Source organism: Mesorhizobium sp. AA23, from assembly GCF_001672435.1.
Lineage (GTDB): Bacteria > Pseudomonadota > Alphaproteobacteria > Rhizobiales > Rhizobiaceae > Mesorhizobium.
This window is the reverse complement of the sequence record NZ_LYTP01000012.1, coordinates 557,478-670,197: the sequence shown is the minus strand read 5'-3', so window position 1 is coordinate 670,197 and position 112,720 is coordinate 557,478. Positions and strand designations below refer to the sequence as shown.

Sequence of the window (112,720 nt, the reverse complement as noted above, 5' to 3'; positions counted from 1 at the left end):
CAAGGAGATCGAAACGCACGGCACCGACGGCGCAAAGCGCTTCTCGGAGGAGGTGTTCGGCGTGCTGTTCTCGGCGCTTCTGGCACTCACCATCGCCATGGAACTGGCGATGCCGCTGATCGTCCGCTACCTGGTGGCGCCGGGCTTTGCCGACATTCCGGGCAAGTTCGAGACGACCGTCCGGCTGGCGACGATCATGTTCCCCTATCTGATCTGCATGTCGCTCGGCGCCATGATGGCCGGCATGCTGAACTCGCTGCGCCGCTATTTCGCCGCGGCCATCGCCCCCGCTTTCCTCAACATCATCCTGATCAGCGTGCTCGCCTATGCCTGGTATCATGGGCTCGACGCGCATGATGTCGGCTTCGGCCTGTCCTGGGGCGTGCTGGCGGCGGGCATCGTGCAGCTCGCCATCGTCTGGGTAGCGGTGCGCCATGCCGGCATCTCGATCGGCTTCCGCCGGCCCAAGATGACGCCTAACGTCAAGCGGCTCCTGATCCTGGCGCTGCCGGCCGCTATTACCGGTGGCATCACCCAAATCAACCAGCTGATCGGCACGGCGATTGCCTCCGGGCAGAACAGCGCCGTGTCATCGCTCGCCTATGCCGATCGCATCTACCAGCTGCCGCTCGGCGTCGTCGGCGTCGCGGTGGCGATCGTGCTGCTGCCGGAGCTGTCGCGGGCTTTGAAATCGGGCAATCTGATCGAGGCGGCCAATCTGCAGAACCGCTCGGTCGAGTTCACGCTGTTCATGACCTTGCCGGCGGCCGCGGCGCTTTGGGTGATGTCGGAGCCGATCGTGCGGCTGGTCTATGAGCGCGGCGCCTTCGCCGCCAACCATTCGACGCCGATCGTCGCCTCGATCCTGGCGATCTTCGGCCTCGGCCTGCCGGCCTTCGTGCTGATCAAGGCCTTCACGCCCGGCTATTTCGCGCGCGAGGACACGCGCACGCCGATGATCTTCGCCGCCATCTCCGTCGGCGTGAACGTCGCCACCGCGCTGAGCTTGTTTCCTTCGATGGGCGCGCCGGGCATCGCTGTCGCCTCGGCCGTCGCCGGCTGGGTCAACGCGGCTTTGCTGCTTGGCATGTTGATAAAGCGCGGCCACTGGGGTCGTGACATACCGCTCTTGAAGCGCATTCCCCGGCTGGTGCTGTCGGCTGTTGTGATGGCGGTCGCGCTCTATTTCGCCGAGCACTATTTCGCGGCAAGGCTCGGACCCGGCTCGCCGCTGGTGATCAAGGCGACGACGCTGCTCGCGCTTGTCGGCGGGGGTGCGGCGCTCTACTTCATCACCGCCTTCGGCACCGGCGGGGCCGATTTCGGCATGATCCGTCGGAATGTGAAGCGCGGCTCGGCGAAATCTGCGCCGCGGAAATCGAACACCGGCTTGGACGAATAACTCGAGCTGGCTTTCAGCAACACCGGTCTTGATCCCGCATTCGCCTTCGTCCATAAGCCCGCCGTCGCAAGACTTTCGCCGCGCGTGGTTTCCAGCCGCATGATTGGCTCCAAAAAGTCTGCAACTTTTTGGAATCATGCGTATACGGCCCTCCACAAGCCATGAGGAAATCATGTCCGCCTTCAAGCCCCTCGTCTTCTCGGGCGTCCAGCCGACCGGCAATTTGCATCTCGGCAACTATCTCGGCGCCATCAAGAAATTCGTCGCCCTCCAGGAACAGTCCGACTGCATCTATTGCGTCGTCGACTTGCATTCGCTGACGGCGCAGCTCGTGCACCAGGACCTTGGCGACCAGACGCGCTCGATCACCGCGGCCTTCCTGGCATCGGGCATCGACCCCAAGAAGCACATCGTCTTCAACCAGTCGCGAGTCATCCAGCACGCCGAGTTGGCCTGGATCTTCAACTGCGTGGCGCGCATCGGGTGGATGTACCGGATGACGCAGTTCAAGGACAAAGCCGGCAAGGATCGCGAGAACGCCTCGCTCGGCCTGCTCGCCTATCCAAGCCTGATGGCGGCCGACATCCTGCTCTACCGCGCCACCCACGTGCCGGTGGGCGAGGACCAGAAGCAGCATCTGGAATTGACCCGCGACATCGCGCAAAAATTCAACAACGACTTCTCGGAGAAGATCGCGGCGCTCGGCGTCGGCGTCGAGATGCAGGTCGGCGAAGAGACGGTCAATGGCTACTTCCCGATCACCGAACCGGTGATCGGCGGTCCTGCGGCGCGCATCATGAGCCTGCGCGACGGCTCGAAGAAGATGTCGAAGTCGGACCCGTCGGACCTGTCGCGCATCAACCTCACCGACGATGCCGACACAATCTCGAAGAAGATCCGCAAGGCCAAGACCGATCCGGAGGCCTTGCCGAGTGAAGTCGACGGGCTGGAAAGCCGGCCGGAAGCCGAAAACCTGGTCGGCATCTATGCCGGCCTCGCCGAAATTTCCAAAGCCGACGTGCTGAAGGAATATGGCGGCCAGCAGTTTTCCGTGTTCAAGCCGGCGCTGGCCGACCTTGCAGTCGAAAAGCTCGCGCCGATCGCCTCGGAGATGCGCCGCATCGAGGGCGACCGCGCCTATGTCGACGCCGTGCTCAAGGACGGCGGCGAGCGCGCCCGCGCGATCGCCGAAGGCACGATGAAGACGGTGCGCGACATCATCGGCCTGTTGCAGGACTGATCGGTCCTCGCTGGTTGACTGGGATCGCCATACCGGCCGGCGGCTTGCCGCCGGTCCGTGGCGGTGGCAGATTGCGGCCGAATTGATACCTAGCGGACAGACATGGTTTCCAAACGCCTCAGCCGTGAAGCCGGACATCGCCGCAAATTCCTGGCGATCATCGACGATACGCCGGAATGCGAGCGCGCGGTCGCCTACGCATCGACGCGCGCACAGAGCACCAGCGGCGTGCTGGTCCTGCTCTATGTGATCGAGCCGGACGATTTCCAGCATTGGCTGGGGGTTGAGAAGATCATGCGCGAGGAAGCCAACGCGACCGCGCGCGCGGCGCTCGACACCTATGCCAGCAAGGTGCGCCAGAAGGTCGGCATCGAGCCGGAACTGGTGGTGCGCGAAGGCAAGCCGACCGAGGAAATCCACAAGCTCATCGAGGAAGACCAGGACATCGCCATCCTGGTGCTGGCGGCCGGCGCCGGCAAGGAAGGTCCGGGGCCACTGGTGAGTGCGGTGGCCGGCCGGGGCGCCGCCTTCCCCATCCCGGTTACCGTGGTGCCGCAGAACCTCTCTGACGAGGAAATCGAGAGCCTGGCCTGAATTGGGAAGGCCCCTCCTGCCCGATTGGAACGTCGCCGATCCGCAGATACACATCGATGTTATCAACCAGCCCATAGCCCTTGGCCCGTGTCGGCGGCGCGCCATTTGGAATGGTCACGGAAACGGCCATTCCAAAGGAGCGCCGGTGGACGAATCAACCCGGAAAGCAGGGCGTAGCGGCACGTCAAAGCCGCGAAACGCTGGGACTGGATCACCGGTGCAGCCGCGCTCGCAGGCAGCGCGATCGCAGCAAAAAGCCCGGCAGACGCCTCATGCGCAGCAGGAGCGCAGGCACCGCGTGCTCGCCAAGGGGCACCCGGCCATGGTGGACAGCATCGCCGGCGCGATTACGGTCAAGAATCTCGATCTCTACTATGTCGTCGCTCCCGACGCCCAGATACCGCTGAAAGGCGAGCACGGCTTCGGGCTCTATTTCCACGACTGCCGTTTCCTCGGCGGCTATGAGATGACGCTGGGCGGTTTGCCGCCGATCGTGTTGGCCTCGACCGCGCAAAGAGGTTACGCCGCGCTTTTCGAACTGGCCAATCCCGACCTGCATTGCGATGGGGGGCGACTGATCCCCAAGGACGAGCTCGGCATCCGCTGGGAGCGCATTCTCGATGCGGAGCAAACATGCCTGCGAGAGGTTCTGACCATCCAGAATTTCGGCCACGAGCCGCATGGCTTTCCGCTGGCCCTGCACTTCGGCGCCGGCTTCGAGGACATTTTCAATGTGCGCGGACTGGTGCCGAAGAACCTCGGCAGGTGCGAGCGGCCCGCCTGGCGCGACGGCAGCCTCCACTTTGTCTATCACGGCGCCGACCACGTTCGCAGAACGGCAGCAATCGGTTTTTTGCCGGCACCCGATGCCATGCACAGAACGGCGGCCGAGTTCCGGTTCGATGTGGCCCCAGGAGAAAAGCGTACCATCGCGATCACCATAGAATTGAGGGAACTGTCGGAAGAGCCGGAGGCCGAGCAGTTGAGCCAGCACCCGGCGTTTGCTCTCGAGGCCTTTGCCGGGACGGTTCAGGCGGATACTGAAAAATGGCTGGAGCAACACACGAAGTTCGACAGCGACAGCCTGCTGCTCAACAGCATCATGGACCGTTCGCTGCGCGATCTCGCGGTGCTCAGGTCGGATCTTGGCAACAGGGAGTATTTCGCAGCCGGCGTGCCGTGGTACGTCGCGCTGTTTGGACGCGACAGCCTGATCGTCGCGCTCGAGATGCTCGCCTTCCAGCCGGAGATCGCCGCCCAGACGCTGCGCCTTCTAGCCGGCTATCAGGGACGTCGAACGGATCGATGGCGAGAGGAGCAGCCCGGCAAGATACTGCATGAGCTGCGCGTCGGCGAGCTCGCTCGCGCGGGCAATGTCCCACATGCCAGATTCTACTGCACGGTCGACGCGACCCCGCTCTTCCTGCTGCTTCTCGGCCGCTATGCCGCGTGGACAGGCGACGTGGGGCTCTTCCGCGAACTGCGGGAGCCGGTGGAAAAGGCCTTGGGCTGGATCGCCAAGGCCGGAGACGGGCATGGCGAAGGCTATGTCAAATACCGGACCATCTCGGAAAGCGGTCTCGTCAACCAGGGGTGGAAGGATTCGGCCGACGCGATCGTCAGGACCGACGGCAGCATCGCCAGGCCGCCGATCGCGCTGGTCGAGGTGCAGGGCTATGTGTTTGCGGTCAAGCATGCCATCGCCGATCTCTACGAACGCATTGGCGAGCGCAACAGCGCCAGGCAGCTTCGCGGCGAGGCCGAAAAGCTTCGGACACGGTTCAACCGCGACTTCTGGTGCGAGGACCTGGACACTTTCGCGCTGGCGCTCGAGGCGCGCGGCCGCCCGGTCGCGGTCGTTTCCTCCAACCCGGGCCATGCGCTGTGGACCGGCATCGCGGATCGGGGCAAGGGCCGCCGAACCGTGCGGCGGCTGATGCAGGACGACATGTTCAACGGCTGGGGCGTGCGCACGCTCTCGAACGCGGAGCGGCGCTATAATCCCGTCGGATATCATCTCGGCACCGTCTGGCCGCATGACAATGCGCTGCTGGCGGCCGGCTGCCGGCGGTATGGCGAGGATGGCGCGGCGCTGCGGATCTTCACCGCCATTGTCGAAGCGGCGATGCACTTCCGCCATCACCGGCTGCCGGAGGCGATGGCGGGCTTTCAGCGCAACGATTTCCAGGTGCCGGTGCACTATCCCGTGGCCTGCCACCCGCAGGCATGGGCAGCGGGCGCGGTGCCGTTCCTGGTGACCACCTGCCTCGGCCTGGAGCCCGACGCCTTCGCAAACAAGCTGCGGATCGTGCGGCCGCGACTGCCCGATTTCGTCAGCCGCATCGAGCTTCGCGGGCTGCGGGTCGGCGAGGCAAGCGCCGACCTCGAGTTCATGCGCAGGGCGGACGGCGCCGAGGTGAACATCCAGAAGACGAGTGGACAACTCAGCGTGGAAGTCGGAGGATAGGCTTGCCGTGGCGAAGCGCTTCGCCGGGGCAAAAACATTCCGCCAGCCAGCCGTTCGGGCGACGCGTTTCGCTTGAATGTCCAGCCGATAGAGCCTATTTAGAATTATTCCAAACTATCGGCCCAGAAGGGCCTGGAGATATCCATGTTCATCCAGACCGAATCGACGCCGAACCCGGCGACGCTGAAATTCCTGCCCGGCAAGGAAGTGCTGCGCGACGGCACCGCCGATTTCCGCGACGCCGAAGGCGCCGCACAGGCTTCGCCGCTGGCCGGCCGGCTGTTCGAGATCCCCGGCGTCACCGGCGTCTTCTTCGGCTACGACTTCATCACCGTGACCAAGGAGGGTCCGGACTGGCAGCACCTGAAGCCGGCGATCCTCGGCGCCATCATGGAGCATTTCATGTCCGGCGCGCCGGTCATGGCTTCGGCGGCCCCGCCCAACGACGCCGGCCAGGCCGGCGAGTTCTACGACAAGGCGGACGAGGAGCTGGTGCTCACCATCAAGGAGCTGCTCGACACCAGGGTACGCCCGGCGGTCGCGCAGGACGGTGGCGACATCACCTTCCGCGGCTTCGAGAACGGCACCGTGTTCCTGCACATGAAGGGTGCTTGCGCCGGTTGCCCGTCGTCGACGGCGACGCTGAAGCACGGCATCCAGAACCTGCTTCGCCATTTTGTTCCGGAAGTGCAGCAGGTCGAGCAGGTTGCCTGACAATTCTGCTCCGCCCGCCGCCTGTGGCGATTTTCTGGGCTTCTCGGCGGAGCGAATTTTCCCCAAGCCGAAAACAAAAAACCGGGCCCCAACAGCCCGGTTTTCTGTCTTTGGACGTCTTGTTGTTGCCTAGACGGTCCGCTCACGAAAGCTTTTGTCCGCGGCCATCATGATCACATCACAATGACCTTGGCGCCGACCGAAGTGCGGTCGTAGAGATCGATAATGTCCTGGTTCATCAGGCGGATGCAGCCCGACGACATCGCCTTGCCGATGGAGAACCACTCCGGGCTGCCATGCAGCCGATAGCCCATGTCGCCGCCCTTGTTGAACAGATACATGGCGCGCGCGCCGAGCGGGTTCTTCAGGCCCGGCTCCATGCCGCCCGCGAATTTGGCGAGTTCGGGCTGGCGCTTGATCATCGGCGCCGGCGGCGTCCAGGTCGGCCATTCGCGCTTCAGCGCGATATGGGCGGTGCCGTGCCACTCGAAGCCCTCGCGGCCGACGCCGATGCCGTAGCGCATGGCCATGCCGTCACCCTCGACGAAGTAGAGGAACTTGTTCTGGGTGTCGACGATGATGGTGCCGGGCTTCTCGGGAGTGTCGTAGCGCACTTCCTGCCGGCGGAAGCGGGCCGGAACCTTCTCGATCGGGATGCGCGGCAGCTGATAGCCGGCATCGGTCATCGCGCCATAGTTGTTGGTGAAGATTTGCCCGCCAATGGTGCTGCACCCGCTGATCGCGGTCGACAGCGCAAGGGCGGCGACGATTGCAAACGACTTCAAGCGCATGAATAGGTCCGACGCCCCGCCTTTTATCAGCGGCACGAGTCGGCCGCTTTCTCGCCATCATTCATGCTGGCATTTCTTTTGCTTGCCAAGCGTGCACTGCCTATATGCATGACCTTCCCTGCTGGTAAGTGCCGAACTGCGGCATTTCGGCAACAGGGGTCCCAGGATTGTGAAGTAAAATCAACGGGGCAGCCGGAAACGCTGCCGGAGACAGGAGAGCGCCATGAATGTCGGTGATGCCGCCGAGCGTTCCGGCCTGCCGGCCAAGACCATCCGCTACTATGAGGAGATCGGCCTGATCCTGCCGGCTCGGGCCGAAAACGGCTACCGCGACTACTCGCGCGACGACGTGCACCGGCTGGCCTTCTTGCGCCGCGCCCGCAACCTCGGCTTTTCAATCGATGATTGCAGGCAGCTGATGGCGCTTTATCAGGACCGCGACCGCGCCAGCCATGACGTGCGCGAAATCGCCAGCGCCCATGTCAGGGCGATCGAGGAAAAGGTGCGCGAACTGCAGTCGATGCGCGCGACGCTACAGAAGCTGATCCACGCCTGCCACGGCGACGACCGGCCGGACTGCCCGATTTTGGATGACATGGCGGGGGCGGCGTGAAGTCGCCGACCGGAGCTAGACAAGTATCCGATCTCTATCTTAGCTCTTGAGCCAGAAACAAATCCTCGGCAGGAGTGCTCCACCCGTGAAGGGATACTGGCTCATCGTCGGCACCGAGATTTCGGATCAGGAAGCGCAAGCCGAATACGCCAGGCTTTGGAAGCCCATCGGCGAGAAGTATCAGGCACGCAGCAATCCTTCGAAAGTGCCGCCCCTGCTGGTGGAGGCGCGCGATGCCGGTCGGGTGATCGTCGTCCAATTCCCGTCATTGGAAGCTGCCAAGGCCTGCTATGACGACCCGGCTTACGAGGAAGCGAAGCGGTTTGCGCTGCAGGCGTCGAACCGCGTGCTGCTCATCTTCGAAGGGGATCTGGGGGAGGCTGGATGAGGCGCTCTACAATGAAGCGTCAATCATCGGCATTACTTGGGCGATCACCGATTGGCCTGTAACGCTGATTGCGTTCGGCTTAGGATTTTTTTGGGGTTCATACTGCGGATGCAGCAGGGTAGCAACACTCTCAAGTGTTGCGGTGGTCTGTGAAATATATAACCGCCCGCGCCTTTCGCCCTCGTTAGGTGGGCGACGGAGTTGCCCGGGTCCGTTTTATCTGGGCCGAAATAGCGCCATTTGATTTCGCCTGTGACGCCATATTTGGTCTTTATCCTGCGCACTTCGTCTGCAATGCCATGCCATTGGGCCTCATGCATGATAATACCGGCTGTGACAAAATAGGGCCTATTGCCCACGCGGCAGGGTTTGGGCGGGCTACCACTCTCGTCAATAAAGCAAAGGTGCATTCTGCAATGTCAGGCAAACCCGCTGAAAAGAGTCAAGTTGAGAAGTTCCGCGAACTGGCGCGGGAGATTGAAACCGTCGATTCCGAAGAGCCGTTGAACGCGGCGATTAAGAAAGTGGCAAAGTCCCCGCCGCCGCCTAAGCACGACGAGAAAGCGGGAAAGAAGCCTCGCTAGCCCCTTGGTCGTCATCATAAGACTTCCACCAAGTGCCGCGCAGGATGCTGGCGATATCCCGATCCTGTGTGGGGTGACGCATCCGGTGAGGATCGAGCAACGGTTCGGTTTCTATGAGCCGCCATCGTGAGCGTTCGATATACTCTCTCGATCTGGCGATTAGAATGCTGTCCTGATTGGAATAAAGCGCGCGATGGGGATTGTTGGGAGACATAGCGTGGCTCCGGTCTTATGCAGACGGGAGCGCTAGATCGCTGTCTCTCAGCCGCCGATGTCCGTTGGGTCGTTACCGGCGATAGTGGTCAACATACCGGAACCCAATTCGGTTCCCGAATTAATTGTGCGTCTGGGTCTGTCAAATATACAATCGCCCTTTAATATCGTGTTCAAACCGTGAACAAAATCTGGCATGGTGCCTGCCATGCCTATCGTTTCCGCGATTCCCCTCAACCCGCTGATCGACGGCCGCCAGTCGGAGCGCGCCATGCTGGTGCGGCGCGGCGTGCAGCGTCTGCTGACCCAAATGGGCGCGCATGTGCTGCCAGAGCTATCCCTGGCCACCGGCCGGCGGGCCGATCTTGTCGCGCTGACCCGGCAGGGCGACATCTGGATCATCGAGATCAAATCCTCGATCGAGGATTTTCGCGTCGATCGCAAATGGCCGGACTACCGGCTGCATGCCGACCGCTTCTTCTTCGCCACCCATCCCGGCGTGCCCGCGGAAATCTTTCCGGAGGAATGCGGCTTCATCCTCTCCGACGGCTATGGCGCGGAGATCTTGCGCGAGGCGCCGGAGCACCGCATCGCGGCCGCGACGCGCAAGGCATTGATGCTCAGGATCGCCCGCGCCGGCGCGGCGCGGCTCTTGGCGGCGGAGCTTGCCGGCGTGGCGGTGCCGGCGCTGGATGGCGAGAGTGAATAGCACCCATGTCCTCGCCCCCCGCGAAGGCGGGGAGAGGAACGGGGCGTTGCGGTCTGGCCTACTCCACATCCTCTTCCGCCCCACCCGTCGCTGGCGCCATCAGCAGCACCGCCGCGCCGACCAGCGCGGCGATCAGCGAGCCGGCGAGTATGCCGACCTTTACCGCGTCCTGAAGGGCCGCGTCATTGGCGAAGGCGAGCAGGCCGATGAACAGGCTCATGGTGAAGCCGATGCCACACAGAAGCGAAATGCCGATCATATGCAGCCAGCCAGCATTGGCCGGCAGGTCGGCGAGGCCGAGCCGGATGGCGAGAACCGAGGCGCCGAAGACGCCGACCAGCTTGCCGACGACGAGGCCGGCGGCGACGCCGAGCGTCAGAGGCTCGACCAGCGCGGCAACGCTCAGGCCGCCGAGCGAGACGCCGGCATTGGCGAAGCCGAAGATCGGGATGACGATGAAGGGCACGAGCTTGTGCAGGCCATGTTCCAGCCGGTGCAGCGGCGAGTGTTCGACGTCGTGACCGATGGCGGGCGAACGCTCGAGCGGGATGGTGAGCGCCAGCGCCACGCCGGCAAGCGTCGCATGCACGCCCGACTTCAGCACCAGCACCCAAAGCGCCGCGCCGAGTACGAGATAGGGCAAGAGGTTCATCACCCGCATGCGGTTGAGTACGATCAATACGGCAATGACCGCGAAGGCGGCGCCGAGATAGGCGAGCGACAGGCCGCTGGTGTAGAACAGCGCGATGATGATGACGGCGCCGAGATCGTCGATGATGGCCAAAGCGGTAAGAAACACTTTAAGCGAGGCCGGCACGCGGCTGCCGAGCAGCGACAGCACGCCGAGCGCGAAGGCGATGTCGGTGGCGGTGGGGATCGCCCAGCCGGAAAGCGCCGCCTGGTTGTCGCGGTTGATCAAGACATAGACCAGCGCCGGAAACACCATGCCGCCGGCCGCGGCGATGCCCGGCAGCACGCGGCGCGGCCAGGTTGAGAGCTGGCCGTCCAGCATCTCGCGCTTGATCTCCAGCCCGACCAGCAGGAAGAACACCGCCATAAGCCCGTCATTCACCCAGTGCGAGACGCTGAGCGGACCGAGATAGGCGTGGAGGGCGGCGAAATAGGTTTCGGCGAGCGGCGAGTTTGCGACGATGAGCGCAAGGGCGGCGGCCGCCATCAGGATGATGCCGCCGGCCGCCTCGCCGTCGAGGAATTCGCGAAGCATCGATTTCGGCCGCTCGTCGCGCATGCCCCCTCCGTCACATGGCCCGCCGGCCGGTGTCCTTCGCGATGATGCTCAAACGCGCACGACGGGGCAAGCAATGGACCGGTCGGCCACCGTCGCCCTCCTTGCAAGCGCCGGCGCCGCCCCTCACCTGTCTGCCGGCATCCTCTCCCCGTATGACGGGGAGAGGGGCGCTCTCATCGCGGTTTTCGCCAATCGCCAGCGTTGCTAGGCGGCAGCCAGCGCTGCCTTCGACACTCGCCATCGGCAGCACCGTACGCGCGTTTAAGCAGGTTACCGCGGCGCCCGCTTTGCCAGAATCCGCTGCAGGGTGCGCCGGTGCATGTTGAGCCGGCGCGCGGTCTCGGAGACGTTGCGGTCGCACATTTCATAGACGCGCTGGATATGTTCCCAGCGCACGCGGTCGGCCGACATTGGGTTTTCCGGGGGTGCTGCCCGCTCGCCCGCGGTGCGGGTCAGCGCGGCGAAGACGTCGTCGGCATCGGCGGGCTTCGACAGGTAGTCGACAGCGCCGAGCTTCACCGCCGTCACCGCGGTGGCGATGTTGCCGTAGCCGGTCAGGATGATGGTGCGGGAATCGTCGCGCTTCTCGCGGATGGCGGCGACCACGTCGAGGCCGTTGCCGTCGCCGAGCCGCATGTCGACCACCGCATAGGCCGGCGGGCGGGCGCGCGCCTTGGCGACGGCCTCTTCCACGCTTTCCGCCGTCTCGACCGCGAAGCCCCTGGTTTCCATGGCGCGGGCAAGCCGGGTGAGAAATGGCTTGTCGTCGTCGACGATCAGCAGCGAGGTGTCCTCGCCTTCTACCATTGCGCCGGTGGGTTCTTCTGCGCTCATTTGCGTCAGCATCCTACTGCCTTACTTTTACGCAGATACAATTCTGCAACAGCAATGTCCAATTTTTACCGCCGGCAACAAAGCTGCCATGCGGCAAATGCATAGGCTCACGCATTGTCGAATGCGGTGCCCGGGGCATGCTCAGGATTGAGGAAGACGCCGCGGGGCCAGGTGATCTGCACCACCGCCCCTTCGCCGAGCCCGCTCGAATTGCGAAAATCGATCGTCGCGCCCGAGCGCTCCAGCAACGTCTTGGCGATGAACAGCCCGAGCCCGAGGCCGCCGCCGGCCTCTGTTCCCTGGCGCGTCGACATATAGGGCTCGCCGATGCGGTCGATGATTTCCGGCGGGAAACCCGGCCCGTCGTCGATGATCGAGAAGGAGACCTCCTCACCGTCCCAGTTCCAGCTGACGGTGACCGTGTTCTTGGCGAAGTCGACGGCGTTCTCGACCAGATTGCCGAGCCCGTAGATGACGCCCGGGCTGCGCTGCCCAACCGGCTCCGGGCCGATGCGCTCGCCGGGGCGCAGCCGGATCGAGATGCCGAAATCGCGGTGCGGCGCCGTCACTTCCTCGACCAGCGAGGTCAGCGGCAGACGCGAAAGATGCGCCTCGCCTTCCGAAGACAGGCTGGTCAGCCGCTTCAGGATCTCGCGGCAACGCTCGCTCTGCGAGCGCAGCAGCTTCACGTCCTCGCTGAATTTCGGATCTTTGCCCAGCGCCTTTTCCATTTCCTTGGCGACGACGGTGATGGTGGCCAAAGGCGTGCCGAGCTCATGCGCGGCGGCCGCCGCGAGGCCGTCGAGCGCCGAAAGATGCTGCTCGCGCTGCAGCACCAGCTCGGTGGCGGCGAGCGCGTTGGCGAGCAGGCGTGCCTCGGCCGCGACGCGGAAGGCGTAAATCGCGGTGAAGGCGATCGAGGCGAACACCGCCATCCACATGCCGGCGACATAGATGAAGGGCATCGACAGCGGCGCGCCCTCGTACCAGGGCAGCGGCAGATGGAAGAACACAAGCAGCGTGGCCGCCGCGATGACCAGCGCGCCGAGCACCGCCGTGAGGCGCAGCGGCAGCGACGCGGCGGAAATGACGACGGGCACCGAGAGCAGGACCGAAAACGGGTTGGTCAGGCCGCCGGTCATATAGAGCAGGCCGGCGAGCTGCAGGCTGTCGATGGTGAGGATGACGAAGGCCGAGAGCGGGGTCAGCCGATGCGCCGCGGGATAGCGGAAGGTGAGCCAGAGGTTCATCCAGGCCGAGCAGGCGATGAGCGCGAAGCACAGCGAGACCGGAAGCGGGAATTTCAGCCCGTAGCCGACGACGAGCACCGCGATGCTCTGGCCGACAATGGCCAGCCAGCGCAGGCGGATCAGCGTGTTGAGCCGCAGCCGCTGGCTCTGCTGGGAATCGGGCGCGCGCAGAATATTGATCATCGACTTACGATTATAGCCGCAGGAGGGTGAGCGCTAGTAGCGCTGTGACGGCGACTTGACCGGTCAGCGGCCGTTGTTTCGGTTCACCATCATGAGCGCTTGATGATTGGCCGAGGCCCCTCGCGATTTCGTCATCCACGGGCGGAGCGACGCGAAGCGGAGCGCAGACCCGAGGATGACGAAGTGATGGGCGTTTGCGCCAATCGCCAACGCACGTTGCCCACTAACGCGAATGGCCCGCCGAAAGCGGCACGAACCTATGTCCCGCGCGGCTTGGCGCGGCTGGTGGCGGCCGCCAGCAGCGGGTTTTCCGGCCAGACATGCTTAGGATAGCGACCGCGCATATCGGTGCGCACATCCGCCCACGAGCCGCGCCAGAAGCCGGGCAGATCGCGCGTCGTCTGGATCGGGCGATGCGCCGGCGACAACAGCTCCAGAGTCAGCGGCACCGTACCGCCCGCGACCGAAGGATGGCGATCGAGGCCGAACAGCTCCTGCACGCGGATCGCCAGCACCGGCCATTCGCCATCATAGCGGATCGGCACATGGCTGCCCGAGGGCGCGTCGAAATGGGTCGGCGCCAGCGCGTCGACTTTGCGCTGCAGATCGTGTGGGACCAGGGACATCAGGCCTGCCGCAAGCGCCGCCGGCCTGATCGCCGCGAAGGAGGCCTCGCCGGCAAGGAAAGGCAGCAACCAGTCGTCGAGACGGCCGAGAAGCGCCTGGTCCGAGACGTCGGGCCAGGGAGAACCGAGGCCGCGATAGAGCCAGCCGAGCCGCTGGCGCAGCGTTTCCGCCTCCTTGCCCCAGTCGAGCAGCGACAGGCCGTGCTCGCGCAGGGCGTCCAGCATGGCCCGATCGGCCTCGGCACCGGAAGGTGCGGGCAGCATGCGCTCGGAAAGGGTGATGGCGCCAAGGCGAGCGGTCTCGCGCACGCGCACGGCGCGGCGCTCGCGGTCGAAACTCGTCTCGCGCTTCGTCTCGATGCGGTCGGCAAGCGCGGTGCGGATAAGGGCCTCGTCGACGGGCGCGGCGGCGGTGATACGGGCATTCTGCGCCTTGCCCTGCAGATCGGCGACGACCAGCCAGCTCTCGCCGGCAAGCGGATCGGCAGCATCGACCATCGCGCCGGAACCGTTGGCGAGCACGAAGCGGCCGCGCTCGCCGCGGGCTCTGGCGACACGATCCGGCCAGGCATGGATCAGCAAGGCGCCGGGCGCGCCTGGCGAGTCTGCCCTTGCCCCGCCTGCCTGCTTGGCCAGGCGTGCGGCAAGTTGCCGGGCGGCACCGGCGCGCGGCGATTTTTCTGCGCGGAAGCGGATCAGCCGCCGTTCCAAATCTGTGCTGTCGCCGCCAAGCCCGCGCTCCGTCAAAAGCACGGCAAGGATCGCCGCTTCCTGCGCCTGCCCGATCTCAGCCGCTTCGGCCACCATGTGCGCGAGCCGCACGGGCAGAGCGAGCTTGCGCATCGCCGCGCCCGCCTCCGTCAAGCGGCCGGCGTCATCGATTGCATGCAGCGCTTTGAGCAACACCCTCGCTTCGTTAAGCGCCGGCGCCGGCGGCGGGTCGAGGAAGGACAGGCTCGACGGATCGGCGATGCCGAAAGCGGCGCAGTCGAGCAACATGCCGGAAAGGTCAGCCTCGAGGATTTCCGGCGGTGTGAAGGCGGGCAGCGCCGCCGTCTGCTCGGCACGCCACAATCGGATGGCGACGCCCGGCTGCGTTCGTCCGGCGCGGCCGGCCCGCTGATCGGCGGAAGCCTTGCTGACGCGCACCGTTTCCAGCCGGGTCAGGCCGCTTGCCGGCTCGTAGCGCGGCAGGCGCGACAGGCCGCAATCGATGACGACGCGCACGCCGTCGATGGTGATCGAGGTCTCGGCGATCGAGGTCGCCAGCACCACTTTACGGCGGCCAGGCGACGCCGGTTTGATCGCGGCATCCTGCGCCCTGTTGTCCAACTGGCCATAGAGCGGAACGATGTCGGTATCGGCACCGAGGCGATCTTCTAGCCGCTCTGCGGTGTGCTCGATCTCGCGCTGTCCGGGCAGGAAAGCGAGCACGCTGCCCTGCTCGGCGGCTAAAGCCGAGCGAACCGCCTTGGCCATCGCGTCCTCGACCGCCATGCCGGCCGGCCGCTCGTCATAGCGGATGTCGACCGGGAAGGCGCGGCCCTCGCTTTCGACCACCGGCGCCCCGGCCAGTAGTTTTGCGACGCGCGCGCCGTCGAGCGTCGCCGACATCACCAGCAGGCGCAGATCCGGCCGCAACGCGCCCTGAACATCGAGCGCCAGCGCGAGGCCGAAATCGCCGTCGAGCGAACGCTCGTGGAATTCATCGAAGATTACCGCCGCAACGCCGGGCAGTTCGGGATCGTCGAGGATCATGCGCGACAGCACGCCTTCGGTGACGACGAGGATCTTTGTCCGCGGCGAAGTGCGGTTCTCCATGCGCATCGCATAGCCGACTGTACCGCCCGGCTCCTCACCGACAAGCTCGGCCATGCGGCGGGCGGCGGCGCGGGCCGCCAGCCGGCGCGGCTCCAGCAGCACGATCCTGCTTTCGCCGAGCCAGGGCGCGTCGAGCAGCGCCAGCGGCACCAGCGTCGTCTTGCCGGCGCCGGGCGGCGCCACCAGCACGGCGCTGTTGCGCCCGGCGAGCGCCTCGCCGAGCACCGGCAGCACGGCGGATACCGGGAGTTCCGGCAAAATTCCTCTGTTCATGGCGTCCGCATATCAGCGGCCACGGTGAGCGCGCAACCTGTCCCGGAATTGCCTAAAGCCTGGTGCGCGTGAACGGGTTCCAGCGCACGGTGCCCAGCCGTACCTCCTCGCGAACCATGGTCAGCAGGCCCGAGGCGCCGAGCACCGCAAGGCCGGCCAGCGTCAGCAGGTCGGGATCTTCCCGGAAGAACAACGAGCCCAGCACCACCGCCCAGACGATCTGTGAATAATGCGTCGGCGCGATCCGGTTGGCGGGCGCGTATTTGGCCGCGAGAAGCTGCAACAGCTGACCGCCGGCGGTGAAGGCGCCGGCCATGACCAGCCAGATCAGCTGATTGCCATCCGGCAAGGTGAACGACGTTGCCGCCACACCGAGGCCATTGAAGAGCAGGCCATAGCCGACAAGCACGCCGAGCATCGTCGTGCGCTTCTCCTGCTGCGCCAGCGACCGCATCAGGATGACGCTGGTGGCGGCAAGAAAGGCGATGGCAAAGGCCGCGAGGTGGCCGAGATGAAGTTCGCGGAAACCCGGCCTGACAACCAGCATGACGCCGGCAAAGCCGGCGACCACGGCGAGCCATCGCCACGGCCCAACCTTCTCCTTCAGGATGAGAGTGGAGAGGATGGTGACGAACAACGGCGCCAGGAAAATCAACGCGTAGACTTCCGCCAGCGGAATGGTGGTGAAGGCATAGACGCTGAGCACGCCCGATGCGATGCCTGCCCAGGCGCGGGCCTGCACGGCCCAGGGCCGGCTGGTGCGCCAGAAGTCGCGCCAGCGCTCATCGGCAGGCCTTGTGAAGAACAGGAAACAGCCGGCAAACAAGGTTACGAAGAAGCCGATCTCGAAGACGGTGAACTGCCCGCCCAGGCTCTTGATGACGGCATCGCTCCACGAATAGCTTGCATAGGCGATGAGGGCGAGCAGGATTCCGTTCGGCACGTTCCAATTCCGGGAGAAAAGAAGTGAAGATACTGGCGCTGGGGGCTCATCCCGACGATATCGAGATATTCATGTTCGGTACGCTGGCCGCCTATGCCGCGCTAGGCGCAGAGCTGACTTTTGCGATAGCCACGGACGGAGCCAAGGGCGGCACGGGCGATCCGAAGGCGCTTGTCAAAGCGCGGCGCGAGGAAGCGACCGAGGCGGCCACCCTGCTCGGCGTCACACCGCGTTTCCTCGATTTCCCCGACGGGGCGCTGGTTGCGGATGCCGCATTGATCGGCACACTCAAGGCGCTGATCGGCGAGGTGCAACCCGACCTCGCGATCACGCATGCGCCGAACGACTATCACGGCGACCACCGCGCGCTGTCGGATGGCGTGCGCATCGCGGCGTCCTTCGAGGTACCGGTGCTGCATGCCGACACACTGGGCGGCACAGGTTTCTCGCCGTCGCATTACGTCGACATTTCCAGCCACTGGGACCTCAAGGCGCAGGCCATTCTCGCGCATCGCTCACAGGGGCCCGAGCATTATCTCAACGGTGCACGCATGCAGAACGCGTTCCGCGCCGGCCAATGCAACGGCGCGCCCGGCGCGCTGGCCGAGGCGTTCCGGTTCGAGCCCCTCTTCCCCTTTGCCGACATCCGCGAGCTGCTGCCTCCGGCGCCGCGGATCCGGCCGGTCACGGTGGGCCCGAAGACCGTCAGGTAGCCGGCTGAAGCACGAGCCGCCAAGCACCAACAGTTATTTCCCAACGATTTCAAGCACCGCTTTCGTCATGCTGCGGCGCAGCAACGAATTCGCTTGCGTTGTTTAGTAAAAAGAGCATCACTAAACAAATTACTAAACATCGGCGACGCGGCGCGCGCCATGTTCAGGCCCTCGGAGGAGCGAGGTTGAGGCTTTTGAAACCGTCATCCGGACGCGTTTCGCAAATGGGAGGTAAGGCATGAAATCGACCTTGAAACTGGCGTTGGGACTGGCCTCGGCGGCACTCGCGTCGACCGCCGTCTCGAACGCGGCGCATGCGGAAGACCTGACGCTTTGCTGGGCGGCCTGGGATCCGGCCAACGCGCTCGTGGAACTGTCCAAGGACTTCACCAAGGAAACCGGCATCGGCATGAAGTTCGAATTCGTGCCGTGGACCAACTATGCCGACCGCTTCCTTAACGAGCTCAACTCACACGGCAAGCTCTGCGACCTGATCATCGGCGACAGCCAGTGGATCGGCGGCGCGGCCGAGAACGGTCATTACGTCAAGCTGAACGACTTCTTCGACAAGGAGAAGATCAGCATGGACGACTTCGTGCCGGCGACCGTCGTCGGCTATTCCGAATGGCCGAAGAACACGCCGAGCTACTGGGCGCTGCCGGCCATGGGCGACGTGGTCGGCTGGACCTATCGCAAGGACTGGTTCTCGCGGCCGGAACTGCAGAAGGAGTTCAAGGAGAAATATGGCTGGGACCTCGCCCCGCCGACGACCTTCGACCAGCTGAAGCAGATCGCCGAGTTCTTCCAGAAGCGGCAGATCGACGGCAAGACCGTCTATGGCGCCTCGATCTACACCGAGCGAGGCTCGGAAGGCATCACCATGGGCGCCATGGACGTGCTTTACAGCTACGGCTTCCAGTATGAGAACCCGAAGAAGCCCTATGAGATGGACGGCTTCGTCAATTCCGAGAAATCGGTGAAGGGGCTGGAATTCTACAAGGCGCTCTATGATTGCTGCACGCCGCCCGGCGCCTCCAACAGCTACATGGGCGAAGGCGTCGATGCCTTCAAATCCGGCCAGGTGGCAATGCACATGAACTTCGCCTTCACCTGGCCCGGCCTGCAGAAGGACGAGAATGTCGGCGGCGACAAGATCGGTTACTTCGCCAATCCGAAAGGTCCCGACGGCGACCAGTTCGCGCAGCTCGGCGGCCAGGGCATTTCGGTGGTTTCCTACTCCGACAAGCAGGAATCGGCGCTGAAGTACATCAAGTGGTTCGCCAACAAGGACGTGCAGGCCAAGTGGTGGTCGCTCGGCGGCTATTCCTGCCTGAATTCCGTCGTCAAGGATCCGAAGTTCCCGTCCAGCCAGCCCTATGCGCAGGCCTTCCTCGACTCCATGGCGATCGTGAAGGACTTCTGGGCAGAGCCGAGCTACGCGCCGCTGCTGCAGGCCTCGCAGAAGCGCTTCCACGACTATGTCGTCGCCGGCCAGGGCTCGGCCAAGGATGCGCTCGACGGCCTCGTCAAGGACTGGACGCAGATCTTCCAGGACGACGGCAAGATGTAAGGCTCCTCCCGAGCAGGTGCGTCCCGTGCCGCCTTGGCACGGGACGCAGTTCAGATAAATTTCATCGCCGAGGCTGACCAGTGACCGATGCAGGACTAACCATGCTCAATCGGACTGCGGACAACGCTGCGCGGGCCACACCCGAGCCGTTGGCCAGGAAGATCCGGGGCATCAGCGACAAGGGCCTCGCCTGGCTGTTCATTTCGCCGACGATCCTTCTGCTTTTAGCCATCAACATCTTCCCGCTGTTCTGGGCGATTTACCTCTCCTTCACCAATTACCGCGCCAACCGCCCGAACGAAGTGGTCAAGAATCTCGGGCTTTCCAACTACAGGCGCATCCTCGGCGACCAGGATATCTGGATCGCAATGCAGACGACGGCGCATTTCGTCTTCTGGACCATCCTGCTGCAGACGGTGCTCGGCTTCACGCTCGCCTGGCTGATCGACCGGAAATTCCGCGGCCACGCCTTCTGGACCACGATCATCCTGGTGCCGATGATGCTGTCGCCGGCGGTGGTCGGCAATTTCTGGCGCTTCCTCTACGAGCCGCAGATCGGACTGTTCGCCTACGCCATCTCATTCCTCACCGGCATCCCGCCGACGAATGTCCAGATGCTGTCCAATGTCGAGCTGGCGCCATGGGCGATCATCATCGTCGACTCCTGGATGTGGACGCCTTACGTGATGCTGATTTGCCTCGCGGGTCTGCGCTCCATCCCAGAATACATTTATGAAGCGGCCGAGGTCGACCGCGCCTCCAACTGGCGGCAGTTCTGGTCGATCACCCTGCCGATGGCGCTGCCCTTCATCATGCTGGCCGTGCTGTTCCGCGGCATCGAGAACTTCAAGATGTTCGACATGGTCAACCTGCTCACCGGCGGCGGACCGGGCTCGACCACCGAGGTCGCCTCGATCACGCTGAAGCGGCAGGCCTTCGAAAGCTGGCGCACCGGCTATTCCTCGGCCTTCGCCATCATCCTGTTCGTCGCGGTGTTCGGCCTTGCCAACATCTACGTCAAGGCACTCAACAAGGTGAAGCAGAGATGAGCCTGACCACCGCCCATTCCGTCGTCGCACCTTCGACGAACTCGAAGCGGATCGCCGGCGTGCTCGTCGTCGGCTACGCGCTGATCTCGATCGTGCCGCTCTTGTGGATCTTCGCCACCAGCTTCAAGACGCCGCCGGATTCGATTGCCTATCCGCCGAAGATCGTCTTCCAGCCTAGCATCGAAGGCTACTGCAACCTGTTCACGACCCGCACCAGGCAGACGCCAGAATACATCAACGCGCTCGGACCGGCGACCGGCTTCTGCGACGAGACGGTGCGCAAGCGCAACATGGTGATCGCCGGCCCGTCGAACTTCCTGCCGCGCTTCGTCAACTCGCTGATCATCGCCTTCGGCTCGACCTTCTGCGCGGTGTTCCTCGGCACGCTCTCGGCCTACGGCTTCTCGCGCTTCAAGGTGCCTTTGGCAGACGACCTCCTGTTCTTCATCCTGTCGACGCGCATGATGCCGCCGATCGCCGTCGCGATCCCGATCTATCTGATGTACCGCGAGCTCGGCCTCTCCGACACCGCGCTCGGCATGATCCTGCTCTACACCGCGGTCAATGTCTCGCTGGCGGTCTGGCTGCTCAAGGGCTTCATCGACGAGATCCCGCGCGAATACGAAGAAGCGGCGATGATCGACGGCTATACGCGGCTGCAGGCCTTCTGGCGCACGGTGCTGCCGCAGGCGACCACCGGCATTGCCGCGACCGCCATCTTCTGCCTGATCTTTGCCTGGAACGAATATGCGTTCGCCGCGCTTCTGACCTCCGGCACGGCGCAGACGGCGCCGCCCTTCATCCCGACCATCATCGGCGAAGGCGGCCAGGACTGGCCGGCAGTCGCCGCCGGCACGACGATATTCCTGGTGCCGATCCTGGTCTTCACCATCCTGCTCCGCAAGCAATTGCTGCGCGGCATCACCTTCGGCGCGGTGCGCAAATGAGCACAATCCAGCCTGCAAAACGCAAATCGCGTTGGCCCGTCTGGGCAAGACGCGGCCTGATGGAAAACATCGCCACCGCGATCATCGCCATCGGCTTTTTGATGCTGTTCCAGCCTTTGGCGCTGTCGCTCTACAGCTATTCCTTCGTCACCATGCTCGCCGGCACCGCCATGTTCATCGTCGTCTCGAAATTCCCGGAATAAAAATGGCCGAGATCCGTGTTCAGAATCTGAGGAAGGCCTTCGGCGAGTTCGTCGCCGTGCAGGATTCCAATTTCGTCGTCGAGGATGGCGAGTTCTTCGTCATGCTCGGGCCGTCGGGCTGCGGCAAGACGACGACGCTCCGCATGATCGCCGGCCTCGAACTGCCCACCGGCGGCAAGATCCTGCTCGGCGGCGAGGACGTCACCATGCGCCGGGCGCGCGAGCGTGACATCGCCTTCGTCTTCCAGCTCTTCGCGCTCTATCCGCATATGAATGTGCGCAAGAACATCGACTTCCCGCTGCTGGCGCAAGGCATGGCGTCGGCCGAGATCCGCGCCCGCGTCCAGGAGACCGCGAAGCTGCTGCGCATCGACCACCTGCTCGACAAGTCGGTCTCCGGTCTTGCCGGCGGCGACCGTCAACGCGTCGCGCTCGGCCGCGCCATCGTCAGGCGACCGAAATGTTTCCTGATGGATGAGCCGCTTGGAACCCTCGACACCGAGTTCCGCGATTTGATGGTGCATGAGCTGCGCGAGCTGCACAACCGCATCCACGCCACCACCGTCTATGTCACGCACGACCAGATGGAAGCGATGTCGATGGCCGACAAGATAGCGGTGATGAACCACGGCGTCATCGAGCAGTTCGGCAGCCCGCGCGAGATTTACGACCGGCCGGCCACGATGTTCGTCGCCGATTTCATCGGCTCGCCGCCGATGAACTTCTTGCGCTTCGGCGGTGGGCTCGCGAAGGGTGCGAAGGAGATCGTCGTGCAGGGCGCCAGGGTGACGGTCCCGGAAGTGCGCGAGGATATTGCGCCGGCCGACATGGCGCTTGGCATCCGCCCCGAGCACATCCGCTTCGACGATGCCTCGAAGCTGCGCGGCGCGATCTACGGCACCGAATATCTCGGCACCACGCAGATCGTCGCGGTGGAGACGGCTGACGGCATCATCAAGGCCCGGGTGCCGGCCGGAATCCATCTAAATACGGGCGAACAGGTAGGGCTGGCATTGAGCAGCGCGCGGCTGTCGCTGTTCGAGAAAGGCACTGGACGCGCGGTGAAAACCGTCATGTACGATCAGGCAGTGGAGGCGCGCCATGGCTGACGTGCAGATTCAGGGTGTGACCAAAAGCTTCGGCGAGACAGTCGCGGTCAGCGATCTCGACCTGCAGATCAAGGACGGCGAGTTCGTCGTGCTGCTCGGCCCGACCGGCGCCGGGAAGACGACGACGCTCAGGCTGATCGCAGGGCTCGAGCGGCCGGACAGCGGCACGATCCAGATCGGCGGCCACGATGCGACGGGGCTGTCGCCGGCCGAGCGCGACACGGCCTTCGTCTTCCAGCAATATTCGCTCTACCCGCATCTTTCGGTCTTCGACAACCTCGCCTTCCCGCTGCGCTCGCCGGCGCGGCGTTTTCCGGAGGAAGCAATCCGCCGCCGCGTCGAGGAAGTCGCGCGGATGGTGCGCATCGACCACAAGCTCAACAACCGCTCGACCAGGCTTTCGGGCGGCGAGATGCAACGCGTCGCCATCGGCCGCGCGCTGGTGCGAAAGCCCTCGATCTATTTGATGGACGAGCCGCTGTCCTCGCTCGACGCCAAGCTGCGCGCCGATCTCAGGCTCGAGCTGAAGCGCATCCAGTCCGAGCTCGGCGCCACCATGCTCTATGTCACGCACGACCAGATCGAGGCGATGACCATGGCCGACCGCATCGGCATCCTTTCCGAGGGCGTGCTGGTGCAGATCGGCACGCCGCGCGCGATCTATTCCGAGCCGGCAAACCTTCATGTCGCGGCTCGCCTTGGCCAGCCGGCGATCAACCTTCTGCCGGCAGGGCTGCTGCCCGACGGCGGCGCGCCAACCGGCACGACGACGATCGGCGCGCGCACCGAACATCTCGCGATCGAAAAGGCGGCGAACGGCCATGCCGACGGCGTCGTCGACTGGGTCGAGCATCTCGGCGACCAGAACCACCTGCATGTCACGGTGGGCGCCAAGAAGCTGGTGACGCTGACCGATCCCGACACGCCGCTCGCAAAGGGGGACAGAGTGACGATCCGCTATCGCTCGCCGCTTTATTTTGGTTCGGACGGTCAAAGATTGATGTAGCCGGCGCACCCGCACTTTTTGACGACCCGCAGATACGGACTCGACGAATCCATGAAGCACTTTTTCAACCGCAAGGACTCGATCGTTACCGAAGCGCTGGACGGTTTTCTGGCCACTGCCGGCTCCGGCACGCTGGCGCGGCTCGACGGCTATCCCGAGATCAAGGTCGTGCTGCGCGCCGACTGGGACAAGGCGAAGGTGAGCGTCGTTTCCGGCGGTGGCGCGGGGCATGAGCCGTCGCATGCGGGCTTCGTCGGCGCTGGCATGCTGACGGCGGCAGTCTCCGGCGAGATCTTTGCTTCGCCGAGTGTCGAGGCGGTGCTGGCGGCGATCCGCGCGACGACCGGGCCGGCCGGCTGCCTGCTGATCGTCAAGAACTACACCGGCGACCGCCTCAACTTCGGCCTCGCCGCAGAAAAGGCCCGCGCCGAGGGCTTCGCGGTCGACATGGTGATCGTCGGCGACGACATCGCGCTGCCCGACATCGCACAGCCGCGCGGCATCGCCGGCACGCTGTTCGTGCACAAGATCGCCGGACATCTTTCCGAATCCGGCCATGACCTAGCCTCGGTCGCGGCGGCAGCGCGGGCGGCGGCGAAGGACATCGTTTCGCTCGGCATCTCGCTCTCCTCCTGCTCGATCCCCGGCCAGACCCACGAGGACCGCTTCGGCGCCGGCGATGGCGAACTCGGTCTCGGCATCCATGGCGAGCCGGGCGTGGAGCGCATAACCCTGCAGAGCGCCAGTGCGCTCGTCGCCATCATGGCCGACCGCCTCGCGGCCCGGCTCGATGCCGGCAGCCGCTATGCCTTGCTGATCAACAATCTCGGATCGGTACCGCCGCTCGAAATGTCGTTGATCGCCAATGCCGTGCTGGCCTCGCCGCTGGCAAAAGCGGTGACGCTGACGATCGGTCCCGGACATCTGATGACCGCGCTCAACATGAACGGGTTTTCGCTGTCGCTGATCAGGCTCGAGGCGGAGCGCGAGGCGGCGCTGCTGGCGCCGGTCGGCCCGCATGCCTGGCTGCCGGCCAGGCCGGTTCGCCCGCCGGTCGTGGTGGCCACAGCCCAGCCGGCAGGTCGCGACATCGCCAAGGCGGCCAGCCGTGACGCCGGCGCCGAGCGGCTGATTGCTGCGGTCTGCGAGAAGCTGATCTCGCTCGAGGAGGCTCTGAATGGCCTCGACGCCAAAGCCGGCGACGGCGACACCGGATCGACGGTGGCGACCGGCGCACGCAGCGTGCTCGACCGCGTCGACACGCTGCCGCTTGCGGACAAGGCCGCAACTCTCGCCACAATCGGCGATACATTGGGAACTTCCATGGGCGGTTCCAGCGGCGTGCTTTTGTCGATCTTCTTCACGGCTGCCGCACAGTCGCTCAACGGCGGCGCGCCGCTCAGCAAGGCGCTGCTCGCCGGCCTTGACCGCATGACCTTCTACGGCGGCGCGAAGCTCGGCGACCGCACAATGGTCGACGCGCTGGAGCCGGCTCTGAAGGCGCTCGACACGAACGGGCTGGAGGCGGCTGCTTCGGCCGCGCGGAGCGGCGCGCAGGCGACGGTGGCGATGCAGAAGGCGAAGGCCGGTCGCTCGGCCTATATCGGCCGCCAGCTTGACATAGCGGATCCGGGCGCGTTTGCAGTTGCCGAGGCGTTCGCGGCCGTGGTGGCCATGTTCGCCCCGGCATGAAGGACAGGCGATGGCCGCATCCGATTTCTCACAATTGATCGCGGCGACTGCGGATACGATCGCGGCGCATGCCCACGAGCTGACCGCGCTCGACCAGGCGATCGGCGACGGCGACCATGGTCTGAACATGAAGCGCGGCTTCGATGCGGTGCGCGCCGAAAAGGCCGCAATCGCGGCAAAACCGCTGCCGGACGCGCTGACCGCGGTCGGCACCAAGCTGGTGATGACCGTCGGTGGAGCCTCCGGGCCCTTGTTCGGTACTCTGTTCATGGCGCTCGGCAAGGAACTGTCCGGCACGCCCGACCGCGCCGCGCTGACAGCGGCGCTGGGTAAGGCGATCGAGGCGGTTTCGGCGCGCGGCAAATCGCAGCCGGGGCAAAAAACGATGCTCGACGTGCTGCAGCCGGTGTATGAGGCACTGGCGCAGGGCAAGACGGCTGCCGCAATCGCAGACGCTGCCGACAAGGCGGCCGAAGCCACCGTGCCGATGAAGGCCTTGCGTGGGCGCGCCTCTTTCCTGGGGGAGCGCTCGATCGGGCATATGGACGCCGGGGCGCGCTCGACCGCGCTCTTGGTGCGCGCAGTCGCTGAAGCGATCGAGGGTTCTTGATGAGCAATGTCGGTATCGTCATCGTCTCGCATTCGCCGCTTGTCGCCGAAGGCACGGCCGACATGGTGCGCCAGATGGTGGGCGACGAAGTGCCGCTTGCATGGTGCGGCGGAAACGGCCATGGCGGGCTGGGCACCAGCGTCGAGGCGATCATGGGCGCGATCGACAAGGCCTGGTCGGAAGCGGGCGTCGCCATCCTGGTCGATCTCGGCGGCGCCGAGACCAACAGCGAGATGGCGGTCGAAATGATCGGCGAGCCGCGATCCCGCAGAATAGTCGTCTGCAATGCGCCGATCGTCGAGGGTGCGGTGATGGCGGCGACGGAATCGTCCGGCGGCGCATCGCTCAAGGAAGTGGTGGCGACGGCGCATGAATTGTCGCCGTCGTGAGTGAACGGGAATCGACTGAATGTCCGCATCCGCCGAAGCCACGGTTCTGATCACCCACGAGGTGGGCCTGCACGCGCGCCCTTCGGTGAAGTTCACCAAGCTCGCCAAGTCGTTCACGGCCGAGGTGGAGGTGGCAGTCGCCGCCAACGGCCCCTGGTTCGATGCCAAGAGCATCGTCAAGGTCATGGCGGCCAAGGCGCCGAAAGGAACCGTGCTGCACATAAGGGCGCGAGGCGACGGCGCAAGCAACGCGGTCGAAGCGCTGGTCGGCCTGGTGCAGCGCGATTTCGACGAGGATGCGGATCATGCCCGCTCCGCTTGAGCCGGGTCTGCCGCCCTCTCAATCCGCAAGGAATGCGGGCCATGCGGATTGAGGGCATCCCTGCCTCTCCCGGCTACGCCGAAGGGCCGCTGTTCAACCTCGACCGTCCACCGGCTGCTTATGTGGCCAAGGCGAGCGAGGCGGAGGAGAAAGCAGCGCTGAAGGCGGCCATCGGCAGGGCGGTGAGCCGGCTGACCTCGCTTGTCGAGACGGCCGATGGCGATGCCGCCGGCATCCTCGAATTCCACATCGCCATGCTGGAGGACGTCGCGCTGAGCGCGCCCGCCTTCGCGGCGCTCGGCTCCGGAGAGCCGGCCGACGCTGCCTGGCGGCAAGCACTGGATGCCGAGATCGCCGGCTATGAGGCGTCCGACCAGGACTATTTCCGGGCACGCGCCTCGGACTTGCGCGACATCCGCGACCAGGTGCTGCGAGCGCTGAGCGAGGATAGCGAGACCGCGGCGCCCCTCGGCGCCATCCTCTATGGCCTGGACATCGCGCCGACGCGTTTCCTCGAAACCGACTGGAGCAGAGGCGGCGGCATTGCGCTCGAGGCCGGCAGCACCGCCAGCCATGTCGCCATGCTGGCACGCTCGCGCGGCGTGCCGATGGTGGTGGGGATTGGTGCCTTTGCGGACGAGCCCACCGGAAACGCGCTCCTCGACGCCGAGCATGGCGGCATCGTGCTCTCGCCCTCGCCGAAGGAGATCGAGGCGTTCCGGCAATCATCCTCCTCCTTCGCGGCGCGACAAGGCCAGGCGCAGACTTTTCTCGCCCAGCCGGCGGCGACCAAGGCCGGCACGTCGGTGCGGGTGCAGGTAAACATTGCCTACCCTTCCGATGTCGACGGCATCGACATTGCGACCTGTGATGGCGTCGGGCTCATGCGCACCGAATTCCTGTTCGGCAAGGCCCTGCCGGACGAGGAGACACAGTACCAAGCCTACCGCAAGGTGCTGGAATGGGCCGGAGAAAAACCGGTGACCATCCGCACCATCGATGCCGGCGGCGACAAACCGATCCCCGACTTCACCGTCGAGGAGACCAACCCGTTTCTCGGCCTGCGCGGTATCAGGCTGTCGCTGGCGCGGAGCGACATCTTCCGGGTGCAAATCCGGGCATTGCTGCGCGCCGCCGTCCACGGCAATCTGAAGGTGATGTTTCCGATGATCGCCAGGGCCGAAGAGCACAGGCAGGCCGCCGCGTTGTTTGCGGAGGAGGAGGCCGCTCTCGCGTCGCGCGGTGTTGCGCACAAGCTGCCGCCGCTGGGCATCATGGTCGAGGTCCCTTCGGTGGCCATCGCGCCGGAGGCTTTTGCCGACGTTGCCTTCTTCTCGATCGGCTCCAACGACCTGACGCAATATGTGATGGCAGCCGCGCGTGACAACGCCGCCGTTGCACATCTCAACGCTGTCCGCCATCCGGCTGTGATGCGGCTGATCGCTTCGGTCGCGGCCTTCGGGCGCGAGAAAGGAATTCCGGTCAGCCTCTGTGGCGATGCGGGCGGCGATCCGGCCGCCATTCCGGCGCTGATTGAGGCCGGCCTGCGCGACCTATCGGTGTCTCCGGCGCAACTCGCCATGGCCAAGGCGGCCATAGCGGACGTCCCGGTGTAAGCACAGCATGGCCAGGCCAGCCAAGATACAAGAAGCCGGCGCGGAAGACGCGATCCGCGCGTATAAGACCATCCTGTCGCAAGTCATCGACCAGCGGCCTTCCGGCATGCGCCAGCGACTTGCCGATGCGCTCGGCAAGCATCGCAGTTTCGTCACGCAAATCTCCAGCCCGGCCTATTCGATCCCCATCCCGTCGAAGCATTTGCCGGCTATCTTTTCCGTCTGCCATTTCAGCCCGGCCGAGCGCGACCAGTTCCTGGCCGCCTACCACCAGGCGCATCCGGGCAAGCTGCCGGCGGCTTCGGGTCCGCGCAAGACGCGCCACGTCTCGCTCATCGTGCCGGATTTCGGCGACGACAAGCAGAACGCAGCGCTCGACCGAGCGATCAACGAATTCATCCAGAAGATCACCAGCATCGCCGGCAGGGGCAGCGGCTGAGCGAGGACCTATTCGGGAGGACTGCCATGAAGAAGTTTCTGAATTCGGTGGACACGGTCCTCACCGAAAGCCTTGATGGCTTCGTCGGCGCGCATTCCGACATCCTCGCGCTCGGCGACGAGCACAAATTCGTTCGCCGCAAGACGCTGAAACCGGGCAAGGTAGCGCTGATCTCGGGTGGCGGCTCCGGCCACGAGCCGCTGCATGGCGGGCTGGTTGGCCACGGCATGCTCGACGCCGCCTGCCCCGGCCAGGTCTTCACCTCGCCGACGCCCGACCAGATGCTCGCGGCCGCGCAAGCCGTCGACACCGGCGCCGGCTGCCTGTTCATCGTCAAAAACTATGAAGGCGACGTGATGAATTTCGACATGGCCGCCGAAATATCGGACGGCGTTCTGCAGGTGGTGACCAATGACGACGTCGCGGTCGAGAATTCGTCCTACACCACCGGTCGGCGCGGCGTGGCCGGCACGCTGGTGGTGGAGAAGATCGTCGGCGCCGCGGCCGAGCAAGGCATGCCACTGCCCGAGCTCAAGGCGCTGGGCGACCGCGTCAACGCCTCGACGCGCTCGATGGGCGTGGCGCTGACCAGTTGCACGGTGCCGGCTGCGGGCAGGCCGACCTTCGACATTGGCGACAACGAGATGGAATTCGGCGTCGGCATCCATGGCGAGCCCGGCCGGCGGCGCGATGATCTGAAGAGTGCCGACGCCATCGCCGAGGAGATCTGCACGGCAATCCTCGGCGATCTTGGTGACCGCGCCAGGGGACCGGCGCTTCTTTTCGTCAACGGCTTCGGCGGCACGCCGTCGATGGAGCTTTATTTGATGTACAACAGCGCGCGAAAAATCTTCGAGAAGAGAGGCGTGACGGTGACCCGCTCGCTGGTCGGCTCCTATGTCACCTCGCTCGACATGGCAGGCTGCTCGATCACGCTGACGGTGCTCGAGGATGAGACGACGGCGCTTTGGGACGCTCCGGTGCACACGGCGGCGCTGCGCTGGGGGATGTAGCGTCGCGCGGGCTTTTCTGCGACCATGGTCGCCTGTTGTTCGCGATATTGCCCGGTTGATGCTGCTCCCGCTTTCACCTGCCGAAGAAAAGCTGCTGCTCGAATTTGCCGATCCGGAGGCGCCGTCCGAGCGGGGCGGGGCCCTCTCGGCAAGCAGCCTCATGGCGCTGCTCGCCAATGCCGAGTTCCACGGCGTGCTGCCGATCATGCTGCGCAAGCTTCGGGAAATCGGCGAGGCCGATCTGCCGAACGATGCCGCCCTGCGGCAAAAACTCTCCGGGCTTCGCGATCAGGCTACACTGGCGACCGGGCAGTCGATGCTGCTGCAATATCACGGCGACCGCATCATGAAGGCCTTGGCCGCGAAAGGCGTTGCGGCTCGCATCGTCAAGGGCCCGGTGTTCGCGCGCAAGCTTTATCGCCATGCTGCCGATCGGCCGTTCACCGACATCGACATACTTGTCGATCCGGCCAGCATCGGCGAGGCCAACAACGTGATCGCCGAATGCGGCTTCACGCTTGCCAGTGGCGAGGCCGAATCGCATGAGTTGCAGGAGTTCAAGTGGCTGGAGAAGGAGAACTCCAGCCTGCTGATCGAGCTGCATGGCAATCTGGTGCATGACACCGGCATGCGGCGGCGCCTGTCGCTCGGCTTCCGCGAGTTGCAGATCATTGACGGCGGCCAGGCCGACACGCCGGCGTCGCTGCTCACCATCGCCATCGTTCATGCCGCCGGAGGCCACAAATTCCACCGGCTGCAGCTCTGTATCGACGTGCTGCAAGGTGTGCGCGCGCTGCAATCGCCGGAAGCCGAAGCGCGCCTTCTCGATGCCGCGCGTATGACCGGCATCGAGCTCGAGCTGGCGACCGTGCTCAATGTGACCGGGCGGCTGTTCGACGAGCCGCGCGCGATCGCCCTTGCCAACCGCATCAAGCCCGATCTGTCGATACGGCTCGCCAAATGGCTGATCACCGGCAACGTGCTGCTCAGGGTCAATTCGCGGGACAAGATGCGCTCGCGCCTTAGCCGCGACGCCTTCCGCTGGGTCCAGCGGCTTGCCCGGCCAAGGCCCTATCCGGCCTGAAAGCCCGTTTGGAGATCTACTCCTCCACCGCGCCGCGGATCAGCCCCGCTGCATCGGCCGGGCTTGAGCCGACTTCCAGGGTGAAAGTGGGGACGGCCCTGACCAGTGCCGCGATCGACGCCATCCGTCGTTGCTGCATCGGCAACAGGCCGGTCAGGCCGGTCCTGACATTGTCGGTGGCAAGCGCGACCATCGCATCGGTCCTGGCCAAGCGCGTGAGCCGGGTGTGGCCGTCGGTCGAGCGCGCCAGATGCAGCAGCGCCGAGACCGGCCTGGGACGGACGTCCTCGATGCGAATGATCTCGGCGAGACGCTCCAGCGAGACGGCCTGCTCGCCCTCGGCGTCCCATCTGTCGCCAAGGCAGGGCGAGAGGAATGGCAGCATCGCCGCGGTGTTGCGATGGATCTTCACCTTACGCGGCATGCCCCAGGCTAGGGTGCCTTCAGATGTTGCACCGAGGATCATCACATCGTCCGAGCATAGGCCGAAGCCCTGCGATGCCAGCGCCATTGAAGTTGTCGACTTGCCAGTGCCGCTCGGCGCATGGATTAGCACGAGCGCCCCGCTATCGGGCAGCGTCAGACCGGCGGTATGGAGCATGTACTGCCCGCCGGAATCGAGCGCGGCATCCAGCACCATCATCAGCAGCGTCCATTTGACCTTGCTGTCGGGATGAACGCGGATTTCGGCCGAGCCCTCGTCGGCACGGATCGAGGCCGTCTGGAGGCCGGGAAAGACCAGATGGACGACGTCGTCGGCGTCGATGATGCGGCAATGGCCGTCCAGCGGCACTTCGCCGTCGAAGGCGAGCTTCCCCTCCGGGTTTTCGGGCAGCGCCGACGTTTCGAGGATATCGATGCGAAAGCCGGGTTCGACCGCTTCATTGACGCGCAATGTGCCGAGCATCAGATCGAAGCTCGGCCAGAGCTCGGCGCGCTCTGCCGATATGCCGATGACCTGGCCGTTCAGGTCATAGCAAACGGTGGCTGCGGCGCCGGTCAAGCGGCGCGCGCCTTCACGCTGCCGCCGGGGTGGCGATAGATTTCAACCATGTCGGGAAGGCTGTCGCTGACCACCGGCTTGCCGTCGAGGCAAACCCAGCAATGCGCCGAAAGGCGCGGCTCATGCATCGATTTGGCATCGACACCGAAATGGAGGTCGGGGTTGAAACCCGCCATCCGCAGGAAGCGGAAACCGAGCAGCCCTTCCCTCAGGCATCTGCGATCACGCATCACCCAGGGATGCCGAACCGTGCGGTTGACGCGGCTGACGACGTAGCTCCATGGCAGGCCACGATAGGGTGTGCGCAATTGCAGCGGCGCCAATTTCAGCACGCTTTCGAAGTCGCGCCGGACGACCAGTACCGGTATCAGCCGGGCGCTGAGCCACAGATGAGTGCGGAACAGGGCGCGCAGGAACGGTCCGCCGGCCATCACGCGCCCGGGTCGGCAAGGATGCCTTCGGCCACCAGCTCGGCGGCCAGCGCCGTCATGTCGTCGCCGAGCGTCGCCTTGTCGACCTCGAATTCTTCCGACAGCAGATCGACGATGTGGTCGAGGCTGCGGGCGCCGTCGACCTTGTCGAGGAACGCTTCGGTGGTGCCGTTGCAGGTGTAAAGCTGGCCGCTGCGCGCCAGAAGCACCACGGCGCCGTCGCCGACATGCTGCACGGAGGCGTCGTCCGCCATCCGCAGAACCGTTTCAAAGGCGATTTCAGCCATACGCCCGCTCCCTATGCCGAACTGCAATTAGCGCGGCATGCCGTCGCTGTCCATTGCCAAGCGGGCAACGCTGCGTGTCAGACGGCCGGGCCTATCGGGCCACTCGGGCCCGCAACGATGCTCGACAGCTTCCCGCGCCTGACCGGAACCGGTTTTTCGTAAGTTCTTTCCATCAAAACTTCCCCGGAAAGACTATCCAACTCGCGCGAGAATGATGGTGGGCTGGAACCACTATCAAGCCGCCGTTCGCGCCAGGGTTGCCATCTTTCCCATAAGTAAGCTAAGAGTCTGCCGGCTTTTTGGGGAGTGGACAGTATGCGTTACAACTGGGATCGCGCTCCGACGGCATTCGAACGCCATCGGAAGGCATTGGCCGCCGCCATTCTAATAGCCGGCGGTGTCGGGCTGATGCTGGCAGCACTGCCGCTCTAAGCCGAATTCACTTGCTGACGTCATAGCGCGCTCCGATCCGGGAGCGGCTGGATCCGTTTGCCGGCAACGCCGACCAAAATGCGAGGAGACATGGCCGGCCAAAGCGGCTTAGGCTATTGCCATACGACGGAATGTTCCTGGGGAGGAAAAGTCGATGGCCTCACGCTACCACGAAGTCTATGAGGGCTGGAAACGCGACCCCATAGCGTTCTGGGCCGAAGCGGCCAAAGCGATCGACTGGTATTCGCCAGCCGAAAAGGTCTTCGATCCGGCGGCGGGCGTCTATGGCCGCTGGTTCACAGGCGCCACCTGCAACACCTGCTTCAATGCCATCGACCGCCACGTGGCGGGGGGGCGCGCCGACCAGCTGGCGCTGATCCATGACAGCGCGATCACCGGCACGATCCGGAAATTCACCTATGCCGAACTGAAGCGCGAGGTGGTCGCGCTCGCCTCTGTCCTCAAGAACCGTGGCATCGGCAAGGGCGATCGGGTGATTATCTACATGCCGATGGTGGCGGAAGCGGCGATCGCCATGCTAGCCTCGGCCCGCATCGGCGCCGTGCATTCAGTGGTGTTCGGCGGCTTCGCCTCGCATGAGCTCGCGACCCGCATCGACGACGCCAGGCCGAAGCTGATCATCACCGCCTCCTGCGGCCTGGAGCCGGGACGCGTCGTCGCCTACAAGCCGCTGCTCGACAAGGCGATCGAGATGTCGAAGCACAAGCCCGATGCCTGCCTGATCCTTCAGCGCGAGCAATTGCGCTGCGAGATGAAGGACAATTACGACATCGACTATGCCGATGCGGTCGCCCGCGAGCGCGCCGCCGGCGCCAATGTCGACTGCGTGCCGGTCTTGGCCACCGACCCGCTCTACATCATCTACACCTCCGGCACGACCGGGCAGCCGAAGGGCATCGTGCGCGACAATGGCGGTCACATGGTCGCGCTGAAATGGACGATGGACAACGAGTTCGGCGTCAACCCCGGCGAGGTGTTCTGGGCGGCCTCCGACGTCGGCTGGGTGGTCGGCCATTCCTACATCGTCTACGGGCCGCTTCTGCATGGCTGCACCAGCGTGCTCTTCGAAGGCAAGCCGATCGGCACGCCGGACGCCGGCACCTACTGGCGGGTGATCTCGGAACACGGTGTGGTGGCGCTGTTCACGGCGCCGACCGCCTTCCGCGCCATCAAGGGGCAGGATCCGCGCGGCGAGTTCGTGCCGAAATACGATCTGTCGAAATTCCGCACGCTGTTCCTCGCCGGCGAGCGCGCCGACCCCGAGACCATCAAATGGGCAGAGCAGAAGCTCAACCGTCCGGTGATCGACCATTGGTGGCAGACCGAGACCGGCTCGCCAATGACCATCAACCCGGCCGGGCTCGGGCTTTTGCCGGTGAAATACGGCTCGCCGGGCGTGCCGATGCCGGGCTACGATATTCGTATTCTCGACGATGCCGGCCACGAGGTGCCGCGCGGCACGCTCGGCAATGTCGTGGTCAAGCTGCCGCTGCCGGCAGGCTGCCTGCCGACGCTCTGGAACGCCGACGCCCGCTTCCGCCAAGCCTATCTCGAGGAGTTCCCCGGTTTCTACAAGACGGCCGACGCCGGCATGATGGACGAGGACGGCTATCTCTACGTCATGGCCCGCACCGACGACATCATCAACGTCGCCGGGCACCGCCTCTCGACCGGCGCGATGGAGGAGGTGCTGGCCGCGCATCCGGACGTCGCCGAATGCGCCGTGATCGGCATCGCCGACGCGATGAAAGGTCAGGTGCCGCTCGGCTTCGTCGTGCTCAACGCCGGTGTGGCGCGCGACACCGGCGCCATCGAAAGCGAGGTGGTGGGCCTGGTGCGCGAGCGGATCGGCCCGGTCGCAGCCTTCAAGACGGTGGTGACGATCAAGCGGCTGCCGAAGACGCGCTCCGGCAAGATCCTGCGCGGCACGATGCAGAAGATCGCCGACAAGGAGGAATGGACGATGCCGGCGACCATCGACGATCCCGCGATCCTCGACGAGATCACGGCGGCGCTCAAGGGGCGCGGCATCGGGATCTAGCCGCTCGCGGGATCGCAACGCGAGGCAGCCTCACGAATGCATCCTGCGCTGCAATCGACTGTTGTGCAATGCAGCAGCACCCCCTAGAAGTCTACCCGGGGGGCCGTTCCGAAGGCACGGCATGGCTCAGCACAAGACCACATTCGGCGGCGTCGACATTTTGCGTTTCTTCGCCGCCGTCATGGTGATGTTCTATCACTACGGCTTCTGGGTATGGGCGTTTCCCGACGGCGTGTCGGCGCGCTCGACCGGCGGCATCCCTGCCCATCCCGAAATGGCGTTTGTCGGCTCCGGCTGGGTCGGCGTTCAGGTGTTCTTCGTCATCAGCGGCTTCGTCATCGCATTCAGCGCCGAGAATTCGACCCCGCTGAAGTTCTTCGAAGCTCGTGTCAGACGGCTGGCGCCGGCGGTCTGGGTCTGCGCGCCCATCTCCGCGATCGTGCTGCTGATGGTCGGTCTTTCCTGGCCGACCGATGCCGTGGTGCGACTTGCCCGCACGGCGCTGTTCGTGCCGTTCGAGCCATGGGTCGACAGTGTCTACTGGACGCTCGGCATCGAGATCGCCTTCTACGCCATCGTCTGGACCCTGCTGCGGTTCGGCCGATTCGACCTGATGGAAGCTGTCGCCGTCATCATCGGCCTGCTCAGCACGGTGTTCTGGTGTCTCTATTTCGCCTTCGGCTGGACCGATCTCGCGGAGGCGCGCTGGCTGCAGCTCACCCTGGTGCATCACGGCGCGTTCTTCGCGGTCGGCGTGCTGATCTGGCTGATGCGCTTCAAGGCGGTGACAGCGGCACGGCTCTGCTTCTCGGCGCTGTTTCTCGCCGGCGGGGCGCTGCAGATCGTAAGCTCGGTCGACGTGCACAGCATCAAGGTGGAAGCGGCGATGCCCTATGCGCCGCCGATCATCATCTTCCTGGCCGCGGTAGCGCTGATGGCTTGGTCGCTGCGCCTCAACCTTTCCTGGGGCGGCTGGCGCCGGATCGGGCTGATGACCTATCCGCTCTACCTCATCCACGATGTCGTCGGCGCGGCGCTGCTCGGCGTCCTGATCCGCGCCGGCGTGCCATATCTGGTTTCGATCCCGATCGTCGGCATGGCCATGATCGCGGCAAGCTGGCTGGTGGCGGCCGAGGCCGAGCCGCGCGTCCGCATGCTGCTCGACCGCACGCTTTTCCGCTATCGGCTCAAAGCGGCCTAAAGCGCATCGCGCCGAAACGGTTCAGGCGACGCTTTTCGGGGTATTGACGCACGTCGTTTTGCCAAGACCGCTGCGCCTTTTTGGCGATGTGCATCGAGCAGCCCGGTGTGGAAATGTTTGCATTCGACATGATATCGAGGCTTGGTCCACGCTCCGTGGCATGACCCTAGTTTGAGTACCGAGCCTCAATCCGTGAGCCTGTTCCAACGATCGAGACGACCCCGGCCCTTGCCGCGCGAACGGCTGATGATGGATATGCGCGACACGGTGGTCTACGCGATCGGCGACGTGCATGGCTGCTACGACGAGCTGCGCACGCTGGAGCAGAAGATCGAGGCCGACGCGCTGCAGTTCCGCGGCCGCAAGATCATCATCATGCTGGGCGACTATGTCGACCGCGGGCCCAATTCGCGGCGCGTGGTCGAGCATTTGATGGCACCGCCGCCAGAAGGTTTCATGCGCGTGTGCCTTGCCGGGAACCACGAAGTGGCGATGCTCGCCTATCTCGACGGCCATCTGTCACTGGAGCCGTGGCTCCGCGTCGGCGGACGGGAAACGCTGTTCTCCTACGGTATCGATCCCGACCGCCTGGCCGATTTGTACGGATCGAGCGAAGAGGTAGTCGAGCGTATCCGGGAGGCCATTCCGGCCACCCACGTCGCCTTCATGCGCACGCTGCCGGTGATGATCTGTTCGGAGCGGTTCCTTTTCGTCCATGCCGGCATCCGGCCCGGCATCGCGCTCGAAGCGCAGGACGAGGCCGACCTGCTCAACATACGATCCGAGTTCCTGGCGGCGGCTCACCGCCTCGATCGCTGGGTCGTGCACGGACATACGATCGTGGACGTTCCGACGCTCGACGGGCGCCGGCTCGGCATCGACACCGGCGCCTTCCAGAGCGGCCGGCTGACCGCCCTCAGGATCGTCGGCAAATATGGGCGGCTGCTGTCGACCGGAGAATAACCGCCGCGGCTTTTCGTCGGATGAACTGCTTTAGGCGGCCTGCTTGGCGCGCGATTCCGACTTCTCGAGGTAGTAACTCGAATAGCGGTCGAAGAACTTTTCCGAACCGCCGAGAGAGCCGTATTTCGCCAGCTTCTTCAGCTCGACCTTGTTGAGCACCGCGCCGGTGATCTTTTCGGCGATGTAGGGTTCCGACTCCAGCATCGAGCGCACCATGGCGCGTGGCGTGCGTCCCCACTCGGTGACGAGCACGAAGCCGTCGACCAACGGCGCGAAGGCCTTGGCGTCGACCACCGGGCCGAGCGGCGGCAGGTCGACGATGATGTATTCGAACGTCTCCTTGGCGTTCTCGATGAAACGCCGCATGCCGGCGGAGCCGAGAAGCTCGCTGGTGTGCGAGAACTGGCCGCGCACCACGGCCGGGATGATCGCCAGCTTGGTCTGGCGGTCGACCTTGCCGACCGACTGCCAGGTCTGTCCATTGACCACCGCTTCCATCAGCCCGTGCTCCGACTCCATGCCGAGGCTGCGGCTGAGGCCCGGATTGCGCAGGTCGCCATCGATCAGCAAAGTCTTGGCGCCGTTGGCGGCGAGCAGACCGGCGAGGTTCGCCGCAACCGTCGACTTGCCTTCCCCGGGCAGGACGGAGATGACGCCGATCACCCGACTGCCCTTGTCTTCCATCACCACGTCGAAAGCGATCTTGGCATTGCGGAGCGTTTCGGCGAACATCGAGGCCGGCGCATCGAGGCTCACCCGCATGCGCGCCCGTTTCTCGGCGGCCGACAGGCTGGTGACCTTGCCGTCGGCCGGCAAGTCGTCCGGCTTCGACTCCTTGGGCTTGCCGCCACCGATCGTCGGCAGATAGCCGAGGAACTTCAGGCCGACACGGTCGCGAATGTCCTCGCCTGTCCGGAAGAAGCGCTCGTTGAATTCGTTCAGGCCTCCGCAGCCGGCGCCGAGCATGAGGCCAAGCACCAGCGAGAGCGCCAGCACGCGCAAGGTGCGCGGAGCCGAGGCGGTGAGAGGCATCGACGCGTCGGAGATGATGCGGACCTTACCGACCGGGAATGACTGCTGCTGCGACGCTTCCTCGTAACGGCTAAGGAAGGTCTGATAGAGCGTGGTCAGCGCCTGCGCCTGCTGATCGAGCTCCTTCAGCCTGACCTGCGACTGGTTGTCGATCGAGCTCTTGCCTGCCTGGGTGGCGATTTTCTCCCTAAGCGCGGTCTCGCGCGCCTGCGCCACCTGATAGTCGTTTCGATAGCTTTCGGTGATCTGTTTCAACTGTCCGAAGATCTGCGCCGAGACGTCGGCCTTCTCCTTGGCCAGCGCAACCGCCTGCGGGTGATCCTTGCCGAAGTTGTTCTCCACGTCCTGCAACCGTTTGGCGATCGCGAGATAGCGGGTTTTCAGCGCGATGATGACCGAGCTGCTCGGCTGATCGGCCGCTATCGCCGAATCGTTGAAGGCGCTTTCGGAGCCGCTGTCGACGATCGCCTTGTACTGCTGGTAGCGGGCGCTGGCGCGGGCTGTATCGGCCTGCGCGACAATAAGCTGGGCGTTCAGGTCGGCGAGTTGCTTGTCGCTGAGCAACTGGCCGTCGCTGTTTGCGGAAAGCCCGTGCTCGGCCCTGAACTTCTCGACCGCCAGCGCAGCTGCCTGCGAGCTTTCGCGCAGTTCGGTCAGCCGGCCTTGCAGCCAAACGGCCGCGCGCTCGGTGGCGTCGAAGCTGGCGTTGAGCTGGTCGGCAAGGTAGGCGTCCGCATAGGCCTTGGTGATGGCCGTGGCCAAAGCCGGATTGGTCGACTGATAGCCGATGCTGATGACATTGCTGCGGCCGTTGCGATCCGCCATCAATCCGGTTTGCAGCACGAGGACCGCGTAGTCATGGGTTGCCGCCTTCATCATGGCTTCGCGCGTTGCGGCATCGACATTCTCGATCCCGGGGATTTGGTTGCCGCCGCCGCTGCGGAAATAGCCGACGATGCCGCGCAAGAATCCGATTCCCTGGGCCAAAGCCGATTGCGGCGGGTTCATGAATTCCTGGTTCTGGTCCAGCTTCAGCTTGTCGACCACCTCCGATGCCAGCCGCGCCGAGTTGAGTATCTCGATCTGGCTGAGGATCGTCGCGTCCGTCTGCTGCGTGGCACTGACAGCCGAAATGTCGTCCACGACCTTGTTCAGGCCGTCGTCGATCAGCACGCTCGCAAGGGAGGTGTATTGCTTGGGCGTCGTCTGGAGATAAATCACACCCAGGAACAGACCGATGACGGCGCAGACCGCCACCACCTTGGCCTGCCGGGCGGCCATGCCAAGCAGACGCTCGATGTCGATGAAGTCTTCACCCTTTTCCGGTTCGGTGGTGGGCAATGGAATCCTCTTGTCGAGAGGAAAGTTGGCATAATTCATCGTCGGTCCAATTCCAGGTTGCAGGCGCTACCGGCCTTCGAAGAGTGTCGTCGTCACCAGAAAAGGCCACGCAACATTCGTGCCACGGAGCGCCCGGCCAAGAAGGCCAAGCGCTTGCGCGGCTGTCGCGCCATCGCGATTTCGCATATGCACCCAAAATTTGGGCATTATGCGGCTACTTCCCGGCGCTCGTGCGACCGGACGAATTGCTGCAGCATTTCGAAGACAGGTCCTTTCATGTCGTCGCGCGCCAGAGCAAAGGCGATGGTGGCCTCGATGAAGCCCTCCTTGGAGCCGCAGTCGAACATGCGGCCGTTGAAGGGCTGGGCAAAGAAAGGCTGGCTTTCAGCCAGTCGAACCATGGCGTCGGTGAGTTGGATCTCGTTGCCGGCGCCGCGTTGCTGGGTGCCGAGCAGGGCGAAGATCTCCGGCTGCAGGATATAGCGGCCGTTGATGTAGAAGTTCGACGGCGCGTTGGCGGGGGCCGGCTTCTCGACCATGGCGGTCACTTCGAAGCCCGAGGCCACCTCGGCGCCGCGGCCGACGATGCCGTATTTGCTGGTTTCCGAAGGATCGCAGCGCTCGACGGCGATGACGTTGCCGCCGGTCCGCTGATAGAGGTCGACGGTTTCCGCCAGGCAGCCCGGCGCGCCGAAGGACACCATGTCGGGGAGCAGCAGCGCGAAGGGCTCGTTGCCGATCACGTCGCGTGCGCACCATACGGCATGGCCGAGACCGTGCGGCGACTGCTGGCGGATGAAGGAGGTGGCGCCGGCCACCGGCAGCAAGCTTTCCAGCGATTGGAGCTGCGCCTTCTTGCCGGTCTGCTCGAGCGTCCCGATCAGTTCAGGGTGCAGGTCGAAATAGTCTTCGATGACCGCCTTGTTGCGCCCGGTGACGAAGACGATGTGCTCGATGCCGGCCTCGAAGGCCTCGTCCACGGCATATTGCACGACAGGCTTGTCGACGACGGGCAGCATTTCCTTCGGCATCGACTTGGTCGCCGGCAGGAACCGCGTTCCGAGCCCCGCCACCGGTATGACTGCCTTCCTGACTTTCTGCATCGCTTATTCCTTCTGAGGATATCGCTTTTTTACCTATCGCTGGCTATGAAACCGCATTCCATGCGCCTGCATGCTTCACCTCCCCGTGCCCACGGCAAACTGTGCCGCAACCCTTCTCAGCCGAACCGCGATCGGCATCGACATATGCCGGACCGCGGCCGGATCGCTGAGCGCCGTGCGTATCGCCTTCAGCGGCGCACGCGCCTTGATGTGCTGCACCAATGACAGGAACGAGGCCGCCTTGCGCAAGCTGCGGCCGCGTCTGGCGAAAGCCGCCTTGGCGCCGTCGTCCATGAAATGCGCGGCCGCGAAGGCGGCATCGGCCTCGGCCATCGCCTCGACATGATGCAACTCGAGCACGCGCGAGATCGAGCCGCTGCGGATATGGTAGACATAGCCGACGGTCGGCTCGACCACGCAGCGGCCGCCTTTGGCTAGCGCGCTCGCCAGAAGAATGTAGTCTTCGCCGATGCGCAGCTTCTCGTCGTAGCGGAGCTGATTTTCGTCCAGGAAATGGCGCTGGAAGATCGGCTTCAGATAGCCGAGGTTGAAGCGCGACTCGAAAACGATGTTGCCGGCGATATAGTCGGTCAGCGAGATTTCGCCGAGCCCTTCGAGGTACCCGGTCGGGAACATCATGTCTTCGGGCGTGCCGTCTTCGCGCACGACCTGGACATTGTCGACCGCGATCTCGGCACCCGCCTTCTCCGCCCGCGCGATCATGGCCGCCAGTCTGCCGGGCAGGACGGCATCGTCGGAATCGAGCACGGCGACCCAGCGGCCGCGGGCCAGATCGAGCCCGGCATTCCTGGCGCCGCCAGGGCCGCGGTTGGCGGGAAGAGCGACCACCGTGACGATGTCCTGAGGATAAGCGCGCGCGACATCGCGCGTGCGGTCGTCCGACCGGTCGTCGACGACGATGACTTCGATCGCGACATCGCGCTGCGCCATCGCGCTGGCGATCGCCCGGTCGAGAGTTGCCTCGGCGTTGTAAGCGGCGATGACGAAGCTGACGTCAGGCTGCACGCTTTTCCCCTTCCTGCTGAGTGATGCCGTACTGGCGGATTTCGCGGACTCCGACCAAACCGCTGACGACGCCGAGATGCATAATGCCGCGCAGCATGCTGCGGTTCCGTCGCACCGGGCTGACTGCGGCCAAAAGCGCCATACCGAAGCAGTAGCCCGCCTTCGCCGAGGCAAGACCGACCTGGCAGACGCGGCGCAGGCCGCCGGTGTTGCGCCCGATGAGATGGCCGTGCGTCTGCCCGAAGCGGAAGCGGCGGCGGCGCAGCCAGTCGAAGGCGGCCCTCGAGCTCGGCACCACCTCGTCGACAAAGGCCTGCGGGGCAAAGGCGATGCGCCCGCCGGACTTGACCACTGAATCGAAGAATTCGGTGTCCTCGCCGCCGGTCTGGCCACGCGCCAGGCTGAAGCGCCGGTTGCGCAGGCTTTCGTCGGTCATCCTGAGCAGGACATTGCAGGTGTAGCCGGTGCGGATCTCGCCGCGCACCCAGACGGGCAGGGTCGAGTGGAAATCGCCCTTGCGCATCCAGTCCGGCGCGTCCTGGCGATATGTCGCGCGGACCGGCCCGAGCACGGCCGTCGCGCCGGTCGCCTCCGCGGTCGCCACGAGTTCGACGAGCCAGCCCGGCGAAGCCGTCTCGTCGTCGTCGATGAAGGCGACGAGGCCCGAGACGCTGGCATCGAGGCAGGCGTTGCGAGCGATCGAGATGTTGCGCGCCGGCGCGTGGCGATAGCGGATCGGCAGCTTCAGTTCCTGCGCCAGCGCCTTCACCAGCGGCTGCGCGCTCGGCTCGTCGTCATTGTCGGCAACGACGATGCCGATCTCGAAACCGGCGGGGTTCTCCAGCGCGGCGATGGAGCGCAGCGTGTCGGCAAGCGCCGGCCTGCGGAAAGTGCAGATGCAGATGTCGATGCTGCCGCTCTTCTCCGCAGCCATCACGCCGCCTCGCGCGACGGCTGCGGGCCAAGGAGCTGCAGCCAAAAGCCCATGGACCAGCCCAGATGCATGACCATCACCGACACGCCGGCCAGCGCTATGGCGGGGTTGCGCTGGCTGATCGCGGTCCGGATGCCGTAACCGAGGCAGACACCCGCCCACACCAGAAACGGCACGGCCGCCAGCACAAAGATCGGAGACAAGAGCGCCATCAGGACCACCGGAAACACCAGCAGCGGGATCATTTGCCGCAGCTTCGGCATCATGCGATGCTTGAGCACGTTCCTGGCGCGGCCGCGGCCATAGCCGAGATATTGGAAAAACAGGCTCTTCAAGGTGGAGCGCGGATAATAAACCATCTGCGTCTTGCCGCTCATCCAGATGCGGTAGCCGGCCAGACGGAGGCGGTGATCGAGCTCGGCGTCCTCGTTGTGGCTGAAGCTCTCGTCATAGCCGCCGACCGCGCGGAACGCGGCAATGCGCATCAGCGCATGGTGGCCGTGGTCGACCCATTCGCCGGCCGACATGTGGCGGTGCTTGGAGCCGCCGGTGCCGAGCCTGGAATTCTGCGCCGCCGCCACGGCCCTCTGCACCGCGCCCGTGCCGCTGGTCAGCATCGAGACGACGACCGAATCCGCACCCGTGGCTTGCGCTTCCTCGACCAGCCTGTCGCAATAATCGGCCGGATACCCGCCATGCGCATCGATGCGGATGAGATAGTCGGCGTCGTCGCCGAAGGTCGCCACCGCAAGGTTGATCGCCGCGCTTTGGATGCGCTTCGGATTGGCGATCAGGATGACGCGTGGATCCTCCGCAGCGAGTTCTTCGACGATGCCTTGTGTGCCATCGGTGCTGCCGCCGTCGGCCACGACGATGCGCGCGCCGAGCCGCGCCGCGGCCGGCCGCAGCCGCTGGAGCAGCCCGCCGATATGAGCGGCCTCGTTGAGGCACGGGATGACGATCAGGCTCGATCTCGTCGTGCGCGTCATCGGGTTTTGTCCATTCTTAGCCATCCTATGCCAGCGCCTCGGTCGCAAAGCTCCCGCGACCGGCGGTCAGGCCGCGCAGCTTGTCGACAAAAGCCAGGCAATCGCTGCGGTCGTAGCTCCAGGTCCGCGGATTGCGTGCCAGCACCCGCGACTTCAGCTTGCCGTAGTGTTCCTGACCCATTCGGCCGAGCGCGGTGTCGAGTCCTTCGGACGTCGCCTCGGACAAAAGCACACCGATGTCCTGCTGCTTGAGGAACCGGCCGGTTTCGGTGCTCGCCATCGAGATCGGCACGGCGCCGAAGCGGCAGCCTTCGTAGAGGCGGTTGGGAAGCAGCCATTCGGAATTCTGGCCCTGCTCGAAGAAATCGATCGCCCAGGAGAAATGCACCTCGCGGTAGATCGCCGGCATGTCCTCCGGATTGCGATAGGAACCGCGGAAGGAAAGCCAGGGCTCGGCTTCGACAAAGGCATGAAAATCCGGGAATTCGGAGAGCGCGGGACGCCCCCTGAGCACCACTTCAAAGCGTCCGTCTTGCCGGCGGGTGAACTCGGCCAGGAGTTCCAGCGAGCGCCGGCAGCGCAGCGCGCCGAACCAGCCGATGCGCCAAGGCGGCGCCGCCGGACTGTCGTCCTCGCGGCGATGATCCGCCGGCACGGGCATGGTGTCGAAATATTTGTTCTCGATCAGCTCGACCGGCGCCGCGATTTGCCCGAACGGCTTGAAATAATTGGCGACGAAGGCGGGAGAGCTGGTCACCAGAAGCTTGACGTCGCGGGCCAGATGGCGTTCGGCGCCGCGCAACGTCTTGCCGATCAGGTCGTTGCGCAACACCAGCCGATGGATGTCGAGGCACTCGTAGACGATCGGCACGCCGGCGCCGAAAGCGCGCCTGGCGCGGCTGGCAAGCGCCAGCATCTCGAGATTGCGCGCGATGATCAGGTCGGGTCGCGCCAGGCCCGCGAATTTGGCGCCGATCGACATGGCGGCCTTGGCAACTGCGCCGATGCGCTGGGCGAATCGGCCATCGCGCGTCGGTCCGAGGTCGACGGGCCTGATGCCTTCGATCTCGGCGATCGGATTGGAGGTGCGACGGAAGCCCGCCAGGGTTATCCCGGCGCCGCCTGCCCTGAGCATTTTTATCCTCCGGCGCACCGCCGGGTCGGATATGTCATGCACAAGGTACAAGACATGCAGCATGAAACTCGACCGCTTTTGGGCCCGCCACCCAAGAGGGGATGCTAGTACAGCTTTTGCTGCATCGCAACATTTTTGGTGCAGCGTAGCAATCGGCGCACATTTTTTGTTGCGCTGCAAAAACTTCTTGCGGTAGTTTGTGCATGGCGGCGGGCGCCGGTCGCGACGATGACTGGCGCAAAATCAGGAATCCAGAATTTGGAAACCAGTGCATTCGATCCGCCCGAGGGCTCCCTGCGCAGATCGGTCGGGCGCGGCGCCGTCGTCACCGCGATGGCGCAGGGCGTGCGGGTCGCCACCCAAATCGTGTCGGTCATCGTGCTGTCGCGGCTTTTGTCGCCGCAGGATTTCGGCGTCGTGGCGATGTGCGCGCCGGTGCTCGCCTTCATCGCGCTGTTCCAGGATTTCGGCCTGACCCAGGCGACGATCCAGAAAACCGGCATCCGGCACGAGGAGATCAACTACCTCTTCTGGATCAACACGGCGGTGAGCGCGATCCTGGCCTGCGTGCTTGCTGCGGCGGCTCCCCTGGTGGCCGCCTTCTACGGCGAGCCGCGCGTCACCGGGCTGGTTGCCGCCTTCGGCCTGCAGATCATGGCCTATGGTCTCGGCGCCCAGCATCTGGCGTTGCTGACGCGCCGCATGGAATTCAGCCGGCTCGCCGTCATCGACGTCGCCAGCGCCGTTACGGGCCTTGTGGTCTCGATCGCCTGGACCTTCATCGACCGCTCCTATTGGGCGCTTTTTGCCGGCACGCTGACCGGCGCCGTGTTGCCGACGCTTTGCTACTGGGTGTCATCGCGCTGGCGTCCGGGGCTGCCGCGCAAGGTCGAAGGCATCAGCCAGCTGATCAATTTCGGCGCCGGCATCACCGGCTTCAACTTCGCCAATTTCTTCGCCCGCAATCTCGACAATGTGCTGATCGGCAAATATTGGGGCGAGGCGCAGCTCGGCCTCTACGACCGCGCCTACAAGCTGCTGCTTTTCCCGCTCAGCCAGATCACCAACCCGCTGTCGAAGGTGATGGTGCCGGCACTTTCGCTGCTGAAGGACGAGCCGGACCGTTATCGCAGCGCCTATCTGCGCGTCATGCCGCTGATCCTCCTGGTGGCGTTGCCGGGCGTGGCCTTTGCCACCGCCATGTCGGATACGCTCATTCCTTTCGTGCTCGGCCCGCAATGGCGGGAGAGCGCCAACATTTTCCTCGCGCTGGGCTTCGCCGGCCTGCTGCAGCCGCTCAACAATCCGGCCGGATGGCTGTTCGTCAGCCAGGGCCGTTCGGGCGATTTCATGCGCTGGGGCATCATCACCGCCGTCACCTCGGTGCTGGCCTTCGCCATCGGCCTTCCTTATGGCGCGCTCGGCGTCGCGGTCGCCTATGCGGTCAGCGAATATTTGCGGACGCCTTTCCTCTGGCTCTATGTCGGCAAGGCCGGGCCGCTGCGGGCGAGCCATGTGCTGCACGCAGCCGCCCCCTTCGTGCTCGGCGCGCATCTGGCGCTGGCCCTGGTCTGGGTCGCCAAGCCGATGCTGCCGGCGCAGCCCATCATCGCTCTCGCAGGCGGCGCGGTGCTGTCCTATGTCGTCACCATCATCGTCGCGCTCGCCTTCGGCGCCGGCCGCGAGGCGCTTCGGGAGGCCCTGCGGCTGATCCCGGCGCGCGGGTTTTCGCCCGCGCCCAGCGAGGCGAAATGACCTTGCCGGCGCAAACCGCCAGGCATTCCGGCCGCGGCCGGACAGCCCAAAACTGCTGACTTTTGAGGGTTAGGCAACAGCATGAATTACCGATCGATCTCAGACATGAACGACGCGATCGCGCGGAACCTGCACCGGCTGCCGCGCGACATCGACCTGGTGGTTGGCGTGCCGCGAAGCGGCATCCTCGCCGCGACGCTGGTCAGCCTGACGGCGAATATTCCGATGACCGATCTCGACAGCTTTCTCGCCGGCAAGATCTACACCTCGGGGATCACCAAGCGGCGTGCGGCGCTCGATCGGCAGCATTCCGAAATGCGCAAGATCCTGGTGATCGACGACAGCGTCAGCGGCGGCAACGCCATGCGCGATGCGCGCAGCAAAATCGCGGCTGCCGGCATCCCGGGCGATTTCGTCTACGCGGCCGTGTTCGGCCTGCTTTCGCAGCACAAGGAAACCGATATCGTCTTCGAGGTCGTGCCGCATCCCAGGATGTTCCAGTGGAACTTCATGCATCACGTCTTCCTCGAGCAATGCTGCGTCGACATAGACGGCGTGCTTTGCCTCGATCCGACCGCGGACGAGAATGACGACGGGCCGGCCTACGAAAAATTCCTCACCGAGGCGCGGCCGCTTCTCGGGCCGACGCGCAAGATCGGCTGGCTGGTGACCAGCCGGCTGGAAAAGTATCGCAAGCTGACTGAAGCCTGGCTGGCCAAGCACGAGATCAAATATGACCATCTCGTCATGCTCGACCTGCCGAGCAAGGCCGAGCGGCAGCGGCTTGGCGCGCATGGCAGCTTCAAGGCCGAGTTCTATCGCAAGTCGGACGCCATCCTGTTCATCGAGAGCGAGCACGAGCAGGCGCTCAAGATCGCCAAGCTATCGGGCAAGCCGGTGCTGTGCGTCGAAACCAACATCGTGAGCTTTCCCGACGCGTTTTCCTTGCCGGCGCTGGAGCAGGCGGCCCGCAACCTGCCGGCACGGCTCAGGCAGATCAATTCGCCCGAGGGGCGCAAGAAGGTCATCAAGACCGCCGCGCGCGCCCTGCTCGGCGAACGCGCCTATGAAATGCTGAAGAGCCGGGTCAAAAGACCAGCGTAAGCAAAACCTAACGCGGATTTAAGGTGCCTCGCGCCGAATCGCATTCAGTCGACGTTTGAGTCGTCGTTTTGATGCCTGTCGCGCCCCAGAACCGCTGCAGATTTCTGGGCGACATGCATTAAGCAGCGCGCCGGGCGCGCTGCCTGGCAGCCCTGTCCAGCAAGGCGAAGAAGGTGGCGAACTGGCGCTCGGGATCGAGTTCCGGGCGCTGCGAGAACGTGAGCGCGGCTTCCGAGACTCGCTCATATTCCTCGCGATCGTTCCACAGCCGCCTGAGCGCCGTGACCCAGTCCTCGAGCGGCGCGTCATAGTCCAGCACGACGCCGCCGGAGCCGATCGCTTCGGGCAGTCCGCCGCGCCGCGAGCCGACGACGGGAATACCGCTGCAATGGGCCTCCGAGGCAACGCGACCCCACGCCTCTTCCCATTTGCTCGGCGCCAGCAGGATCCTGGTGCGGCCGTAGAGAGTCTTCATGTCGTCGGTGCGGTTTTCGAGCTTGATATTGGAGAACGGCGCGATCGTTTCCGCGATGCGGGCGCGGTGATCGTCATCCAGCTTCCAGCTCTCGACGAACAGGAAAGGGATCTCCCTGCAGGCGGCCGCGATCCGCACCGCCAGCTCGAAACCCTTTTCCTCGTAGGGATTGATAAAAGTGACGTACTCGCCCGTCGTCGGCGTGCTGTAAGAGGCCGGATTGATCGTCGGCGGGATTACCGTGGAATCGATGCCAAACTCGCGCTTGTAAGTGCGCGCCGTGAACTCGGAATTGGCGATGTAAGACGCCGAGTTCAGCTCGCGCAGATCGCCCCCGAGTTCATGGAATTCAACATTCCTGAGATAGACCACCAGCGGCACGCCCTCGGCCTCCAGCGCCTTGCCGAGCGGAACCGATTTGTGACACTGCACCACCGCTACGTCCGGCTGCAGCTTCTTTACGGCAAAGGCGGCCGCTTCCCAGGGGAACCAGGCGCGCACCACCGGATAGCCGGGGAAATTGTCGATGACGGCGCGCTGACCGAGGAGCTTCATCTTGGCGCGCGCCTTGTATCCGAACATGCCCTGGCCGAACAAGGCCGCAAGCACCGATGCCTCATGACCGTGTTCGATCAATTGCTCCGCCAGATGATGGGTGCTCGACTGGACCCCGCCGCTGAATTGCGGCGGATAGCCGTTTCCGCCTGCGAAGAGAACTTTCATGGTTCGGCTCCTTGTCACATTTTCTTGGCCAGTTTTCCTGGCTTGCCGGCAAACATGCCGGCGGGCAGTGTCAGGCAGTCTGCTGCTCGAGATTGGCGAACGGATTGGTGCATGGATGCCAGCCGGTGAAGCGGATCGGATCATGGGGCGAGCTGCGCCAGGCATAATCGGTCAGCATGTGGAACTCGGCGATGACCCAGCGCTCGAAATTGCCGACATCCTGCTGCTTGCGCCTGGGTAGCAATTCGCGCGCCCTGTCGAGCCTCACGGTCTCCAAAAGCGTCACCGCGTCCGCCAGCTTTTCGCTCGGGAATATCCACGGGTTGCGGTTGCGGAATTCGAGCACGAATTGCTGCAGGTGCTCGATGCGCATGTTGAGCGGGCCGAAGTATTTCTCGAGCGTGAGGCGGACCAGATCCTCATCCGAGAAGGACGATACGGCCGCAGCGGCGATGCCGGTCGAAGCAATGCCGCCGGCAACAACGGCCAATGCGGTGCGTCGCGTGATCTTCATCGACCCCTCCTTCATGCCAGCCGGCTCGCCGCCCGCAGCGAAAGCGCCGCGGCGGTCAGGCTTGGGTTGGCGCAGGAACAGCTCGGATAGGTGCTGGTGCCGACGACGACGAGGTTCCGGAGCTGGTGGTGGATCATGTCGCGGTCGACCACCGAGTCGGCCGGGCCGGTGCCCATCCGCAAGGTGCCCTGCACATGCGACTCGGTCGGCCTTATGCCGCGATCGAATATCTGCTCGACCGGAAGCGGCTTGAGCAGCTCCGGCAGCCTCTCGAGCGCCTTGGCCATGCCCTTGGTTGCATAGTCGGAGGCACCCTTGAAGCTGACGAAGACGTTCTCGTTCTTGTCGAGGATCACCCGGTTTTCCGGGTCGAGCAGGTTTTCGGTGACAATGACCAGCGGCAGCGCCTGCCGCAGCCGCCCCTTCTCGGCTCGCATGCCGTGCTGCCAGCGGTTCTCGAAATAGACCAGCGCCGCCGCGTGCTCGGCGCGATGCGGGCCGTCATAGAGGCCGAAATTCAAGCCGGTGGTGATGGTGCTGCCGTCGAAATTGTCGACGCCGTCGAGATAGACCTCGTAGTTCCAGCCATAGGATTCGTGCAGGCCGAGCCCGACGAATTCGCCGCCGAGCCCCGAGCGCAACATGATTGCAGGGCTCTGGATGGCGTTGGCGCCAAGGATGACGAGTTCGCCGCTGACCGAATATTCCTTGCCGTCGCGCAGGAAGTCAACCGAACGCACCGAGCCGGCTGAATGGTCGAGCCGCCGCACTTCGGCGCCCAAGCAAACCGACACGTCCGCGTGCTGGAAGACGTGCATCAAACCATTGTTGGCGGTGAACTTGGCGTCGGCCGGACACAGCCAGCATCTGAGGTTGGCGCAGCATGAGTTGCGCTGCGCCGTCGCGACGCGGGCGCGGGCGGTCGGCATGACGAAATGCTGCTCCGGCTGCGCCGCCTTCATCATCCGGTCCGGCGTCGACATGCGGTGCGGCGGCTGCGGAAACGGCCGCGAACGCGGCAGCATCCGGGCCATGTCGGGGTCGCCGGAGATCGACATGACCTCCTCGGCGTCGCAGTAGAACGGCTCCAGCTCGTCATAGCTGATCGGCCAGTCGTTGCCGACGCCGTATGTGCTCTTCAGCCTGAAGTCGTTGGGATGGAAACGCGGCGTCTGCGCGAACCAGCAGTTGGTGCCACCGCCGAGGCCGATCGTGTAGTTCCACGGCTTGTCGGCATTGTCGGTCTTATAAGTGCTCTCGTCGTCTATGTCGGTGTTGGCGTTCTGGTCAAGCTGCCATTCATGCGTGTTGTGGCGGCCCCATTCCAGCACCAAGACCCGGGCTTTGCGCCGCTTCAGGAACTCATGCAGGAAAAAGGCTGAACCGAACCCGGAACCGATGACGACGAGGTCGAAATGCTCGTTGGCGATTTGTTCGGGCTGAACGTCCATCACCATCAGATCGAATCTCCCGAAACGCGCACGATCATTATCGACCCTCCATCATTGTCGGTCCCACTGTCGTTCGCCGGAGCCATGCGGCGGGAAGCTGGCGGCGGACACTGTCATGCCGCCATCCTGCCGATCGAGTGGTATTCGATGCCGTAGCGGGCGATGACCTTCGGGTCGTAGAGGTTGCGGCCGTCGAAGATGACCGGTGTCGTCAGCGCGTCCTTGAGCGCGTCGAAGGAGGGAGCCCTGAAGCTCTTCCATTCGGTACAGATGAGAAGCGCGTCGGCGCCGCGCAGGGCCGCTTCCTTGGTGCCGCACAAGAGAAGGTCCTCGCGCTGGCCGTAGATGGCCTGGCACTCCTGCATGGCCTCCGGATCGTAAGCCTGCACCTTGGCGCCGGCGGCCCAAAGCGCCTCCATCAGCGTGCGCGACGGAGCCTCGCGCATGTCGTCGGTGTTCGGCTTGAAGGCCAGGCCCCACAGCGCAAATATCTTGCCCTTGAGGGCGCCCTGGAAATAGCGGTTGACCTTGTCGAACAGCACCGATTTCTGCGCGTTGTTGCGCTCTTCGACGGCGCGCAGCAGCTTGGCGTCGAACTTGACGCCCTCGGCGGTCTTGATCAGCGCGCGTACATCCTTGGGGAAGCAGGAGCCGCCATAGCCCAGGCCGGGATAGATGAAATGGTAGCCGATGCGCGGATCGCTGCCGATGCCCTTGCGCACCTCCTCTATGTCGGCGCCCAATTGCTCGGCGAGGTTCGCCATCTCGTTCATGAAGCTGATCTTGGTCGCCAGCATGCAGTTGGCCGCATACTTTGTGAACTCGGCGCTGCGGACATCCATCACGATCATCTTCTCGTGGTTGCGATTGAACGGCGCGTAAAGCTCGCGCATCACCGCCTCGGTGGCCTCGCTCGACGTCCCGACGATGATGCGGTCCGGCTTCATGCAGTCGGCGACCGCCGAGCCTTCCTTGAGGAATTCCGGATTCGAAGCAACGTCGAAGGTCAGGTCCTCGCGGCCGCGCGCCTTCAGCGTCTGGGCGACCCTTTCCTTGATCTTCTCGCAGGTGCCGACCGGCACGGTGGACTTGCCGACGACAATCTTGGGCGCGTCCATCTCGCGGCCGATGGCCTCGGCGACGGCAAGCACGTATTTCAGGTCGGCCGAGCCATCCTCGCCAGGGGGCGTGCCGACCGCGATCATCTGGATCTGGCCATGCTTGACCGCCGCGGCCGCGTCGGTGGTGAAGCGGATGCGGCCGGCGGCGTGGTTCTCCTTGACGAGAGCTTCCAGTCCGGGCTCGAAAATCGGGATGAAACCCTGGTTGAGCCGCTCCACCTTCGCTTCGTCGATGTCGACGCACACCACCTCGTGCCCGACTTCCGCAAGCACCGCGGCCTGGACGAGACCGACATAGCCAATTCCAAACACCGTCAAATTCATTTGGTTCTATTCCTGTTTAAGGCCGGGCCGCAAAAACGGCCCGGCCAGTTAAGATGTCCCCCAGGCCCATGAGGCCTAGATATTCGGCATGATCCGCATCCCAAAACCAGTTCCTACTTTGGGGGACATGCCTAGTTGCTGTTGGTTATGGTGCATGCCAGCGACTCCGGGAACTGGCACGGCTGGCCGAGCGCTGTGAAAGCGATGCGCTTGACCTGCATGGTCACCTTGCGGCCGGGATCGGCGAAGGCGCCCATCCAGTTGGTCAGTTTGTCGCTGCCCCACAAGCTGAAGAATATTTTTTGCGGATTGGTCGGCAATTCGTCCGGGTTGGTCACCTCGTTGACCAGCTTGCCGTTGACATACCAGCGCAGCCGGTCCTTCTCCCAGACGAAGCCATAGTCGTTGAAGCCTTTATCGGCGCCGCCTTCGACGTCGACCAGCTTGCCGTTCTTCGGCTTGCCTTGGATGTAGCTGTTCACCTGGACTTTGGTCGGATCCTTGGTGAGGACCTCGAAGTCGATCTCGTCCCAGGGCTTTTTGTCCTGCGGTCCGATATAGGTGAAAAAGGCGGCGTTGAGGCCGGATCCGGTATCGGTCTTCATCCGCGCCTCATAGACGCCGTAGCCATAGCGCTGCTTGGTCTGGACCTCGGCGCAGGCGAACTCGCGATCCTTCAGCTTGCGCTTTTCGAAGCTCAGCGACAGCACGCCGTCCGAAAGCCGGACAAGGTCCTTCGACCATGTGCAGTTCTGATGATTGCCGTTGCTCCAGCCGTCGGAGACGAACCAGCGCGAACGGTCGAAATTCGAAAAATTGTCGACGAAGGACGGCGCGCTCTGCATCTCCTCGGCATGCACCGAATGGGGTGGTGCCACAATGGCGGCTGCGGCCGCAAGCAACGCGCCGGCGAGCCAGAGCTTAAGCGTCTTCGACCTGTTCGAATTCGCGCGCGGCATGCTGCAAGCAGCCGCGGTGGAGGTGTCGTTCGGATATGCGTTCATGACAAACTTACCTTTGTGCTGTCCGCCCCAACCCAAAGTCATTCCTGGCCCGCCTCCAGAGAGCCGCTTCTGATCCTCCGCCTCTTACTCCTCAAATGTTTTGCAGCTATGACAGCGCCTGGAAGCGCTGTCAGCCTCTGCCCGCAGACCTTGCCTGTGCGGCCTGCGAACCGGGTTGCCCGACACCATCTTCGACAATCGCGTCGATCGAGTGACGCAGTTCCTTCATCAGACCTTTCTGACGCGTGAGTTCGGCGATGCGCCGCTCGTAATTCAGGATCGCGCCGGTCATCGTGTTGACATCCGACGACTTGTCTGTCGACGCGGAGCCGTTCTCCATTGCCTCGACCAGGAAAGCGGCGTTGGTCGCCGTCGACCGATAGCGGTTCTCCAGCCCGGTCTTTTCCGCTTCGATCTCGGCAGAGATCTGGTCGAACAGCTTCGCCAGACGGTCGAGCCGCTGGAGATCGGTCTGCCGGTCACGAGCCGGATCCCTGGATCTGAAGCCAAAAATCGAAGCCATTCGATCGGCCTTTCGAAATTGCTGCACCGCAGCATAGCTTGCCATTCTCGGGGCAAGTAGGCAACCTCGTAGTTTCGGAAAGCGGATTTTTTTGGGAACGGCGCCCGCGCTGACCGCCTTTGTCGGATCATTCCGTCGCGGCACTTGTTGCCGGCAACAGGATGCGCATCGGCGGCACCTGCTGCTTCGCAGCAATGCCGGCGCGGCGGAGCAAGGCGTCCAGCTTGTCGGCCGCCACGCCGCGAACGATCGGGATCAGATTGGACTGGCTGGCCAAGGCATAGGCGGCGGCCGATGCCAGGCCGCGCTCCGCCTTCACGTCAAGGAAATTCCGCAGCCGGTATTTGTCGCGCACATGGCGCTCGTGGCGCCGCAACGCGGCCTTCGAGCCCTCCGGCAGGTTGCCCAGCGCCAGCAAGGCCAGGTCGGCATCGGCAAGCCGCTTCAGATCCTGCGTCCTGTGGCGGCCGCTCAGCGAATCGGCGCGAACGATCGCACCATAGCCGCAGGTCTTGATGATCTTGAAACGCGCGCCGCGGGCGACCGCGCGCGCATAGAGCTCGTAGTCCTCACCGAGCCGCAGGTTTTCATCGTAGCTCAGCCCGTGACGATCGAGGAACGCCCGGCTGATCACCGGCTTGAGGAAGCCCAGTTCGCCGCGCAGCACGCGGCGACGGGAAATGTTGCCTTCGATGAAATGCTCGAAGTCGAGGAATTGCGGTTCTGGCGCGAAGGAGGGAGCCGCGACCTTGGTGGGGTCGGTCGCGGCATCGTCCCTGATCAGCATGATGTTGTCCGCCGCGAAATCCCAGTCGGGGCTGGCAAACAGCCGGCGGAAACGGCCTTCGAGGAAGAAATCGTCGGCGTCGAGGATGCTGATGAAAGGCGAAACGGAGGCTTTGATGGCGGCGTTGCGCGCAAAGGACGGCCCCCGGTTGACGTCGAGACGCATCACCTTGAGCCGGCCGCTGCCGTCATCGGCGGCGCGCGCCACATTCTGTGTGTCGTCGGTGGAGGCGTCGTCGACCACGACGACTTCCGCCACCTCCGGCTCGCGCAGAGCCGAAGCGATGGCGACCGGTATGGTCCGCGCCGCGTTGCGGGCAGCGATGATGACGCAGACCCTTGGGGTCGTCACGGCCATGATTCACCTTTCGATTGCGTGAGTGACAGCCCGCCTATGAATGCAAAACCGATCTTCATGCGTTGCCCCGCACCGGCGCGGCCGCGGCCGGCCGCTCGAAGATCCGCCGGCTGAGATCGGCGGAAGCCGCCCAGCCGGCCTCCGCCAGATAGCGCACCGGCTCGCGACCGCAGAGCTCCCACAGCACCGTCCGCCGTTGCGGCCAGCGCAACGAAGAAAGCCAGGGCGCGATCACCATGTGAAAGAGGTCGGCATTGTCGATGCGCGCCAGGATCCGGGTGGCGCGGTCCGAAAGCAGCGTGGCGGTACCGCCAAGCAGAACATCGGCCGCGCGCAAAGCAAGCAGCAGCGTGTCGGCGAGGCCCTGCTCAGCGGCATGGTCGAGCAGTTTCTGCTGCTCGGCTTCGTTCAGCCGGCCGGCCGCGGCTCTGACGTCGCAGACATAGCCGGCGCAGGGCTCGCGGTTGAAGAAGGCTTTGGCGACGCTGATGCAGGACAAGAGCAACGTGTCGGACGCCGATATCAGGGGCATGGAGGCGCCCGCAACCTTGACCTCGCGCTTGCGGCGCAGGAAGCCGTCGATGTCGCGCGGGCTCGGCGAGCCCGGCTGCTGCAGCCGATAATGGAGATCGACCGTTGCGGCCCGCACGCCATCGTCGCGGACCATGTGCTGCTCGCCGAGGAAACGCACCCACCAGACCGACCGGGACTTGCCGGCGACCTCGTAGCCGGCCGAGCGAAGGGCTTCGCGGGCGGCAGCGAAGCCGGACGGGCAAACCAGAATATCGACGTCGCCGGACGGCTTCATGAAATGGTCGCCGTAGAGCAGTTGCTGCTGGAGCGGTCCCTTCAGGAAGACGAAGTCGATCTGCCTGTCCTGCAACACCTGATGGATGGCGATCGAATCGCCGATGGAGGCGGCATTCATCGACATGGTACGCCGGCGATAACCATCGAGCCATGCGAGCAATTCGGGAGGCGTCGGGCCGGTGGCCCCATGCGAGAGAGCCTTGAGCAAAAAGACCGCGACCTTGTTCAACCTCGCAATGTCGGTAACGTCGGCCACGCAGATTGCCGGAGCCGGCATACCGCCATGGTCGACTGCTCGCGCTGTTGGATTGAAGAACAGCCGCAGACAGGCCTGCACATAGGCGACTTCGTCGGCACTGCCGGCCGCACGCAGCCTGTCGTAAGAAGCGTCCTGCACGGCCATGCCCGTTGTCGTCTCTCCGCAAAACCGCCCGCGGCGGCGTTTATACCGCAACTGCGAAGAAAAGCATCGCCAAAAAATCAGGAGCGCCATCCAGCGCCTTCCCAAGCCGCCTCGCGCCTGCAACCTTAGCGTTCATATCCGCTCATCGCCGATCACTTTTGAAGACAAATCCGGCGGCGGCGAAGTGAGCCGGCAATCTGCTATTTTCTGAAGTGTTTTCATCGCAATTCCCACATAGCCACTTAAGCTCACGAACTTACCTCAATCAAATCAGATGCTTACTTAGACGGCAAAAAGGCGATGTTGAACGTTCGAGTGGTGTTCGCCCGAGATGCAAAAAGCCGACGGTGTCATCACCGACGCAGGCATGCGCAACCAAGAATTGATTACTGCCTGGTAAATCAGGCTTGACTCATAAATGTTGCCGTGCAGCAATTGCAATGCAGCATAGCAATATGCTGGCGGCATTCCGACGCCGCTTCCAGTCTTAATTGGAGAATAGAATGGAACAGAATGTTGAAAAGCAAGAGTACGAGACCCCAAGCCTGACGGTTCACGGTTCGATCGAAACGATCACGCAGGGTGCCTCCGGGACCACGGCGCTTGACGCGGCATTTCCCGCGCACACACCGGTCGGTGAGCTCACCTTCTCCTGAGCTTGCAGCGCCCGGAGTTGTCGCAGTTGGGGCTCCGGGCGTTCTCTTTCTTCAAACGGTGAACCGGGGGCCCTGTCCTGGGCTCCCTGAGGATCGCAGGCAACCGATCCCGGTCGAGGTCACGCAAGCGTTCAACAATGAGGTTTTAGGATGCACTGGAACCCATCGAACCATGACCGCGTGGTCGCGAGCGGCGATGCCGTGGCTTGTGAATTCGGCAACGGACTGGCGCTGCTCCATCTTAAATCCAACATCTACTACAGCCTGAACGGCGTCGGCGCCTACATTTGGGAGCTGATCCAGGAGCCACGACCGATCCCCGACATAACAAGCGCGGTGCTCGCCCGCTATGATGTCGATACAGAACGCTGCAAGGCCGATGTCGAGGGCTTGCTCAAGGGACTGATCGAAGCCGGGCTTGCGAGGTTCCACCATGAGGAACTGGCCTAGGGTCCTCTCGCTTAGCGGGCTGGAGGCGCTGTTTCTGGCGCGCTGCCTGGCAGTGGTCAGCCTCGTGCGGCTGGGGCTTACGCTTTCGTCCTATAATCGCATGCGCGCTCTGGTGACTCGACTGGAAGCGAGGAATGACGCTGCCATCGCCGATCTGCGGCGCGTCGCATGGGGCGTTGCCGCTGCTGCGCGATACGTGCCGGGCGCCAGCTGCCTTACCCAGGCGCTCGCCGGACAGTATCTGCTTGCCCGCCAGGGCAAGGCCTCCACGATCAGCATCGGCATCGCGCGCGACCCCGGCGCCGATCTCAAGGCGCATGCCTGGCTGATCAGCGGCGACCACATCGTGCTTGGCGGCTCCATCAACGGCTTTGCCCATCTTGTCGATCACGGACACTAGGCGATGAGCGGCGTCGCCGGAATTCTGCTCAGACAGGATGGCAGCCCAGCGGCGGCGGCCGACATCCAGCAGATGCTGGCGCGCATGCGCCACCGGGCGCGCGACGGCAGCTCATGGTGGACGGACAGACACGCAGCACTAGGCCATGCCTGGCTCAACACGACCGGCGAGCAGGGCCCTGGGCCGCTGACAGTGGCCGGCGGCAAGCTCGCCATTACGGCCGATTGCCGGCTGGACAACCGCGAGGAGCTTCTGGCGCAACTTGGCGTGTGCGACCGATCGGCCGCCGACGCCATGCTGCTGATGCAGGCCTATCTCAAATGGGGCGAGGCCTGTCCGACCTACCTGCAAGGCGATTTCGCCTTCGCGGTCTGGGACGCCGAGCGCCGGGCGCTGTTTTGCGCGCGCGACCATTTCGGCGTCAAACCTTTCTACTACCACTGCGCCGACAGGCGCTTTGCCCTCGCCTCGGAGATCGGCCCACTTCTGGCGCTGGATGGTGTCGGCAGGGCTCTCAGCGAGCATCAGATTTCCGGCTTTCTCGCCGGCCTGCCGGACGATCCACAATCCACGCTCTATGCCGAGATCTTTCGCTTGCCCGCTCGGCACAGCATGACGGTGACCAACAATCAGGTCGTGCTGAGCCGCTACTGGGAGATTGAGCCGTCACAAAGGCCGCCGCGTTCGGATGCGGCGGACGAGTTCCTGCATCTTTTCGCGCGATCGGTTGAAAACCGGATGCGGGGCACTCCGTCCGTCGGTGCCATGCTGAGTGGTGGGCTCGATTCGTCCTCGATCGCCTGCATGGCCGGACTTCAAGCTGCGGCGACGCAGAAGCCGAAGCTCAAAACTTTCTCGCTGGTGTTCGAGAGGGGGTCTTCGATGGACGAGCGGCCCTTCATCGATGCAGTGCTGGAGCAATATGGGCTCGACGGCACGCTGATCGCGGTCGGCGACTATGCGCCCTTCGCCGAGTTTGATCGCATTCTGGAGGAACAGGAAGGGACCTTCCTGGCGCCCGGTCTGTCCTTGACCCGCAGCGTCTATCGCACCGCGAGCGCCAAGGGCGTCACAGTGCTTCTCGACGGCCACGGCGGTGACGAGGTCGTATCGCAAGGTCATGGGCATCTGCATGAGCTCGCCCATCGCGGCAGGTGGCTGGAGCTGTGGCGCGAGCTGCACAGTGCCGCCAACACCTATGGCGACGGGATGCTGCCTCTTTACTTCAAGTTCCTCGCCGCCTACGGGCCGGCCTGGCGGATTGCCAGGATGAGGGCGAAGGCCAGGCGCCTTCTCGGAAAACTGCGGCGCAGACGCTTCGATGCACCGCGCGCGGCGTGGGCAGGACTGGTCAATCCGGAGCTTGCCAGGCGTACCGATCTCGCCGAACGTTTCCATTGCGCGGCCTATATGCCCGCCTATGTCAGCACCAGCGAAGCGCTCACCCATCGCTGGCTTCTGTCCACCGGGCTGGTGCCCCATGCTTTCGAGGTTCTCGACAAGGCCGCCGCCAACTTCGCCATCGAACCGCGCTATCCGTTCTGGGACAAGCCGCTGGTCGAATTCTGCCTGGCACTGCCGGGCGAGGAAAAGCTGCGCAACGGCTTCGGCCGCCATGTGCTGCGCCGGGCGATGGAAGGCGTGCTGCCGCCGGCGGTGCAGTGGCGGCGCGACAAGATCGATTTCACCGCCAACCTGGTCAAAGGCATGATCGTCAACCATCGCGATCTCCTGGACCGGCTGCTGGTGTCGGACAACGACTTGATCGCGCCTTATGTCAATCTGCCCGAGGTGAACGCGGTCTATGCGCGCATGCTGCAGCGGCCCGAGCAGGCGACGCTGCCCGACGTCCAGCATATCTGGCGTTCGGCCTCACTGTCGCTATGGCTGCGGCAGGTCCAACAGCATGGAAGCCCTGCATGAACTCTCCAGCCGCTTCTCTTGCCGCGAGGCCCGGCTCCGCCATCGAAGCGGCCCCTCGAAACGGGCGTGCCCGTCGGTTCTACAAGGCGTACGGCCTGACGATCGGGTCGGAGGTGGCTTTGCCGGAACTGGAACCGACCGCGCCGGCAACACCGGACATCGAGATCGCTGTTGGGCCGATCGATTTTCCGGAGGCTGCATTGGCGAACGCCGCGGTCTTTCGCTTCGAGCCGACACGCCAGTACCTGTCCTGGCAAGCCGTCGGCACTTTCCTGATCAGCGATGCCTCCCGGATCGATGTCGATCCGGCGCCGGGCGTCGATGATCCGCTGCTTGCCTTCCCACTTTTGGGTCCGGTGCTGGCGCTCACGCTGCATCAGCGTGGCCTGCTCGTCCTCCACGCCAGCGCGATCGCCGTTGGCGGGCAAAGCGTGATCTTCATGGGCGACAAGGGTGCCGGCAAGTCGACCACGGCGGGCGCGATGATCCGCGCCGGTCATCTGCTGCTTACCGACGATGTCGTGGCGCTGGACCTGTCCGATCCTTCACGGCCGATGATCCTGCCCGGCTTTCCGCAGCTCAAGCTTGCAGCGGATGCCGCGAACGCCATCAGGATCGGCCGAGCGGAGGTGCGGCCGCAGGTGCATCCGCAGATCGAGAAGGCGCAGCATCGGCTGCGAGATGGATTCTCCGGCGAAGCCGTGCCGGCGGCCCGGATCTATGTGCTGGAGCGCGACGGGCAGGCGGCGATCACGCCGCTAAAGGGCACCGCCGCCCTGCCGGCGATCATCAAGTTCTCCTATGTCACTCGGTTCGGCCGGCAGGCGCTGGTCGGCGATTTCGCGTCCACGCATCTCGAACAAAGCGCGCAGCTGGCCGGCCGGATCGGCGTCAGCCGGCTCGAAGTGCCGGCAGGCCTGGAGCGGATCGACGAGGCCGTCGCCGTGATCGAGCGCGATCTAGCCGTCGGCGCGCGGGCAAAGTGAGCAGCAGCATGGCGTGGTCCTCGAAACTTCGCCTGACACTTTTGCGGGACGTGGCCGGCTTCGGTGGTGTCATGGCGCATATCGGCGGACAGCGCACGCTGACGGCGCTTGCTTTCCTGGTGCTCGGGAGTCTGACCGAGGGCCTTTCGATCCTGCTTTTGATCCCGCTCTTGCATCTGATCGGCAGTGCCGACCAGGATTTCGCCGTGCGCGTACCGGGCGCCTTGCGCTGGCTGGTGCCGGGCGGGACGCTCTCGCTGGCGACGGTGCTCTGCCTGCTCGTCGCTCTGGTGGCGCTGCAGGCTATGTTCAACCGCTTCAAGTCGCTCTACATGGCGCGGCTGCTCTACGACTTCGTCAACCGGGTGCGCATGAACCTGTTCGAGAGCATCGGCAAGGCGCGCTGGGGTGTCTTCACCCGCATGCGCAGCTCCGATCTCGACCACGCGCTGACCGGCGACATCGACCGCGTTCAGGCGGCAGCCTTCTCGCTGCTGATGCTCGCCCAGACGGCGCTGCTGCTTGCCGGCTACCTCGTGGTGTCGGTGTTCATCTCGCCGGTGATGACGTGCTTCGCGATCCTGATCGGCGTGCTCTTGTTCATCGCGCTGCAGCCCTTTCGCGCGCGCGCCACCGCCTACGGTCGCGTGCTGACCGGCAGCCGCCAGGACCAATACCGCACGGTCTCGGAGTTCCTCGGCGGCATCAAGGTGGCCAAGAGCCTGAATGTCGAGGCGAGCTATTTCGCGCAACTCCGCGCGACGCTGGACAAGATGAAGGCGGACAATGTCGCCTATGTCCGCAACAGCACCATCGGCACCGCGCTGTTCCAGGTCGCGAGCGTGATCGGGCTCAGCCTGTTCATCTATATCGCGCTGGTCCGCTTCCATCTCTCCCTTGCGGAAATCGTCGTGTTGCTCCTGGTCTTCATGCGGGTCGCGCCCCGCTTCATGGACATGCAGGTGCAGGCGCAGCAGATGCTGATCAACCTGCCGGCCTACACCGCCATGCAGGCCCTGCAGGCGCGTTTCGATGCCGCGCGCGAGATGGAGTCCGGCGATGCCGCGCAGAACGCAAGGCTGTCGCTCGACAGGGGCCTCGATATCCGCGACGTCTCGTTCGCCTATGGCGCCGGCGATGGAAGGCCGGTGGTGAGCGGCATTAGCTTCGGCCTTCCCGCCGGCGAGGTGACGGCGCTGATCGGCCCGTCCGGTTCGGGCAAGAGCACGATCGCCGACATGCTGCTTGGGCTGCTCGAGCCGAGCCAGGGCAAGATCCTGGCGGACGGTGTCGAGATCACCGCGCAAAACCGCAGGGCCTGGCGCGGCCAGGTGGCCTATGTGCCGCAGGACGTGTTTCTGTTGCACGACACCATTGGCGCCAATCTGCGCCTGGCGGCGCCGCAGGCCGGCGACGAGGAGCTGTGGGCGGCGCTGCGCAAGGCTCATGCGGCCGACTTCGTCGAGCGGCTCGACGGGAGGCTCGAAACGGTGGTGGGCGATCGCGGCGTCAGGCTTTCCGGCGGCGAACGTCAGCGCATCGCGCTGGCACGGGCGCTGCTGCGCGAACCCTCGCTGCTCATCCTCGACGAGGCGACGAGCGCGCTCGACTGGCAGAATCAGTCGCTGATCGCTCAATCGATCGAGGAACTGCGCGGCAAGATGACTATCCTCACCATCGCGCATCGGCCGTCGATGATCGCCTTTGCCGACTGGGTCGTGGCCATCGAGGGCGGCCGCATCGTCGAGGTCGGGCAATATCAGCGGCTGAAAGCAAAGTCGGGCAGCCGGCTGGCCAGGATGCTCTACGGCGAACGGGCCGAACGGGAAACCGCAACATTGGCCGACAATACGCCGCCCCCGGCGCCGGCTGAAAGATCAGCGGAGGCTGCCGCGCCGGGCGGTTAGCTTTTCGCCATCGGGCACCTTGATGCCACGGTCGGCCTGCCGCGCCTTGTCGGCGGGTATCGGCCCGCTCCTGGCGATCATGGCGAACACCAGAACGAAGTACCCCACCTGAATGACGACAGCGCAAATCACGGCGCGCATGATGATGGTGCCAAGCGATTCGCCGTCGAGCCAGGACCAGCCGACTACAACAGCGAGCGTGAATATCATCCCGACGATGAACTTTGGCAAAGACATGCTCGTCGGCCCGTCAACCGGCACGCGCATGCAGAGGCTGTGGCTTACCCACCCGCGTAACTCCCCGTTTCGCCAGAGAGCTATTTCTGGCTGCCCAATCCGACCGGTTGCTTCCGGCCTTTCCGACCCATCCAGACTATGACAGCAACAGTTTGCCACTCTATTAAGGCGAGACCTTTGCGGCAAGGCCAAATGCACATGAAGCCAATGGTTTCGCGGCATCGACTCTGCCATGCTGCGGCGCACACCCCTGCATCGCCACCTATTCACTATAGCGAAATCCTCGATAGTAGAATCCGAAACATTAAGCAGTATTTAATGCGATGAACTTACCTGAACGAGTGCTTCTTACGACCTGCAACCGCCGTTCGTCTGCAGCAAAGAATGCATCGCCCAAAATCAGCCCGAAAGCTGTACTACATTTCCCAAAAAACCTCTCACCTTGTCATAAACATGCCACAAACGCCAAAATTTGGGCACGGCAGGTTTATTATTTGGTCAATTCATGACGCGAACATTTCACGCGAATGGGAAATTGTGTGTTGCGCTGCAGCATTTTTTTGGTATCGTGCCGTAAACCATCCGTTCAACGTATGGAGCTTTTGCATGAGGGACGTCGCCAAGCCGGCTAATGCGGGTTTTTCGCAGGCCGGCATTGATTTTCCACCCCCCATCGGCGGTCTGCTCAAACGCAGTTTCGATATCGTCGGTTCCCTGGCGGGTCTGGTCCTGCTCAGCCCGCTCTTTCTGATGGTCGCCCTGCTGGTCAAGCTTTCCGACCGCGGCCCGATCTTCTACGGCCACAAGCGGATCGGTCGCGGCGGAAGGATTTTCGCCTGCCTCAAATTCCGCACCATGGTGCAGGATGGCGAGAAGGTGCTCGCCGCGCATCTGGCGGCCAATCCGGATGCCGCCGCCGAATGGGCGGCGACGCGCAAGCTGAAGGACGATCCGCGAGTGACGCGTGTCGGCGCGGTGCTGCGGAAGCTCAGCCTCGACGAGCTGCCGCAAATCATCAACATCCTGCAGGGCGACATGAGCCTGGTCGGGCCCCGCCCTGTCGTACGCGACGAGCTCGAGATCTACGGCAGCGCCGCAGTCTATTATCTGAAGTCGCGCCCGGGCCTCACCGGGCTGTGGCAGGTGAGCGGGCGCAACGACGTGTCCTACGACACGCGCGTCGCCTTCGATCGCCACTATGTCGAGAACTGGTCGATGGTCGAGGACATTCGCATCATCGTCAAAACCGTGCCTGCCGTGTGGATGGCGCGCGGCAGCTATTGACCGCCAGCCTGTCCCGCCAATCTCGGGACAGGCGTCCGGCAGTAATCTCATCGGGCGGATGGGGCTAACGCGGATCGGAAACGTTCATTGAAAAACCACCCCCTCGGACTCCTTTCCAAGGCGCCCAGCCGGTTTGCGGCCGTGGCGCTTGCCCTGTCTCTTGCGATTCCCACTATGGCGGTGGCTGGAGACTATCGTCTCGGGCCGCAGGACAAGCTCAACATCCGCATCGCCGAGTGGCAGACGGTCGACGGCACGTTCCGCGACTGGTCCTCCATCAACGGCGACTATTCGGTCGGCCCCGCCGGCACGCTCTCGGTACCGTTCGTCGGCGAGATGCAGGCGGCCGGCAAGACGACCTCGGAGATCGCTGCGGCGATCGGTCTCGCGCTGCAGCGCAAGCTGGCACTGCCCGACAAGCCTGAAGCCTCGGTCGAGATGGCGCAGTTCCGGCCATTCTACATTTCGGGCGAAGTGCAGAACCCTGGCCAGTTCCCCTACGTGCCGGACCTTACGGTACTGAAGGCGGTGAGCATCGCCGGCGGCATCCGGCGCAACGCCGATTACGGCCCTCAGCTCGGCAAGGACCTGGTCACCGCCAAGGGCAGTTTCGATATCTATGACGACCAGCGGCTGCGGTTGATCATAAAGCGTGCGCGCATCGACGCAGACCTTGCCGGCAAGACGAGCTTCGAGATTCCGAAGGAGGCCGTGGACGACCCGAGAACGCAGGCCATCGTTGCCGACGAAATGCAGATCCTCACGGCCGACCAGAAGGCGCTGAACCTGAAGCTGGACGCGCTTGATGACCTGAAAGGCGTGCTCGAAGGCGAGATCGAATCGCTGCAGAAGAAAATCGCCAACCAGCAGCAGCAGGTGGATCTGGCGCAGCAGCAGCTCACCAGCATCGGTCCGCTGGCCCAGAAGGGCCTTGTCGCCAATGCGCGACTGCTCGATTCGAAACAGTCGGTGGCGGACCTGCAGGGCAAGATCCTGGACTATGAGACGGCCATCCTCACCGCCAAGCAATCGATCAGCAAAGCTGATCAGGACGCCATCGATGCCCGCAACACGCTCAATTCCAACCTGGCCGCGAGCCGGCAGCAGGCCGAGGCCGACCTGAACGAGGCGACGCTGAGGACTGCCATGCAGAAGGGCCTGATCGCCGCGGCCTCGGATCCCGCAATGGCGGCTGCCATAACAGGCGGCCAGGAACCGGCCCTGCTGTATTCGCTGGTGCGTGTTGCCGACGGCAAGACCAGCGAGATCGACGCCAAGGAAGACACGCCGGTGCTGCCGGGCGACGTCATCAAGGTGAAGCTGGCGCCGAGTGCCGGCGGCCCACCCATGGCCAGCCAGTAGCCGGGCGCCCGGGCCTCGCTCAGCGCGGTCCGCGGGAGGAACAAGTCAGGCTCGTTCGCGCCAAGGTGCGGGCGAGCAATCTGTTTGGACCGCTTGAAGGCATAGAATGCAGCCTGCCGCTCCGCGTCACGTCTACCTGAACCTCGACGCCATCCGCGGCGTGGCGGCGATCAGCGTGATGCTCTATCACTTCTCGCCCTTTCTGGCCGACGGCAAAGTGCTGCCGTCGAGCTATCTTGCGGTAGACCTGTTCTTCCTGCTCAGCGGCTTCGTCATCGCCCACGCTTACGACCGCAAGATCGAGAACGGCATGGGCTTCGGCACCTTCCTGGCCATCCGCTTGATACGCCTCTACCCGCTCTACCTCGCCGGCACGTTGCTCGGCTGCTTCTATCTGCTGGTCAAGAACAGGCTGATTGCGACGGAATACATGCCGTTGTCGGAGATCGGCACGCAGCTCACGACAGGCATGCTCTTCATTCCGCTGGTCGGCGATGCCTACCATACGATCTTTCCGCTCAATCCCGCTTCGTGGTCGCTGTTCTTCGAGCTGATCGTCAACATCGCCTATGCCGCCGTCTTCTTCCTGCTGTCGAAACGTGTGCTGACGGTGCTGGTAGCCGTCAGCCTGGTGCTGCTGATCGTCGCCTCGGCACTTGCCGGCACGCTCGATTTCGGCATGACCGGCAAGACCATCATTAGCGGGCTCCCGCGCGTGTCGTTCTCCTTCTTCCTCGGCGTGCTGCTCTGCCGGTCGATGGCGCGCTACCAGGATGGCCTCGGCTTTCTGCGGCGCGGCTGGTGGGTCGAGGCCGCGATCCTGCTTACGCTGATCGTCTTCGCCATCGCGCCTGCGGGTGCTGCCGGGCGTGTCGCCTACGACCTCGCCTCTATCGCCGTCGTGTTCCCGCTGATGGTGGTGACCGGCGCGGTGGCACCCACGGCGCCGCGACTGGCTAGCTTCTATGGCTGGCTGGGGCGGGTCTCCTACCCGATCTACATCATCCACACGCCGATGCTGATGATCATCGCGGGGGCCGGCAAGGCGGCGTCGGTCGACCCGTTCGCGCATCATCCCTGGTTCGGAATCGTGATGGCCGTTGTAGTCATCGTCATCGCCGACATTGCCACCCGCGTCTATGACGAGCCGGTGCGCCGCTTCCTGCAACGGCAAATGCAGCGCTCGCGAGCCGTGGCCTAAATCGCGTCGCAATCCTTCAGATTTGCTCCGTGCTCTTTTAGGCTTTTGGTCTTACGCATGTCCTTGACCCGAAACCGGTTCTCGCTTTCGGGGGACTAGGCGAAAACCGCGATCAGACCGGCGCCGGCATGTGGCCGTTGGCAGATTTTTCATCCTGGACAGGAATGGCAACCCGCCGTCGCCGGGCAACCGGCAGCGGGGTCAGCTTGAACAGGCCATAATAGACGATGAAGGAGGCCATGAAATAAGGGCCGAGGATCTCGACCTCGAAGAAGGAGCGGATCAGCATCAGCCCGACGGCGCCGGCGAGCACCACCGAATCGGCGCTCCAGACCCCGAACACCACCTTCGAGATATGGCCGTAGAAGGCGCGCAGGATGATCAGCGCCAGCATGGTGACGCCGACGAAGCCGATCTCGACCAGGGTCTCGATATAGGTGTTGTGGAAATGGAAGCCGGTGCGGGTCGTGATGTAGAACTCCGCCCACAACCGTTCCGGATCGGCGAACCCTTGCACCCAGTAGGCGGCATAGCCGTAGCCGAGCAGCGGGTGCAGCTGCGCCGCCTCCCAGCCCTGCTGCCAGAGATAGGTGCGGCCGGTCAGCGTCGAATCCTTGCCGAAGATGCCGAGCACGACGTCCAGCAGGCCGAGGTTCAGCGCGGCCACCACGCCGGCTACCAACGCGCCGCCGCCGACCACGAACAGCACGCGGCGGTAGCGCCGCGACAGGACCCTGCTCATGGTGAGCAAGATGACGATGCCGAGCACCGCCGGCAGCGAGGCGACGGATGTCGCCGAGTGGGAGATTGCCAGCATGTATGCCGACATCAGGATGATCGGCGCGGTCCAGAAGAAGCTCAGCCAGTTGCGCCGGTAAAACATCAGGAAGACGAAAGACAAAAAGATGCCGAACGACGAGAAGAACCCGACCTGGTTCTTGGAGGCGAAGGCGCCGACGAAATTGAAAGTGCCGTCCATTATGTCCAGCGCGTAAGCGTTGACTTTCAGCGAGTAGAGCAGGACGACGAATATCCCGATCAGCGATCCCAGGACCAGCGTCCGCACGCTGATGGTGCGGGCCGCGATATAGGCAGAGACGATATGCGAGGAATATTGCACCGCCGCACGCGCGCTGATGCCGGCGGCCTGCGACCAGAAGACCGACAGGCAGACATAGGTCGCGAAGAGTATCGGCAGCCAAGCGTTTGAGAGCTTCCAGGTGAAACGCCGGTAGTCGACGAAGAACAGCGGCAGCCAGACCGCGTAATAGGCGAGGATCAGGACCTGACCGACATTGCTGGAATAGGCAAAGGCAAGAACGGAAACCGCGACGGCAAAGGCGCCATAGGCCTTGTTTGCCTCCGGATCGAGCAGAATGGATTTTGGAATCTTCATGCCGGATTTTTCGTCCGTTCAGCCTTGGAGCAATTCCAGGAAAAGTGTGTGACTGTCTTTCGTCGGGAATTGCGTAAACAACAGTTAGCGCGGTTCAGTGTCTGATAGCCGGCACGAGCCGACGTTCGGCCCTACCGGGTTCATTGTGCACTGCAGCATAATCTATCGCCCTATCGCCGGTGGCTCAACCGGAAATGTTGCCACGGGCAAAGAGGCGTTATCACAGGCATATTGCATAGCGAAAAGGCCGGAATGGGGCGGCCTGTTGCTCGTTGGCGGATGATCCTTCCCGAAAATCGATTTCGATTATGGCTCATGCGAGAACAGGTCCCCGAGCATCACCACCGAGCGCGAGCTCTTCCTGCAGTTCTTCCAGCACCGCGCGGAGGTGTAGCTGGAGGCGTGCCATGGTAATGCGGTCGTTGCAATGAGATAGGACAACCGCCTACGCTGTGAGGAGTCTATTGCGCCGGAGAGAGACGAATGGCCAAACCGCGAATCTTCCTGGGCTCGTCAGGAAAACAGAAGAAGCTGTTGCAGGCGCTGCAGCGTGGCCTTGAAGATATTGCCAATGTCGAACCTTGGACGACATCCTTCAATCCCGGGACGACAACACTGGGGCGTCTCCTCGAGCTGACGCGCGAGGTCGACTTCGCCGCTTTCGTGTTCGCCCAGGACGACTGGACGAGCGCGAGCCAGCCGGAATCGACCACCACTGTTCCCGCCCAGGCTTCTCCGCGAGACAATGTGGTTTTCGAGGCCGGCCTGTTCGGCGGGGTTCTCGGCATGCGCCGGACCTTCATCCTGCATGCGAATGGTGCCAAGCTTCCCAGCGATCTGCTCGGCCTGACGTCGGTACGCTACGGCGAGGCAGCGACCGCCGCGGAGACCAGAGCGATCAATCAAAAACTGCGAAATGCCATCGAAAATGAGGGGCGAGTCGCCCGCATAGAGGGGTTTTGGTGGCAGTTCTCCCTGTCAGAGCGCACAGCAAGGGAGCCTTCCGCGGTCAGTCTGCTCAGGATCTCGCGGGACCGCAACGGCGCGCTGGAGCTGAACGGCCGCTCATGGCAAGAGAATGGCAGCCTGTCGGCCAGATACTGGAGCGAGGCGTCGAAGGAGAAAGGAGAGTCTTCGGGCATCTTCTACTATTGGAACGGGGAACGGCCGTTGGACGCGAACGCGCCGCAGCTGCACGGGACAGGCGAAATCCGGCTGGAATCCGCCGAGCGCGCGTCCGGATATTTCACCACACGTTCGGACACGAATCCGGAGGTGAATGCGCGAACGTCCGGCGTCTATCTGCGCGCCGATCCGCAGGACTTAACCATCCTGGACGGGAACGACAATCAGCGGCGCGTGGAGTTGATCGCAGAACGGCTAAGTCACTGGAAGTCGATCAAGAATGTCTGACGACAGTGCGGGCGATCGCGGCGAAGGCGCCGGCGCTTGACGAACGCACCGTTCGGCCCAACAGATTGTCGGGAACGTCTCGATCCCGGAACATTGGCGGATGCAGGCTGGGGCACTGACCGACTATACCATAAGGCTGTTCGAGCGCGGCTATATCTGCCTGCCGCTTCGTGCCGGCGGCAAGCATCTCGACCTCGCGGCCATGGAGTATGATCCGTTGCACCTGCGGACGCTGCGCAAGGACCTGAAGGAACTGGCGTTCACCTCCATCACCTTCCAACTGGCGCAGAAGCCGCCGGGCCGCAGCGACGTCGCGCGCTGGTTTGGCGACTTTGCCGGCAATGTCGGCATATTGGGCGGATTTGGGAACCTGATGATCCTCGATTTCGATGACGACGCCGGCTACCGTGCCTGGCGGTCCGGTCACAAGGCGATTGCGAACGGCACGCCGATAGCAAAATCGCCGAGCGGATTTCATGTCTATCTAAGAACGCGGGAACCGGTGATCTCTTCCAGCCTCCATTTCGGCTTGCGCCGGGTGGGTCACGCGAAGGCGCTGGGCGGTTATGTCGTGGGCTGCCCGTCGGTGCTGAAGGACGGCTCCTCCTACAGCTGGATCGAAGGCCAGTCGCCATTCGACATCGAACCTCAGGTGGTGGGCAATCTTGACAGTCTTTCGCTGCGCCCCGTGTCGGTGCTCAAGCATTGCTATGACCGCCTGCTCAAGCGTGGCTTCTTCGAACAGCAATGAGCGGCTCACCTATGGCGGCTGACATTACCGTCGTTATCCCGGCAAGAAATGCGGCTGCAACCATCGAAGCGGCACTCGGCAGTCTGGCCTCCGACAGAGCGGTCATCCGCGAGATTCTCTTGGTCGACGACGGATCGGACGACCAGACGGCTGCGATGGCGAGGCAAAGCGCGCACCGTCACGGCTTGCCGCTGGACGTGGTGGGCGTTCAACTGGGCAGAGCGGGCGCCGCGCGCAATGTCGGACTCGAGCGGGCAAGCGGCACATCCATATTCTTTCTCGATGCCGACGACGAGGTGATGCCCGGCAGCCTGTCGCGGCTGAGCGCGGCGCTGGCAGGCCGGCCTTGCGCCGGCCTTGCCGTCGGGGCCAGCATACGGCGGACAAAAAGCCGGCCGGACAAGCTCAAGGCACCGCAAGGCTACGGCGCGGACCGGCGAGAGAATGTGCGACGCTACCTTCGCAACGAAGTGTGGCCAATCGCGATGGGAAGCGCGTTGGTCGCCGACTGGGCGACCGCAAACCTCCGCTTTCCGGAAACGATCGGCCTCGATGAGGACACCTGCTACTGGACCGCCGTGCTGGCCCGTGCCGACGTGGTTACCGTCGAGACCCCGGTGCTGCTCTACCACCATGACGAGGAACGTATGGCGCGCCGCTTCATCACGGCACCGCGCAGGACCTTCCTTGCCATAGCGCTGGAACTGAACGGGCTGGCTGCCGCCGGCGTCGAACGGGAGGCGGTGCAGTGGCGCAAGGCCTGGATAGCTCAGCGGATCGCCCGACAGCTGATCAGGCACCGCAAGTTCGCCGATGCTGGCGGCATGATGCGCGCGGTCCGAGCGCATAAGGAGCTGGGGCGCAGTTGGAAGGCGATGCGATATCTGGCCAGGATCCGAATCGGGCGACTGACCGAGACTGAGGCTAGGATGTCGCCAATGCCCAATTCAGCGACGTCGCGCCGCACGCTGATCATATGCCACGACCCGCCGTTTCCGCCGAGGTCCGGCGCCGATCTCAGGAATTTCGGCAACGCGACGGCGGCAGCCGCGTTCGGCCCGGTCTGCCTGGCCTCGCTCCTGCCGCGAAGCAGCGACGTCCAACCTGCCGGGCCAGACATTCGCGTGACCGAGCTTATCAACAAGCCCGAACCGCGAGCGCCTTCGCTCGCCCGCTGGAGGGCCAAGGGCGAGAGCCGGATACCGCTCCCGGCGCTGGCGCGGCTCAAGGCGCTCGTGGCGGATTTTCGCCCGGATACTATTGTCGTCGAAGGCGTTGGTCTGTTCAGATTTCTCGCTCCGTTGCGGCCGATGGTCCGGCAACTCGTTCTGGACATGCACAATGTCGAATCGGATCTCGCCGGTCAGTTGCCGCGCAAGAAGCGTTGGCGGCCGTTTTCCTCAGACCTCAGGGCGCTCGAGAGAAAGGCGGCAGCCATCGTCGACCGTATCTGGGTGTGCTCGCAACGGGATCGTCAGCGGCTGGAGGCGTTTGTCCGGCCGCAAGTCCCCGTCCACATCGTGCCAAACGGCATCCCGCGAGCGGACGAGCTGCCGCGGCTACTGCCGCTGCAACGAGCCGTCTCGGATGCGTTTCCGCTCATCCTTTATGTTGGCCATCTGGGCTATCAGCCGAACGTCGACGCCGCCGAGCGGCTGGGGCACACCATCTTGCCCCGCATTCGCCAGACGCTGCCGACCGCGAAGCTCGTTCTTGCCGGCCGTTCGCCCGAGTCGCGCGTTCGCGCCCTGGCAAGACTGGATGGGGTCAGTCTGGTCGAAGATCCGGACGATATCAGACCTCTGTTGTCCGTTGCCCATCTCGGCATCGTCCCGCTTGCCATGGGCGGCGGCACGCGCATCAAGATCCTCGAAGCAATGGCCTGGGGGGTCCCGGTCATTGCAACGCCGCTGGCAGCCGAGGGTCTCAACCTGATCGAGGGCGACGAGGTGCTTCTGTCGGACACCGACGAGGGATTGGCCGACATAGCGGTCAGACTTTGTTCCGACCATGCGCGCATGGCCAGCGTTCGCGCCCGGGCCCACGAGGCCGCGTGGTCGCGGTTCGGGCCGCAGGCGATCCGCGATGCCGTCGGTCAGGGCCTGGGCACGCCCTTCGCCGCCGACTGTGACCAAGTTCAAGCCGTGAGCCGCGGATGATCCCGAAAATCCTGCACCAGACGTGGAAGACCGACATCGTCCCACCCCGTTTCCAAGGCTATGTCGACAGCTGGAAGCGGCATCATCCGGACTGGACGATGATGTTCTGGAACGATCGGACTTTGCTCGAGTTCGTGGCCGCACACTATCCCAGCTTCCTGCCGACCTTTTGCAGCTACGAGTATGGTATCCTGCGCGCCGACGCGGGCCGCTATCTGCTTCTCCACCATTTCGGCGGCGTCTATGCCGATATCGATTGCGAATGCGTGGCGCCGTTCGATCCGATCCTGGGCGAGGATCGGATCGTGTTCTGCACGGAGCCGGACGCCCACGCACGCGTGCAGGCGGACTTTCGCGGATTGCCTTACCTTCTGTTCAACGGGACCATGGCCAGCCCGCCGGGGCACCCATTCTGGCTTCATTTGCTGTCGTTCCTGCCCGGGCTCGTCCGCGCAAAACAGGCGATCGACGCCACCGGGCCTTGCGTGCTTACCTCCGCGCAACTCGGCTATCCAGACCAGACGGCGTTTGCGATCCATCCGGCCGAGTTGTACTCGCCTCTCGATTCGTCGGGAAAGCGGGCGGGCAGCGGCGGCATGACGTTGTCGATCCACCACTGGGCGGGCACATGGTGGACGCCGGAGAAGCCCGCCCGGTTGCGGCATAGGCTGCGCAAGTTGATCTACCAGGCCCGGCACCGCCTGACGCGCGGGACTATTTCCGATGAGCAAGCCGCCCGGCAAAGCGTCAGCCAAGCGGCCGTCGCAGCGCGGCCACCATCGGGATCCAACCTCGCCGTGCTGGTGCCGCTGCGCGATGCGGCCCAACACATAGAGCCATTCCTCGCCGCGTTGCGGCAGCTCGACTACCCAAAAAATAGGATGAAGCTCGTCTTTTGCGAAGGCGACAGTTCAGATGGCAGCTGGGAGCGGCTGCAAGGTGCCACTGCGGCCCTGGGCAAGGACTATCGGGAGGTCGTGCTGCTGCGGAAACAACTCGGCACCGAGCTTGACCGCGACAAGCGAGCGAACCGGCAGCTGCAACGCGTCAGGCGCAGCGGCATCGCCAAAGTGCGTAACCATCTGATCGATAAGGGGCTGACCGAAGAGGACGACTGGGCGCTGTGGATCGACATCGATGTCTGGCGTTTTCCAGCGGATGTCGTGACCCGGCTGATTGCAAGGGGGCACCGCATCGTCGCGCCGCACTGCGTGAAAGTCCCAGGCGGCGACAGCTTCGACCTCAACAGTTTCGTCACGGTGCGGCACAACAGAGATCATAACTACTTCCGCCATGTTCACGACGGTCTCTATCAGCCTCCGCGGCACACCCATGCAAGGCTGCATATGAGCGATGTCCGCCACCTCGACAGCATCGGCCTGGACGGTGTCGGCGGCACCATGCTCTTGGTCGATGCCGCCTTGCATCGCGGCGGCCTTCGCTTTCCGGAGATCCCCTATCGCGACCTGATCGAGACCGAGGGTTTCGGTGCCCTGGCGAACGATCTCGGCATCAGGCCGATCGGACTGCCGCGGCTGGAGATACAGCACGTCCCTTGGTGAGGCCCGTCTTTCCCAGTTTCCTTCCAGAAACGGCCGGCCGCGGAGGGCAGCGTCGCAGGTGCGCGCGGGCAGCGCCGCGCCACCATCAATCGTGCAACTCTCTCGCGATTGGCGGGCCAACGCTGAAGCCCGAGAACATCACCTCGAAGCCTTCGCGCTGCGGCGAGCAGCACATCATGCCGACGTTGACGCTCCGCGAGACCGGGAAATGGGCCAGCCGCACCGGTTTCCAGCGGCCGTCCGCGGCTTCGAGGTACTGAACGCGAATGGCTTCGGCGTGTCGGGTCAGACGAATCCGTACGCCGTCGGGGTCGGTCGGAATGCTGACCAGCGACCAGTCGGAGGCGTCGTTGGTGACGACAACGGAAAAATAGGCGAGGCCGTCCGTGTATTCGATACCGGCCTTGATCCAGTGCGTTTCGCTGAGCCGCAGCATCAGGCCGGCCTGATCGTAGAGCGCCTTGTATTCGCCCTTGACGGTGACCTCGGCGCTGAAGTCGCCCGCCACGGGACGATAGAGGAAATGGCCATTGTCGCGGCGGAAGCCGTAGAAGGTCTCGCGCCAAAAATCCGTCTCCTTGCCGGTGCGGACATGAAGCGTCCCGTCGCCAAACACATGGCGCGGCGGCGGGTTGAGCCAGGCCATTCCGGCGAAGTCGGACGTCATGACGCCTGCCCGTCAGCCGGCGAACGTATAGGCCGTCTTGACGGTGGTGTAGAACTCCATGGCGTAGCGGCCCTGCTCGCGCGGGCCGTAGCTCGAGCCCTTGCGGCCGCCGAACGGCACATGGAAGTCGACGCCCGCCGTCGGCAGGTTGACCATTACCATGCCGGCTTCGGAGTTGCGCTTGAAATGCGTCGCGTGCTTCAGGCTTGTCGTGCAGATGCCGGAGGTCAAGCCGAACGGCGTGTCGTTGGCCACAGTCAGCGCCTCATCATAATCCTTGACGCGGATGACATTGGCGACCGGGCCGAAGATTTCTTCGCGCGAGATGCGCATGGCGTTGGTGGCGCCGGTAAACAGCGCCGGCCTGAGATAGAAGCCGGGAGTTTCGCGCTCCAGCCGCTCGCCGCCGAAGGCGAGTTCAGCGCCTTCCTGGCGGCCGATGGCGATATAGTCCTCATCCTGTTTGAGCTGGGTCTGGTCGACGACCGGGCCGATCTGGGTCTTGGCGTCCAGCGCGTCGCCGATGACCAGCTTGTCCAGGCGTTCCTTCATGGCGTCGACGAAGCGGTCGTGGATCCCTTCGGTGACGATGAGGCGCGAGGACGCGGTGCAACGCTGGCCGGTCGAGAAATAGGCGCCGTTGACGGCACAATCGACGGCCACCGCAAGGTCCGCATCGTCGAGCACGACCAGCGGGTTCTTGCCGCCCATCTCGAGCTGGAACTTGCGCATATGCTCGACACTCGCCGCGGCGACACGCTTGCCTGTGCCGACAGAGCCGGTGAAGGAGATGGCGTTGACGTCCGGGCTGTCGAGCATGGCCTGGCCGACGACAGAGCCCTTGCCCATGACGAGGTTGAGAACGCCCTTCGGCAGCCCGGCACGATGCAGGATGTCGACGATGGTCCAGGCACTTTCGGGGACCAGTTCCGCCGGCTTGAAGACGATGGTGTTGCCGTAGGCCAGCGCAGGCGCAATCTTCCAGGCGGGAATGGCGATCGGGAAGTTCCACGGCGTGATGATGCCAACCACGCCGACGCCTTCGCGGGTCATCTCGACACCGACGCCGGGGCGCACGCTCGGCACAAGCTCACCAGACAGCCGCAGCGTCTCGCCGGCGAAGAAGTCGAAGATCTGCGCGGCGCGGATGGTTTCGCCGACGCCTTCGGCCAGGGTCTTGCCTTCTTCGCGAGCGAGAGACCGGCCGATCTCGTCCTTGCGCGCCATGATCTCGTCGGAAGTCTTCTTCAGCACGGCATGGCGCGCCAGCGGGCCGGAGCGCGACCAGGCCGGGAAGGCCGCCTTGGCGGCCGCGATGGCCTGCTTGGCCTCCTCCGGCCCGGCCGAGGCGTATTCGCCGACCACATCGTTGGTGTTCGACGGGTTGATGTTGCGCGAGCCGGCCTCGCCCAGCCACTCGCCGTCGATCAGGTTCTTGCGGAGCACGGTCATCTTCATTCCTTCGAGATTGGCTTGCTTCTTCGAGATTGGCTGGCGTGGCAAAGCGCCGGTCATTTGTCAGACAAATGATATAGCCATGGTCTGCGGAAACGTCTACCCGAGAAGCTTTCGATAAAGGTAGGCGCGCGGCGGTGGAAGTCCACCGGCTTCGTCCGCGCCCCCTGTCACGACAAAGCCCTGACGGCCTCCTTCAGACGGAAAACGACCAGAACAGGCAGGCGAGCGTTGCCGCGGCGAAGATGACGAAGAACAGGCTTCTGAGCAAGATGTTGCGGCGAAGCTCATTCATGGCGAGATGCGCGCCGACGATCGCCGGGACGAACAGGAAGCGCCAGTTGAGAAGGGTCCAAGGCACCTCACGCTGGCCGAGCGCCCATCGAGCGAGAAGCGAACCGACAATGGCGGCGAACAGCACGATCGTTGCCCAGAAGATCGCGTCGGCGGCATGCGTAAGCACAACCCCGGCGGCGCGGATGGGCAGGATCAACATCAACAGCGCGCTGAAGGAATAAATGGCGGCGATGGCCAGGAACGAACCCGCGTCGGCAATGCCGTCGAGGCGCTTAACGACGAAGGCGCCTTGAGGGTAGCCGTGCTTGGCGACCGCCAGCGACAGCGCCATCAGCAAGGCGCTCAGAACCGTGACCAATGCGAATGTGCCGAGAGCCTTGCTCATGCCGTTCCCTGTCGAGACGAATCACGGGAGTCTAGCAGAGCGCGGCTGCCGAAAACCGCAATTCACCTCGCGGCAGTATCGAAGCGTCAGGGCTCTTGCGAGGCCGAGTGGAGTTCGGCCTTGCGCCGGGCGGTCTCCAGGCCGACGTCGATGAAGCGGCGCGCATGGCGGGCCAATTCCATGTTGTCGGTCCACAATTGCGCCAGATCGCCGTCTTCCTCAAGAGGTTCTCGCCGACGATCTCGGAGGAGAAGGATTCGCGTCGAGCACGACAGCGCAGGCGGGGCCGGTGCAGGCGTGGCGACGACGCTGGTCTTGTCCGGGATATTGGCCGATCTAGGCGACCTGACCGGCCCGATTACACATTGGACGCCTTCCGCCGGCGCTGACCTATCCGATGCGAGCGCCGCTTGCCGGATCGAACAGATGCAGCGCCGCTGGGTCGGCGGCGAGGCGGACCGCGTCGCCCGGTTTGACATTGCTGCGGCCCATGACGAAGACGCAGATCTGCTGGTTGGCCAGCCTGACATAGAATTGCGTCGACAGGCCGAGCGGCTCGACGACCTCGACCTGACCTTTCAGCGGGCCGTCGTCGGCCAGCCGGATGTGTTCCGGCCGCAGCCCGACGGTCAGCGCATCGCCATCCTTCAGCGGCAATCCGTCCGGCAGCCTCAGCTTCTGGCCGTCGGCCAGCACGGCATCGACCTTGCCGCCCTTGGCGACCTTTGCCGGCAAAAAATTCATGCCGGGCGAGCCGATGAACCCGGCGACGAAAGTGTTGGCGGGACGATCGTAGAGCTCCAGCGGATGGCCGACCTGCTGCACATAGCCGTCATGCATGACGACGATGCGGTCGGCCATGGTCATCGCCTCGACCTGGTCGTGCGTGACATAGACCGAGGTCGTCTTGAGCTGCTGGTGCAGCGCCTTGATCTCGGCGCGCATGTGGACGCGCAGCTTGGCGTCGAGGTTCGACAGCGGCTCGTCGAACAGGAAGACTTTCGGATCGCGCACGATGGCGCGGCCCATGGCGACGCGCTGGCGCTGACCGCCGGAGAGCTGGCGCGGCAGGCGGCCGAGAAAGGTCTCCAGACCGAGGCGCTTGGCGGCGGCGCCCACCCTGCCGTCGATCGTCGTCTTCTCGGCCTTCTTCAGCATCAGGCTGAAGCCCATGTTCGAAGAGACGTCCATATGCGGGTAGAGCGCATAGGACTGAAACACCATAGCGATGTCGCGGTCCTTCGGCGCCACATCGTTGACCAGCCGCTCGCCGATTCGGATCTCGCCGCCGGTGACCTCCTCCAGGCCGGCGATCATGCGCAGCAGCGTTGACTTGCCACAGCCGGACGGGCCGACCAGCACGACGAACTCGCCGTCGGCGATCTCGAGATCGACGCCGTGCAGGATGCGCAGCGCTCCATAGTCCTTCTCGACATGTTGCAGGGTGACGGAAGCCATCGATTATCCTTTGACAGCGCCGGCGGTAAGGCCGGTGACGAGATAGCGTTGCAGGAAGGCGAAGAAGATGCAGACCGGGATCAGCGCCAGGATGGAGGCCGCCATCATCTGCCCCCAGTCGACGGCGAACTTGCCGATGAAGGTGAGCAGGCCGACGGCAAAGGTCTTCTGCTCGTCGCTGGAGATCAGCATCAGCGCGAACAGCAATTCGCTCCAAGCGGCGGTGAAGACGAAGCCGAGCGTCGCCCCCATGCCGGGCAAGGTGAGCGGCACGATCACCCGGCGCATGGCCTGGGCGCGCGTGCAGCCGTCGATCATCGCCGCCTCCTCCAGATCCTTCGGAATGCTGTCGAAGAAGGACTGCATGAGGAAGGTGGCGAAGGCGGTGTTGAAGGCGGTGTAGATGATGATCAGCCCGGTCAGGCTGTTGGTCAGGCCGAGATCGCCCATGATGCGGTAGATCGGCGGGATGACCATGACCAGCGGGAAAGTCTGGGTCAGCAGAAGCAGGATCGCTAAAGTCGCTTTGCCGCGGAAGGTAAAGCGCGACATCGCATAGCCGGCAAGCGTGGCGATGACGGTGACCAGTGCGGCCGTCGACACCGAGACGATGACGCTGTTCAGAAAGTAGCGCGGGAAGTCGGAAGCCTCCAGCACGGTGTCGAAGTTCTTGAGCGTCATTTCCGATGGCCAGAACGTTATGCCTTCGGAATAGAGCAGCCGCTCCGGCGTCACAGAGATCTTCAGCGTCCAGAAGATCGGGAACAGCGCGAAGACGACATAGGCGGCGATCGCGGCGTAGAGGCCGATGCCGCCGGCGATGCGCGAGGAGGTGGAGCGGCCGGCGATCATCAGACATGCCTCACAAGCGTGCGGCGGACGGCGATCAGGCCAACCGCATAGGCAATGAGCAGCACCAGCAGCAGAACCGCGACTGCGGACGCATAGCCTTTGTCCAGCGACTTGAAGGCGCTGACATAGATGTAGACCGGCACCGTGCTGGTCGAGCCTGCCGGTCCGCCCTCGGTCATGACGAAGATCAGGTCGGCGAAGGTCGCGATCCAGATGGTGCGCAGCATGACGGTGATGACGATGGTCGGCGCCAGGAACGGCAGCGTCACCTTGGTGAAGCGCTGCCAGGGCGAGGCGCCGTCGATGGCTGCCGCCTCATGCAGTTCCGACGGGATCGACTTCAACGCCGCAAGCAGAGTGATGGCGAAGAAGGGAATGCCGAACCAGATGTTGGCGACGATCGGCCCCCACATAGCTGTGGCCGGATCGGAAAGCACGTTGGTCGGCTCGGCCTTCAGGCCGAGCGCGAAAAGCCAGTGCGGCAGCGGGCCGATGATCGGGTTGAACAGCCAGGCCCAGGTAAGGCCGGAAAGAAAGGACGGCACCGCCCAGGGCAGGAACACCACGGCCTGCACGACCTTGCGGCCATAAAAGGGCTTGTCGAGCAGCAGCGCCAGACCAAGCCCGAGGAAGAACTGGAAGAACAGGCTGGCGGCCGTCCACCAAAGCGTGTTGACCAGCGCCTGGCCGAGCACCGCGTCGGAGAGCATCGCTTGGTACTGGCCGAGCCCGACATATTCCGATTTGAAGGCGGAGAATTTGCGGAAGGAATAGCTGATGCCGATGATCAGCGGCACCAGGAGCACGACGACCAGCAGGACGATAGCCGGCGAAAGATAGAGCCAGGGCTCGATCGCGGCCTTGCTCAGCCGCTTCTTGCGCGGCCGGCCCGTCGATCGGATTTCGGACACTGCGTAGGTCATCGATTTGGCTCTACGGGTGATGGTGAGGCCAGCGTGGCGACAGCGTCCTTCTCCCCATTCTACGGAGAGAAGACGCCGGTTCACCCTCCGTAGCTGCAGCGCAGCTGCTGCGGAGGAGGGCAGGCAGATGAGGAGCGGAGCCGACTTTCAGGATTCGGCGCTGCCCCTCATCCGTCACTTGTCCGTGAATGTCGTTCTCCCAAAACCGCTTCGCACTTTTGGGCGACATTCATCGGGTGACACCTTCTCCCCGCAAGTGGGGAGAAGGAAGAAAGGTCACTTCTTGTTCTTGGCCAGCCAGGCCTGCTGCTCCTTGGTCAGGAACGCCGCCCACTCGTCGGCCACCTGCTTGGCCGGCTTCTGGCCAAGCAGCACTTCCTGGAAGTTCTTGATCGCCACTTGGTCGACGAAGTTGCCGAGGTTTTCCAGATGCGTCGGCGGCGTCACCATTTCATACTTCGAGCTGTCGTTGAGCTCGGTGAACCAGCCTTTGAACTGCTCGGTCTTGAAGTGGGCGTCCTGATCGGCGCCGTTGTGGATCGGGACGACGCCGACTTCCTTGGCCCATTCCAGATTGTCCTTGGGCGACAGCAGCGTCGCCATCAGCTTCCAGGCTTCGTCCTTGTGCTGCGAATTGGCGAACATCGCCCAGCCGGCATAGCCCAGCGTCGGATAGGATTTGCCGCTCGGGCCGACCGGCAGCGGCGCGACCGCAAAGTCGTCGGCGCTCATCTTGTCGGCGATGCCGAGCAGCGCGTCCGGATCCTGGTTGAGCATGGCGCAGGTGCCGGAATAGAAGCCGGTCACCGTCTCGTTGAAGCCCCAGCTCACGGAATCCTTCGGCGCCAGGCCGTTCTTGTACATGTCGGCCAGCATCTGCAGCCCCTTGACCGAGCCCTCGTCATTGATGGTCGAGGTGCCGTCCTCGGTGAAGTAGCCGCCCTTGCCGGCGGCGATGTTCATGAACATGTGCATGCCGTTGAAGGCGCCCGGACCGCCGCGCAGGCAATAGCCGTATTTGCCGGGAATGGCGGAGATCTTCTTGGAGAACTCGACGAACTCGTCGAGGTTTTCCGGCGGACGGTCAAGACCCGCTTCCTTGAAAAGCTTCTTGTTCCAGAACAGCGCGTTCACATAATAGCCGTAAGGGATCATGAACTGCGTGTTGTTGACAGTCGAGCCGAACTGCTTGGCGCGGTCGCCGAGCGTCTTGGCGTCGTCCCATTTGGCCATGTAGGGGCCGAGATCCTCGAGCTGGCCGTTGTTGGCATAGAGGCCCATCCAGCGTTCCGGCATCTCAACCACGTCGGGCGTGTCGCCGGCCTGAACCATGGTGAGAAACTTCTCGAACGCCTGACCCCAAGGCAGCGAGACGAGCTCGACCTTGATGCCGGGATTGGCCTGCTCGAATTCGGCGATCTGCTTCTTCAGGAATTCGGTGCGCGGCGGGCTGGTGATGACCTCGACCATCTTGATGGTGGTGTCGGCCAGCGCGGCCCCGGCGGAAATCGCCAGGCCGGCAGCGGCGGCAAGCAGGATTGTCAGTCTTTTCATGTTCGGAACTCCCATTTTGAACACCTTATTTTTTTGCCTTGTCGAAGGCCTGGGCGATGTCGGCCCAGAGGTCCTCGACGTTCTCCAATCCGACATTGAAGCGGATGGTTCGGGGGCTGACGCCGAAGCGCGCCATCGAATTGAGACCCGGCGTCTGCTCGAGCGAGGCCTTGGCGGGCACGACCAGGCTTTCATGGCCGCCCCAGCTGACGCCGATGCGGAACAGCTTCAGCGCATCGACGAAAGCCGGAATGTCGACATCTTCCGCGACCTCGAAAGAGAACAGCCCGGCATAGCCGGCAAGCGTCTTCTTGCCGGGATCATTGGAGTAGGCGGGATGGTTGACCCGCTCGACCTTGCCATGCGCCTTCAGCCGCTCGGCGAGCGTGAGACCGCTCTTCATATGATGCGGCAACCGCAGCGGCAGCGTGCGCAGGCCGCGCAGCAGAAGCCAGCCCTCGAAAGGCGACAGCTTGCCGCCAAGCGATGAATAGGTCTGCTCGTTGATGTGCTTGATATGCGCGGCCGAGCCCGCCACCACGCCAGCGACGGTGTCGCTGTGGCCGCCGAGATATTTCGAAGCCGAGTGCAGCACCAGATCGACACCATGCGAAATCGGCTTCTGGAAGACGGGCGTCGCCCAGGAATTGTCGATGGTGGTGACGATGCCCTCACTTTTCGCCAGCCGGGTCAGGTGCTCAATGTCCTGCAGCTCGAACATCATCGAGGTCGGGCTTTCGAGGTAGAGCAGCTTGGCGCCCGGAAGCGCCGCCGCCACCGCATCGGGGTCCGAGCCGTCGACATAGTCGACCTTGATTTGCAAGCGCGGGAACAGGCGCTCGAACAGGCGGTAGGCGTCGCCATAGCAGTTGCGTACGGCAACGATCCGCTCGCCGGCGCCGACGAAGGCAAGCACGGTGGCGCTGATAGCCGCCATGCCGCTGGAGAAGCCCCGCGCGGCTTCCGCGCCTTCCAAGGCCGCAACACGCGCCTCGAATTCCATCACCGTCGGGTTGTCGCCGCGCGAATAGATCGGCTGCCTTCTCCTGCCGGCAAAGGTGTCGGCCATGTCGGCGTAATTGTCGAAGGTGAAGAGCGATGTCTGGTAGATCGGCGGCACCACAGCGCCGCCGGGGAACGGATCGTCATGCGCGAGAAGAGTCGCCGCCTCGCCGAGATAGTCGCTGGCCAAAGAAGCCGGGTCGAACCCTGTGGGATGCTCGTTCATTTGCGGTCCAAAAGCTTGAGGTTGGCGGCGCCGCGCTTGAGGTCGTTTTCGACAGTAGCGATGAGCTTCAGCGCTTCGGCCCGGGCTCCCTCCGGGTCGTGCGCGGCGATGCGGTCGAAGATGGTGCGGTGATAGGGAAAGCTGGCATGGCCGAAATCGCGCACGCCGAGCGGATGTTCCCAGAAGCGGTGGAACAGCTCGTGCATGGCGCTGATGATCTGCTCGAACAGCGGATTGCCGGAGGCGCGGTAGACCGACTGGTGGAACTCCCAGTCTTCCTCCGACGACATGCCGGCGCGGCTGTGGAAGGCTTCTTCCATGATGTCGAGCTTGCGCTCGATCTCGGCGACCTCAGCCTTGCCGGCGCGGACGGCGCAAAGAGCGGCGGCCTCGGCCTCCAGCGCGCGGCGGATCTCCAGGGTGCGCATCAGGCCGGCAAAGTCGTTGCCGCCGGCAAGGGTCAGCGGCATGTGCAGCATGTCGGGCGAAACCGCCGCCTTGAGGTAAGTGCCGCTGCCCTGGCGCCGCTCGACGAGGCCCAGCCCCTCCCAGCGGGTGAGTGCCTCGCGAACCGTGTTGCGGCTGACCTTAAGGCGCTCGGCCAGGATGCGCTCGGTCGGCAGTTTTTCACCGGGACCCAACGCCTCCTGCCGCACGAAGCCGGCCAACGCCTTCAGAACCGCATCATCGCGGGCCGTCGTCTGGATCGGCGGGAGAGGGTCGGTCACGCTGGTGAATTCCGAAAGTGGTTCAATGGTCCAACCAATTTCTGCATGAACGAAGAGGTGAGTCAACCACGCATGGTGCGATTCGACGATTTCGATCGGTAGCCGACACTGCGCGAGCGGCGTCAGCCGCTCACGCGCCGAGCTTCGCTCCAAGTTGCTCGACTTGAAACGGAGCGACCTGCGGCGGACCGTCGAGGACCCCTTGCGACTGCAAGGCAGCCTGCCCGAGTTCGGTCAGAGCGTAGATGCCGCGCTCGGCCCTGGCGAACCAGCCATAATAGTTGTGCAGCAGGATGCTGGCCGCGCGGGGGGCAACGAGTTTCAAATCGCGCGGCCGCTTCGGGCCGTCGGCCATGGCGGCGGCGCAGGCAATTGCTTCCTGGCGGTATGCGGTCATGATCGGCTTTTGCCGCGTGCTGCCGCCGATGGACGGATCGCCCTTGCGGCGGTGATGCTCCTCGACCAGCCGCGAGCGCCGCCTCGGGTCGCGCCGCGGCGGCACGGCGGCCGGGCTGAGCAGCAACTCGACCTTGCCTTTCCCGTCGACCGCGAGCAGGCCGAAGCCGAGCCGGCGGCAGAGCGCGCGAAAACGTCGATCGTGCTCGCGGCCCTTGCCGCGCGCCGACATCCGCGCGGCGAGCCAGACCTCGTCGCAGGCCGCCGCCCGATCGACGCCTTGCAGAACGAGCTCGAGATTGAACTGCAGCTTCAGCTCGCAGATGACGACCACGGGCGGCTCGCCTTCGCGCAACCCGACGATGTCGCAGCCGCCGACCTCGCCTTTGACGGTGAAGTCGAGGCTCTCGAGGAACCGCTTCACCGGTGCATAGAGGGACGTTTCCTGCATGGGAGAGGCATAGCCGATTCGAGCCCGGCCGACACGGCAGAAGGCGACGCGACCGCCCGCCGCTATTGCTTGGCGAACTGGCCCCTATAGGTCTGGCCGGCAAGCGTGTAGGTGCCGGCCAGCGTTTCGTCAGGCTGCATCGTAAACGTGATGTCTGCGCCGTTCGGCAGGCGTCCAAGCTTTAATGTGTTCCCGGCGATCCTGCCGGCGCCGTCGGCGATCCCCGGCTTGTTGTCGGCCATATCGCCCCACGCGTAGCTGACCGTCACCTGCCCGCCCGGTGAAACGGTCAGCACGGCCAGCTTGCCTTCAAAGGTGCCATCCAGCCGTCCCGCCCAAATGCCTGAAAACGCCGCATATCGAGCGGGGCACTCTTGCCCGGAGGCGTGATCGCCACGGTTTGGTCGAGCACCGCAGTGTCCGGGACAGCGGGAGCCGCGACAGCAGCCGGGGCAGGTTGAGGAGGAGGCGGGGCCTCGGATACCGATTCACAAGCGACAAGCGCCAATGCCGCGAAACCGAGCATCACAGAAAGACTGTTTGGTGGAGCCAATCGGAATCGAACCGACGACCTCTTGAATGCCATTCAAGCGCTCTCCCAACTGAGCTATGGCCCCACTCCCGGCAGTCAGCCGGCGCCGTTTCCGGCGAAGAGATCCGGCGCGGTTGGGCACCGCGCCGTCGTTTAGTGCTGGCGGCTTCTAGCGCCGCCTTCGGTCAAGATCAAGCCTTGAAAAGCCGCTTTTTCGTCACAGGTCAAAATGGCCGGCAAACAATCGCGCCGGGGCCGAAATCAGACCTCGTCCTCGTCGTCGCCGACGCCGATCATATCGGAAACGTCGTCGTCCTCTTCTTCCTCGTCGGCAAGGAAGGTGTCATCGTCATCGTCACCGAGATCGACATCATCCTCGTCGTCGCCGAGATCGGGCAGATCGTCGCCGCCGCCCTTGGTCTCCTCGTCCGCATCTTCGAGCGAGACGATTTCGGCGCCTTCTTCCTCCTCGGAGTCGACTTCCTTGTCGGCGACGTCCTCATCGTCCTCGATCGCGGAAATCTTGCCTTCCTCGAAATAGGACCGCGGATAGCTCTTGCCGGTGTAGGGCGAGACGATCGGGTCCTTGTTCAGATCGTAGAATTTCCGCCCCGTTTCGGGGTCGACACGTTTTGTGCCAAGTTCAGGTTTTGCCACAGCAAGCCTCGTCAAAAAAAGAATGGTCCCCTTAACCGCAGTTTTCCGCGCTGTCAAAGCCAAAAGCCGGCATCGCAAAACCTTGCATTCGAAGGCCCGCGTGAGGGGATGACCATTGCGGCGCGCCGTGATACGAGACCGCCGCAACACGACGAATTGAGCCGGCCCGCCGGCACCCGCATTTGGAAAAGACAATGTCTCACGCTGCCGCCCCGAAGCCGGCTACGGCCCGCAAATCCCCTGCCCTTGCCGGCGCGGCGCGGGTGCCGGGCGACAAGTCGATCTCGCACCGCTCCTTCATGTTCGGCGGCCTGGCTTCCGGCGAGACGCGCATCACCGGCCTGCTGGAAGGCGAGGATGTGATGCGCACGGGCGCCGCCATGAAGGCGATGGGCGCGCATATCGAAAAGAAGGGGGCCGAATGGGTGATCCGCGGCACCGGCAACGGCGCGCTGCTCGAGCCGGAAGGCCCGCTCGATTTCGGCAATGCCGGCACCGGCTCGCGGCTCACCATGGGCCTGGTTGGCACCTATGACATGGAGACGACTTTTATCGGCGACGCCTCGCTCTCCGGCCGGCCGATGGGCCGGGTGCTGGAGCCGCTGCGCCAGATGGGCGTGCAGGTGCTGAAGGCGGCGCCCGGCGACCGCATGCCGATCACGCTGCGCGGCCCGAAACACGCCGCGCCCATCACCTATCGCGTGCCGATGGCCTCGGCACAGGTGAAGTCGGCGGTGCTGCTTGCCGGGCTCAACACGCCCGGCATCACGACCGTGATCGAGCCGGTGATGACGCGCGATCACACCGAAAAGATGCTGAAAGGCTTCGGCGCCAACCTCACCGTCGAGACCGACGAGCGCGGCGTGCGCCACATCTTCATCGAAGGCCAGGGCAAGCTGACGGGGCAGACCATCGCCGTGCCCGGCGACCCGTCCTCGGCCGGCTTCCCGCTGGTGGCGGCGCTCATCGTGCCGGGCTCGGATATCGTGATCGAGAACGTGCTGATGAACCCGACCCGCACCGGGCTGCTCCTCACATTGCAGGAGATGGGCGGCCGCATCGACATTCTCAACCCCCGCAATGCCGGCGGCGAGGACGTGGCGGACCTGCGCGTGCGCTCCTCCGACCTCAAAGGTGTCGTGGTGCCGCCGGAGCGGGCGCCGTCGATGATCGACGAATATCCGGTGCTGGCAGTCGCCGCTGTTTTCGCCGAGGGCGAAACGCTGATGCAGGGTCTGGAGGAATTGCGCATCAAGGAATCCGACCGGCTGTCGGCGGTGGCCAACGGGCTGAAGCTCAACGGCGTCGACTGCAGCGAGGGCGAAGCCTCGCTCGCCGTGCGCGGCAAGCCCGGCGGCAAGGGCCTGGGCGCTCACCCCAACGGTCAGGACACGGCGGTGAAAACGCATCTCGATCATCGCATCGCCATGAGTTTCCTGGTGATGGGGCTGGCGACGGAAAAGCCGGTGACCATCGACGACGCCAACATGATCGCGACGAGCTTTCCGGAATTCATGGGGCTGATGAAGGGGCTCGGCGCCGAGATCGAGTGACGGGCGATGGGTTGGAGCCGAACCGAGATGCAGGTGGAACAGCACCCCGCTTTTTCCTGCCGGACATCTCCCCCGCAAGGGGGGAGATCAGATGTCGCGCAGGCTTTCGCCAATCTCCGACGCCGGACGGAATGCGCCGGTATCGGAACTGCCAATCTCCCCCCTTGCGGGGGAGATGTCCGGCAGGACAGAGGGGGGTGTGAAGGATCGCGGCGCTTGTCATATTCATCGCGCTCTTCGACTACGTCGGCCGACCCATGACCCACCCCTTTACCATCGCAATCGACGGCCCCGCGGGCGCCGGCAAGGGCACACTCGCTCGCCGGCTCGCCGATCATTACCGGCTGAACCTGCTCGATACCGGCCTCACCTATCGCGCCGTCGCCCATAAGCTGCTCGAGCTCGGTCTGCCGCTCGACAATGTCTCGGCGGCGGAAACCGCGGCTCGCCAAGTCGATCTTTCGAACCTCGACCGCACGGTGCTTTCGGCGCATGCGGTGGGCGAGGCCGCCTCAAAGGTCGCCGTCATTCCGTCGGTCCGGCGCATCCTGGTCGATAAGCAGCGCGAGTTCGCCAAGGCGCCGCCAGGCGCGGTGCTCGACGGACGCGACATCGGCACGGTCGTGTGTCCCGACGCCGACATCAAGCTCTATGTCACAGCGAGCGCGGAAGTGCGGGCAAGGCGCCGGCTGGCCGAGATCGAGAGCATGGGCGGCAGCGCCGATTTTGCCGCGATTCTCGCCGACATCGAGCGCCGCGACGAGCGCGATATGGGCCGTGCCGACTCCCCGCTCAAGGCGGCGGCGGACGCGCACTTGCTCGACACCAGCGACATGGCAATCGAGGCCGCGTTTCTGGCGGCCATGGCAATCGTTGACCGAGCCATGGCCGCGAAAGACCTCGCCTGAGCTTGGCTATCACGACCGGATCGTGCCTTCGATCGCATGTCTGCCTGACCTGCTCACGACGGCTACGAAAACCGCCGCGGTGACATAGGCAATCAAGGCGTAAAGCGCTGGCGGGATCGCCATTTCGGCGTTGTTGAGGAGATATTCGCTAAGCGCCAAGGCTATGACGAACGCGGCGTTGTGGATGGCCGTTGCCATGGTGATGGCGACCGCCTGCCGCCTTTCCAGGCGCAGCAGCGACGGAACGGCGTAGCCGAGCGCCATGCTCACCACGTTGAAGGCAAAGGCGGCAAAGCCGACAATGGGCCCCCAGGTCACGATGACCTGCCGCTGATCGACGACGGCAAAAATAACGACCGCCGCAAGAAAAAGCGTCGCCAGTAGCTTGACGGGCCCCTCCAGGCGCTCGGCCAAGGCCGTGTAGCGGTGCCGGACGGCAACTCCGATCGAAACCGGGACAAGCACAACGGCAAAGAACTGCAGGAATTTCTCGATCGGCAGCGGGATGACGTGCCCGGCGCCATAGAAATGCAGCAGCGAAAAATTGGTGATCAATGGCACCGACACCAGCGCCACCATTGAGCTGATCGCCGTCAGCGTCAGGCTGAGCGCCGTATCGCCCTTGGCAAGGTGGGTGAAGAGAACCGCGGACGGGGCGCCGGGACTGGCCGCGAGCAGCATCATGCCGACCGCCATGGCAGGCGGCAAAGCCGAAACCGACACGATGCCGAAGCAAAGGACGGGAAGAACCAGTATCTGCACGATAAGAGCCACCAGGAGGGCCTTCGGTCGCAGCACCACCTGCAAGAAATCCTGGAGCTTGAGGGACAGGCCAAGCCCCAGCATGATGATGACGAGGGCAACCGGCAGGAAGATGTTGAAAGTGGCGCTTGACTGCATGGTGATGCTCCCCGTGACAATCCATGTCGGCAAAAAAGAACTGCAGCCGCGAACGCGTAATCGCAAAAACATTCGGGCGGAGCACGCGCACCGCCGCGACGCGCACTTGCCTGACACCGGCGAAGTGTCTATAGAGACCGCGTTTCTGGCGGCCATGGCTAACCATCAAAGACTGCTGGCCAAGAGAAACAAGGCCTGATCCGGGTTTTCCTCGTGTTTTCCGTTGCCGGAGGCGATGAAAATACCCATATCGGGCACGAACCAGCCTGCCAGCATTCTCTATGCGCCGGACTTGCCGCTTAAGCGGCCGAGGGCTCTTCAGCCCGGAACGCCGGCAGGCTCACGCAACGCTAACCCACGGCGCCCGCTTCGCTTGTTGTGCGAAGCATTCCAGGAGAAACAATGTCAGCTGCAAATCCCACTCGCGATGATTTCGCGAGCATGCTCGAAGAATCATTCACCGCCGGCCATTCCGGCGAGGGCCAGGTTGTCCGGGGCACGATTACCGCGATCGAAAAGGACATGGCCATCATCGATGTCGGCCTCAAGGTCGAAGGCCGCGTGCCGCTGAAGGAATTCGGCGCCAAGGGCAAGGATTCCTCCCTCAAGGTCGGCGACACCGTCGAGGTCTATGTCGAGCGCATCGAGAACGCGCTTGGCGAGGCCATGCTGTCGCGCGAGAAGGCCCGCCGCGAGGAGAGCTGGGTGCGCCTCGAAGAGAAGTTCACCAAGGGTGAGCGCGTCGAAGGCGTCATCTTCAACCAGGTCAAGGGCGGCTTCACCGTCGATCTCGACGGCGCCGTGGCGTTCCTGCCGCGCAGCCAGGTCGACATCCGTCCGATCCGCGACGTCTCGCCGCTGATGCACAACCCGCAGCCCTTCGAGATCCTCAAGATGGATCGCCGCCGCGGCAACATCGTGGTGTCGCGCCGCACCGTGCTCGAGGAGAGCCGCGCCGAACAGCGTTCGGAAATCGTGCAGAACCTCGAGGAAGGCCAGGTGGTCGAGGGCGTGGTCAAGAACATCACCGACTACGGTGCTTTCGTCGACCTCGGCGGCATCGACGGCCTGCTGCATGTCACCGACATGGCATGGCGCCGCGTCAACCATCCGACCGAGATCCTCAACATCGGCCAGACGGTCAAGGTGCAGATCATCCGCATCAACCAGGAAACCCACCGCATCTCGCTCGGCATGAAGCAGCTCGAGAGCGATCCGTGGTCGGATATCGGCACCAAGTTCCCGATCGGCAAGAAGATCAAGGGCACCGTCACCAACATCACCGACTACGGCGCGTTCGTCGAGCTGGAGCCGGGCATCGAGGGCCTCATCCACGTTTCGGAAATGTCGTGGACGAAGAAGAACGTGCATCCCGGCAAGATCCTGTCGACGACGCAGGAAGTCGACGTGGTGGTGCTCGAGGTCGATCCGGCCAAGCGCCGCATCTCGCTCGGTCTCAAGCAAACGCTGGAGAACCCGTGGGAAGCCTTCGCGCGCAACCATCCGGTCGGCAGCCAGGTCGAGGGCGAGGTCAAGAACAAGACCGAGTTCGGCCTGTTCATCGGCCTGGAAGGCGACGTGGACGGCATGGTGCACCTCTCCGACCTCGACTGGACCCGTCCGGGCGAGCAGGTGATCGAAGAGTACAATCGCGGCGACATGGTCAAGGCGCAGGTGCTCGACGTCGACATCGAGAAGGAGCGCATCTCGCTCGGCATCAAGCAGTTGGCCCGCGACACGGTCGGCGAGGCGGCGAGCAGCGGCGAGCTGCGCAAGAACGCCGTCGTCACCTGCGAGGTCACCGCGGTGAAGGATGGCGGCCTGGAAGTGCGGCTGGTCGACAGCGGCCTCGATACCTTCATCAAGCGTTCGGACCTTTCCCGTGACCGCGACGAGCAGCGCCCCGAGCGCTTCACCGTCGGCCAGAAGGTCGACGCCCGCGTCATCGCCTTCGACAAGAAGACCCGCAAGCTGCAGGTCTCGATCAAGGCGCTGGAAATCGCCGAGGAGAAGGAAGCGGTCGCCCAGTACGGCTCGACCGACTCCGGCGCCTCGCTGGGAGACATCCTGGGCGCGGCGCTGAAGAAGCAGGGCAACTAAGCTCCTTCCTCTACCGAAAGCAAAAACCCCGCCGGAGCGATCCGGCGGGGTCTTTCATTGCACTTTGATCTATGAGGTCAGGCTCGCCCGTAGAGCGGCACCAGCGTGCCGCTCATCGCCTGATTGGCGGGCGAGGCGAGATAGGCGATCGCCTCGGCGGCGGCCTCGAGGCTGACCCATTTGGTGAAATCGGCGTCGGGCATGTCGGCGCGGGTGGCGGGCGTGTCGAGCGTCGAGGGCGCGACCGCATTGACCAGGATGCCCTTGTGCTTCAGCTCCTCGGCCATCGCCTGGGTCATCGCGGCGACCGCCGCCTTGCTCGCGGCATAGGCGACCATTCCGGCGCCGCGCCTGGGATCAAGCCCGGCACGCGCGCTGACGTTGACGATGCGCCCCGCGGTGCCCGACGTCAGCATCGAGCGCACCGCGGCGCGGCTGCAAAGGAAGGTGGTCCGGGCATTGGTGTCCATCATCTCGGCAAAGGATGCCGTCTCGATCTTTTCGACCGGCGCCATGGTGAAACCGCCGGCAAGATGGATCGAAGCCCAAAGCTCCGGAACCTGATGGTAGAAGGCCTCGACCTTGGCGGAGTCCGACAGGTCGACATTGTGCGCCAGATGGACGCTGGCGTGAGCCGCGTAGGGAAAATGAGGCGGAGCCGCGGCATGCGCATTGGGCACGTGGCAAATCGCGCCCTGCTCCAGCAACCTGCCGACAACCGCGCCGCCGAGCGCCCCGGTGCCGCCCGTCACCACGACATGCCTGCCGTTAAGCGTTTCCGTCATATTTCGACTGCTCCTGTCGTATTCTTATGGTTATGCCGCCCCAGCCTCGAACGTCGCGCCTTTCGCGTTGTCACTCAATTGAAATATCGACATGGCAGGCGTCCCGTCTTTGCATGCGTCGAGACAAAGCCGCGCAACGTGACGCGGCTGCGTCTCGGCCGGATGGGACGGTCGCCAGGACCTTCAATCGACGATGATTTCTATAACCCGCGGCTTGCCGGCAGTTCGCGCGCGCTTCAGCGCACCGGCCAGGTCACCGACCCCTGTCAGCCGCTCGGCTTCGATGCCGTAGGCCTCGGCGAGCTTGCAGAAATCCGGCGGCGCCGGCGACACGCCGACCGGCTCGACGCCGACATCAAGCATCGAGGTCTCGATCTCGCGATAACCGCGATTGTTCCAGACGACGAAGATCACCGGCGCCTCGGCGTCGAGCGCCGCGCCGAGCTCCGGCAAGGTGAACTGGAAGCCGCCGTCGCCGGTGAGGCACACGACCGGCGCTTCGGGCACGGCAAGGGCGGCACCGATCGCCGCCGGCGGACCGTAGCCCAGCGCGCCGAAACCGGTCGCGGCATTGAACCAGCCGGCCGGACGGTCGTGGTCGTAGTAGAGGTTGGCGGCGTAGATCGGTTGCGTCGAGTCGCCGACGATGATGGCGCCGGGCAGCGCGTCACGGATCGTCTCCACCGCGCGCAGCTGCGCCAGGTAGTCCGGCCGCAGCTCCGCCAGAGCGGCCTCTCGCCCTGCGGCAGCGCGGGCTTCGCCGTCTTTCGCGGCGACATGAGCGGCGCCGAGTGCAGCCAGCAGGGCAGAAAGCGCCTCGGCACAATCGGCGTGGATGCCAACCGTCACCGGACGGCGCGCGAGCTGGTCGGCGCCGATATCGATGCGGATGAGGCTCGGCGGCAGCACGAAGCCGCCATCGCCGTAGCCGTCATAGTCGGTGGGGCCGAATTCGGTGCCGGCGGCGATCACCAGATCGGCGTCCGCCATCATCGCGCGCACCGCCTTGAGGCTTGGGCTTGCGGGCACCAAGAGCGGGTGGCCATGCAGCAGGCCGCGCGCATTGGCGGTCTCGACCACCGGCGCGCCGAGCGCTTCGGCGAAGCGTGTCAGCGCCGCGTCCGCTTTCTTGGCACCGCCACCGGCAAGAATCAGCGGACGGCGAGCCGCCTTGATCAACCTCGCAGCCTCGGCAACAGCCGCCGCGTCCGGAGCGGGCGGCGCGGCGTTGCCGAGCACCGGCGCGAGCCCCTCGGCGGGCTTCACCATGACGTTTGTCGGGATCTCGATGTGAACCGGACCCGGCCGCGACGAGGAGAAGACGGCGAAGGCGCGGGCGAGCGCACCCGGCAGTTCCTCGGCCTCGGTGACACGCTCGGAAGACAGCGCCACCTTCTCCATCATGCCGCGCTGGTCCGGCAGTTCGTGCAGGAAGCCCAAACCCTTGCCGAGCGTATCGGTGGCATTGACACCGGAGATCACCAGCATCGGCACCGAATCGGCGCGCGCCTGGCCCATCGCGGTGATGGTGTTGGTGAGGCCGGGTCCGGTGATGACGAAAGCCACGCCCGGCCGGCCGCCGGCGCGGGCGTAGCCGTCGGCCATGAAGCCGGCGCCCTGCTCGTGGCGCGGCGTGATGTGGCGGATCTTCGAACGCGCCAGGCCGCGATAAAGCTCGACCGTATGCACGCCCGGAATGCCGAATACGGTGTCGACCCCATGCGCCTCGAGCAAGGTGATGAGCGCTTCGCCGAGCGTGGTCATTGGTTTTCTCCCTTTGGAGCGGATCACCGTTTAACGGAAACAGTGATTTGCTCTATCTCTTTGTTTGTTACGCAATTCCGGACGGGAAACCGCTTCTCACCTTTTCCTGGAATTGCTCTAGACCGTGATGGCGTTTCGTTGAATTGCCATACCGATCTAACCTTTGTTGAGCATGATCTTTCTCCGAAAACTCGTTCCTACTTTTCGGAATCATGCTTCAGCGGCGCGAGGCCGAGTTCGGCCTCGACAGCCTTGATGCCAATCGCCGCCAATTCGCCGGGCGAGAACATCTCACTGGCCAGGCAGCCTTCGATCCAAAGCCCGTCGATGATCGCATTGATGGCGATGGCATGACGGCGCAGCTGACTTGCGTCCGGTTCGCGCTGTTCGGCGGCGAGCACCTCGGCCACGACCGCTTCCACCTCGTTGCGAAAGCCAAGATAGCCTTCGCGGTGAGCGCGGGCGAGCGTCGGATCCGCGCTCGCACGGCCGATGAACGTCGCCCAGAGCGAAAACACCCGTTGGTCGATGATCGGCGCGCTGAGATTGGCGGTGACGAAAGCTGCAAGGCGTTGGCGAGGCGACGCCTCTTCCATGACCAATGCCGCTTTCGCCTGCTCGGTCATGCGGCCGACCAGCGCCGTATAGGCCCCCTGCAGCAATTCTTCCTTGCCGGGGAAATAGTGCCGGATCAGGCCGGCGGTGACGCCGGCACGCAATGCGATGGTGCGCAAAGTGGCGCCCTGCAGGCCATATTCCGCCACGCAGTCCAGAGTCGCTTCGATCAGATCCTGCCGCCGCCGCTCCTCGCCCTCGCGACGGAACTTGCGGCGCGCAGTCATCGGCGCAGGATCGGCCGTGTCAGGCATGTCGGCCCGCCTTCACAGGCGATACAGAGCGCGTCCGCCTCGAAAATCTCAACCGTGCAGCCGGCGGCCTCCATCGCGGCTTTGGTCTTGGGAAAGCCCGCAACGGCAATGACCTTGTGCGGGCTGGTCGGCAGCACGTTCAGGCTGAGGCCGTTGGAAGCGGCGAATTCTCCGGCGTCGCCTTCGACCAGCCTGATGCCGCGCGCCTTCAGCATCTGATAGAACGGGGCCGGCAAAAGCGGCGAATAGACCAGCGCGAGATCGTCGGCCAGCGGGCTGATCACCGACATCAGATGCAGGCACGCCTCTTCACCCTGCCACAGCGGCAGATCAAAACCGTAGACGGAAATACCCAGCGGCGTCAGCAGGTTCGAAACCTGCTGGATGCCTTCCTGGTTGGAGCGGACCCCGCGCCCGATCGCCAGCGTGCGGGCATCCACCCATACGCAATCACCGCCTTCGACCTGGCCAGGAGCCTCGACGCGGCCGAGGATCGGAATACCCAGCCCTCTATAGGTTTCCTCATGCAGGGAGGGCTCCCTGGCGCGCAATGGCTTGCCCATCGAGAGGATCAGCGCACCGTGCTCGGTCATCAGCGATGGGTCGTGCGTGAACACCGAATCCGAAAGGCCGTCCGCCTTGTCCTCGATCCATTCGATTTCGGCGCCGGAAGCGGCTACCAGTTCAGCAAGGGCCGCGTGCTGTGACGCTGCCTTCGCCGGGTTGAACCCCGGGCCATAGTGCCATTGAGCTCTGTCGGCGTCGCGCATGGCGTTCGCCGCCGACCGCATGAGCACGCGCCGCAGCGGCGCCGCCATGGATTGTGATCCGAAAGCGCTCATCAATGCCCTTTTAAGATGAAAAAAACCGAAAAAATTTCATGAAAGGCTATTTATACACTTGCGCAACAAGGTCGCAAGTGCCGTAATGAACGGGATTGACGGGCTCGCGCTGCCGGGTCCATGCTGAAGTGAGGAGCGGGACAGTACAGCGTATGTTGATGAGCCGGATGGACGTTCGACGAACTGCCGTCGCCCCTATTGAGGTTACCCGGTGAGCGCGGTGGAAGCCGCCGCAGTCCCAGCCGGCCAAGCGCAGAGCGGCGCCGCCGAAGCCATCCATGTCGAGAACCTGCACAAGAAGTTCGGCCAGTTGCATGTGCTGAAGGGCGTTTCGCTGTCGGCGCGCGACGGCGAGGTGATCGCCATCATCGGCGGCTCGGGCTCCGGCAAGTCGACGCTGCTGCGCTGCATCAACTGCCTGGAAAACCCGACCAGCGGCATCATCCGTGTCAATGGCGAGGAGATCAAGCTGAAGGCCGACAGCCACGGCCATACGGTTCCTGCCGACCGCAAGCAGATCGAGCGCATCCGCTCGAGACTCGGCATGGTGTTCCAAAACTTCAACCTGTGGAGCCACATGACGCTGATCGAGAACGTCATCGAGGTTCCGGTGCACGTGCTCGGCGTCAAGCGCGACGAGGCGATCGCCCAGGCCGAGAAGCTGCTCGCCCGGGTCGGGCTGGCGGAGAAGCGCGACGTCTACCCGGCATTCCTGTCGGGCGGCCAGCAGCAGCGCGCCGCGATCGCCAGGGCGCTGGCGATCAATCCGCGCGTCATGCTGTTCGACGAGCCGACCTCCGCGCTCGATCCGGAACTGGTCGGCGAGGTGCTGAAGGTGATCGGCGACCTGGCGCGCGAGGGGCGCACCATGGTGCTGGTGACGCATGAAATGAAATTCGCCCGCGAGGTCGCGACCCATGTCGTCTACCTCTACAACGGGCTGGTCGAGGAAGAAGGCCCGCCGGAACAGCTGTTCGGCGCGCCGAAATCCGAAAGGCTCAAGCAATTCCTCCGCAATGTCGGCTAGGGCCGGCGTCAAGCGGAGCGAAAACCGGGAACGACAACAAACTGGGAGTCCTGAAATGAAGACTGTTCTCAAGACCTTCGCCGCGGCGCTGCTGTTCGGCGTCGCCGCGATGGGCGTGGCCAAGGCCGATCAGGTCAAGATCGGCGTCGCCGCCGAGCCCTATCCGCCGTTCACCTCGCCGGACGCGACGGGCAAGTGGGTCGGCTGGGAGATCGATTTCATCGACGCCGTCTGCGCCGAGGAGAAGCTCGACTGCGTAATCACGCCCGTTGCCTGGGACGGCATCATTCCGGCGCTCACCACCAAGAAGATCGACCTCATCGTCTCCTCGATGTCGATCACCGACGAGCGCAAGAAGACGATCGACTTCTCGGATAAGTATTACAACACGCCGACAGCAATCATCGGGCCGAAGGATCAGAAGTTCGGCGCCACGCCGGACGATCTCAAAGGCAAGGTGATCGGCGTTCAGGTGTCGACCGTGCATGCCGTCTACGCCAAGAAGCACTTCACCGGCGCGCAGGAGATCAAGGAATACCAGACGCAGGACGAGGCGAACAATGATCTCGCCGCCGGCCGCCTCGATGCGGTGCAGGCCGACTCCATCGCGCTGGGCGAATTCCTCAAGACGGACCAGGGCAAGGCCTGCTGCGATCTTAAGGGTATGGTCGCGCCGGACGACGAGGTGCTGGGACCGGGCGTCGGCGCCGGCGTGCGCAAGGAAGACACCGCGCTCAAGGAAAAGATCAACGCCGGCATCAAGGCCATCCGCGCCAACGGCAAGTACGATGAGATCTCCAAGAAATACTTCGACTTCGACATCTATGGCGGCGCCACGCAGTCGAACTGACGCCTCCTTTTGATGTTGGGGGCATGGCCAGCGCCATGCCCCTTGGCCCAAACCTTGCCACGCATGCCCGCCGCTGAACGCTGCGGTCGGCGGCTGCCAGCAATTCGGGGGCGAAGCTGATCAATGCCTTTCTTCCGGCCTCGGCGGCCGGCATCATCGAACTCCTGTCGCCCGTGCCGCCCGGCTGGGGCGGCACCCTGCTGGTCGGATTGCTGCATTCGATCGAGATCGCCATCGGCGCCACCTGCCTTGGCCTTTTGATCGGCACCGGCGGCGCCTGGGGCAAGCTTTACGGCGGACCGGTGACGCGCGATCTGCTCGCCGTCTACACCACGGTGGTGCGCGCCGTGCCGGAACTGGTGCTGATCCTGCTGCTCTATTACGCCGGCACCGATCTCATCAATCAGCTGCTGACCGCGATCGGTTACCAGCGCGTCGACATCAGCGGGCTGGCCGCCGGCATTTTTGTCCTTGGGGTCGTGCAGGGCGCCTATTCGACGGAAGTCATCCGCGGCGCCATCCTGTCCATCCCACAAGGCCAGATCGAGGCCGCCCGCGCCTATGGCATGCCGCCCGGCCTGATGTTGAGGCGCATAACATTGCCGGCAATGCTGCCTTTCGCCATTCCCGGCCTTGCCAATCTCTGGCTGATCGCCACCAAGGACACCGCGTTGCTTGCCGTCGTTGGCTTCTTCGAACTGACGCTGGCGACGCGTCAGGCGGCCGGCGTCACCAAGGCCTATCTGGTCTTCTATCTTGCTGCCGGCGCGCTTTATCTGGCGCTGACGCTGTTTTCCAACGTGATCATCGGCCGCGTCGAGGCCTGGTCGCGGCGCGGCATGCCTTCCGTCAAGGAGGCGCGCTGATGTCGGCCGAAGCGACCGCGATCAACATGGCGGCGCGTGCCTCGCTCTGGCTGAAGCCGCACCGCATCGTGCTGATCCTAATCGCGCTGGGATTGGTCCTCTGCGCGGCCTTCTTCATGCGCTGGGACTGGCTGCCGCAATATTGGCAGATGGGGCTGCTCGGCATCTGGCGGTCGCTGTGGATCCTCGTCGTGACCTGCGCGCTGGGCTTTATACTGGCCGTACCGCTTGGGCTGGCGCAGGCCGGTGGGCCGTTCTGGCTCGCCGCACCGGCCAAGATCTTCTGCACCATCATTCGCGGCACGCCGCTGCTGCTGCAGCTCTGGCTGCTCTACTACGGGCTTGGATCGCTTTTTCCGCAATATCCATGGATTCGCGAGTCCTGGATGTGGCCCTATCTCAGGCAAGCCTGGCCCTACGGCGTGTTGGCGTTGACCTTGTCATTTGCCGGCTATGAAGGCGAGGTGATGCGCGGCGCCTTCGCCGGCGTGCCGAAAGGGCAGCTGGAAGCCGCGCGCGCCTTCGGCATGAGCCGCTTCAAGATCTTCCGCCGCATCTGGCTGCCGCAGGCCTTCTTCCGTGCGCTGCCGACACTGACCGGCGAAACCGTGCTGCAGCTCAAGTCGACGCCGCTGGTGGCGACGATCAGCGTCATCGATATCTTCGCCGTCTCGTCCAAGGTGCGGCAGGACACTTATCTCACCTACGAGCCCTTGCTGCTGCTGGCGCTGATCTACATGACAATCACCGGCATCCTGGTTCTCATCTTCAGCCGCATCGAGGCCCGGATTCCGGTCAAGATCGGTTAGTAGGGGAATAGGGGAATAGGGGAGTGTTCAGCCACGATCCGCGTTCACATTTCCATCCCCATTCGCTATTTGCTCCACAATCTCCCCCTACTCCCTTATTCCCTTATTCCCTTATTCCCTTACTCCCCTACTTCCTCAGGACGGCTCCGATGCAACTCACTCTCGACCAGGCAACAGGGCTGTGCCGCATGGCGGCGCTCGGCGCCGGCGCCAATGAAGAAGTGACGCAGTCGCTGGTTGCCTCGATCATCGCCGCGCAAGCAGAAGGCCTGTCGGCGGTCGGCCTGTCGCATTTCATCGACTATCTGGAAGCCATCGAGGACGGCCGCATCGACGGCGATGCCGATCCGGTCGTCACCCGGCCGGCGCTGGCCGTCTACCTCTCCGACGCGCGCGGCGGGCTTGCCCATACCGGCTTCGACCGCACTATCGATGACCTCGTCAAGGCGGCGAGGCTGTTCGGCGTCGCCATCTTCTCGCAAAGGAACGCCTATACCTGCGGCGCGCTCGGCTATTTCACCGGACGGCTGGCAGCGCAGGGGCTGGTCTCGTTCGCCGCCACCAACGGGCCGGCGGTGCTTGCAGGCTCGGGCTCGGTCAAGCCGGTCTACTGCACCAACCCGATGTCCTTTGCCGCGCCTGCCGCGGACGGGCCGCCGTTGGTGATCGACCAATCGTCGAGCGCCACCGCCTTCGTCAACATCCGCAAGGCGGCGGAAGACGGCAGGAAGATCCCCGAGGGCTGGGCACTGGATGCCAGCGGCAATCCGACCACCGATCCAGCGGCGGCGATGAAGGGCGCGATGCTCGCCTTCGGCGGCCAGCGCGGCGCTAACATCGCGCTTATGGTCGAGGTGCTGGCGGCGGGGATTTCCGGCGCCAACTGGTCGCTCGACGCACCCTGGTTCTCAGGCGGGCCGGACAGCCCCGGAACCGGGCTCTTCGTGCTCGCTATCGAGCCCAAATTGGTCGACCCGGATTTTGAACAGCGCATGAAGGACCAGCTTGACCGGCTGCGGCGGCGCTACGGCGTGCACATCCCCGGCCGCGCCCGGGCAGAGGCCGCTGAAAAGGCGACGGCGCGCGGTGTCGATATCCCGAAGGCGGTCGTGCAGCGCATTTCCGAATTCGCTGAACGCTACTCGGCCTGATCGAGGCATCGCCCGGCAACAAGGCGCGCATTTGTTTCGCGCCGCTTTGAACCTTTCTTAGCCCGGCAGCGACCCATCAGCGGCACCCCACATCGCAAGCCGCAAAAGGGTGGCTTGGGTCGCGGCTTGCGATTGGCGGCCGTCGCGCCGGGCGTCCAGGGCCGGGGCGGGCGTGCTTGCTTCACGCCGCCTTGATACCGTCTCAGTCAGGCCGCCTCGTTGGACCCTGTTTCGATGCGCTCACTGCCCGGAAAACCCCGCCTCGGCGGGGTTTTCTGTTTCTCACTGCGGCAATAAAACATGCGAAAGTTCGTCAGGTTTATTCTATTTGACGGAGTGGACGCCTTTGCGTCCGTCAAATCAGCAAAAAGGAGACCGCATGTTCGCCAGCACCGACACGTCCAGACCAAGGCTTATCGTTCCGGCCCTAGGCGGACTCTATGCGACGCTGAACAATGCGGCCGAAACGCTGCTGCGCGCCGTTGCCGGGGCGTTCCTCGCCATTCATGGCTCGCAGAAGATCGTCAATCCGTTTGGCGCCACGGAAATGGTCGAAGGTCTGGGCTTCTATCCTGGCGTCTTCTGGTCGCCGCTGCTCGCCTGCACCGAATTCTTCGGCGGCATTTTGATTGCCATCGGCCTCGTCACCCGCCCGGCCGCTTTCGCCGGCCTGATCGTGCTTCTGGTCACAGTATGGTTCCACTGGGTCACCATGGGCCAGGGCTTTTCGGGCGCGGAAAAGTCGCTGCTCTGGGCGGCAATCCTCGCCTTCTTCGTCATCCGAGGCGGCAACCGGCATTCGGTCGACGCGCGCATCGGCCGGGCGTTCTGAGCGGCTTTTACCCTGACGCAATTCGGCACGGAAAACCGCTCCACACTTTCCTGGAATTACTAAAAAACAAGGCGGCGGCGACCTCCGGTCGCTCTTTGCCTTTGACGCGAAACGGATTAAGAAGCGGCTCAGCCAAGCTTTTGCGCGCGGAGCCAGCCATGACCGAAATCCTGCAGACCCCCAAGCTCGTCGTCGTGTTCGGCGGCTCGGGATTCGTCGGCCGTCATGTCGTTCGCGCGCTCGCCAAGCGCGGCTATCGCATCCGGGTCGCCTGCCGGCGGCCCGACCTTGCCGGCCATGTGCAGCCGCTCGGCAATGTCGGCCAGATCCAGCCGGTGCAGGCCAATGTGCGCGTGCGCTGGTCGGTCGACCGCGCCGTTCAGGGCGCCGACCACGTCGTCAATCTCGTCGCCATACTGCATGAGAGCGGCCGGCAGAAATTCGGCTCCGTGCACGAGTTCGGCGCGCGCGCCGTCGCCGAGGCCGCGCGATCGGTCGGCGCCGGCCTCGCCCATATATCGGCGCTCGGCGCCGACCTCAACTCGCCGTCGGGATATGCCCGCACCAAGGCTCTCGGCGAGAAAGCAGTGTTCGAGACGGTGCCCGACGCCGTCGTCTTGCGGCCCTCGATCAATTTCGGACCCGAGGACGCCTTCTTCAACCGCTTCGCCAACATGGCGCGCTTCTCGCCCGTGCTGCCGCTGATCGGCGGCGGGGAGACGAAATTCCAGCCGATCTATGTCGGCGACGTTGCCGAGGCGGTGGCACGCTCGGTCGACGGCAAGGTCGAGCGTGGCCAGACCTATGAGCTCGGCGGCCCGCAGGTGTTGACCTTCAAGGAATGCATGCAGGAGCTGCTCGCCGTTATCGACCGCAGACGCCTCCTGGTGCCGGTGCCGTGGTGGGTGGCCAATATCCAAGCCTCGATCCTGCAGCTGTTGCCCAATCCGCTGCTGACCAAGGACCAGGTGCTGCAGCTGCGCGAGCACAACGTCGTCTCCGAAGCCGCCGCCAAGGCGAACAGAACGATCAATGGCCTCGGCATCCAGCCGCAGGCGATCGCCGCGATCCTGCCGAGCTATCTCTGGCGCTTCCGCGCCGCCGGCCAGTTCCAGCAGCGCCGGCCGATCGCCGACCGGTAGACTGTTCCCGATCGGGACCCGTTCCAATCAGGCGCGGCGGGAAATCTGCATCGGCAGGCCGCCCTGCGGCTGCGTGGTCAGCTTCTGCACCGGCCATGGCCGAGTTTGTGACGTTACGTCGAAACGGAAGCGCGACAACAGGATGGCCAAAGCAATGATCGCCTCCTGCATGGCGAAGCTGGCGCCGATGCAGACGCGCGGCCCGGCGCCGAAAGGCAGATACTGGAAGCGGTCGATCCGTTCGCGGTTCTCCGGATGGAAGCGCTCCGGCATGAAGGCGTCCGGCCTGTCCCATAGCTTGCGATGACGATGCACCACCCAGGGCATCACCAGCACGGCGGCGTATCTCGGGATATAGAGGCCGTTCCAGGTCTCCGGCTCGATCGGCTCGCGATTGATCGAGGGCGCCGGCGGATAAAGCCTCAGCGCTTCCTCGAAGGCGGCGCGGGTGAGCGGCATGGCGTCCAGCCACCTTGTCGGATCGGGCTCGCGCGCCAACACCGCATCGATCTCCTGCTCGACCTTGTCGCGCTCCCAAGGCGCTTCGGCGAGACAGTAGATCGTCCAGCCGAGCGCGCGCGCCGTGGTCTCGTGCCCGGCGCCGATGAAGGTGATGATGTTGTCCTCGACTTCGGCGCGGGTCAGGCCGTCCGGCCCCTCGGCTTTCAGGAGTAGCGTCAGGAAATCCTGCGGCACGCCGTCGGGATCGCGCTTCAGCCGCTCCTCGCGCATTTTCACCGTGTTGGCAACGATGTTGCGGAAATAGGCCATGGTCTTGCGGCCGCGGATGCGGGTCAGCCGCGGCAGCCATTCCGGGGCGCGCAACAGGTCGAGCGGATCGACCCGGCCCATGGTCTCGAACAGGCGGTCGATCTCCTTGGCGAAGCTGCCGGGCTCGCCGGCGATCTCGCCGGAAAACAGCGTCTCGGCCAGGATATCATAGGTGAGCATCGTCATGTCGCGGGCGACGTCGGTCGTACCGCCGGCCTCGTAGCGGGTGGCGAATTCCAGCGTGCGCTTCAGCATCGGCTCGGCGAAACCGAAGATGTGGCGCGGCGTGAACACCGGCGCCATCGCCTTGCGCGAGCGCTTCCACACCTCGCCCTCGGCGGTGAGCAAGCCGTCTCGCAGGATCGGGCGCAGGATCAGCTGGCGCACCGTCGCCATCTTGTAGTTCCTGGCGTTGTCGATCAGCACGTGGCGGATGAGGCCGGGATCGTTGGCGATGACCAGCGGCCCGCCGATACCGGTCACCGAGATCCAGGGCTCGTTGTAGGTATGCTCGCCCCACAGCTCGAGCGGGTTGCGGTAGACGATGCGCATCATCTCCAGCGTCGAGGGCGGCTGGGTGCGCGGCTTCGGCGCAGGCGGCACGAAGGGGGCGGGCTTTGTGTCCATCGGATGCTCCGCTACGGCGGCAAATGTAATGCGCGGCAAAGCGGGCGTCCATGTGACCGAACGGAAAGCCCATGGAGAGACCGCCTCGCCTGAATGTGAACGGCGCCCTTCGATGGCTGCTTGTTGACGGTGACCGGTTCCTTTAGTCGCCAACGGATACCGTCAATCGAGGAGCCACCCGTGAAGCACCAGTTGAGCATCATCATCGGCAGCACGCGACCGGGACGCGCCGGACCGATCTTCGCCGAGTGGCTGGAGGGGTTCGCGCGCGAGCACGGCAAGTTCGAGCCGGCGCTCGCCGACATTGCCGCCTTCAAGCTGCCGCTGCTCGACGAGCCGCATCATCCGCGCCTGCGCAAATACGAGAACGACCACACCAAGGCCTGGTCGAAGGCGATCGACGCCGCCGACGCCTTCGTCTTCGTGGCGCCGGAATACAATTATTTCGCCGCTCCGGCGATTGTTAACGCCGTCGACTATCTGCTCAAGGAGTGGCGCTACAAGCCCGCCGCCATCTTCAGCTATGGCGGGGTGTCCGGTGGCCTGCGCGCGGCACAGGCGCTGAAGCCGCTGCTGACCTCGGTCGGCGTCATGCCGATCCCGGAAGGCGTGGCGCTGCCTTCCTACAGGACCTTGCTCGACAAGGAGGGCGCGTATCATCCGGGCGAGCAGGTGCTGGGCGGCGCCAAGACCATGCTGGACGAGTTGTTCCGCTGGAGCGAGGCGCTGAAGGCGCTGCGCGCCGGCCTCCGGGCGGAATAGCAGACGTCCCGATATGACTGCTGCAACGCCGCGCTCGGGCGAGGCTTTCGCGCCGGCATAGCCCGCTGCCCGCACCGCGCTTCCCGGTGTATCGCGCCCGGCCTGCCAACGGCCGCTCGCCAAGCCGGCAAAACGCCTGCAAACCTTGGAAAAACGGCCATTTGCGCCTATATCTAGGACATCAAAACGGCGCGATTCGGGACCATTTTTCCGCGCCGGATCAGCGACATCAATCAGACAGGTATTTATGAGCGATCAGACCGAAAGCGCCATTGGCGCGGAAGCCGAGTATGGCGCCGATTCCATCAAGGTTTTGAAGGGGTTGGACGCTGTCCGCAAGCGGCCGGGCATGTATATCGGCGACACCGACGACGGCTCGGGCCTGCATCACATGGTCTATGAGGTGGTGGACAACGCCATCGACGAGGCGCTGGCCGGGCATGCCGACCTCGTCTCGGTGACGCTCAACCCCGACGGCTCGGTGACCGTCATCGACAATGGCCGCGGGATTCCGACCGATATCCATCCCAGCGAGGGCGTCTCGGCGGCCGAAGTGATCATGACCCAGCTGCATGCCGGCGGCAAATTCGACCAGAACTCCTACAAGGTTTCGGGCGGCCTGCACGGCGTCGGCGTCTCGGTGGTCAACGCTCTTTCGGCATGGCTCAAGCTCAAGATCCGTCGCAACGGCGAAATCTTCGAGATGAGCTTCACGCACGGCAATGCCGACGCTCCGCTGAAGGTGACCGGCACCTACGAGCAGGACAAGCGACCGGGGACCTATGAAGGCCGCAGCGGCAGCGAGATCACCTTCTTCCCGTCAGCCGAAACCTTCACCATGGTCGAATTCGACTACAACACGCTCGAGCACCGGCTGCGCGAGCTCGCCTTCCTCAATTCCGGCGTGCGCATCGTGCTGACCGACGCGCGCCATGCCGACCTCGTGCGCCACGAATTGCATTATGACGGCGGCCTAGAGGAATTCGTCAAGTATCTCGACCGGGTGAAGAAGCCGCTGATCGAGAAGCCGATCGCCATTCGCGCCGAGCGCGACGGCATCACCGTCGAGGTGGCGATGTGGTGGAACGACAGTTACCACGAGAACGTGCTGGCCTTCACCAACAACATCCCGCAGCGCGACGGCGGCACGCATCTGGCCGGATTCCGCGCCGCGCTGACCAGGCAGATCACCGGCTATGGCGAGTCCTCCGGCCAGACCAAGAAGGAAAAGGTTTCGCTCACCGGCGACGACTGCCGCGAAGGCCTGACGGCCGTTCTGTCGGTCAAGGTTCCGGATCCGAAATTCTCCTCGCAGACCAAGGACAAGCTGGTCTCCTCGGAAGTCCGGCCGGTGGTGGAAAGCCTGGTCAACGAGGCGCTGGGCACCTGGCTGGAAGAGCATCCAAGCGAAGGCAAGGTGGTGGTGGAGAAGGTGATCCAGGCGGCCGCCGCGCGCGAAGCCGCGCGCAAGGCGCGCGACATAACCCGCAAGAGCACGCTCGGCGTCACCTCGCTGCCCGGCAAGCTTGCCGACTGCCAAGAGCGCGATCCCGCGAAATCGGAAATCTTCATCGTTGAGGGCGACTCGGCCGGCGGCTCGGCCAAGGGCGGGCGCTCGCGCCAGAACCAGGCGATCCTGCCGCTGCGGGGCAAGATCCTGAATGTCGAGCGGGCGCGCTTCGACCGTATGCTCAGCTCCGACATGATCGGCACGCTGATCACGGCGCTCGGCACCTCGATCGGCAAGGACGAGTTCAACGCCGACAAGCTGCGCTACCACAAGATCATCCTGATGACGGACGCCGACGTCGACGGCGCCCACATCCGCACGCTGCTGCTCACCTTCTTCTTCCGGCAGATGCCGGAGCTGATCGAGCGCGGCCATCTCTACATCGCCCAGCCGCCGCTCTACAAAGTGACGCGGGGCAAGAGCTCGCAATATCTCAAGGACGAAAGCGCCTATGAGGAATATCTGATCGAGTCCGGGCTGGAAGAGGCTTCACTGACGCTCGCTTCCGGCGAGGTGCGGACCGGACAGGACCTGCGCGGCGCGGTCGACGACGCGTTGGCGGTGCGGCACCTGATCAACGGGCTGCACACGCGCTACAACCGCAGTGTCGTCGAGCAGGCGGCGATCGCCGGCGCGCTCAATGCCGACGTGCTCGCCGATCTCGGCCGCGCCACCGCCATGGCCGAACACGTCGCCAGGCGGCTCGACATGATCGCCGAGGAGACCGAGCGCGGCTGGAGCGGACGGCTGTCGACCTCCAATGACGGGTCGGGCGGCTATGTCTTCGAACGCACCGTGCGCGGCGTCAAGGACGCGGTCCAGCTCGATGCCGGGCTGATCAATTCGGCCGATGCGCGCCAGCTGGACCGCTATGCAGCGCGCCTGGCGGAAGTCTATGGCGAGCAGCCGGCGCTGCGCCGCAAGGAGACTTCCGAGCTCCTTTCCGGGCCGCTGGCGCTGCTCAACGCGGTGTTCGCGGCTGGCCGCAAGGGACTGACCATGCAGCGCTACAAGGGCCTTGGCGAGATGAACGCCGAACAGCTCTGGGAAACCACGCTGGATCCGAATGTGCGCTCGCTGCTTCAGGTCAAGGTGGCCGACGCGACCGACGCCGACAGCCTGTTCTCACGGCTGATGGGCGACGAGGTGGAGCCGCGGCGCGAGTTCATCCAGGACAATGCGCTGTCGGTGGCCAATCTGGATATTTGAGGACCGTGCCATCGGGCCTCTCAGCCTGCCGTCGGTCCGCCGTCCGTGGCGGATGGGGTGATCCGACCGGAACAGAAGGTCTCCTGAAACATTGTGACAGATCGATCACAACTTGTTTCAGGAGGTTTCGATGGGCCGCGGTATCTTGCTCTGGTTGCTCGGGGTTCCGATTCCGATCATCATTCTCATCATGCTTTTTGCCCGCTAGGAGGCTTCGATGCAGCCCACCCTATCGGCAACCGATGCTCCCGGTACGCTAGAATCCTCCGCCACCGCCGTCAGTTGGGGGCCGATCATCGCTGGCGCTTTCGCAGCCTCGGCTTTGACTCTCATCCTTACCTTGCTCGGCTCCGGACTCGGGCTGACGATGGTTTCGCCCTGGTCCGCGTCGAATCCTTCGGTCACCACCTTCGCGGCTACCACCGGCGCCTGGTTGATCGTCGTGCAATGGCTGTCGGCGGGCCTAGGCGGTTATCTTGCCGGGCGGTTGCGGACCAAATGGGTTGGCGTCCACACTGACGAGGTCTATTTCCGTGACACCACCCACGGCTTCCTTGCCTGGGCGCTGGCCACGTTGCTTGTCGCCGGTGTTCTCGGCTCGGTCCTGTCGGCTGCAGTTGGGACGGGCGTGCAGGCGGCATCCACTGTCGCGTCGGGCGCCGCGATGGGTGCCTCGGCAGGCGCGTCGGCAAACGCCGACGGCGCCTCGGTCGACAATGCGACATCGTATTTCGTCGACACGCTGTTCCGTCCGGCGGATGCGAGCAAGCTTGCAGCCGCCAATCCGCAGAACGACGCGGCGACCACGGCGCAAGCGTCTCGCATCCTGGTCGCGAGTGCCGCCGCCGGTGAGGTGTCGGCCGACGACAAGACCTACCTGGCGCAGCTTGTGACTGCCCGCACAGGCCTTCCGGAAGCCGACGCAAAGGCCCGTGTCGATGCGGTGCTTGCAAAGGTGGAGGAGGCTAAGACCAAGGCCAAGCAGGCGGCAGACACGGCCAGGAAGGCAACGGCCTCATTTGCCCTGATCGGCGCTTTGGCGTTGGTCATCGGCGCATTCATCGCCAGCGCTGCCGCAGCTCTCGGCGGCAAGCAGCGCGACGAAGACGAGGCGCTTTTCCTTTCCAAAGGCTAGACTGAACCATCCGGTGATTGGAAGACAAAGCCCGGCTCACGGCCGGGCTTTTCGGTCTTTGAGATGGCAAGCCGGATCAGTGATCGAAGGCCTTGACGATTTCCTCGGTCATCTTCTTGGCGTCGCCGAGCAGCATCATGGTGCCGTCCTTATAGAACAGCGTGTTGTCGATGCCGGCATAGCCCGAACCCAGCGAGCGCTTGACGAACAGGCAGGTGCGGGCCTTGTCGACGTCGAGGATCGGCATGCCGTAGATCGGGCTGCTCTTGTCATCTCGCGCGGACGGGTTGGTGACGTCGTTGGCGCCGATGACATAGGCGACATCGGCCTGGGCGAATTCGGAGTTGATATCCTCCAACTCGAACACCTCGTCATAGGGCACATTGGCCTCGGCGAGCAGCACGTTCATGTGGCCAGGCATGCGGCCGGCAACCGGATGGATGGCGTATTTTACCTCGACGCCATTGGCCTTGAGCTTGTCGGCCATCTCGCGCAGCGCGTGCTGGGCCTGGGCCACCGCCATGCCATAGCCCGGCACGATGATGACCTTCTGCGCGTTCATCATCAGATAGGCGGCGTCGTCGGCCGAGCCCTGCTTGACGGTGCGCTCGATGCCGTCGTCGGCAGCCGCAGCCGTCTCGCCGCCGAAGCCGCCGAGAATGACGGAGATGAAGGAGCGGTTCATGCCCTTGCACATGATGTAGGACAGGATCGCACCGGAAGAACCGACCAGCGCACCGGTGATGATCAGCGCCAGATTGCCGAGCGTGAAGCCGAGCGCCGCTGCCGCCCAACCGGAATAGGAATTCAGCATCGACACCACGACCGGCATGTCGGCGCCGCCGATCGGGATGATCAGAAGCACGCCGAGCACCAGCGAAGCGGCGACGATCAGCCAGAAGATTAGCTTGGATTCGGTGGTGACGAGCAGCACGATCAGCACCACGAGGGCTACGCCGAGCGCGATGTTGATCAGGTGGCGGCCGCCGATCATGATCGGCTTGCCGGACATGCGGCCGTCGAGCTTGAGGAAGGCGATAACCGAGCCGGTGAAGGTGATGGCACCGATCGCGACGCCGAGGCTCATCTCGATGAGCGCCTGGGCATGGATGTCGCCGGCCGTGCCGATGCCGAAGCTTTCCGGCGCGTAGATTGCTGCCGCCGCCACCATGACGGCGGCGAAACCGACGAGCGAGTGGAAGGCGGCGACCAGCTGCGGCATCGAGGTCATGGCGATGCGGCGCGCCACATAGGCGCCAACGCCGCCGCCGATGGCAAGCCCGAGCACGATCAGGCCGAAGCGGCCAGCCGAGGGCAGCGCCAGCGCCAGCGTGGTGGCGATGGCAATGCCCATGCCGATCATGCCGTAGAGATTGCCCTGCCGGCTGGTGGTCGGATGCGACAGGCCGCGCAGCGCCAGGATGAAGAGGATGCCGGAGACCAGATAGAGGAAGGAAGCGAGATTGACGGTCACGTCACTTTTCCTTCTTCTTGTACATGGCGAGCATGCGCTGGGTGACGAGGAAGCCGCCGAAGATGTTGACCGACACCAGCACCAGGGCGATGAAGCCGAAGCCCGCGGCAAGGCCGGAGGCCGCGATGCCGACGGCGAGCAGCGCGCCGACGACGATGACCGAGGAGATGGCGTTGGTGACGGCCATCAGCGGCGTGTGCAGCGCCGGCGTCACCGACCAGACGACATAATAGCCGACGAAGATCGCCAGCACGAAGATGGCGAAGCGGAAGACAAAGGGATCGATGGCGCCGCCCGAGAGCGCGTGCGCCGCGTTGCCGGCAGCCTCGGCGCCGGCGGGCGCATTGGCGAGATCCTGCACCGCGAGGCGTACGGCAGCCGTCGCCTGATCGAGCTGGTCGAGGGCTTTCTGCAGCTGTTCCATCACGCGGTCCCTTCTGGCTTAGGCGAGGGTGACTTGGCTGCGGCCCTCCTCCTGGGCGCCGGTTTCTTGTCGGCGGCATCCACGACCAGGACCGTGGCCGGGATCGCAGCCGGCTCGGTGCGCGGCTGCCCGGCGGCCTTGGCGAAACTGGGGTGCACGACTTGGCCGGCATCGGTCAGCATCGTCGCCTTGACCAACTCGTCATCGCGCTTGATGGCAAGGGTCTTCGTCGCCTTGTCGACCATCGTCTCGAGGAAGGCGTAGAGGTTCTTGGCGTAGAGCAGCGAAGCGGATGCAGCGACACGCCCGGGCACATTGAGATGGCCGACGATCTTGACGCCGTTTTCCGTCGTCACGACCGTGCCGGGCACCGCGCCTTCGACATTGCCGCCGCGTTCGACGGCGAGGTCGACGATCACCGAGCCCGGCTTCATCGAGGCGACCATGGCGGCCGACACCAGCTTCGGCGCCGGACGTCCAGGGATCAGCGCCGTGGTGATGACGATATCCTGCTTGGCGATGTGCTCTGCGGTCAGGGCCGCCTGCTTGGCCTGATATTCCTTCGACATTTCCTTGGCGTAGCCGCCGGCGGTCTCCGCCGCCTTGAACTCCTCGTCCTCGACCGCCAGGAACTTTGCGCCGAGCGACTGCACCTGCTCCTTCACCGCCGGACGCACGTCGGTGGCGGTGACGACGGCGCCGAGACGGCGCGCGGTGGCGATCGCCTGCAGACCGGAGACGCCGACGCCCATGATGAAGGTTTTTGCCGCCGGCACCGTGCCCGCCGCCGTCATCATCATCGGCAGCGCGCGGTCATATTCGGCCGCCGCATCGACCACCGCCTGGTAGCCGGCAAGATTGGCCTGCGAGGAAAGCACGTCCATCACCTGCGCGCGGGTGATGCGCGGCATGAACTCCATCGAGAAGGCGGTGATGCCGGCCTTGGCCATCGCGGCCAGCGCCGCATCGTTGCCGTAAGGATCCATGATGGCGATGACGGCCGCGCCCGATTTGTAGCCCTTGAGCTCGGCATCGGTCGGCCGGCGCACCTTCAGCACCACATCGGCGTTCTTGGCGTCCCCGGCAGTTCCAATCGTGCCGCCGGCGGCGGCAAATTCCTGATCGGTAATGCGCGAGCCGAGGCCGGCGCCCTTCTCGACGACCACCTCGAAGCCCAGGCCCGCCAGCCGTTTCACCGTCTCGGGCGAGGCCGCGACTCGCGGCTCGTTCGCGTCAAGCTCACGAGGGATGAATACCGTCTGCCCCACCGCATGATCCTTTCGGCTGGAACCTTGCTGCGCAAGGCGTCGGCCGGGACCTCCGGCGGAACGTCGAACGCAATGGCTTGGAGAGTCTACCGCAGAATGAAATAGCCGACGGCCATGATCACGATGAACAGGATGGTCGCCGAGAAGAAGCCGCCCGCGAAGAAGCCGAAGGCCATGGCCAGCAGAATGGCGGCGCAGACGAGCGAGCCGTATTTGGCGAGCGTGAGAAATGCGTTGTAGGTGCGATCATGCTCGGCATAGTCCATCTGCGCGCCCAGTTCGACAGGACCGGTCGGCGTGTGATCAGCCATAGGAATACCCCTTCGAAAATGCCTTCGAGGCACATAGCGAAAAGCCCGACCAAGAGCAATGGCGCTATTGCCGCACGGCCGGCGACAACAGCCTCAAACGAAAGTTGAAATGGGCGGAAGCTAAAATTGCGATGGGAGGCCCTCGCCGTGGCGAGGGGCGTCGTAGGCCTTTAAAGCGCGTCGCGCTGAATCGGATTCAGGCGAGAGGCTTCAAAGCTCTTTTTGATGGGTGCCGTTGCCCAGAACCGCCGCACGGTTCCGGGCGAGATGCATTAGGCGGCGAGGTGCGGAAACAGGCCGAGCAGGCCGACCACGATCAGATAGAGCGCGACGATGTAATTGAGCAGGCGCGGCATCACCAGGATCAATATGCCGGCGATCAGCGAGATCAGGGGCGTGAGCGCAAGCGAGTGGATGGTCATAATCGTACTCCTTCCCGTGAAACCCGATTTGAGCCGGCGACAAGCCTGGGGCAAGAATGCGGCGCCGTCGATGATTAGTGACGCCGGTACTCGTAACGCGGGAGCCGCGGGGAAGGTTCACGAGGCGCGGAAGGACGCCCGTTCAGGCGGCATCGCGATAGTATTTGGCCGTCGGTACGATCGACAGAGGGGTGAGCCGGTTGATGGCCGGATTGGCGAACATCATCCGCTGCTCCACCGGCGTCGACTTGAAGAACGGGAAGCGGTCGAGCGTCTGGCGCAAGTTTTCACCGCAGGGGATCTCGAACAAGGCGATCGGCGCAAGGACACCCGGAAACACCTTGCCTTCTGTCCGCTGCACGGCATGGAAGATGCGGGCGTAGTAAGCGGAATGTTCGACCTTGACCGGCGTCAGCACGGCCGTCTGGCCAAAATAGCTGGAAGCCACCATGCCGAGCCTCAGCGTCAGGAAAGGCAGGACTCCGGGCGCGGGCGCGCTATCCGCGTCGGTTGCGAACCGGGTTCCGTCTATGAAGGTTTCTCCGCGGGCAAGCCGCTCTGCCAAGATTTCCGGATAGGCGTCGACAGAGGGCGAATAGGGGTGCTCGCGGGAAATGTAATGGAGCCGCAGCGTGCTGACCAAGTGGCCATCGAAATAGACGCCGAACCGGTAGGAATTCGGCAGGTTGTCCCAGCGATCCTCGAACATCCCGCTGGCGATCGGGCCGCACATGCCTGAGCGCAGGTAGGACTGATAGCGAAGGCGGTAGATCGCCTCCAGATCCTCGCCCCCCGTGATCAAACGATAATCGACATGCTCCAGCAATTGCATGATCGAACGATTCAGCGCCGAGCCAGCATTTGCGCCGGCGTCAGCCTGCGCATCGTTTCTTGCAGTATCCATCCTCAAGTCCTCGTATCCGCCTGTAAACAGGCTATTCGAGTCAAAATGAGACACAAGCCGAAAATTCGATACTGCTGGTTTACCTTCCGTTAACCTTAACAATGCGCCGGAAAGGGTTGCGCGGAAAAGTCGACCGCACACTCGGACCTTGGCACGCATCCGATGTCAAGGAGTTCACAGATGCCAGAGCTGAAAGGACTTGGCTGCCGCAGCTACCGGTAATATAGGGCATCAAGCCAAAATACTTTGCCGTATTGAATTGCTTAGATAAAACAAATGTGAGCTTTTG

The 112,720-nt window shown here is 64.1% G+C and carries 106 protein-coding genes, 1 tRNA gene and 1 pseudogene (1 of these 108 running past the window's edge); 57 read left to right on the top strand and 51 right to left on the bottom strand.

The features are described from left to right. The 5 genes from murJ to A9K66_RS13830 form a co-directional block, all read left to right on the top strand. A protein-coding gene (gene murJ, locus A9K66_RS13850; protein ID WP_067324304.1) for a murein biosynthesis integral membrane protein MurJ crosses the window boundary here: on the top strand, positions 1–1,402 show its 3' portion. The gene continues 206 nt to the left of window position 1, outside the view; the window shows 1,402 of its 1,608 coding nt (coding positions 207–1,608); the start codon falls outside the window, past its left edge; it ends in the stop codon at positions 1,400–1,402. 172 nt (positions 1,403–1,574) lie between these two features. Beyond that, complete coding sequence (gene trpS / locus A9K66_RS13845) at positions 1,575–2,642, top strand: tryptophan--tRNA ligase (protein WP_067003531.1); 1,068 nt, start codon at positions 1,575–1,577, stop codon at positions 2,640–2,642. A gap of 102 nt (positions 2,643–2,744) precedes the next feature. Next, the gene (locus A9K66_RS13840; RefSeq protein ID WP_067003529.1) at positions 2,745–3,236 is read left to right on the top strand and encodes a universal stress protein; all 492 of its coding nucleotides are present in this window, start codon (positions 2,745–2,747) and stop codon (positions 3,234–3,236) included. Positions 3,237–3,558: 322 nt separating this feature from the next. Next, the gene (locus A9K66_RS13835; protein WP_067324730.1) at positions 3,559–5,703 is read left to right on the top strand and encodes a glycogen debranching N-terminal domain-containing protein; all 2,145 of its coding nucleotides are present in this window, start codon (positions 3,559–3,561) and stop codon (positions 5,701–5,703) included. Positions 5,704–5,847: 144 nt separating this feature from the next. Beyond that, complete coding sequence (locus tag A9K66_RS13830; RefSeq protein WP_067324302.1) at positions 5,848–6,417, top strand: NifU family protein; 570 nt, start codon at positions 5,848–5,850, stop codon at positions 6,415–6,417. A 173-nt stretch (positions 6,418–6,590) separates the two neighbouring features. On the opposite strand, the gene A9K66_RS13825 is transcribed toward A9K66_RS13830, so the two are convergent. Next, positions 6,591–7,208 carry a L,D-transpeptidase gene (locus A9K66_RS13825; RefSeq protein WP_067003525.1) on the bottom strand — a complete coding sequence of 206 codons (618 nt, stop codon included), beginning with the start codon at positions 7,206–7,208 and terminating at the stop codon, positions 6,591–6,593. Positions 7,209–7,431: 223 nt separating this feature from the next. Between A9K66_RS13825 and cueR the strand changes: the two genes are divergently transcribed. The 4 genes from cueR (at position 7,432) to A9K66_RS13805 (ending at position 9,715) form a co-directional block, all read left to right on the top strand. Beyond that, positions 7,432–7,821 carry a Cu(I)-responsive transcriptional regulator gene (gene cueR, locus A9K66_RS13820; RefSeq protein WP_067003523.1) on the top strand — a complete coding sequence of 130 codons (390 nt, stop codon included), beginning with the start codon at positions 7,432–7,434 and terminating at the stop codon, positions 7,819–7,821. Between the two features lie 85 nt (positions 7,822–7,906). After that, a complete protein-coding gene (locus A9K66_RS13815; RefSeq protein WP_067324300.1) occupies positions 7,907–8,209 on the top strand; it encodes a DUF1330 domain-containing protein in 303 nt (100 codons plus the stop codon). 188 nt (positions 8,210–8,397) lie between these two features. Beyond that, positions 8,398–8,793: a hypothetical protein gene (locus tag A9K66_RS31140; protein WP_245307505.1), complete on the top strand. Its 396-nt coding sequence runs from the start codon at positions 8,398–8,400 to the stop codon at positions 8,791–8,793. Between the two features lie 421 nt (positions 8,794–9,214). Further along, positions 9,215–9,715 carry an MmcB family DNA repair protein gene (locus A9K66_RS13805; protein WP_164746772.1) on the top strand — a complete coding sequence of 167 codons (501 nt, stop codon included), beginning with the start codon at positions 9,215–9,217 and terminating at the stop codon, positions 9,713–9,715. Between the two features lie 58 nt (positions 9,716–9,773). Here A9K66_RS13805 and nhaA read toward each other — a convergent pair whose 3' ends face one another. The 5 genes from nhaA to A9K66_RS13775 form a co-directional block, all read right to left on the bottom strand. Continuing rightward, complete coding sequence (gene nhaA, locus A9K66_RS13800) at positions 9,774–10,964, bottom strand: Na+/H+ antiporter NhaA (RefSeq protein WP_067324294.1); 1,191 nt, start codon at positions 10,962–10,964, stop codon at positions 9,774–9,776. A gap of 270 nt (positions 10,965–11,234) precedes the next feature. Then, complete coding sequence (locus A9K66_RS13790; protein WP_040974834.1) at positions 11,235–11,798, bottom strand: ActR/PrrA/RegA family redox response regulator transcription factor; 564 nt, start codon at positions 11,796–11,798, stop codon at positions 11,235–11,237. Positions 11,799–11,905: 107 nt separating this feature from the next. Beyond that, entirely contained in the window at positions 11,906–13,231 is a 1,326-nt protein-coding gene (locus tag A9K66_RS13785; protein ID WP_067324290.1) for an ActS/PrrB/RegB family redox-sensitive histidine kinase, read from the bottom strand. Positions 13,232–13,488: 257 nt separating this feature from the next. Then, a complete protein-coding gene (gene hrpB / locus A9K66_RS13780; RefSeq protein WP_067324288.1) occupies positions 13,489–15,951 on the bottom strand; it encodes an ATP-dependent helicase HrpB in 2,463 nt (820 codons plus the stop codon). A gap of 52 nt (positions 15,952–16,003) precedes the next feature. Beyond that, a complete protein-coding gene (locus A9K66_RS13775; protein WP_067324287.1) occupies positions 16,004–16,894 on the bottom strand; it encodes a DMT family transporter in 891 nt (296 codons plus the stop codon). A 23-nt stretch (positions 16,895–16,917) separates the two neighbouring features. Here A9K66_RS13775 and A9K66_RS13770 point away from each other — a divergent pair, with 23 nt between their 5' ends. The 15 genes from A9K66_RS13770 to A9K66_RS13700 all read left to right on the top strand — a co-directional run bounded on the left by A9K66_RS13770 (position 16,918) and on the right by A9K66_RS13700 (position 30,656). Then, on the top strand, positions 16,918–17,607 hold the full coding sequence (locus A9K66_RS13770) for a PIG-L deacetylase family protein (RefSeq protein WP_067324285.1): 690 nt from the start codon (positions 16,918–16,920) through the stop codon (positions 17,605–17,607). A 238-nt stretch (positions 17,608–17,845) separates the two neighbouring features. Beyond that, complete coding sequence (locus A9K66_RS13765) at positions 17,846–19,177, top strand: extracellular solute-binding protein (RefSeq protein WP_067324283.1); 1,332 nt, start codon at positions 17,846–17,848, stop codon at positions 19,175–19,177. Positions 19,178–19,278: 101 nt separating this feature from the next. Then, the gene (locus A9K66_RS13760; protein WP_067324282.1) at positions 19,279–20,226 is read left to right on the top strand and encodes a sugar ABC transporter permease; all 948 of its coding nucleotides are present in this window, start codon (positions 19,279–19,281) and stop codon (positions 20,224–20,226) included. Further along, positions 20,223–21,173 carry a carbohydrate ABC transporter permease gene (locus A9K66_RS13755; RefSeq protein ID WP_067324280.1) on the top strand — a complete coding sequence of 317 codons (951 nt, stop codon included), beginning with the start codon at positions 20,223–20,225 and terminating at the stop codon, positions 21,171–21,173. Before A9K66_RS13760 ends, A9K66_RS13755 begins: the two co-directional genes overlap by 4 nt. Beyond that, a complete protein-coding gene (locus A9K66_RS13750; protein ID WP_067324278.1) occupies positions 21,170–21,376 on the top strand; it encodes a hypothetical protein in 207 nt (68 codons plus the stop codon). The genes A9K66_RS13755 and A9K66_RS13750 overlap by 4 nt, the downstream gene beginning before the upstream one ends. A gap of 2 nt (positions 21,377–21,378) precedes the next feature. Next, positions 21,379–22,485 (top strand): ABC transporter ATP-binding protein, encoded by a 1,107-nt coding sequence (locus A9K66_RS13745; protein WP_067324276.1) that lies wholly within the window; start codon positions 21,379–21,381, stop codon positions 22,483–22,485. Next, complete coding sequence (locus A9K66_RS13740) at positions 22,478–23,491, top strand: ABC transporter ATP-binding protein (RefSeq protein ID WP_067324274.1); 1,014 nt, start codon at positions 22,478–22,480, stop codon at positions 23,489–23,491. The genes A9K66_RS13745 and A9K66_RS13740 overlap by 8 nt, the downstream gene beginning before the upstream one ends. A gap of 51 nt (positions 23,492–23,542) precedes the next feature. Then, entirely contained in the window at positions 23,543–25,183 is a 1,641-nt protein-coding gene (locus A9K66_RS13735; RefSeq protein WP_067324272.1) for a dihydroxyacetone kinase subunit DhaK, read from the top strand. Positions 25,184–25,193: 10 nt separating this feature from the next. Further along, the gene (gene dhaL, locus A9K66_RS13730; RefSeq protein WP_067324270.1) at positions 25,194–25,793 is read left to right on the top strand and encodes a dihydroxyacetone kinase subunit DhaL; all 600 of its coding nucleotides are present in this window, start codon (positions 25,194–25,196) and stop codon (positions 25,791–25,793) included. Then, the gene (dhaM, locus tag A9K66_RS13725; RefSeq protein WP_067324268.1) at positions 25,793–26,182 is read left to right on the top strand and encodes a dihydroxyacetone kinase phosphoryl donor subunit DhaM; all 390 of its coding nucleotides are present in this window, start codon (positions 25,793–25,795) and stop codon (positions 26,180–26,182) included. The genes dhaL and dhaM overlap by 1 nt, the downstream gene beginning before the upstream one ends. A 19-nt stretch (positions 26,183–26,201) precedes the next feature. Beyond that, entirely contained in the window at positions 26,202–26,504 is a 303-nt protein-coding gene (locus tag A9K66_RS13720) for an HPr family phosphocarrier protein (RefSeq protein WP_067324266.1), read from the top strand. A gap of 41 nt (positions 26,505–26,545) precedes the next feature. Next, positions 26,546–28,120: a phosphoenolpyruvate--protein phosphotransferase gene (ptsP, locus tag A9K66_RS13715; protein WP_067324264.1), complete on the top strand. Its 1,575-nt coding sequence runs from the start codon at positions 26,546–26,548 to the stop codon at positions 28,118–28,120. Positions 28,121–28,127: 7 nt separating this feature from the next. After that, positions 28,128–28,559: a hypothetical protein gene (locus A9K66_RS13710; protein WP_067324262.1), complete on the top strand. Its 432-nt coding sequence runs from the start codon at positions 28,128–28,130 to the stop codon at positions 28,557–28,559. Positions 28,560–28,585: 26 nt separating this feature from the next. Further along, positions 28,586–29,572, top strand: a complete 987-nt coding sequence (gene dhaK, locus A9K66_RS13705) for a dihydroxyacetone kinase subunit DhaK (RefSeq protein ID WP_067324260.1) — start codon at positions 28,586–28,588, stop codon at positions 29,570–29,572. A 58-nt stretch (positions 29,573–29,630) separates the two neighbouring features. Further along, positions 29,631–30,656 carry a nucleotidyltransferase family protein gene (locus tag A9K66_RS13700; RefSeq protein WP_067324258.1) on the top strand — a complete coding sequence of 342 codons (1,026 nt, stop codon included), beginning with the start codon at positions 29,631–29,633 and terminating at the stop codon, positions 30,654–30,656. Between the two features lie 16 nt (positions 30,657–30,672). Here the strand turns inward: A9K66_RS13700 and A9K66_RS13695 are convergent, their stop codons facing one another. The 3 genes from A9K66_RS13695 to A9K66_RS13685 are packed head-to-tail and all read right to left on the bottom strand — an operon-like array spanning position 30,673 to position 32,377. Beyond that, positions 30,673–31,659 carry a serine kinase gene (locus A9K66_RS13695; protein WP_067324256.1) on the bottom strand — a complete coding sequence of 329 codons (987 nt, stop codon included), beginning with the start codon at positions 31,657–31,659 and terminating at the stop codon, positions 30,673–30,675. After that, positions 31,656–32,090 (bottom strand): lasso peptide biosynthesis B2 protein, encoded by a 435-nt coding sequence (locus A9K66_RS13690; RefSeq protein WP_067324255.1) that lies wholly within the window; start codon positions 32,088–32,090, stop codon positions 31,656–31,658. The genes A9K66_RS13695 and A9K66_RS13690 overlap by 4 nt, the downstream gene beginning before the upstream one ends. Next, positions 32,090–32,377, bottom strand: a complete 288-nt coding sequence (locus A9K66_RS13685) for a PqqD family protein (protein ID WP_067324253.1) — start codon at positions 32,375–32,377, stop codon at positions 32,090–32,092. The genes A9K66_RS13690 and A9K66_RS13685 overlap by 1 nt, the downstream gene beginning before the upstream one ends. A 586-nt stretch (positions 32,378–32,963) precedes the next feature. Here A9K66_RS13685 and A9K66_RS13680 point away from each other — a divergent pair. The 3 genes from A9K66_RS13680 to A9K66_RS13670 all read left to right on the top strand — a co-directional run bounded on the left by A9K66_RS13680 (position 32,964) and on the right by A9K66_RS13670 (position 37,035). Continuing rightward, entirely contained in the window at positions 32,964–34,871 is a 1,908-nt protein-coding gene (locus A9K66_RS13680; protein WP_067324251.1) for a propionyl-CoA synthetase, read from the top strand. 121 nt (positions 34,872–34,992) lie between these two features. Then, entirely contained in the window at positions 34,993–36,072 is a 1,080-nt protein-coding gene (locus A9K66_RS13675; protein WP_067324249.1) for an acyltransferase, read from the top strand. Positions 36,073–36,318: 246 nt separating this feature from the next. Continuing rightward, a complete protein-coding gene (locus tag A9K66_RS13670; protein ID WP_164749204.1) occupies positions 36,319–37,035 on the top strand; it encodes a metallophosphoesterase family protein in 717 nt (238 codons plus the stop codon). A gap of 30 nt (positions 37,036–37,065) precedes the next feature. On the opposite strand, the gene A9K66_RS13665 is transcribed toward A9K66_RS13670, so the two are convergent. The 6 genes from A9K66_RS13665 to A9K66_RS13640 form a co-directional block, all read right to left on the bottom strand. Then, complete coding sequence (locus tag A9K66_RS13665; RefSeq protein WP_067324245.1) at positions 37,066–39,447, bottom strand: polysaccharide biosynthesis tyrosine autokinase; 2,382 nt, start codon at positions 39,445–39,447, stop codon at positions 37,066–37,068. A 167-nt stretch (positions 39,448–39,614) separates the two neighbouring features. Then, entirely contained in the window at positions 39,615–40,511 is an 897-nt protein-coding gene (gene galU / locus A9K66_RS13660; RefSeq protein WP_067003460.1) for a UTP--glucose-1-phosphate uridylyltransferase GalU, read from the bottom strand. Between the two features lie 75 nt (positions 40,512–40,586). Next, positions 40,587–41,537, bottom strand: a complete 951-nt coding sequence (locus A9K66_RS13655) for a glycosyltransferase family 2 protein (RefSeq protein ID WP_067324243.1) — start codon at positions 41,535–41,537, stop codon at positions 40,587–40,589. Next, positions 41,527–42,474 carry a glycosyltransferase gene (locus A9K66_RS13650; RefSeq protein WP_280944364.1) on the bottom strand — a complete coding sequence of 316 codons (948 nt, stop codon included), beginning with the start codon at positions 42,472–42,474 and terminating at the stop codon, positions 41,527–41,529. Before A9K66_RS13650 ends, A9K66_RS13655 begins: the two co-directional genes overlap by 11 nt. Beyond that, the gene (locus A9K66_RS13645) at positions 42,471–43,460 is read right to left on the bottom strand and encodes a glycosyltransferase family 2 protein (RefSeq protein WP_067324728.1); all 990 of its coding nucleotides are present in this window, start codon (positions 43,458–43,460) and stop codon (positions 42,471–42,473) included. The genes A9K66_RS13650 and A9K66_RS13645 overlap by 4 nt, the downstream gene beginning before the upstream one ends. A gap of 25 nt (positions 43,461–43,485) precedes the next feature. After that, positions 43,486–44,658 (bottom strand): glycosyl transferase family 1, encoded by a 1,173-nt coding sequence (locus A9K66_RS13640; protein WP_067324239.1) that lies wholly within the window; start codon positions 44,656–44,658, stop codon positions 43,486–43,488. Positions 44,659–44,853: 195 nt separating this feature from the next. Between A9K66_RS13640 and A9K66_RS13635 the strand changes: the two genes are divergently transcribed. Together A9K66_RS13635 and A9K66_RS13630 are read left to right on the top strand one after the other, a co-directional pair. Further along, positions 44,854–46,350 (top strand): lipopolysaccharide biosynthesis protein, encoded by a 1,497-nt coding sequence (locus A9K66_RS13635; protein WP_067324237.1) that lies wholly within the window; start codon positions 44,854–44,856, stop codon positions 46,348–46,350. 81 nt (positions 46,351–46,431) lie between these two features. Next, on the top strand, positions 46,432–47,454 hold the full coding sequence (locus tag A9K66_RS13630) for a phosphoribosyltransferase (RefSeq protein ID WP_067324235.1): 1,023 nt from the start codon (positions 46,432–46,434) through the stop codon (positions 47,452–47,454). A 118-nt stretch (positions 47,455–47,572) separates the two neighbouring features. Here the strand turns inward: A9K66_RS13630 and A9K66_RS13625 are convergent, their stop codons facing one another. The 8 genes from A9K66_RS13625 to A9K66_RS13590 form a co-directional block, all read right to left on the bottom strand. Then, positions 47,573–48,652, bottom strand: a complete 1,080-nt coding sequence (locus A9K66_RS13625; protein ID WP_067324233.1) for a glycosyltransferase — start codon at positions 48,650–48,652, stop codon at positions 47,573–47,575. A 70-nt stretch (positions 48,653–48,722) separates the two neighbouring features. Next, positions 48,723–49,166 (bottom strand): hypothetical protein, encoded by a 444-nt coding sequence (locus tag A9K66_RS13620; RefSeq protein ID WP_067324726.1) that lies wholly within the window; start codon positions 49,164–49,166, stop codon positions 48,723–48,725. Between the two features lie 11 nt (positions 49,167–49,177). After that, the gene (locus A9K66_RS13615; protein ID WP_067324231.1) at positions 49,178–50,623 is read right to left on the bottom strand and encodes a GMC family oxidoreductase; all 1,446 of its coding nucleotides are present in this window, start codon (positions 50,621–50,623) and stop codon (positions 49,178–49,180) included. A gap of 107 nt (positions 50,624–50,730) precedes the next feature. Next, complete coding sequence (locus A9K66_RS13610; RefSeq protein ID WP_067324230.1) at positions 50,731–52,062, bottom strand: UDP-glucose/GDP-mannose dehydrogenase family protein; 1,332 nt, start codon at positions 52,060–52,062, stop codon at positions 50,731–50,733. Between the two features lie 131 nt (positions 52,063–52,193). Beyond that, positions 52,194–53,066 carry a glycoside hydrolase family 16 protein gene (locus A9K66_RS13605; protein ID WP_067324228.1) on the bottom strand — a complete coding sequence of 291 codons (873 nt, stop codon included), beginning with the start codon at positions 53,064–53,066 and terminating at the stop codon, positions 52,194–52,196. Positions 53,067–53,196: 130 nt separating this feature from the next. Continuing rightward, on the bottom strand, positions 53,197–53,589 hold the full coding sequence (locus A9K66_RS13600; RefSeq protein WP_067324724.1) for a hypothetical protein: 393 nt from the start codon (positions 53,587–53,589) through the stop codon (positions 53,197–53,199). 127 nt (positions 53,590–53,716) lie between these two features. Continuing rightward, complete coding sequence (locus A9K66_RS13595) at positions 53,717–54,733, bottom strand: glycosyltransferase (protein ID WP_067324226.1); 1,017 nt, start codon at positions 54,731–54,733, stop codon at positions 53,717–53,719. 55 nt (positions 54,734–54,788) lie between these two features. Then, positions 54,789–55,946 carry a nucleotidyltransferase family protein gene (locus A9K66_RS13590; protein WP_067324225.1) on the bottom strand — a complete coding sequence of 386 codons (1,158 nt, stop codon included), beginning with the start codon at positions 55,944–55,946 and terminating at the stop codon, positions 54,789–54,791. Between A9K66_RS13590 and A9K66_RS30255 the strand changes: the two genes are divergently transcribed. The 7 genes from A9K66_RS30255 to A9K66_RS13565 all read left to right on the top strand — a co-directional run bounded on the left by A9K66_RS30255 (position 55,945) and on the right by A9K66_RS13565 (position 62,268). After that, positions 55,945–56,157, top strand: a complete 213-nt coding sequence (locus A9K66_RS30255) for a hypothetical protein (RefSeq protein WP_127215155.1) — start codon at positions 55,945–55,947, stop codon at positions 56,155–56,157. The genes A9K66_RS13590 and A9K66_RS30255 overlap by 2 nt on opposite strands. A gap of 292 nt (positions 56,158–56,449) precedes the next feature. Beyond that, positions 56,450–56,602 (top strand): lasso peptide, encoded by a 153-nt coding sequence (locus tag A9K66_RS29485; protein WP_082953851.1) that lies wholly within the window; start codon positions 56,450–56,452, stop codon positions 56,600–56,602. Positions 56,603–56,752: 150 nt separating this feature from the next. Next, positions 56,753–57,052, top strand: a complete 300-nt coding sequence (locus tag A9K66_RS13585; protein ID WP_067003437.1) for a PqqD family protein — start codon at positions 56,753–56,755, stop codon at positions 57,050–57,052. Beyond that, positions 57,036–57,452, top strand: coding sequence for a lasso peptide biosynthesis B2 protein (locus A9K66_RS13580; protein ID WP_067324224.1), 417 nt, complete (start codon positions 57,036–57,038; stop codon positions 57,450–57,452). The genes A9K66_RS13585 and A9K66_RS13580 overlap by 17 nt, the downstream gene beginning before the upstream one ends. A 3-nt stretch (positions 57,453–57,455) precedes the next feature. Beyond that, positions 57,456–59,375, top strand: a complete 1,920-nt coding sequence (locus tag A9K66_RS13575; RefSeq protein ID WP_067324222.1) for a lasso peptide isopeptide bond-forming cyclase — start codon at positions 57,456–57,458, stop codon at positions 59,373–59,375. After that, positions 59,372–60,361: a serine kinase gene (locus tag A9K66_RS13570; protein WP_082953850.1), complete on the top strand. Its 990-nt coding sequence runs from the start codon at positions 59,372–59,374 to the stop codon at positions 60,359–60,361. The genes A9K66_RS13575 and A9K66_RS13570 overlap by 4 nt, the downstream gene beginning before the upstream one ends. 8 nt (positions 60,362–60,369) lie before the next feature. Further along, complete coding sequence (locus A9K66_RS13565) at positions 60,370–62,268, top strand: ABC transporter ATP-binding protein (RefSeq protein ID WP_082953849.1); 1,899 nt, start codon at positions 60,370–60,372, stop codon at positions 62,266–62,268. Here A9K66_RS13565 and A9K66_RS13560 read toward each other — a convergent pair. Further along, entirely contained in the window at positions 62,239–62,505 is a 267-nt protein-coding gene (locus A9K66_RS13560) for an exopolysaccharide production repressor exox (protein WP_067003432.1), read from the bottom strand. The two genes, A9K66_RS13565 and A9K66_RS13560, sit on opposite strands and share 30 nt — an antisense overlap. Positions 62,506–63,111: 606 nt before the next feature. Between A9K66_RS13560 and A9K66_RS13555 the strand changes: the two genes are divergently transcribed. The 3 genes from A9K66_RS13555 to A9K66_RS13545 all read left to right on the top strand — a co-directional run bounded on the left by A9K66_RS13555 (position 63,112) and on the right by A9K66_RS13545 (position 66,352). Beyond that, positions 63,112–63,789: a sugar transferase gene (locus A9K66_RS13555; protein ID WP_067003431.1), complete on the top strand. Its 678-nt coding sequence runs from the start codon at positions 63,112–63,114 to the stop codon at positions 63,787–63,789. Between the two features lie 174 nt (positions 63,790–63,963). Then, on the top strand, positions 63,964–65,151 hold the full coding sequence (locus tag A9K66_RS13550) for a polysaccharide biosynthesis/export family protein (RefSeq protein ID WP_156751068.1): 1,188 nt from the start codon (positions 63,964–63,966) through the stop codon (positions 65,149–65,151). A 106-nt stretch (positions 65,152–65,257) separates the two neighbouring features. Beyond that, positions 65,258–66,352 carry an acyltransferase gene (locus A9K66_RS13545; RefSeq protein ID WP_067324218.1) on the top strand — a complete coding sequence of 365 codons (1,095 nt, stop codon included), beginning with the start codon at positions 65,258–65,260 and terminating at the stop codon, positions 66,350–66,352. 112 nt (positions 66,353–66,464) lie between these two features. Here the strand turns inward: A9K66_RS13545 and A9K66_RS13540 are convergent, their stop codons facing one another. Further along, entirely contained in the window at positions 66,465–67,748 is a 1,284-nt protein-coding gene (locus A9K66_RS13540) for an O-antigen ligase (protein ID WP_067324216.1), read from the bottom strand. 483 nt (positions 67,749–68,231) lie between these two features. Between A9K66_RS13540 and A9K66_RS13535 the strand changes: the two genes are divergently transcribed. The 4 genes from A9K66_RS13535 to A9K66_RS13520 all read left to right on the top strand — a co-directional run bounded on the left by A9K66_RS13535 (position 68,232) and on the right by A9K66_RS13520 (position 73,633). Next, positions 68,232–69,161 carry a TIR domain-containing protein gene (locus tag A9K66_RS13535; RefSeq protein ID WP_067324214.1) on the top strand — a complete coding sequence of 310 codons (930 nt, stop codon included), beginning with the start codon at positions 68,232–68,234 and terminating at the stop codon, positions 69,159–69,161. Positions 69,162–69,261: 100 nt separating this feature from the next. Then, complete coding sequence (locus A9K66_RS13530; protein WP_082953848.1) at positions 69,262–69,912, top strand: bifunctional DNA primase/polymerase; 651 nt, start codon at positions 69,262–69,264, stop codon at positions 69,910–69,912. Between the two features lie 11 nt (positions 69,913–69,923). Next, on the top strand, positions 69,924–72,071 hold the full coding sequence (locus A9K66_RS29480; protein WP_082953847.1) for a glycosyltransferase: 2,148 nt from the start codon (positions 69,924–69,926) through the stop codon (positions 72,069–72,071). Continuing rightward, positions 72,068–73,633: a glycosyltransferase gene (locus A9K66_RS13520; protein ID WP_067324211.1), complete on the top strand. Its 1,566-nt coding sequence runs from the start codon at positions 72,068–72,070 to the stop codon at positions 73,631–73,633. Before A9K66_RS29480 ends, A9K66_RS13520 begins: the two co-directional genes overlap by 4 nt. Before the next feature lie 85 nt (positions 73,634–73,718). On the opposite strand, the gene A9K66_RS13515 is transcribed toward A9K66_RS13520, so the two are convergent. The 14 genes and pseudogenes from A9K66_RS13515 to A9K66_RS13455 form a co-directional block, all read right to left on the bottom strand. Continuing rightward, positions 73,719–74,300 carry a DUF1349 domain-containing protein gene (locus tag A9K66_RS13515; protein WP_067324209.1) on the bottom strand — a complete coding sequence of 194 codons (582 nt, stop codon included), beginning with the start codon at positions 74,298–74,300 and terminating at the stop codon, positions 73,719–73,721. Between the two features lie 12 nt (positions 74,301–74,312). Continuing rightward, complete coding sequence (locus A9K66_RS13510) at positions 74,313–75,752, bottom strand: aldehyde dehydrogenase family protein (protein WP_067324714.1); 1,440 nt, start codon at positions 75,750–75,752, stop codon at positions 74,313–74,315. A gap of 199 nt (positions 75,753–75,951) precedes the next feature. Beyond that, the gene (locus A9K66_RS13505) at positions 75,952–76,437 is read right to left on the bottom strand and encodes a hypothetical protein (protein ID WP_067324207.1); all 486 of its coding nucleotides are present in this window, start codon (positions 76,435–76,437) and stop codon (positions 75,952–75,954) included. A gap of 86 nt (positions 76,438–76,523) precedes the next feature. Next, a pseudogene (locus A9K66_RS29475) lies at positions 76,524–76,696 on the bottom strand (sugar phosphate isomerase/epimerase); the annotation flags it as partial. Between the two features lie 131 nt (positions 76,697–76,827). Beyond that, positions 76,828–77,895: a sn-glycerol-3-phosphate ABC transporter ATP-binding protein UgpC gene (ugpC, locus tag A9K66_RS13500; protein WP_067324205.1), complete on the bottom strand. Its 1,068-nt coding sequence runs from the start codon at positions 77,893–77,895 to the stop codon at positions 76,828–76,830. 3 nt (positions 77,896–77,898) lie between these two features. Then, positions 77,899–78,747, bottom strand: coding sequence for a carbohydrate ABC transporter permease (locus A9K66_RS13495; protein WP_067324203.1), 849 nt, complete (start codon positions 78,745–78,747; stop codon positions 77,899–77,901). Beyond that, a complete protein-coding gene (locus tag A9K66_RS13490) occupies positions 78,747–79,670 on the bottom strand; it encodes a sugar ABC transporter permease (RefSeq protein WP_067324201.1) in 924 nt (307 codons plus the stop codon). Before A9K66_RS13490 ends, A9K66_RS13495 begins: the two co-directional genes overlap by 1 nt. 276 nt (positions 79,671–79,946) lie before the next feature. Further along, entirely contained in the window at positions 79,947–81,224 is a 1,278-nt protein-coding gene (locus A9K66_RS13485) for a sugar ABC transporter substrate-binding protein (RefSeq protein ID WP_067003717.1), read from the bottom strand. Between the two features lie 25 nt (positions 81,225–81,249). Continuing rightward, entirely contained in the window at positions 81,250–82,452 is a 1,203-nt protein-coding gene (locus A9K66_RS13480) for a PLP-dependent transferase (RefSeq protein WP_067324199.1), read from the bottom strand. Then, positions 82,449–83,180: a FadR/GntR family transcriptional regulator gene (locus tag A9K66_RS13475; RefSeq protein ID WP_067324712.1), complete on the bottom strand. Its 732-nt coding sequence runs from the start codon at positions 83,178–83,180 to the stop codon at positions 82,449–82,451. Before A9K66_RS13475 ends, A9K66_RS13480 begins: the two co-directional genes overlap by 4 nt. A 130-nt stretch (positions 83,181–83,310) precedes the next feature. Then, positions 83,311–84,027: a DUF2161 family putative PD-(D/E)XK-type phosphodiesterase gene (locus A9K66_RS13470; RefSeq protein ID WP_067324197.1), complete on the bottom strand. Its 717-nt coding sequence runs from the start codon at positions 84,025–84,027 to the stop codon at positions 83,311–83,313. Positions 84,028–84,089: 62 nt separating this feature from the next. Beyond that, positions 84,090–84,323, bottom strand: a complete 234-nt coding sequence (locus tag A9K66_RS13465) for a hypothetical protein (RefSeq protein WP_245307501.1) — start codon at positions 84,321–84,323, stop codon at positions 84,090–84,092. A 245-nt stretch (positions 84,324–84,568) separates the two neighbouring features. Then, positions 84,569–84,644, bottom strand: a tRNA-Ala gene (locus A9K66_RS13460). A gap of 176 nt (positions 84,645–84,820) precedes the next feature. Then, on the bottom strand, positions 84,821–85,216 hold the full coding sequence (locus A9K66_RS13455) for a TIGR02300 family protein (RefSeq protein WP_067003406.1): 396 nt from the start codon (positions 85,214–85,216) through the stop codon (positions 84,821–84,823). A gap of 194 nt (positions 85,217–85,410) precedes the next feature. Between A9K66_RS13455 and aroA the strand changes: the two genes are divergently transcribed. Continuing rightward, positions 85,411–86,769 (top strand): 3-phosphoshikimate 1-carboxyvinyltransferase, encoded by a 1,359-nt coding sequence (gene aroA / locus A9K66_RS13450; RefSeq protein WP_067324710.1) that lies wholly within the window; start codon positions 85,411–85,413, stop codon positions 86,767–86,769. A 257-nt stretch (positions 86,770–87,026) separates the two neighbouring features. After that, positions 87,027–87,677, top strand: a complete 651-nt coding sequence (cmk, locus tag A9K66_RS13445) for a (d)CMP kinase (protein ID WP_067324193.1) — start codon at positions 87,027–87,029, stop codon at positions 87,675–87,677. 9 nt (positions 87,678–87,686) lie between these two features. On the opposite strand, the gene A9K66_RS13440 is transcribed toward cmk, so the two are convergent. Further along, positions 87,687–88,577, bottom strand: coding sequence for a bile acid:sodium symporter family protein (locus tag A9K66_RS13440; RefSeq protein WP_067324191.1), 891 nt, complete (start codon positions 88,575–88,577; stop codon positions 87,687–87,689). On the opposite strand from A9K66_RS13440, the gene A9K66_RS13435 reads away from it, so the two are divergent. Then, complete coding sequence (locus A9K66_RS13435) at positions 88,576–88,776, top strand: hypothetical protein (protein ID WP_067003398.1); 201 nt, start codon at positions 88,576–88,578, stop codon at positions 88,774–88,776. The genes A9K66_RS13440 and A9K66_RS13435 overlap by 2 nt on opposite strands. Positions 88,777–88,979: 203 nt before the next feature. Continuing rightward, entirely contained in the window at positions 88,980–90,677 is a 1,698-nt protein-coding gene (gene rpsA, locus A9K66_RS13430; RefSeq protein WP_067003396.1) for a 30S ribosomal protein S1, read from the top strand. Between the two features lie 77 nt (positions 90,678–90,754). Here rpsA and A9K66_RS13425 read toward each other — a convergent pair whose 3' ends face one another. The 4 genes from A9K66_RS13425 to A9K66_RS13410 all read right to left on the bottom strand — a co-directional run bounded on the left by A9K66_RS13425 (position 90,755) and on the right by A9K66_RS13410 (position 94,937). Then, on the bottom strand, positions 90,755–91,462 hold the full coding sequence (locus A9K66_RS13425) for an SDR family NAD(P)-dependent oxidoreductase (protein ID WP_067003394.1): 708 nt from the start codon (positions 91,460–91,462) through the stop codon (positions 90,755–90,757). A gap of 183 nt (positions 91,463–91,645) precedes the next feature. Further along, on the bottom strand, positions 91,646–93,226 hold the full coding sequence (locus A9K66_RS13420) for a 5-guanidino-2-oxopentanoate decarboxylase (protein WP_067324189.1): 1,581 nt from the start codon (positions 93,224–93,226) through the stop codon (positions 91,646–91,648). A gap of 197 nt (positions 93,227–93,423) precedes the next feature. Further along, positions 93,424–94,095 carry a TetR family transcriptional regulator C-terminal domain-containing protein gene (locus A9K66_RS13415; protein ID WP_067324188.1) on the bottom strand — a complete coding sequence of 224 codons (672 nt, stop codon included), beginning with the start codon at positions 94,093–94,095 and terminating at the stop codon, positions 93,424–93,426. Beyond that, positions 94,065–94,937 (bottom strand): dimethylarginine dimethylaminohydrolase family protein, encoded by an 873-nt coding sequence (locus tag A9K66_RS13410; protein WP_067324708.1) that lies wholly within the window; start codon positions 94,935–94,937, stop codon positions 94,065–94,067. Before A9K66_RS13410 ends, A9K66_RS13415 begins: the two co-directional genes overlap by 31 nt. A 211-nt stretch (positions 94,938–95,148) precedes the next feature. Between A9K66_RS13410 and A9K66_RS13405 the strand changes: the two genes are divergently transcribed. From A9K66_RS13405 to A9K66_RS13375, 7 genes are all read left to right on the top strand, one after another. After that, positions 95,149–95,964 carry an ABC transporter ATP-binding protein gene (locus tag A9K66_RS13405; RefSeq protein WP_067003385.1) on the top strand — a complete coding sequence of 272 codons (816 nt, stop codon included), beginning with the start codon at positions 95,149–95,151 and terminating at the stop codon, positions 95,962–95,964. Positions 95,965–96,019: 55 nt separating this feature from the next. After that, a complete protein-coding gene (locus tag A9K66_RS13400) occupies positions 96,020–96,814 on the top strand; it encodes a transporter substrate-binding domain-containing protein (RefSeq protein WP_067324186.1) in 795 nt (264 codons plus the stop codon). A 200-nt stretch (positions 96,815–97,014) separates the two neighbouring features. Further along, a complete protein-coding gene (locus tag A9K66_RS13395; protein ID WP_067324705.1) occupies positions 97,015–97,680 on the top strand; it encodes an ABC transporter permease subunit in 666 nt (221 codons plus the stop codon). Continuing rightward, on the top strand, positions 97,680–98,489 hold the full coding sequence (locus tag A9K66_RS13390) for an ABC transporter permease (protein WP_067003383.1): 810 nt from the start codon (positions 97,680–97,682) through the stop codon (positions 98,487–98,489). The genes A9K66_RS13395 and A9K66_RS13390 overlap by 1 nt, the downstream gene beginning before the upstream one ends. A gap of 149 nt (positions 98,490–98,638) precedes the next feature. Then, the gene (locus A9K66_RS13385; protein ID WP_067324184.1) at positions 98,639–99,640 is read left to right on the top strand and encodes an Ldh family oxidoreductase; all 1,002 of its coding nucleotides are present in this window, start codon (positions 98,639–98,641) and stop codon (positions 99,638–99,640) included. A 379-nt stretch (positions 99,641–100,019) separates the two neighbouring features. Beyond that, entirely contained in the window at positions 100,020–100,472 is a 453-nt protein-coding gene (locus tag A9K66_RS13380; protein WP_067324182.1) for a DoxX family protein, read from the top strand. A gap of 158 nt (positions 100,473–100,630) precedes the next feature. After that, positions 100,631–101,614, top strand: a complete 984-nt coding sequence (locus tag A9K66_RS13375; protein ID WP_067324180.1) for a complex I NDUFA9 subunit family protein — start codon at positions 100,631–100,633, stop codon at positions 101,612–101,614. Between the two features lie 27 nt (positions 101,615–101,641). Here A9K66_RS13375 and A9K66_RS13370 read toward each other — a convergent pair whose 3' ends face one another. After that, positions 101,642–103,012 (bottom strand): cytochrome P450, encoded by a 1,371-nt coding sequence (locus A9K66_RS13370; RefSeq protein WP_067324178.1) that lies wholly within the window; start codon positions 103,010–103,012, stop codon positions 101,642–101,644. A 180-nt stretch (positions 103,013–103,192) separates the two neighbouring features. On the opposite strand from A9K66_RS13370, the gene A9K66_RS13365 reads away from it, so the two are divergent. The 3 genes from A9K66_RS13365 to A9K66_RS13355 all read left to right on the top strand — a co-directional run bounded on the left by A9K66_RS13365 (position 103,193) and on the right by A9K66_RS13355 (position 107,628). Continuing rightward, the gene (locus tag A9K66_RS13365; RefSeq protein WP_067324176.1) at positions 103,193–103,774 is read left to right on the top strand and encodes an NADPH-dependent FMN reductase; all 582 of its coding nucleotides are present in this window, start codon (positions 103,193–103,195) and stop codon (positions 103,772–103,774) included. A 247-nt stretch (positions 103,775–104,021) separates the two neighbouring features. After that, the gene (gene gyrB / locus A9K66_RS13360) at positions 104,022–106,493 is read left to right on the top strand and encodes a DNA topoisomerase (ATP-hydrolyzing) subunit B (protein WP_067324174.1); all 2,472 of its coding nucleotides are present in this window, start codon (positions 104,022–104,024) and stop codon (positions 106,491–106,493) included. A gap of 217 nt (positions 106,494–106,710) precedes the next feature. After that, positions 106,711–107,628, top strand: a complete 918-nt coding sequence (locus tag A9K66_RS13355; protein ID WP_067324172.1) for a hypothetical protein — start codon at positions 106,711–106,713, stop codon at positions 107,626–107,628. A 76-nt stretch (positions 107,629–107,704) separates the two neighbouring features. On the opposite strand, the gene A9K66_RS13350 is transcribed toward A9K66_RS13355, so the two are convergent. From A9K66_RS13350 to A9K66_RS13325, 6 genes are all read right to left on the bottom strand, one after another. Next, positions 107,705–109,102: an NAD(P)(+) transhydrogenase (Re/Si-specific) subunit beta gene (locus A9K66_RS13350; RefSeq protein ID WP_067324170.1), complete on the bottom strand. Its 1,398-nt coding sequence runs from the start codon at positions 109,100–109,102 to the stop codon at positions 107,705–107,707. Position 109,103: 1 nt separating this feature from the next. Continuing rightward, positions 109,104–109,526, bottom strand: coding sequence for a proton-translocating transhydrogenase family protein (locus tag A9K66_RS13345; protein ID WP_067003367.1), 423 nt, complete (start codon positions 109,524–109,526; stop codon positions 109,104–109,106). Continuing rightward, positions 109,526–110,794 carry a Re/Si-specific NAD(P)(+) transhydrogenase subunit alpha gene (locus A9K66_RS13340; RefSeq protein WP_067324168.1) on the bottom strand — a complete coding sequence of 423 codons (1,269 nt, stop codon included), beginning with the start codon at positions 110,792–110,794 and terminating at the stop codon, positions 109,526–109,528. The genes A9K66_RS13345 and A9K66_RS13340 overlap by 1 nt, the downstream gene beginning before the upstream one ends. Positions 110,795–110,880: 86 nt before the next feature. Beyond that, a complete protein-coding gene (locus A9K66_RS13335; protein ID WP_067003362.1) occupies positions 110,881–111,105 on the bottom strand; it encodes an aa3-type cytochrome c oxidase subunit IV in 225 nt (74 codons plus the stop codon). Positions 111,106–111,377: 272 nt separating this feature from the next. Further along, complete coding sequence (locus A9K66_RS13330; protein ID WP_067003359.1) at positions 111,378–111,527, bottom strand: DUF3096 domain-containing protein; 150 nt, start codon at positions 111,525–111,527, stop codon at positions 111,378–111,380. Positions 111,528–111,669: 142 nt separating this feature from the next. Then, positions 111,670–112,590 carry a hypothetical protein gene (locus tag A9K66_RS13325; protein WP_245307499.1) on the bottom strand — a complete coding sequence of 307 codons (921 nt, stop codon included), beginning with the start codon at positions 112,588–112,590 and terminating at the stop codon, positions 111,670–111,672. Positions 112,591–112,720: the final 130 nt, after the last annotated feature.

What these genes read in the sequence shown, in the direction of transcription:
- trpS (WP_067003531.1), top strand. Translation starts at nt 1,575, where the DNA reads ATGTCCGCCTTCAAGCCCCTCGTCTTCTCGGGCGTCCAGCCGACCGGC.
- A9K66_RS13840 (WP_067003529.1), top strand. Translation starts at nt 2,745, where the DNA reads ATGGTTTCCAAACGCCTCAGCCGTGAAGCCGGACATCGCCGCAAATTC.
- A9K66_RS13835 (WP_067324730.1), top strand. Translation starts at nt 3,559, where the DNA reads ATGGTGGACAGCATCGCCGGCGCGATTACGGTCAAGAATCTCGATCTC.
- A9K66_RS13830 (WP_067324302.1), top strand. Translation starts at nt 5,848, where the DNA reads ATGTTCATCCAGACCGAATCGACGCCGAACCCGGCGACGCTGAAATTC.
- A9K66_RS13825 (WP_067003525.1), bottom strand. Translation starts at nt 7,208, where the DNA reads ATGCGCTTGAAGTCGTTTGCAATCGTCGCCGCCCTTGCGCTGTCGACC.
- cueR (WP_067003523.1), top strand. Translation starts at nt 7,432, where the DNA reads ATGAATGTCGGTGATGCCGCCGAGCGTTCCGGCCTGCCGGCCAAGACC.
- A9K66_RS13805 (WP_164746772.1), top strand. Translation starts at nt 9,215, where the DNA reads ATGCCTATCGTTTCCGCGATTCCCCTCAACCCGCTGATCGACGGCCGC.
- nhaA (WP_067324294.1), bottom strand. Translation starts at nt 10,964, where the DNA reads ATGCGCGACGAGCGGCCGAAATCGATGCTTCGCGAATTCCTCGACGGC.
- A9K66_RS13790 (WP_040974834.1), bottom strand. Translation starts at nt 11,798, where the DNA reads ATGAGCGCAGAAGAACCCACCGGCGCAATGGTAGAAGGCGAGGACACC.
- A9K66_RS13785 (WP_067324290.1), bottom strand. Translation starts at nt 13,231, where the DNA reads ATGATCAATATTCTGCGCGCGCCCGATTCCCAGCAGAGCCAGCGGCTG.
- hrpB (WP_067324288.1), bottom strand. Translation starts at nt 15,951, where the DNA reads ATGAACAGAGGAATTTTGCCGGAACTCCCGGTATCCGCCGTGCTGCCG.
- A9K66_RS13765 (WP_067324283.1), top strand. Translation starts at nt 17,846, where the DNA reads ATGAAATCGACCTTGAAACTGGCGTTGGGACTGGCCTCGGCGGCACTC.
- A9K66_RS13760 (WP_067324282.1), top strand. Translation starts at nt 19,279, where the DNA reads ATGCTCAATCGGACTGCGGACAACGCTGCGCGGGCCACACCCGAGCCG.
- A9K66_RS13755 (WP_067324280.1), top strand. Translation starts at nt 20,223, where the DNA reads ATGAGCCTGACCACCGCCCATTCCGTCGTCGCACCTTCGACGAACTCG.
- A9K66_RS13750 (WP_067324278.1), top strand. Translation starts at nt 21,170, where the DNA reads ATGAGCACAATCCAGCCTGCAAAACGCAAATCGCGTTGGCCCGTCTGG.
- A9K66_RS13745 (WP_067324276.1), top strand. Translation starts at nt 21,379, where the DNA reads ATGGCCGAGATCCGTGTTCAGAATCTGAGGAAGGCCTTCGGCGAGTTC.
- A9K66_RS13740 (WP_067324274.1), top strand. Translation starts at nt 22,478, where the DNA reads ATGGCTGACGTGCAGATTCAGGGTGTGACCAAAAGCTTCGGCGAGACA.
- A9K66_RS13735 (WP_067324272.1), top strand. Translation starts at nt 23,543, where the DNA reads ATGAAGCACTTTTTCAACCGCAAGGACTCGATCGTTACCGAAGCGCTG.
- dhaL (WP_067324270.1), top strand. Translation starts at nt 25,194, where the DNA reads ATGGCCGCATCCGATTTCTCACAATTGATCGCGGCGACTGCGGATACG.
- dhaM (WP_067324268.1), top strand. Translation starts at nt 25,793, where the DNA reads ATGAGCAATGTCGGTATCGTCATCGTCTCGCATTCGCCGCTTGTCGCC.
- A9K66_RS13720 (WP_067324266.1), top strand. Translation starts at nt 26,202, where the DNA reads ATGTCCGCATCCGCCGAAGCCACGGTTCTGATCACCCACGAGGTGGGC.
- ptsP (WP_067324264.1), top strand. Translation starts at nt 26,546, where the DNA reads ATGCGGATTGAGGGCATCCCTGCCTCTCCCGGCTACGCCGAAGGGCCG.
- A9K66_RS13710 (WP_067324262.1), top strand. Translation starts at nt 28,128, where the DNA reads ATGGCCAGGCCAGCCAAGATACAAGAAGCCGGCGCGGAAGACGCGATC.
- dhaK (WP_067324260.1), top strand. Translation starts at nt 28,586, where the DNA reads ATGAAGAAGTTTCTGAATTCGGTGGACACGGTCCTCACCGAAAGCCTT.
- A9K66_RS13700 (WP_067324258.1), top strand. Translation starts at nt 29,631, where the DNA reads ATGCTGCTCCCGCTTTCACCTGCCGAAGAAAAGCTGCTGCTCGAATTT.
- A9K66_RS13690 (WP_067324255.1), bottom strand. Translation starts at nt 32,090, where the DNA reads ATGGCCGGCGGACCGTTCCTGCGCGCCCTGTTCCGCACTCATCTGTGG.
- A9K66_RS13685 (WP_067324253.1), bottom strand. Translation starts at nt 32,377, where the DNA reads ATGGCTGAAATCGCCTTTGAAACGGTTCTGCGGATGGCGGACGACGCC.
- A9K66_RS13680 (WP_067324251.1), top strand. Translation starts at nt 32,964, where the DNA reads ATGGCCTCACGCTACCACGAAGTCTATGAGGGCTGGAAACGCGACCCC.
- A9K66_RS13675 (WP_067324249.1), top strand. Translation starts at nt 34,993, where the DNA reads ATGGCTCAGCACAAGACCACATTCGGCGGCGTCGACATTTTGCGTTTC.
- A9K66_RS13670 (WP_164749204.1), top strand. Translation starts at nt 36,319, where the DNA reads ATGATGGATATGCGCGACACGGTGGTCTACGCGATCGGCGACGTGCAT.
- A9K66_RS13665 (WP_067324245.1), bottom strand. Translation starts at nt 39,447, where the DNA reads ATGAATTATGCCAACTTTCCTCTCGACAAGAGGATTCCATTGCCCACC.
- galU (WP_067003460.1), bottom strand. Translation starts at nt 40,511, where the DNA reads ATGCAGAAAGTCAGGAAGGCAGTCATACCGGTGGCGGGGCTCGGAACG.
- A9K66_RS13645 (WP_067324728.1), bottom strand. Translation starts at nt 43,460, where the DNA reads ATGACGCGCACGACGAGATCGAGCCTGATCGTCATCCCGTGCCTCAAC.
- A9K66_RS13640 (WP_067324239.1), bottom strand. Translation starts at nt 44,658, where the DNA reads ATGCTGCATGTCTTGTACCTTGTGCATGACATATCCGACCCGGCGGTG.
- A9K66_RS13630 (WP_067324235.1), top strand. Translation starts at nt 46,432, where the DNA reads ATGAATTACCGATCGATCTCAGACATGAACGACGCGATCGCGCGGAAC.
- A9K66_RS13625 (WP_067324233.1), bottom strand. Translation starts at nt 48,652, where the DNA reads ATGAAAGTTCTCTTCGCAGGCGGAAACGGCTATCCGCCGCAATTCAGC.
- A9K66_RS13620 (WP_067324726.1), bottom strand. Translation starts at nt 49,166, where the DNA reads ATGAAGATCACGCGACGCACCGCATTGGCCGTTGTTGCCGGCGGCATT.
- A9K66_RS13615 (WP_067324231.1), bottom strand. Translation starts at nt 50,623, where the DNA reads ATGGTGATGGACGTTCAGCCCGAACAAATCGCCAACGAGCATTTCGAC.
- A9K66_RS13610 (WP_067324230.1), bottom strand. Translation starts at nt 52,062, where the DNA reads ATGAATTTGACGGTGTTTGGAATTGGCTATGTCGGTCTCGTCCAGGCC.
- A9K66_RS13605 (WP_067324228.1), bottom strand. Translation starts at nt 53,066, where the DNA reads ATGAACGCATATCCGAACGACACCTCCACCGCGGCTGCTTGCAGCATG.
- A9K66_RS13600 (WP_067324724.1), bottom strand. Translation starts at nt 53,589, where the DNA reads ATGGCTTCGATTTTTGGCTTCAGATCCAGGGATCCGGCTCGTGACCGG.
- A9K66_RS13595 (WP_067324226.1), bottom strand. Translation starts at nt 54,733, where the DNA reads ATGGCCGTGACGACCCCAAGGGTCTGCGTCATCATCGCTGCCCGCAAC.
- A9K66_RS30255 (WP_127215155.1), top strand. Translation starts at nt 55,945, where the DNA reads ATGCCCGTTGTCGTCTCTCCGCAAAACCGCCCGCGGCGGCGTTTATAC.
- A9K66_RS13590 (WP_067324225.1), bottom strand. Translation starts at nt 55,946, where the DNA reads ATGGCCGTGCAGGACGCTTCTTACGACAGGCTGCGTGCGGCCGGCAGT.
- A9K66_RS29485 (WP_082953851.1), top strand. Translation starts at nt 56,450, where the DNA reads ATGGAACAGAATGTTGAAAAGCAAGAGTACGAGACCCCAAGCCTGACG.
- A9K66_RS13585 (WP_067003437.1), top strand. Translation starts at nt 56,753, where the DNA reads ATGCACTGGAACCCATCGAACCATGACCGCGTGGTCGCGAGCGGCGAT.
- A9K66_RS13580 (WP_067324224.1), top strand. Translation starts at nt 57,036, where the DNA reads ATGAGGAACTGGCCTAGGGTCCTCTCGCTTAGCGGGCTGGAGGCGCTG.
- A9K66_RS13575 (WP_067324222.1), top strand. Translation starts at nt 57,456, where the DNA reads ATGAGCGGCGTCGCCGGAATTCTGCTCAGACAGGATGGCAGCCCAGCG.
- A9K66_RS13570 (WP_082953850.1), top strand. Translation starts at nt 59,372, where the DNA reads ATGAACTCTCCAGCCGCTTCTCTTGCCGCGAGGCCCGGCTCCGCCATC.
- A9K66_RS13565 (WP_082953849.1), top strand. Translation starts at nt 60,370, where the DNA reads ATGGCGTGGTCCTCGAAACTTCGCCTGACACTTTTGCGGGACGTGGCC.
- A9K66_RS13560 (WP_067003432.1), bottom strand. Translation starts at nt 62,505, where the DNA reads ATGTCTTTGCCAAAGTTCATCGTCGGGATGATATTCACGCTCGCTGTT.
- A9K66_RS13555 (WP_067003431.1), top strand. Translation starts at nt 63,112, where the DNA reads ATGAGGGACGTCGCCAAGCCGGCTAATGCGGGTTTTTCGCAGGCCGGC.
- A9K66_RS13550 (WP_156751068.1), top strand. Translation starts at nt 63,964, where the DNA reads ATGGCGGTGGCTGGAGACTATCGTCTCGGGCCGCAGGACAAGCTCAAC.
- A9K66_RS13545 (WP_067324218.1), top strand. Translation starts at nt 65,258, where the DNA reads ATGCAGCCTGCCGCTCCGCGTCACGTCTACCTGAACCTCGACGCCATC.
- A9K66_RS13540 (WP_067324216.1), bottom strand. Translation starts at nt 67,748, where the DNA reads ATGAAGATTCCAAAATCCATTCTGCTCGATCCGGAGGCAAACAAGGCC.
- A9K66_RS13535 (WP_067324214.1), top strand. Translation starts at nt 68,232, where the DNA reads ATGGCCAAACCGCGAATCTTCCTGGGCTCGTCAGGAAAACAGAAGAAG.
- A9K66_RS13530 (WP_082953848.1), top strand. Translation starts at nt 69,262, where the DNA reads ATGCAGGCTGGGGCACTGACCGACTATACCATAAGGCTGTTCGAGCGC.
- A9K66_RS29480 (WP_082953847.1), top strand. Translation starts at nt 69,924, where the DNA reads ATGGCGGCTGACATTACCGTCGTTATCCCGGCAAGAAATGCGGCTGCA.
- A9K66_RS13520 (WP_067324211.1), top strand. Translation starts at nt 72,068, where the DNA reads ATGATCCCGAAAATCCTGCACCAGACGTGGAAGACCGACATCGTCCCA.
- A9K66_RS13515 (WP_067324209.1), bottom strand. Translation starts at nt 74,300, where the DNA reads ATGACGTCCGACTTCGCCGGAATGGCCTGGCTCAACCCGCCGCCGCGC.
- A9K66_RS13510 (WP_067324714.1), bottom strand. Translation starts at nt 75,752, where the DNA reads ATGACCGTGCTCCGCAAGAACCTGATCGACGGCGAGTGGCTGGGCGAG.
- A9K66_RS13505 (WP_067324207.1), bottom strand. Translation starts at nt 76,437, where the DNA reads ATGAGCAAGGCTCTCGGCACATTCGCATTGGTCACGGTTCTGAGCGCC.
- ugpC (WP_067324205.1), bottom strand. Translation starts at nt 77,895, where the DNA reads ATGGCTTCCGTCACCCTGCAACATGTCGAGAAGGACTATGGAGCGCTG.
- A9K66_RS13495 (WP_067324203.1), bottom strand. Translation starts at nt 78,747, where the DNA reads ATGATCGCCGGCCGCTCCACCTCCTCGCGCATCGCCGGCGGCATCGGC.
- A9K66_RS13490 (WP_067324201.1), bottom strand. Translation starts at nt 79,670, where the DNA reads ATGACCTACGCAGTGTCCGAAATCCGATCGACGGGCCGGCCGCGCAAG.
- A9K66_RS13485 (WP_067003717.1), bottom strand. Translation starts at nt 81,224, where the DNA reads ATGAAAAGACTGACAATCCTGCTTGCCGCCGCTGCCGGCCTGGCGATT.
- A9K66_RS13480 (WP_067324199.1), bottom strand. Translation starts at nt 82,452, where the DNA reads ATGAACGAGCATCCCACAGGGTTCGACCCGGCTTCTTTGGCCAGCGAC.
- A9K66_RS13470 (WP_067324197.1), bottom strand. Translation starts at nt 84,027, where the DNA reads ATGCAGGAAACGTCCCTCTATGCACCGGTGAAGCGGTTCCTCGAGAGC.
- aroA (WP_067324710.1), top strand. Translation starts at nt 85,411, where the DNA reads ATGTCTCACGCTGCCGCCCCGAAGCCGGCTACGGCCCGCAAATCCCCT.
- cmk (WP_067324193.1), top strand. Translation starts at nt 87,027, where the DNA reads ATGACCCACCCCTTTACCATCGCAATCGACGGCCCCGCGGGCGCCGGC.
- A9K66_RS13435 (WP_067003398.1), top strand. Translation starts at nt 88,576, where the DNA reads ATGGTGATGCTCCCCGTGACAATCCATGTCGGCAAAAAAGAACTGCAG.
- A9K66_RS13440 (WP_067324191.1), bottom strand. Translation starts at nt 88,577, where the DNA reads ATGCAGTCAAGCGCCACTTTCAACATCTTCCTGCCGGTTGCCCTCGTC.
- rpsA (WP_067003396.1), top strand. Translation starts at nt 88,980, where the DNA reads ATGTCAGCTGCAAATCCCACTCGCGATGATTTCGCGAGCATGCTCGAA.
- A9K66_RS13425 (WP_067003394.1), bottom strand. Translation starts at nt 91,462, where the DNA reads ATGACGGAAACGCTTAACGGCAGGCATGTCGTGGTGACGGGCGGCACC.
- A9K66_RS13420 (WP_067324189.1), bottom strand. Translation starts at nt 93,226, where the DNA reads ATGACCACGCTCGGCGAAGCGCTCATCACCTTGCTCGAGGCGCATGGG.
- A9K66_RS13415 (WP_067324188.1), bottom strand. Translation starts at nt 94,095, where the DNA reads ATGCCTGACACGGCCGATCCTGCGCCGATGACTGCGCGCCGCAAGTTC.
- A9K66_RS13410 (WP_067324708.1), bottom strand. Translation starts at nt 94,937, where the DNA reads ATGAGCGCTTTCGGATCACAATCCATGGCGGCGCCGCTGCGGCGCGTG.
- A9K66_RS13400 (WP_067324186.1), top strand. Translation starts at nt 96,020, where the DNA reads ATGAAGACTGTTCTCAAGACCTTCGCCGCGGCGCTGCTGTTCGGCGTC.
- A9K66_RS13390 (WP_067003383.1), top strand. Translation starts at nt 97,680, where the DNA reads ATGTCGGCCGAAGCGACCGCGATCAACATGGCGGCGCGTGCCTCGCTC.
- A9K66_RS13385 (WP_067324184.1), top strand. Translation starts at nt 98,639, where the DNA reads ATGCAACTCACTCTCGACCAGGCAACAGGGCTGTGCCGCATGGCGGCG.
- A9K66_RS13380 (WP_067324182.1), top strand. Translation starts at nt 100,020, where the DNA reads ATGTTCGCCAGCACCGACACGTCCAGACCAAGGCTTATCGTTCCGGCC.
- A9K66_RS13375 (WP_067324180.1), top strand. Translation starts at nt 100,631, where the DNA reads ATGACCGAAATCCTGCAGACCCCCAAGCTCGTCGTCGTGTTCGGCGGC.
- A9K66_RS13370 (WP_067324178.1), bottom strand. Translation starts at nt 103,012, where the DNA reads ATGGACACAAAGCCCGCCCCCTTCGTGCCGCCTGCGCCGAAGCCGCGC.
- gyrB (WP_067324174.1), top strand. Translation starts at nt 104,022, where the DNA reads ATGAGCGATCAGACCGAAAGCGCCATTGGCGCGGAAGCCGAGTATGGC.
- A9K66_RS13355 (WP_067324172.1), top strand. Translation starts at nt 106,711, where the DNA reads ATGCAGCCCACCCTATCGGCAACCGATGCTCCCGGTACGCTAGAATCC.
- A9K66_RS13345 (WP_067003367.1), bottom strand. Translation starts at nt 109,526, where the DNA reads ATGGAACAGCTGCAGAAAGCCCTCGACCAGCTCGATCAGGCGACGGCT.
- A9K66_RS13335 (WP_067003362.1), bottom strand. Translation starts at nt 111,105, where the DNA reads ATGGCTGATCACACGCCGACCGGTCCTGTCGAACTGGGCGCGCAGATG.
- A9K66_RS13330 (WP_067003359.1), bottom strand. Translation starts at nt 111,527, where the DNA reads ATGACCATCCACTCGCTTGCGCTCACGCCCCTGATCTCGCTGATCGCC.
- A9K66_RS13325 (WP_245307499.1), bottom strand. Translation starts at nt 112,590, where the DNA reads ATGCGTGCCAAGGTCCGAGTGTGCGGTCGACTTTTCCGCGCAACCCTT.